At 37.6% G+C, this 88,808-nt stretch carries 78 protein-coding genes and 6 tRNA genes (1 of these 84 cut by a window edge); 39 read left to right on the forward strand and 45 right to left on the reverse strand.

Annotated elements, in window-relative coordinates:
* Together J8L70_RS08375 and J8L70_RS08380 are read left to right on the forward strand one after the other, a co-directional pair.
* Nucleotides 1-519 carry the 3' portion of a tRNA-dihydrouridine synthase gene (locus J8L70_RS08375; RefSeq protein ID WP_211055091.1) on the forward strand. It extends 444 nt beyond the left edge of the window, so the window shows 519 of its 963 coding nt (coding positions 445-963); the start codon falls outside the window, past its left edge; it ends in the stop codon at nt 517-519.
* 128 nt (nt 520-647) lie between these two features.
* Nucleotides 648-932 carry a TraR/DksA C4-type zinc finger protein gene (locus J8L70_RS08380; protein WP_211055092.1) on the forward strand — a complete coding sequence of 95 codons (285 nt, stop codon included), beginning with the start codon at nt 648-650 and terminating at the stop codon, nt 930-932.
* A gap of 1 nt (nt 933) precedes the next feature.
* Here J8L70_RS08380 and J8L70_RS08385 read toward each other — a convergent pair whose 3' ends face one another.
* The 9 genes from J8L70_RS08385 to pyrC all read right to left on the reverse strand — a co-directional run bounded on the left by J8L70_RS08385 (nt 934) and on the right by pyrC (nt 9,481).
* Nucleotides 934-1,983, reverse strand: coding sequence for a hypothetical protein (locus J8L70_RS08385; RefSeq protein ID WP_211055093.1), 1,050 nt, complete (start codon nt 1,981-1,983; stop codon nt 934-936).
* Nucleotides 1,984-2,044: 61 nt separating this feature from the next.
* On the reverse strand, nt 2,045-3,304 hold the full coding sequence (locus tag J8L70_RS08390; protein ID WP_211055094.1) for a hypothetical protein: 1,260 nt from the start codon (nt 3,302-3,304) through the stop codon (nt 2,045-2,047).
* An 11-nt stretch (nt 3,305-3,315) separates the two neighbouring features.
* Nucleotides 3,316-3,930 carry an energy transducer TonB gene (locus J8L70_RS08395; RefSeq protein ID WP_211055095.1) on the reverse strand — a complete coding sequence of 205 codons (615 nt, stop codon included), beginning with the start codon at nt 3,928-3,930 and terminating at the stop codon, nt 3,316-3,318.
* Nucleotides 3,930-4,334: a biopolymer transporter ExbD gene (locus tag J8L70_RS08400; RefSeq protein WP_210796584.1), complete on the reverse strand. Its 405-nt coding sequence runs from the start codon at nt 4,332-4,334 to the stop codon at nt 3,930-3,932. The genes J8L70_RS08395 and J8L70_RS08400 overlap by 1 nt, the downstream gene beginning before the upstream one ends.
* Nucleotides 4,335-4,348: 14 nt before the next feature.
* Complete coding sequence (locus J8L70_RS08405; RefSeq protein WP_211055096.1) at nt 4,349-4,873, reverse strand: MotA/TolQ/ExbB proton channel family protein; 525 nt, start codon at nt 4,871-4,873, stop codon at nt 4,349-4,351.
* Nucleotides 4,873-6,237, reverse strand: a complete 1,365-nt coding sequence (locus J8L70_RS08410; protein WP_211055097.1) for a MotA/TolQ/ExbB proton channel family protein — start codon at nt 6,235-6,237, stop codon at nt 4,873-4,875. Before J8L70_RS08410 ends, J8L70_RS08405 begins: the two co-directional genes overlap by 1 nt.
* Nucleotides 6,238-6,243: 6 nt before the next feature.
* Complete coding sequence (locus tag J8L70_RS08415) at nt 6,244-7,014, reverse strand: DUF3450 domain-containing protein (RefSeq protein WP_211055098.1); 771 nt, start codon at nt 7,012-7,014, stop codon at nt 6,244-6,246.
* 903 nt (nt 7,015-7,917) lie between these two features.
* Nucleotides 7,918-8,121, reverse strand: a complete 204-nt coding sequence (locus J8L70_RS08420; protein ID WP_004588138.1) for a cold-shock protein — start codon at nt 8,119-8,121, stop codon at nt 7,918-7,920.
* 319 nt (nt 8,122-8,440) lie between these two features.
* Complete coding sequence (gene pyrC / locus J8L70_RS08425) at nt 8,441-9,481, reverse strand: dihydroorotase (protein WP_211055099.1); 1,041 nt, start codon at nt 9,479-9,481, stop codon at nt 8,441-8,443.
* A gap of 183 nt (nt 9,482-9,664) precedes the next feature.
* Between pyrC and J8L70_RS08430 the strand changes: the two genes are divergently transcribed.
* The 3 genes from J8L70_RS08430 to J8L70_RS08440 all read left to right on the forward strand — a co-directional run bounded on the left by J8L70_RS08430 (nt 9,665) and on the right by J8L70_RS08440 (nt 14,039).
* The gene (locus J8L70_RS08430) at nt 9,665-12,028 is read left to right on the forward strand and encodes a GGDEF domain-containing protein (protein ID WP_211055100.1); all 2,364 of its coding nucleotides are present in this window, start codon (nt 9,665-9,667) and stop codon (nt 12,026-12,028) included.
* Nucleotides 12,029-12,381: 353 nt separating this feature from the next.
* Nucleotides 12,382-13,269, forward strand: a complete 888-nt coding sequence (locus J8L70_RS08435; protein ID WP_211055101.1) for a LysR family transcriptional regulator — start codon at nt 12,382-12,384, stop codon at nt 13,267-13,269.
* A 5-nt stretch (nt 13,270-13,274) separates the two neighbouring features.
* On the forward strand, nt 13,275-14,039 hold the full coding sequence (locus J8L70_RS08440) for an ElyC/SanA/YdcF family protein (RefSeq protein ID WP_211055102.1): 765 nt from the start codon (nt 13,275-13,277) through the stop codon (nt 14,037-14,039).
* A 25-nt stretch (nt 14,040-14,064) separates the two neighbouring features.
* On the opposite strand, the gene J8L70_RS08445 is transcribed toward J8L70_RS08440, so the two are convergent.
* A complete protein-coding gene (locus tag J8L70_RS08445) occupies nt 14,065-14,817 on the reverse strand; it encodes a Nif3-like dinuclear metal center hexameric protein (RefSeq protein ID WP_211055103.1) in 753 nt (250 codons plus the stop codon).
* A 151-nt stretch (nt 14,818-14,968) separates the two neighbouring features.
* Here J8L70_RS08445 and J8L70_RS08450 point away from each other — a divergent pair, with 151 nt between their 5' ends.
* The gene (locus J8L70_RS08450) at nt 14,969-15,325 is read left to right on the forward strand and encodes a hypothetical protein (protein ID WP_211055104.1); all 357 of its coding nucleotides are present in this window, start codon (nt 14,969-14,971) and stop codon (nt 15,323-15,325) included.
* Nucleotides 15,326-15,471: 146 nt separating this feature from the next.
* Here J8L70_RS08450 and J8L70_RS08455 read toward each other — a convergent pair whose 3' ends face one another.
* The 6 genes from J8L70_RS08455 to J8L70_RS08480 form a co-directional block, all read right to left on the reverse strand.
* Nucleotides 15,472-18,648: an amidohydrolase family protein gene (locus J8L70_RS08455; RefSeq protein WP_211055105.1), complete on the reverse strand. Its 3,177-nt coding sequence runs from the start codon at nt 18,646-18,648 to the stop codon at nt 15,472-15,474.
* 96 nt (nt 18,649-18,744) lie between these two features.
* Complete coding sequence (locus J8L70_RS08460; RefSeq protein ID WP_211055106.1) at nt 18,745-19,569, reverse strand: M90 family metallopeptidase; 825 nt, start codon at nt 19,567-19,569, stop codon at nt 18,745-18,747.
* Nucleotides 19,570-19,626: 57 nt separating this feature from the next.
* Nucleotides 19,627-22,515, reverse strand: coding sequence for a ligand-binding sensor domain-containing diguanylate cyclase (locus J8L70_RS08465; RefSeq protein WP_211055107.1), 2,889 nt, complete (start codon nt 22,513-22,515; stop codon nt 19,627-19,629).
* Between the two features lie 94 nt (nt 22,516-22,609).
* Entirely contained in the window at nt 22,610-23,242 is a 633-nt protein-coding gene (locus tag J8L70_RS08470) for a CatA-like O-acetyltransferase (protein ID WP_211055108.1), read from the reverse strand.
* A 66-nt stretch (nt 23,243-23,308) separates the two neighbouring features.
* A complete protein-coding gene (locus J8L70_RS08475) occupies nt 23,309-24,343 on the reverse strand; it encodes a Glu/Leu/Phe/Val dehydrogenase (protein ID WP_211055109.1) in 1,035 nt (344 codons plus the stop codon).
* Between the two features lie 258 nt (nt 24,344-24,601).
* Nucleotides 24,602-26,128: a fumarate hydratase gene (locus J8L70_RS08480; protein ID WP_211055110.1), complete on the reverse strand. Its 1,527-nt coding sequence runs from the start codon at nt 26,126-26,128 to the stop codon at nt 24,602-24,604.
* 175 nt (nt 26,129-26,303) lie between these two features.
* Between J8L70_RS08480 and pabB the strand changes: the two genes are divergently transcribed.
* The 3 genes from pabB to J8L70_RS08495 all read left to right on the forward strand — a co-directional run bounded on the left by pabB (nt 26,304) and on the right by J8L70_RS08495 (nt 29,693).
* Nucleotides 26,304-27,647 carry an aminodeoxychorismate synthase component I gene (gene pabB, locus J8L70_RS08485; protein ID WP_211055111.1) on the forward strand — a complete coding sequence of 448 codons (1,344 nt, stop codon included), beginning with the start codon at nt 26,304-26,306 and terminating at the stop codon, nt 27,645-27,647.
* A 6-nt stretch (nt 27,648-27,653) separates the two neighbouring features.
* A complete protein-coding gene (locus J8L70_RS08490; RefSeq protein WP_211055112.1) occupies nt 27,654-28,232 on the forward strand; it encodes a CoA pyrophosphatase in 579 nt (192 codons plus the stop codon).
* 84 nt (nt 28,233-28,316) lie between these two features.
* Nucleotides 28,317-29,693, forward strand: coding sequence for an L-serine ammonia-lyase (locus J8L70_RS08495; RefSeq protein WP_211055113.1), 1,377 nt, complete (start codon nt 28,317-28,319; stop codon nt 29,691-29,693).
* A 51-nt stretch (nt 29,694-29,744) separates the two neighbouring features.
* Here J8L70_RS08495 and cysB read toward each other — a convergent pair whose 3' ends face one another.
* Nucleotides 29,745-30,722 carry an HTH-type transcriptional regulator CysB gene (cysB, locus tag J8L70_RS08500; protein WP_211055114.1) on the reverse strand — a complete coding sequence of 326 codons (978 nt, stop codon included), beginning with the start codon at nt 30,720-30,722 and terminating at the stop codon, nt 29,745-29,747.
* Between the two features lie 286 nt (nt 30,723-31,008).
* Between cysB and J8L70_RS08505 the strand changes: the two genes are divergently transcribed.
* Nucleotides 31,009-31,767 carry a hypothetical protein gene (locus J8L70_RS08505; RefSeq protein WP_211055115.1) on the forward strand — a complete coding sequence of 253 codons (759 nt, stop codon included), beginning with the start codon at nt 31,009-31,011 and terminating at the stop codon, nt 31,765-31,767.
* 6 nt (nt 31,768-31,773) lie between these two features.
* Here the strand turns inward: J8L70_RS08505 and J8L70_RS08510 are convergent, their stop codons facing one another.
* The 3 genes from J8L70_RS08510 to J8L70_RS08520 all read right to left on the reverse strand — a co-directional run bounded on the left by J8L70_RS08510 (nt 31,774) and on the right by J8L70_RS08520 (nt 33,863).
* Nucleotides 31,774-32,691 (reverse strand): diguanylate cyclase, encoded by a 918-nt coding sequence (locus tag J8L70_RS08510; RefSeq protein WP_211055116.1) that lies wholly within the window; start codon nt 32,689-32,691, stop codon nt 31,774-31,776.
* Between the two features lie 202 nt (nt 32,692-32,893).
* On the reverse strand, nt 32,894-33,193 hold the full coding sequence (locus J8L70_RS08515; protein ID WP_211055117.1) for a DUF6172 family protein: 300 nt from the start codon (nt 33,191-33,193) through the stop codon (nt 32,894-32,896).
* A gap of 142 nt (nt 33,194-33,335) precedes the next feature.
* Nucleotides 33,336-33,863 carry a VC2046/SO_2500 family protein gene (locus tag J8L70_RS08520; protein WP_211055118.1) on the reverse strand — a complete coding sequence of 176 codons (528 nt, stop codon included), beginning with the start codon at nt 33,861-33,863 and terminating at the stop codon, nt 33,336-33,338.
* Nucleotides 33,864-33,975: 112 nt separating this feature from the next.
* Between J8L70_RS08520 and J8L70_RS08525 the strand changes: the two genes are divergently transcribed.
* Nucleotides 33,976-34,060, forward strand: a tRNA-Tyr gene (locus tag J8L70_RS08525).
* Nucleotides 34,061-34,106: 46 nt separating this feature from the next.
* A tRNA-Tyr gene (locus J8L70_RS08530) sits at nt 34,107-34,191 on the forward strand.
* 55 nt (nt 34,192-34,246) lie between these two features.
* Here J8L70_RS08530 and J8L70_RS08535 read toward each other — a convergent pair.
* Nucleotides 34,247-34,939 (reverse strand): YgjP-like metallopeptidase domain-containing protein, encoded by a 693-nt coding sequence (locus J8L70_RS08535; protein WP_211055119.1) that lies wholly within the window; start codon nt 34,937-34,939, stop codon nt 34,247-34,249.
* Between the two features lie 190 nt (nt 34,940-35,129).
* Here J8L70_RS08535 and J8L70_RS08540 point away from each other — a divergent pair, with 190 nt between their 5' ends.
* Both J8L70_RS08540 and J8L70_RS08545 read left to right on the forward strand, forming a co-directional pair.
* Nucleotides 35,130-38,480 carry an MHYT domain-containing protein gene (locus J8L70_RS08540; protein WP_211055120.1) on the forward strand — a complete coding sequence of 1,117 codons (3,351 nt, stop codon included), beginning with the start codon at nt 35,130-35,132 and terminating at the stop codon, nt 38,478-38,480.
* Nucleotides 38,480-39,475 (forward strand): two-component system response regulator, encoded by a 996-nt coding sequence (locus J8L70_RS08545; RefSeq protein WP_211055121.1) that lies wholly within the window; start codon nt 38,480-38,482, stop codon nt 39,473-39,475. The genes J8L70_RS08540 and J8L70_RS08545 overlap by 1 nt, the downstream gene beginning before the upstream one ends.
* Nucleotides 39,476-39,481: 6 nt before the next feature.
* Here J8L70_RS08545 and J8L70_RS08550 read toward each other — a convergent pair whose 3' ends face one another.
* Nucleotides 39,482-40,138 carry an HD domain-containing protein gene (locus J8L70_RS08550; RefSeq protein ID WP_211055122.1) on the reverse strand — a complete coding sequence of 219 codons (657 nt, stop codon included), beginning with the start codon at nt 40,136-40,138 and terminating at the stop codon, nt 39,482-39,484.
* A gap of 139 nt (nt 40,139-40,277) precedes the next feature.
* Between J8L70_RS08550 and J8L70_RS08555 the strand changes: the two genes are divergently transcribed.
* Nucleotides 40,278-41,468 carry a class I SAM-dependent methyltransferase gene (locus tag J8L70_RS08555; RefSeq protein ID WP_211055123.1) on the forward strand — a complete coding sequence of 397 codons (1,191 nt, stop codon included), beginning with the start codon at nt 40,278-40,280 and terminating at the stop codon, nt 41,466-41,468.
* 23 nt (nt 41,469-41,491) lie between these two features.
* Here the strand turns inward: J8L70_RS08555 and J8L70_RS08560 are convergent, their stop codons facing one another.
* From J8L70_RS08560 to J8L70_RS08610, 11 genes are all read right to left on the reverse strand, one after another.
* Nucleotides 41,492-41,788, reverse strand: a complete 297-nt coding sequence (locus J8L70_RS08560) for a PilZ domain-containing protein (RefSeq protein ID WP_211055124.1) — start codon at nt 41,786-41,788, stop codon at nt 41,492-41,494.
* Between the two features lie 17 nt (nt 41,789-41,805).
* A complete protein-coding gene (locus tag J8L70_RS08565; RefSeq protein ID WP_211055125.1) occupies nt 41,806-42,192 on the reverse strand; it encodes a response regulator in 387 nt (128 codons plus the stop codon).
* 75 nt (nt 42,193-42,267) lie between these two features.
* Complete coding sequence (gene hrpA, locus J8L70_RS08570) at nt 42,268-46,155, reverse strand: ATP-dependent RNA helicase HrpA (protein ID WP_211055126.1); 3,888 nt, start codon at nt 46,153-46,155, stop codon at nt 42,268-42,270.
* Nucleotides 46,156-46,272: 117 nt separating this feature from the next.
* Nucleotides 46,273-47,304, reverse strand: coding sequence for an isoaspartyl peptidase/L-asparaginase (locus J8L70_RS08575; protein WP_211055127.1), 1,032 nt, complete (start codon nt 47,302-47,304; stop codon nt 46,273-46,275).
* A gap of 122 nt (nt 47,305-47,426) precedes the next feature.
* Nucleotides 47,427-48,131 (reverse strand): SapC family protein, encoded by a 705-nt coding sequence (locus J8L70_RS08580; protein WP_211055128.1) that lies wholly within the window; start codon nt 48,129-48,131, stop codon nt 47,427-47,429.
* A gap of 293 nt (nt 48,132-48,424) precedes the next feature.
* Nucleotides 48,425-49,135 carry a 6-phosphogluconolactonase gene (gene pgl, locus J8L70_RS08585; protein WP_211055129.1) on the reverse strand — a complete coding sequence of 237 codons (711 nt, stop codon included), beginning with the start codon at nt 49,133-49,135 and terminating at the stop codon, nt 48,425-48,427.
* A gap of 3 nt (nt 49,136-49,138) precedes the next feature.
* Nucleotides 49,139-50,617 carry a glucose-6-phosphate dehydrogenase gene (gene zwf / locus J8L70_RS08590; RefSeq protein WP_211055130.1) on the reverse strand — a complete coding sequence of 493 codons (1,479 nt, stop codon included), beginning with the start codon at nt 50,615-50,617 and terminating at the stop codon, nt 49,139-49,141.
* Between the two features lie 237 nt (nt 50,618-50,854).
* Complete coding sequence (gene pgi / locus J8L70_RS08595; protein ID WP_211055131.1) at nt 50,855-52,498, reverse strand: glucose-6-phosphate isomerase; 1,644 nt, start codon at nt 52,496-52,498, stop codon at nt 50,855-50,857.
* 331 nt (nt 52,499-52,829) lie between these two features.
* On the reverse strand, nt 52,830-55,085 hold the full coding sequence (locus tag J8L70_RS08600; protein WP_211055132.1) for an aminotransferase class V-fold PLP-dependent enzyme: 2,256 nt from the start codon (nt 55,083-55,085) through the stop codon (nt 52,830-52,832).
* A 124-nt stretch (nt 55,086-55,209) separates the two neighbouring features.
* On the reverse strand, nt 55,210-56,274 hold the full coding sequence (locus J8L70_RS08605; protein WP_211055133.1) for an AI-2E family transporter: 1,065 nt from the start codon (nt 56,272-56,274) through the stop codon (nt 55,210-55,212).
* Complete coding sequence (locus J8L70_RS08610) at nt 56,267-56,485, reverse strand: sulfurtransferase TusA family protein (RefSeq protein WP_211055134.1); 219 nt, start codon at nt 56,483-56,485, stop codon at nt 56,267-56,269. Before J8L70_RS08610 ends, J8L70_RS08605 begins: the two co-directional genes overlap by 8 nt.
* A gap of 164 nt (nt 56,486-56,649) precedes the next feature.
* Between J8L70_RS08610 and J8L70_RS08615 the strand changes: the two genes are divergently transcribed.
* From J8L70_RS08615 to J8L70_RS08635, 5 genes are read left to right on the forward strand one after another with little or no spacing between them, the layout of a single operon-like run.
* A complete protein-coding gene (locus J8L70_RS08615; protein WP_211055135.1) occupies nt 56,650-57,315 on the forward strand; it encodes a hypothetical protein in 666 nt (221 codons plus the stop codon).
* Between the two features lies 1 nt (nt 57,316).
* Complete coding sequence (locus J8L70_RS08620; RefSeq protein WP_211055136.1) at nt 57,317-58,774, forward strand: M48 family metalloprotease; 1,458 nt, start codon at nt 57,317-57,319, stop codon at nt 58,772-58,774.
* Between the two features lie 55 nt (nt 58,775-58,829).
* Nucleotides 58,830-59,177, forward strand: coding sequence for an arsenate reductase (glutaredoxin) (arsC, locus tag J8L70_RS08625; RefSeq protein ID WP_211055137.1), 348 nt, complete (start codon nt 58,830-58,832; stop codon nt 59,175-59,177).
* Complete coding sequence (gene wrbA / locus J8L70_RS08630) at nt 59,177-59,731, forward strand: NAD(P)H:quinone oxidoreductase (protein ID WP_211055138.1); 555 nt, start codon at nt 59,177-59,179, stop codon at nt 59,729-59,731. The genes arsC and wrbA overlap by 1 nt, the downstream gene beginning before the upstream one ends.
* Nucleotides 59,728-60,171, forward strand: coding sequence for a DUF2069 domain-containing protein (locus J8L70_RS08635; RefSeq protein WP_211055139.1), 444 nt, complete (start codon nt 59,728-59,730; stop codon nt 60,169-60,171). Before wrbA ends, J8L70_RS08635 begins: the two co-directional genes overlap by 4 nt.
* Nucleotides 60,172-60,214: 43 nt before the next feature.
* Here the strand turns inward: J8L70_RS08635 and J8L70_RS08640 are convergent, their stop codons facing one another.
* Together J8L70_RS08640 and J8L70_RS08645 are read right to left on the reverse strand one after the other, a co-directional pair.
* Nucleotides 60,215-61,552 (reverse strand): ankyrin repeat domain-containing protein, encoded by a 1,338-nt coding sequence (locus J8L70_RS08640; RefSeq protein WP_211055140.1) that lies wholly within the window; start codon nt 61,550-61,552, stop codon nt 60,215-60,217.
* 203 nt (nt 61,553-61,755) lie between these two features.
* Complete coding sequence (locus tag J8L70_RS08645) at nt 61,756-62,349, reverse strand: ABC transporter substrate-binding protein (RefSeq protein WP_211055141.1); 594 nt, start codon at nt 62,347-62,349, stop codon at nt 61,756-61,758.
* Between the two features lie 235 nt (nt 62,350-62,584).
* On the opposite strand from J8L70_RS08645, the gene J8L70_RS08650 reads away from it, so the two are divergent.
* Complete coding sequence (locus tag J8L70_RS08650) at nt 62,585-63,118, forward strand: acyloxyacyl hydrolase (protein ID WP_211055142.1); 534 nt, start codon at nt 62,585-62,587, stop codon at nt 63,116-63,118.
* 92 nt (nt 63,119-63,210) lie between these two features.
* On the opposite strand, the gene J8L70_RS08655 is transcribed toward J8L70_RS08650, so the two are convergent.
* Together J8L70_RS08655 and bamC are read right to left on the reverse strand one after the other, a co-directional pair.
* Entirely contained in the window at nt 63,211-64,581 is a 1,371-nt protein-coding gene (locus tag J8L70_RS08655) for a YjiH family protein (protein ID WP_211055143.1), read from the reverse strand.
* Between the two features lie 62 nt (nt 64,582-64,643).
* Entirely contained in the window at nt 64,644-65,708 is a 1,065-nt protein-coding gene (gene bamC / locus J8L70_RS08660; RefSeq protein WP_211055144.1) for an outer membrane protein assembly factor BamC, read from the reverse strand.
* Between the two features lie 344 nt (nt 65,709-66,052).
* Between bamC and J8L70_RS08665 the strand changes: the two genes are divergently transcribed.
* Together J8L70_RS08665 and bcp are read left to right on the forward strand one after the other, a co-directional pair.
* On the forward strand, nt 66,053-66,586 hold the full coding sequence (locus tag J8L70_RS08665; protein ID WP_211055145.1) for an ACT domain-containing protein: 534 nt from the start codon (nt 66,053-66,055) through the stop codon (nt 66,584-66,586).
* Between the two features lie 11 nt (nt 66,587-66,597).
* On the forward strand, nt 66,598-67,083 hold the full coding sequence (bcp, locus tag J8L70_RS08670; RefSeq protein ID WP_211055146.1) for a thioredoxin-dependent thiol peroxidase: 486 nt from the start codon (nt 66,598-66,600) through the stop codon (nt 67,081-67,083).
* 87 nt (nt 67,084-67,170) lie between these two features.
* Here bcp and queE read toward each other — a convergent pair whose 3' ends face one another.
* A complete protein-coding gene (gene queE / locus J8L70_RS08675) occupies nt 67,171-67,836 on the reverse strand; it encodes a 7-carboxy-7-deazaguanine synthase QueE (protein WP_211055147.1) in 666 nt (221 codons plus the stop codon).
* Nucleotides 67,837-67,979: 143 nt separating this feature from the next.
* Between queE and queC the strand changes: the two genes are divergently transcribed.
* A complete protein-coding gene (gene queC, locus J8L70_RS08680) occupies nt 67,980-68,642 on the forward strand; it encodes a 7-cyano-7-deazaguanine synthase QueC (protein ID WP_211055149.1) in 663 nt (220 codons plus the stop codon).
* 56 nt (nt 68,643-68,698) lie between these two features.
* Here the strand turns inward: queC and J8L70_RS08685 are convergent, their stop codons facing one another.
* Nucleotides 68,699-69,148 carry an isoprenylcysteine carboxylmethyltransferase family protein gene (locus J8L70_RS08685; protein ID WP_211055150.1) on the reverse strand — a complete coding sequence of 150 codons (450 nt, stop codon included), beginning with the start codon at nt 69,146-69,148 and terminating at the stop codon, nt 68,699-68,701.
* A gap of 138 nt (nt 69,149-69,286) precedes the next feature.
* Here J8L70_RS08685 and J8L70_RS08690 point away from each other — a divergent pair, with 138 nt between their 5' ends.
* On the forward strand, nt 69,287-69,529 hold the full coding sequence (locus J8L70_RS08690) for a hypothetical protein (protein WP_211055151.1): 243 nt from the start codon (nt 69,287-69,289) through the stop codon (nt 69,527-69,529).
* On the opposite strand, the gene J8L70_RS08695 is transcribed toward J8L70_RS08690, so the two are convergent.
* The 5 genes from J8L70_RS08695 to J8L70_RS08715 all read right to left on the reverse strand — a co-directional run bounded on the left by J8L70_RS08695 (nt 69,526) and on the right by J8L70_RS08715 (nt 75,630).
* Complete coding sequence (locus tag J8L70_RS08695) at nt 69,526-70,533, reverse strand: hypothetical protein (RefSeq protein ID WP_211055152.1); 1,008 nt, start codon at nt 70,531-70,533, stop codon at nt 69,526-69,528. The two genes, J8L70_RS08690 and J8L70_RS08695, sit on opposite strands and share 4 nt — an antisense overlap.
* Before the next feature lie 100 nt (nt 70,534-70,633).
* Nucleotides 70,634-71,305 (reverse strand): tRNA (adenine(22)-N(1))-methyltransferase TrmK, encoded by a 672-nt coding sequence (locus J8L70_RS08700; protein ID WP_211055153.1) that lies wholly within the window; start codon nt 71,303-71,305, stop codon nt 70,634-70,636.
* 13 nt (nt 71,306-71,318) lie between these two features.
* Complete coding sequence (locus J8L70_RS08705; protein WP_211055154.1) at nt 71,319-72,257, reverse strand: class I SAM-dependent methyltransferase; 939 nt, start codon at nt 72,255-72,257, stop codon at nt 71,319-71,321.
* A gap of 2 nt (nt 72,258-72,259) precedes the next feature.
* Nucleotides 72,260-74,254 carry an excinuclease ABC subunit UvrB gene (gene uvrB, locus J8L70_RS08710; RefSeq protein WP_211055156.1) on the reverse strand — a complete coding sequence of 665 codons (1,995 nt, stop codon included), beginning with the start codon at nt 74,252-74,254 and terminating at the stop codon, nt 72,260-72,262.
* 11 nt (nt 74,255-74,265) lie between these two features.
* Nucleotides 74,266-75,630 (reverse strand): MATE family efflux transporter, encoded by a 1,365-nt coding sequence (locus J8L70_RS08715; protein WP_211055157.1) that lies wholly within the window; start codon nt 75,628-75,630, stop codon nt 74,266-74,268.
* Between the two features lie 1,230 nt (nt 75,631-76,860).
* Between J8L70_RS08715 and J8L70_RS08720 the strand changes: the two genes are divergently transcribed.
* The 13 genes from J8L70_RS08720 (at nt 76,861) to nth (ending at nt 86,473) form a co-directional block, all read left to right on the forward strand.
* A tRNA-Asn gene (locus J8L70_RS08720) sits at nt 76,861-76,937 on the forward strand.
* Nucleotides 76,938-76,958: 21 nt separating this feature from the next.
* A tRNA-Asn gene (locus J8L70_RS08725) sits at nt 76,959-77,035 on the forward strand.
* 19 nt (nt 77,036-77,054) lie between these two features.
* Nucleotides 77,055-77,131: transfer RNA gene (locus tag J8L70_RS08730), tRNA-Asn, on the forward strand.
* Between the two features lie 24 nt (nt 77,132-77,155).
* Nucleotides 77,156-77,232, forward strand: a tRNA-Asn gene (locus J8L70_RS08735).
* Between the two features lie 151 nt (nt 77,233-77,383).
* Complete coding sequence (locus tag J8L70_RS08740; protein WP_211055158.1) at nt 77,384-79,327, forward strand: EAL domain-containing protein; 1,944 nt, start codon at nt 77,384-77,386, stop codon at nt 79,325-79,327.
* Nucleotides 79,328-79,342: 15 nt separating this feature from the next.
* Nucleotides 79,343-80,167, forward strand: coding sequence for a transporter substrate-binding domain-containing protein (locus tag J8L70_RS08745; protein ID WP_211055159.1), 825 nt, complete (start codon nt 79,343-79,345; stop codon nt 80,165-80,167).
* Between the two features lie 81 nt (nt 80,168-80,248).
* Nucleotides 80,249-80,830, forward strand: a complete 582-nt coding sequence (rsxA, locus tag J8L70_RS08750; protein ID WP_211055160.1) for an electron transport complex subunit RsxA — start codon at nt 80,249-80,251, stop codon at nt 80,828-80,830.
* 1 nt (nt 80,831) lies between these two features.
* Complete coding sequence (gene rsxB / locus J8L70_RS08755) at nt 80,832-81,386, forward strand: electron transport complex subunit RsxB (protein ID WP_211055161.1); 555 nt, start codon at nt 80,832-80,834, stop codon at nt 81,384-81,386.
* A gap of 8 nt (nt 81,387-81,394) precedes the next feature.
* Entirely contained in the window at nt 81,395-83,392 is a 1,998-nt protein-coding gene (rsxC, locus tag J8L70_RS08760; protein ID WP_211055163.1) for an electron transport complex subunit RsxC, read from the forward strand.
* Entirely contained in the window at nt 83,389-84,447 is a 1,059-nt protein-coding gene (rsxD, locus tag J8L70_RS08765; protein WP_211055164.1) for an electron transport complex subunit RsxD, read from the forward strand. The genes rsxC and rsxD overlap by 4 nt, the downstream gene beginning before the upstream one ends.
* Entirely contained in the window at nt 84,444-85,076 is a 633-nt protein-coding gene (rsxG, locus tag J8L70_RS08770) for an electron transport complex subunit RsxG (RefSeq protein ID WP_211055166.1), read from the forward strand. Before rsxD ends, rsxG begins: the two co-directional genes overlap by 4 nt.
* A 2-nt stretch (nt 85,077-85,078) precedes the next feature.
* Entirely contained in the window at nt 85,079-85,777 is a 699-nt protein-coding gene (locus J8L70_RS08775; RefSeq protein WP_211055167.1) for an electron transport complex subunit E, read from the forward strand.
* A 36-nt stretch (nt 85,778-85,813) separates the two neighbouring features.
* Nucleotides 85,814-86,473 carry an endonuclease III gene (gene nth, locus J8L70_RS08780; RefSeq protein ID WP_211055169.1) on the forward strand — a complete coding sequence of 220 codons (660 nt, stop codon included), beginning with the start codon at nt 85,814-85,816 and terminating at the stop codon, nt 86,471-86,473.
* Nucleotides 86,474-86,523: 50 nt separating this feature from the next.
* Here the strand turns inward: nth and J8L70_RS08785 are convergent, their stop codons facing one another.
* Nucleotides 86,524-87,402, reverse strand: coding sequence for an NAD(P)-dependent oxidoreductase (locus tag J8L70_RS08785; protein ID WP_211055171.1), 879 nt, complete (start codon nt 87,400-87,402; stop codon nt 86,524-86,526).
* A gap of 656 nt (nt 87,403-88,058) precedes the next feature.
* Between J8L70_RS08785 and gloA the strand changes: the two genes are divergently transcribed.
* Nucleotides 88,059-88,442 (forward strand): lactoylglutathione lyase, encoded by a 384-nt coding sequence (gene gloA, locus J8L70_RS08790; protein WP_211055172.1) that lies wholly within the window; start codon nt 88,059-88,061, stop codon nt 88,440-88,442.
* Nucleotides 88,443-88,808 lie beyond the last annotated feature (366 nt).

An 88,808-nucleotide genomic window follows, 5' to 3' on the forward strand; every position in this document is an offset into this window, starting at 1 on the left:
AATAGCCAAGAAATTGTTGATGCCGTTGTTAGTGCTGGTGCTAATAGTATTGCGATACACGCTAGGACAAAGCGTGATGGATATAAGCCTCCTGCATATTGGGAAAAAATACCGCCACTTATAAAAGACAAAAATATAAACGTTGTGGCCAACGGTGAGATTTGGCAAGTTGAAGATGCATTTAGATGCCAGCAACGAAGTGGCTGTGTTGATTTAATGCTAGGTAGAGGTGCTTTATCACAACCCGATTTAGCAAAAAAAATTAAAGCTAAAAATAATAATGAGCAATACACTGATATGAAATGGGAGCATATATTATTTTATTTAGTGAATTCTGCTATTCATAAAGAAGCCAGTAAAGATAACTTATATTTTGCTTCAAGAACAAAACAATGGCTTAGCTATTTAAAGCGTCAGTACCCACAAGCAATCACTTTGTTTGACGAAATTCGTCGTTTAAAAGATAAAAATGAAGTCGCTGATGTGCTAAATAAGTACGCAAAAGCACCTGTGGTTTGATTTATATCATAATAATATTGCTGCTAAAGCTCATAATAACAATATGATATGCAATATTAAAAGTGATATTGATAGTGCCTCAATTATATATTTTAAACAAAGAAATCTCTGATATAAAAGCACATATAATGGCTTTGTTAGCTCAATCGGTACATAGCTCACAACAGAGTTTACTGATCAAACTCGACAATATTAATCACAGTGAATGGCTAGACTATGCCGCGCTACATTTAGGTTCAGAATACCAAGGTTATATTAAGAGATTGATGCAGTTAGAAGCAGCTATAAGCCAACATGAAATCGGTTTATATGGCGTTTGTGCGGATTGCGAGCAACCCATTGAGCAAAGCAGGCTAAATATAGATTTAGCCTGTCAGCGTTGTATTAAGTGTGAAGAAAAATACGCACAATAAACTAATGAGTAAATAGTATATTTTGGGCGAAGCTAAAAGAGTGCCCAGGGTAAAGAATAATATCTTCAACTAAGTATTGTGCCTGTTGCTGTGTAATTGCTAAATGTTTTATTAAGTTCACACGTGCTTGGGCAATACTCCAGGCATGATAATGTATCCCTATATCACTCTCCATTAGAGCAAGCATTAACACTTGCTCATCCTCACTTAATATTTTTCTTTTTGCAATCAAAGGAATGAGTTGATAGTTAGTGGCCCAATCTAAACCCTGCTCAGTTTTCTCTTTTGCTAAATACCGAACTACAAAAGACACGTCATGCGACATATTAGCTATAGCTGGCGGCGATTTAACGCTTAACGCTGTTATTTTTTTATTTAATATATCTACCCACTGTAATGGAGAATACACCACTGCACTGTAGTAATTAATTTTACTTTGGTACCACGCACTCCCATTAGCTAAACCACTCAGTCCGACTGTTCCTCTAGGTTGATATTGTGATAAATACAAAGAAAATTCATTTATTTCGGGGGCTAATGACGGCTTTACTTGCCCTGAATTTAAGTGGTTGTTTAAGTAACCTTTGAGTAAATTCAATTCAATTTTATTTAATTTTAAATTACTTTCCTGCGCATTTTTCAAACGGTTCAAAGTTAAACTTAACCACAGTTTCACTTGCTCGGTTTGATTCTCTGTCTCGTGTTTAAGCATGTTTTCTAGTACATTTACTTGAGCAGGCCAACTAAAATAACGTTCGGGAAAACGCTCTGCAATTACTAAATAATTTACTTGTTCAGTTTGTTCTACACTCAAATCCATCTGCATTAAACGCTGATAAATTTCATGTCGTCTATCAAGGTAATTATCTGAAAATAAAGGCGGTACCGTGTTTAGTGATGCTTCAGACTCCTTCGATACATTTATTAATGGTGTATTTAACGTCTGTAAAGCTGCTTGAGCCTTTTCAAAATTAGTTATATCTTCTGCAGGTTTTGAACATGCAGATAAACACAGACTCATCATAAATATAATTGACGGGATTTTTTTCATAACTGTTCCAATAAAAAAAGCCCCTGAGGGGCTTTTTATAATTTGCTTAAGCAATTAAATATTAAATTTTAACACCGTTGCGAGCGGCTTTATCTTTAATATAAGTAGACCAACCTTTTGCAAACTTACGAGTGCGAGGATCATCCATTGCTTTTACAATAGCAGCATAAGCTTGCTTGTATTTAGCTTGATAGTAATAAGCTTCTGCTAAATCAGAGTAGATAGTACCCTTTTTATCAGAACCTAAATCAAGTGCTTTTTTCAAGCGAATAACAGCAGCATTGAAGTTCTCAGATTGCAATAATAATGAACCTGCTTTGCGGTAAAGCTCAGCGTCGTCATCAAATTTTGCAGCCTCTTCATAGTACTTAGCAGCTAATTCAATGTTTTTTGATCTATGGTAATTACTAGCAACTGCACTTACATTTTGCTTATTACGAACTACTTTTTCAGCTTTAATTGCTTTTTCAAGCGTTGCAGCTGCTTTAAATGGAATTTCATTTAAAGAATAAAAGTTAGCTAATATTTTGTAATCAACTTCAGCGTCAAAATAACCTTGCTTGTAAGCAACTTCCATAGTTGCTAAACCACTTTTGTAGTCTTCAGTTTGTAGATAATACTTACCTAAACTTACCCAAGCTTTTTTATCATCAGGCCAAACTCGAACAATTTCTTCACCAATTTCTACCATTTTTGGGTAGTTTTTAAGCTCAAAATAAGAGCCTAATTTTAATTGATAAGGTGCCTTATTAGGCTCCTTCTGTAATGAAATTGCTTTATCTGCTGGTTCAAAAACATCTTTAAACTGCTTAAGCTCATAGTTAGCTTGTGCGATACGAGTATAAACTTTAGGGTCTTCATCACCAGTGAAGTCTATCCAAGCATAATATGCTTTTTTAGCTTCTTGGTACTTTTGAGTACCAATCAGTAAATCGCCTAATAATTTAAGTGTCTGCTCTTGGTCAGCAAAGTTTAAAACATCTGGAGCCGCAGCTAACTTAGTGTATTTAATCGCTTCAACATACTTTTCTTTTTGCGCGTACATACTACCTAGGTAGCGGTTTACAGTCGCTTTATCAAAGTCATTTGAAGGATCAATTTCATTAAGCAAAACTATGGCTTCATCAACTTTATCTTCGTTGTATAAGTCAAACGCTTTAATTACTTTTTTACCCGTTCGCTCGCCCATGATCTTAGTCTTAGCTTTCTTACGCTCTTCAATTTTAGCGTAATCTGGCGCTGCTAGTACAGGTGCAGTAATTGCTGCACCTGACACAGACATAAGAATTGCAAGAGCAGTTACTTTAGATAAATTTCTCATTACTCGCCTCCTTATCCCTGACCAAGTTTAAATTCAAGTTGAACAGTTAATCCAGGCTGCTTCTGTGGTTTACCATCAATAATTTTAGGACGGTATTTCCACTTGCGCAGTGCACGCTTAGCTTCACGGTCAAAGATACGTTTAGGGTCAGCATCAATAACCTGAACATCTGTTACCCCACCTAACTCATCAATAGTAAATGAAAGTTGAACCCAACCTTCTTTACCATCACGCGCTGCTTGCGTTGGATATTTTGGTTCTATACGTACGATAGGTGTCGCATCACCATCTCGTCCAAATGCACCTGGACCACTTAGTCCACCAGCCGAACTACCTACATCAATGCTTGGCATGTTAAATGACATAGCACCAGGGTTAGGATTGTTATTTTCCGGCTGTGGCGGCTGCGGTTTAGGCGGCTGCTTAGGCGGTGGAGGAGGAGGAGGCGGTACACGCTTCCTCTCCTGCACTTTAGATTCAGGCGGATTCGTCATAATTTCGACTATGATCTGCTCTTTTTGTTCCGTATTACGGTCAGCCCCACCAGAGATGAGGTATGCCATGAAGTAGAACAAGCCGAAAGTAACTGCCCCACCTGCAATCAGTGAAAACAGAAAACGAATCATTACTGATCTCCAGCTATAGAAATTCTAAGGTTATCGCCCGTCGCTTTAATCTGGTCCATAACTTTAACTACTACGCCGTGTTTTGCCTCTTTATCAGCTTGCAAAATTACAACTTCAGTAGGTTGCTCTGCTAATAAACTTTCGATTTTTGCTGAAACACGTTCAACATCAACTTGCTGTTTATCAATCCAGATTTCACCGTTGTTACGAATAGCAATGAAAATGTTTGCATTTTTTTGCTTCGTAGCTTGGGCAGCTTTTGGTTTATTGACCTCGATACCAGCCTCTTTAACGAACGATGTAGTTACGATAAAGAAAATAAGCATGATAAATACGATGTCAAGCATTGGTGTCATATCTACCGCAGCTTCTTCTTCTTCACGAAAACGTTGTTTACGTGCCATATTTAAATCTCTCTCTAGTGATGAGGCATACTATCTACAAGTTTGGCTTTTACCATTCTCGCTCTTGCCTCAAGGCGTGAGCTAAAGAAAACTCCAGATAGTGCCGCAACCATTCCAGCCATTGTTGGGATTGTTGCCATTGAAATACCAGATGCCATTAAACGTGCATTACCAGTACCTTGACTAGCCATGGTCTCAAACACTGAGATCATACCAGTTACAGTACCTAGTAAACCAATTAAAGGACAAATAGCTACTAATGTTTTAATCAACAACATACGCTGATCTAATTTTTCAGACGCTTCAGAAATCCATGCTTCACGGATTCTGTGTGCGTACCAAGACGTAGTGTCTTGGCGGGCATCCCACTTTGCTACAATTTCTTTCGCTGTGCGAGGAAACTCTGCAAGTAAGAACCAATAGCGCTCAATCATTAAAACCCACATAAGAAAGAGTGCTATCGCGACCACGTATAATACCTGGCCGCCTGTGCCAACAAAATCCCTGATAGATTCCCATATCTCCATCAGGACTAGCATTAGGCTTTCTCCTTCTCCGCGTGAGTAGCAACGATACCCGCGCTTTGCTCATCAAGGATATGTAATACCGACTTACTACGACCAGCAACAACTGCGTGAAGTAAAATAAGAGGTAATGCTGCGATTAAACCTAGCGCTGTAGTTACAAGTGCTAGAGAGATGTTACCAGCCATGATCTTCGGATCACCCGTACCGAACAATGTGATTGTTTGGAACGTTAAGATCATACCGATTACTGTACCTAATAGGCCAAGTAATGGTGCGATTGCAGCAAGGATCTTGATGATGTTGATACCAGCTTCAATACGTGGAGTTTCACGAAGAATCGCTTCATCCAGTTTAAGCTCAAGGTTTTCAACGTCTTGATTCTTGTTGTCATGGTACACTTTAAGAATACGACCCAGTGGGTTATTTGTATTCGGTGTAGAAACGTTTTTAAGCTGGCTCTTAATTTTGCTTGTAGTAAGCGTAAGGTCAACAAAACGTATTAATGTGATTAATGCACCTAATGCTAATAAAGCAGTGATGATATAACCAACTACGCCACCTTGATGGAAGTACTCTTCAAGAGTCGCTTTTTGCGTGTTAATACGTAAGATTGCGCCGCGTGTAGGGTCAATGAAAACACCTGCGTAGCTATCTGAAGACGTTGCTTCAAGAGCAGAAATACCGTCTAAGATGTAGCTATCTGGTTGCTTACCTAGCGGTTGAATTGACTTAGTCTCTGGAGAGTAAATTAAGTAACCATCATCTGTAACTAAGTTAAAGTTACCGATACGCGTTACTTTCTTCACAGAAGAGTTACCGTCAAGACCAGCCACTTCAGTTTCAAAAGTAGATACTTTTGCTGACTCAGTCATTTCAGTTTGTAAAGCAATCCATAATTCTTCAAGCTCACGAACAGTCGGTAATTCTTTAGCCGCAGCTAATGAACGTAATACTTCAGCACGACCTGGCTTTTCTGCGCTAACTAAAGACGCTTCGATTGAACCGATTGCATCTTGTGCAGCACGACGAACAACACCAAACATTTCACCTAACGTACCTTGTGCATTTTGAAGAGCTTGCTCTTTTTCTGCTAAAGTATTTTCGTTTTGTGCATATTGCTTAGTTAAGCTATCGCCACGTGCTTTTTCAGCAGCTAATTGGCTTTTTGCTTTGTTAAGTAGAGATTGCTTGTCAGAACGATCTGATAAGAACTCTTGCTCACGTTGCTTGTTGATTTTGCCTTCAGAGATACGTTCTTGCTTTACTTGCTCAAGAATTTTATCTAAAGCACCGGTGTTTGCGTGTGCATTTAGCGCGGTACCTGCAGAAACAGACAGTACTGCTGCAACAGCAAAACCTTTAAATAGTTTCTTCATTATTGATTACTCCGCGCCAAAAATTGGTAGTTTAACAAGTTCAAGTGTCGCTTGCTTACGCGCCATACGGATCACTTCTTTAACAGGTTTTAGGTATTCTTCACCTAATTCTTTCCACTGTTTAGTGTTGTTATCCCAAACCCAAGCATGCTTTAAGTCAAAAGATTGTGCTACGTATGTAATACGACCAAGTTGACCTAAATCTACGTTAATGTTTTTACCATCAATTTCCAAAGTACCTTGAGATGCAGATACTAAAGAGCTGTAAGCAGCTTCAATAGTGTAAGCTTCAAGAACTTGACGGAATTTTTCAGAGGTAGTTACTGACGCAGATGCCATAATTTCGCGAAGTCTTTCAACACGACCTAAACGTGTTTCAAGATTAAACGGAACGTCCGCTTTGATGAATTGCTCAAGCGTATCGATCATGCTATACATCAAAGGCACAACGTTTTGTTTAGTGTTATCGATAGTCGCGATTTGACGATCAAACGATTCAATCGAGGCATTTTGGTCTGCGACCAAACGTGCTACGTGATCGTTGTAAACTTTCATAAGCTCAGTTTCATCAACAATACTACGGTACTCAGCGATTAACTCTTGAGTTTGACCGTATACATTGTCAATTTTAGTTTGAGACTTAACAGCATCCTTTTGGATTTGCTGACCTGCTTTTTGCACGTCATTCAAAGGATCTGCAATCACATTGCTGCTTGCAAATGCAAAAGCGCCAACCAACGCAGTTGCTACAAGACTCTTTCTGATTTTAACAGACATAGTTCCCAACCAATTAAGTAATGTTACTTTTATAATTAATTACCTGCCAAATTAAGGCAAACAACCCTGACACCTTATATAGGTATCAACCCTTCAATAATGCTAAATGCAATAGACGCTGTCAACTTGATGTTTAGCTTTAACTATAAATAAATAACTAATCAGTACTCACAACTAAAGTACCAAAACAATTGTGTTAACAAATTTGTAACCACAATAGCTTAACTTATCTCTGTAAAGCCCTTTGTTACTGGTATTTCTTCTGTGGAAAAGCTAAATGTAAACATAACGTGTAACATTTTATATTGACGATATTTACCTATTAAAAAAAGTTAAAAATAATATATTTTTAACTTTTTAAATCGCATTTTTTGCTCAATCGGTTCTAAATCAGCCACGTTTAAGTCACTCATCGATAAAAACCTTAATTTCATCTGTGTTATTTAACATTTTAACTGGTTTATTTTTATCCAAACACTGCATCTAATTGCATATTTTTAAAGCATTATTAAATATAATATGAGTCGTAATTAATGTGTTAGGCGTCGATTATCAAACTCAATTTTAATATCCACAACAAGACTATAATATCGTCATAATTGTGCTAAACAGTAAGTGTTGTTATATCATTTGTAACAGATGTAATCGCTTCAATTCTAAAAAGAGCGTTTTTGCATACTTCAAATAGAGATTCAAAGGTAATAATGAAACCATTTTGGTTTATAAGTAGCTTGATACGATAATTTAAACAGGCTAAAAAAGCTTTTAACGATATTTAATTTAAAGACTAAAAATTGAGTAAAGTTTATTGAGAAGGAAGTAGATTTAAATGGTGTTATGAGAGAAATTATGGTGAAACAGTAATCTGCTTCACCAAGATGAACTTAGGTTCACATAATTAAATTATGCTACTTCTACGTTCTCAGCTTCAGGGCCTTTTTGACCTTGTTTGATGCTGAAAGTCACTGCTTGACCTTCGCTAAGAGTGCGAAAACCAGAACCAGTGATTGCGCTGAAATGTACAAACACGTCAGGACCATTTTCTTGTTCAATGAAACCAAAGCCTTTAGCTTCGTTGAAAAACTTTACTTTACCAGTAACCGACATACTAAATTTTCCTGTAAGTCAATAATTAAAATTGAGCCATATTATTATGGCAATATCCTCCCTGAGTCAATGCCCAAAAATCTGGAGGGAGAGTACAGGAACAAGTAATAACCTAACCGGTAACCTTAAACACAGCACAATATCCGTAAATTCAATACGCAAAAACTCAAAGCAACTTAAGATTAACACATTAATTTTTTTTTGGCTCTATTAATTACTAATTATTTAAAAAGAAACTGAATATTTTAAATTACTGCTATAAACGATTAATTTTAAAACAAAAAAGCCACGGCAATACATGGCTTTTTTTCGTTTAAATTTATTTTACTTGCCACTGAAGAGTTGATTCAGCTTTTATTGGTACAACCTCTGAGTCCCCTAACTTATAGGTAGCAGGTACTTCCCATGACTCTTTTACTAACATAATTGTATCTTCATTCCTGTTAAGGCCATAGAAATCAGGACCAAAATGACTTGCAAACCCTTCTAATTTGTCTAATGCATTGGCCTCTTCAAACGCTTCAGCATACAATTCAATTGCGGCATGGGCGGTATAAGCTCCCGCACAGCCGCATGCAGCTTCTTTTTTATCTTTATAATGTGGTGCAGAATCAGTCCCTAAAAAGAATTTAGGATTACCACTGGTAGCTGCTGCCATAAGGGCCTGTTGGTGAATATTACGTTTTAAAATAGGTAAACAGTAATAATGAGGCCTAATACCACCGGCTAACATATGATTACGGTTATATAGTAAATGGTGCGCAGTAATCGTCGCTGCAATGTTATCTGGCGCATTCATTACAAATTCAACTGCATCTTTAGTTGTAATATGCTCTAAAACAATTTTTAAGCTTGGAAAATCAGCAACGACATCCCCTAACACCGTCTCTAAAAATACTTTCTCACGGTCAAATATATCTATCGCAGAATCAGTAACTTCCCCATGCACTAACAACAGCATACCGACCTCTTGCATTGCCTTTAATACAGAGTAAATATTTTTTACCGAAGTAACACCTGAGTCAGAGTTTGTTGTTGCCCCAGCAGGATATAGTTTTGCTGCAACTATTTTACCACTTGCTTTTGCTTTTCTAATTTCTTCTGGTGTCGTTTTATCTGTTAAATACAACACCATAAGTGGTTCAAAGTTACCTTGAGGTTCAGCTTTTAATATACGCTCTTGATATGCTAAAGCACATTCAGTTGTTGTTGCTGGAGGGACTAAGTTCGGCATAATAATTGCGCGCCCCATGTAGCGACTAACATCTCGTACAGTGTCTTTTAATTGCTCACCATCGCGTAAATGTACATGCCAATCATCAGGTCGTGTTATCGTTAAAGTATTCATATTATGCGTCATTAATTTAGTTCCTTGGCTGAATTTATATGATCATAGGCATATGCTTAATTTGAGTAAAGAATTTATTTCCTTTTACGTTATAAATTATATTTATAAAACACGTTATTCACGGTAAAACTTTGAGTGAAGTGTAATAATCGGGTAAGTTGTACCTGTAGAGGAAAATTCAGAGAATAAAATTCCATGACAATTAAAGAAAATCATGACAGAAGACTTGAATTAAAAGCCGAACAATTAAATATAATAAACCAGTTTTCTTCAGATCTACTGCAACTAGATACATTTACTGAACTATTTAGTTATGTCACAGAGCAAGTTGTTTCTAAATTAGGGTTCGTTGATTGTGTTATTTTTTTAGCTGATCATCAAAATGCCGTGTTAAATCAAGTGGCATCTATGGGGATAGAAAATAACCACTCACAATATTTATCTCAGTGTACAAATGTTAAATTTAATGAGGGAATTACAGGCTCAGTCGCTGTAACGGGTCGCGCAATCATTTTACCCGATGTTTCTAAGGACTCTCGTTATGTAGCCGATTTAGTGCCTGCCCAATCAGAACTGTGCGTGCCATTAATTTACAAAGATAAAGTCCTTGGGGTTATCGATTGTGAGCACCACGAAAAAAACTATTTTACTGATGAACACCTTGAAATTTTAACAACGGTTTCTTACTTATTAAGTGCAAAAATAAATCAAGTCCGTACCGTTGATGATTTAAAAAAGACTGTATCTGAATTGAATAGTGCACAAAAACTAGAAAACAGTTTATTACAAATTGCTAACTTAACTTATAAAGCATCAGAATTAGATACTTTTTTTCGCTCACTGCATGACATCGTGAGTCAACTTTTGCCCGCTGAAAATTTCTTTATTGCACTGCATGAAAAGCAACAAGACACGCTCGAAGTTGTTTATATTGTTGAGGAAGGAATTCATAATAAGGCACATAAAACCATATCTAAAGCGCAGCTCAAAGACACAGCTTCTTATTACTTATTACAAACAGAGAAACCTTTATTACTTAGTAAATCTGACTATCAAGCGCATATTGATAAAGGTCACTTCACTCTGGTCGGGCGCGAATCTGAGTCTTGGCTAGGTGTACCATTTAAGGTCAGTGAAAGAGTAAATGGTGTGATTGTTGTTCAAAGTTATGATCCGACCTTACAATATAGTCAGCGTCATTTATCACTATTACAATACGTTAGCCGACAAATAAGTATGGCTATTGATAGACAATTAGTGCGTCAAGAGCTTGAATATAGAGCGTTACATGATGACCTTACAGGCTTAGCTAATCGCTCTTTACTGATTGATAGAGTAAAGCAGGCCATAATTAAATTATCTCGCGCTAAAAAAGGAACTTTTCATGCTTTGGTGTATTTAGATTTAGACCGTTTTAAAAGCATTAATGACTCTTTAGGGCATGTTGTTGGCGATCACTTTATCATTAATGTCTGTGAACTCATTAAAGATAAAGTCCGTAATACCGATACATTTTCACGTTTAGGGGGGGATGAATTTGCTATATTAATGGAAAATTTAACTCACAAAAACCAAGTAAATGAAGCCTTAACCCGTTTTCAAAATGCACTCAAGGAACCGGTTAATGTCAATGGGCACTTGCTTCAAGCCTCGGCAAGTTTTGGTGTTGCCTTAAGTGAAAATACAACAGATAAAGCGTATATGTTATTACAGCAAGCTGATGCAGCTATGTATGAAGCAAAATCTTCAGGTCGAGGACAAGTTAAATTTTTTAACAGTTCGATGCGGCAAAAACTTAAATCGAATGCCGATATTGAAAATGATTTACAAAGTGCAATTGAGAAAAATGAATTTGAGCTATATTATCAGCCCCTATTCAAAATTTCTGATAATACAGTAATAGGTTTTGAAGCATTAGTGCGTTGGCATCATCCTATTAAAGGCTTTGTAGCCCCGAATGAATTTATCCCGATTGCAGAATCTACAGGGCAAATCATTAATTTAGACCTTTATTTATTAGACTTAGCAGCACAGCAAATACACGCCTGGTATGAGCAAGGTCTCCAATTTAATAAAGTCACTGTTAATGTCTCATCTCGTCACTTTGCTAGTTTAGAGTTTGTGAGTCAAATGCATGCAATTTATAATAAATATAAATTACCTTTGGGATCATTATGTCTTGAAATTACCGAATCAGGGTTAATTGAAAACCTAAACATTGCTAATAAAATTATTGACGGTTTAACCCCTTTAAAAGTAAAACTATGCTTAGATGACTTTGGTACTGGTTATTCTGCTTTGGGCTATTTACACCAGCTGCCTATTCATATATTAAAAATTGATAAAAGTTTTATCGATCACATACAACATAAAAGTAATCCTCTCGTAGAGGCGATTTTAACCTTAGCAAGCTCATTACAACTCGAAGTGGTCGCAGAAGGTATAGAAACCATAGAACAGTTAAATATATTAAAAAAGACACAATGTGATTATGGTCAAGGGTATTTCATTTCAAAACCAGTCACTGCAACTGACGCTGTTAAATTTTTAACGCCATAAATATTACTTTATTACGCTGTTTACTTATCTAATATAGCTTGGCCCCATAAACAAGTTAACACAGTAAACGGCGCCCACGGGCTTTCACTACGCTTAAATATCTTATAAATATATGCCACACATTTTACACGGTTACTGTATCTAAAAAATTAACTTACACATGAAACAAACTCATTCATTATTATTTTTATACGCGGTATAAGGCCTGAAATTATTAACTATTTTCATATTAATGAATAAATCCTGTAAAATTAAACCACATTTAGCCATCTAGACATTGAAGCGGCTTGTTTAAAAGCGTACTATATCCATAATCTGAGTGAAACTCACTGTCCACATGAGAATATTTAAAGATGATTGATATTAAGCACCTAAAAACAATTTCAACCCTTAAAGAAACCGGCTCTTTGGTAAATACCGCAAGAGAGTTATTTCTAACGCAGTCAGCTTTATCTCATCAAATTAAAGATTTAGAAAACAAACTAGATTGCCAACTTTTTGAACGTAAAACTCAACCTGTACGTTTTACACCTCAAGGTATGTTATTAGTTGAGCTTGCTAACGAAGTGTTACCGCGTGTTGAAGCGACAAAATGTAGATTAAAAGAAAGCTTAAACCAACCAATATCGCAATTAAGGCTCAGTGTTGAGTGTCATGCCTGTTTTCATTGGTTATTACCAACTATAAAAGAGTTTAATAACTTTTGGCCTGATATTAAAATTGATTACGAACGTGGTTTTAGCTACGACGCTATCCCCGATTTATTAAATGATGAACTGGATTTAGTCCTTACATCAGATATCCGTGAGCCCGATAAACTAGAATACGCTCACTTATTTGATTTTAAACTAAAATTAATTGTTGCACCGGACCATCCTCTGGCAAAAAAAGCGTATGTCACCGCATTAGATCTTAAAAATGAGACCATTATCTCATACCCTATTCCAAAAGAGCGCCAAGATATCTTTAAGCATTTTATCCAAAATGCACGATTCGATGGTACCTTAAAAACGGTTGACCAAGGTTTGCTTATATTTCAGTTAGTAAGTGCTGGTATGGGGGTTGCTGCATTACCTGATTGGTTAGTAACACCTTATGAAAGCCAAGGCTTAATTAAATCAATTCCTTTGGGAGCTCTTGGGTTAACACGGCCTATGTATTTAGCGATGAAAAAAGATATGAAAGATAACCCTGTATATCGTCACTTCTTGAATACATGTAAACAAAATAACGGTCGATAACCTCTATGTTTGTGATAAAAAAAATCGTTGGCGGCCTACTTATGCCACTTCCTGTATTGGGGCTTTTTAGCTTTATCATGTTGTTAATTGCGTTTAAAAACCGAAAGTCAGCGTTAGTGATATCAACATTATCACTTGCTGTCTTGCTCGCAATTAGTACCCCTTTTGTTGCCAGTCGAATTATTGAGCCTAATGAGCCAATCTCGTTAGCATTTAATCGATTAAAACAACCAAGCATAGATAAAATTATCGTATTAGGATGTGACGTCAACCCAAATGCAGCATTAAGTGCTAATAATCAATTGGGTAATTGCGCATTAACACGCCTAGTTGAAGGTATAAAGTTAGCAAAGTACTATCCGCAAGCGCAGCTTATTGTCTCTGGTGGAGGCTATAACATGGTCACTAATAGCAGCTTAATGTATAAAACAGCAATTAGTTTAGGGGTTAATAAAGCCCGTATTAGCCAAAATCCATACGCCATGGATACAGCCGCTGAAGCACGGCTGTTAGCACCTCAACTAATCGATTATAACGTGGCGTTGGTCACCTCTGTTTTACATATGCCACGAGCAAAAGGTTTATTTAATGCTCAAGGCATAGATGTGATCCCTGCTGCCACTGACTACCATAACTTTTCAATTATTCCTATGCATAAGCAGTTTGTACCCAGTGCGCATACTCTTATGGTGGTCACTCAATATTGTCATGAAATGATTGGCAACGCATGGATAGGTTTACGTCGTTTTATAAATCCTGAGTCAGTTTAACTCATTTCATGACTATTTTATTGCATTAAACGGGGTTATCTATATCTACAAAGGTCACTTCTAAGCCATATTCATACGCTAATAATTCACCTAATGCTTTCACTCCGTAGCGCTCCGTTGCATGGTGACCCGCAGCAAAAAAATCTATATGCTGCTCTCTAGAGCTGTGGATGGTTTGCTCTGACGCTTCACCAGTTAAAAATGCATCAATACCTTGCTCTGCGGCTAAATCAATATACCCTTGCCCGCCTCCTGTGCATAATCCAATTGTGTGTATTTTATCTTTACGTACCAAGCTTGTTAACGGCGCTCGATTAAGGACTTTTGTAATTTTATCGGCAAATTCTACACCGCTTAAAGGCTGTTTTAATACTCCCTTCATAGCAACACTATTTGTAACTGGCTCCAACCCAGCCTGTAATTCAATATCTAATAACTTAGCAAGTTGTGCGTTATTACCTACCTGTGGATGAACATCTAGCGGTAAATGATAGGCAAATAAATTTATATCATGTGCAAGCAGAGCACTTATTCGACGTTTTTTCATACCGGTGATCGGCTGTGATTCACCTTTCCAAAAATAACCATGGTGGACTAATATTGCATCGGCTTGTTGCGCTATTGCTGCATCGATTAACGCTTGGCTTGCGGTAACGCCTGTAATCACTTTTTTTATCTCATTTTTCCCCTCGACTTGTAGTCCGTTAGGGCAAAAATCCTTAATCGTATTGGGTTTTAAAATAGTATCTAATAGTTGAGTAAATTCTTTACGTTGCATATTGATTACCTTACTTTGCACTGAATTTTGTGCAAATTTTGGCGCTTATAGGCTAAAAATGGAAGGAAAATCGCAAAAAATTGAAAAATGCGATGAAAATAGGTATAAATACCCTCTTCTTTATCTGTGTTCACAACGTATAGGGTCTCTGATGAGCAAACTAGACAAAACAGAAGTGTTATCTGCCTTTGAAGCAGCGTATGAAGCTGCCAATGGTAAAAAACCTGAAATCACCACTAAACCAGGCTGGTACAGCATCGATGGCGGTAAAAATTTACGCCTAGCTGACGTAGCTGAGCTAACTAAAGAATTAAGCTCTGGTAAAACAACTGAAAAAGCGCCAGCTAAAAAAGCTAAAACTAAAACAGCTACGCCTGTTAAAGCACAGAAAAAAGCGCCATTCTCTGTCATTACTGAAAACGAAGATGGCTATACCGCTGAAGAGCTTTGGATAGTAGAGCTTGCTCGTAAAGACCATGACTGCCGTTTACCACGTGGTGTTGTATAAGTCATACTAGCTAGCAAATTGTTTTGTGTATTTTGCATTGCAATTTAAACGATAAAAAAACCCCATTAATTAGCAATGCTAACAACTGGGGTTTTTTATTACACATTAAAATAATTTAGTGTGTAACGTGTTATTTTCAGCACCATTTAGAACTTTTCAAAATAAAGTGCTTCACGTGGTTTAGCACCCACTTCGTTCATTGTTGCGGCATTAAATAACCGTCCATTAATCATCGTGTATTGAACTTTATCAGACTGGCGAATATCTTTTAGTGGATCACCATCAATCACTATTAAATCCGCAAGCTTGCCAACTTCTAATGATCCAATATTCTTGTCAAGGCCAAGGTATTTAGCGGGGTCAAGCGTTGATGCTCTAATTGCTTCTAGTGAGCTCATCCCCCCTTGAGCAAACATCCACATTTCCCAATGTGCGCCTAATCCTTCACGTTGTCCATGCGCTCCTAGATTAACCAATACACCTAAATCTTGTAACTCAGCCGCTACGCGGGCGTTGTTAAAATGGTTATAATGATGATCTGGGGCTTTCACTCTGCGCATTGAGCGTGGTAATAATTGATTTTTGGGTACAAATTTACTTAACCTCGGATGGTTCCACACATCTGTTTTATCATACCAATAGTTTTCTCCCCAAATTCCACCATATGCCACTACTAAGGTCGGTGTGTAACCAACCTCACTTTGCGACCATAACTGTTTAATATCATCGTATATATGCTCAACAGGAATAGAATGCTCAATGCCAGTATGGCCATCAACCACCATACTAAGATTATGTTGTAATAACGAGCCACCTTCGGGTACAACCATCATTTCGAGTTCTCGGGCTGCTTCAATAACTTGCTGGCGCTGTTCTCTGCGCGGCTGGTTATAAGATTTTACGCTAAATGCACCTACTTTTTTAAGTCGCTCCAAATGAAACTTTGCATCTGCTAATGAGTCAATATGGGAGGTATACCCTGGCATATTCGCACCATATAAAATGGTCCCTGTAGAAAAAATACGTGGCGCAACTAACATCCCAGCCTTTTGCATTTCACTGGCAGTAAATATTTCAGAGGTATCATTAGATGGGTCGTGAATCGTCGTTACGCCAAGCGCTAAGCCAGCAAAGTTTTTCCAGTTTTGCTGAGGAATAATTTCATCGCTGCCTTGAGCACCATGTGCATGCGCATCAACAATTCCTGGCATAATTGTTTTCCCTGCTACGTCGATAATTTCAGCGCCTTTTGGAATCGTTATATCGGCTAATTCACCGATGGCTTTTATATGCTTACCATCAGTAATAATGACGCCATTATTAATCACCTTTTCACCGTCCATAGTAATAATTTTTGCACCCGTTAATGCTATCATTCCCTCTGGTGCAGCCATTTTTTTACTAAAGCCAATACTCTCACCACTTTTAACTTTAAAGTCAGTATTGTCGGCCTTATTTATTGCAAACATGCCATCTAAACTCGCATGATAAAGCTCAGGCCCTAAACTCCAATATAATTTATCACTGTTGGCGCTCCAGCTTATATTTTCACCTGCACGTACAGAAAGCTGTTCAATAGGGAATTGAGTATCTTTAGGGCTTATATCTATCGCAGTACCACTTTGCACTAAGGGGGTAACAAATACTTTAAAACGCTCAGCAAATGCTAAATATTGTCCATCTGGTGATACCCTAAACTCGGTCGCATGCTGAGATTGATATAATTTACGTACTTTTTTGCTTTCAAGTTCTACAACACTAAAACTAGGTTTTGGCCAAGGACTCATGATGAACACACGGTCGTTTTGTGCACCAAATTGAGGTTGATAACCGCTTTTAGTAATTAATTCGCTTTCTCCCCCTTTCACACTCACACGATAGATACCTGGGTTAAGTGACCACTTGGGGTCTAAAATACGACTGCCGGTTGCTTTACGATACACTACAGTTTTACCATCAGGGCTAAACGTAGGTTCTACATATTTACCCGGCTCTTTGGTAATCGTATTACCACGGCCACTGCGTGAAGAAACAACTCTCACAGACCCTTGTTCGTTGTCGTCCCACGTTGTGTAAACAATTTTCTTTCCATCTCGAGAATACTGAGGAAACAGCTCATAGTGAGACGTTTGCTTTGTTAATCGTTTAATTTTACCTGAACTTAAATCGCGCTTATAAATATAACCCAAAGCCTCAAAAATAGCGGTTTCACCATCAGGGCTTATTTGAACATTACGCAACATTTTTACATCAAATTCTTCACTATCGATGTTTTGGCTAAAACGAACCGCAGTTTGTATTTTTTTATTCGTATTTACTTTAAATGGAATCGTTTTTACAGCACGATCATTAACAGTAAGCTGATGAATGCGTCCACCAGCCCAAAAAACGAGCTCTTCATTATCAGGTGTCCATGCTATCGTTGGATATACACCATGGATAGCCCATGTCTCTTGCATATCACGTTCAAGCTTACTATACAGTTGTGTATGCTCACCACTGGTTAAATCGTACAAGTATAAGCTGGTCTGAAAATCATCTCGTTTAATATAAGCTAACTTTTTGCCGTCAGGAGAAGGGGTCGGTCTAATTGCCCCCCCCATACCATCTATTACCGTTTCTATTTCACCCGTTTCTCTATCGTAGCGTTTTATTTTATAAATACCTGCCACAGAATCTTTAGAGTAATGAAACGTTTTACCTGGAGTTGCATCATGCGAAAAATAAACATAACGGCCATCGGGTGAAAACATCGGTTCCCCGAGATCTTTTTGATCATTTTCGCGCTTAGTTAACTGAACGCCTTTACCACCCGCTTTGTGGTATAACCAAACTTCTCCAGCACCTAACGAGCGACTAGCAGTAAAATGCTTACGAGCAACAAGGAAGTCACCATCGGGGCTCCATGCTGGGCTATTAAGTAATCTGAAGGTTTCATTTGTCACTGCGTGCTGATTTTCACCAGTAATATCCATGACCCAAATGTTATCGCCACCGCCTTGATCTGATGTAAATGCGATATATTTACCATCAGGGCTAAAACGTGGCTGCATTTGCCATGCAATATCAGATGTTAACTGAGTGGCCGTGCCGCCATTAATAGGCATCGTATAAATATCGCCAAGCAAATCAAATACAATTGACTTACCATCTGGGCTAATATCTATGTTCATCCACGTACCTTGATCAACATTAATAGTGGCATCAACAAACTGACCTTGCGGTGAGTCGACTTGCCATTTATCTAATTTTTCATTTGCGTTAGCATTACCAAGTGTGAGTGACACTGATAACGCTAGTGCTGTTTTAAGCATTGTTTTCATGCATTTCTCGCTTGTTATTATGGTTTTAATTATTTATAACTTGATTGCAACAAAAACCAAGGCAATATGCCAGTGTTATTAGATTAAGCAACAAAGTTAATGCCAAGCTTTAGGGTCGAATTGGTAATAATCCACGAGTAATTGATATATTTGAGGATCAAATTGTTTTAACTGTAATGGCTTTTCTATGAAAGTTTCGGTGATAACAGCAAAAAATTCGGCCTCATTTGTTGCCCCGTAACTGTCAATTACATGGGGTATATTATAAGCAACGTGAGATTTTAATTGAGTAAATGCACGATTAAATACTTCAGCCCATTTTTGGTATTGCGCTTTTGAGCTAAGTGCAGGTGTGCCTGTTGTTTTACCCGTTTGCTGGTCAAGTTGATGGGCAAATTCATGAAAAACTAAATTATGGCCATCACTGGGTAAACGGTTACCTTGCAGTACATCATGCCAACTAAGTACAAGCGTCCCCCCAGGCCATGACTCACCTTGACGCACGCTAGTATGGTAACTGACAAGTCCTGCATTATCGCGTGTAGATTGCGGCGCATAATACGCACTTGGATAAAGAAGAATCTCTTTTACATTTTTATAAAGAGGCCAAGGCTTATTTAATACTAACAAGCACGCGTCAGCAGCAATGAGTAATTTCATCGGCGCGGTGAGTGTTAAACCATCGCGGGCAAGAAAACGCTTTTCATTTAAAAACCAAATAATATGTCGTTCTAGCTTAGATCTATCGACATCCGTCATTTTAAAATAAATCGGCATGTAGCGTTTTAAGATTGCTTGCTCATGAGAGGTTAAAGCAACATGATTATATTTACGCTGCCAATATGTACGTTGTAGTTCAGGCCAGCACCAATACAAGACAACAAAAGCCGCTAATATTAGTAATAATAGTGCATTAACCATAGGTATATTCTCTTTGTATTTATACCTTATCAATATGCACTAAAAGTAATTTTTCAATTATTTCACGCTAGAAAATAATTCGGTGCGATTGCGACCGTTATTTTTAGCTTGATATAACGCCTGATCTGCACTGGATAATAACTTGTCATAATCATCGATACCACGAGATTCACATACACCAAAACTTGCGGTAACAATCAACCCTGGTGCAATATCATTAAAATCGTATGTGGCAATATCTTGGCGCAATAATTCACACTCCAATTTCGCTTGCTCTGCAGATTTATTAGGGAATAGCAAAGTAAACTCCTCTCCCCCCCAACGAGCTATCTCATTTAAGTTATCGCAGCGTTGCTTTAATAACTCAGCTATTATACAAATAACTTTATCGCCGACTAAGTGTGACCAGCCATCATTTATTTTTTTAAAGTGATCAATATCTAAAATAGCGACAGATAACACGTTGTTACTATTTTTATATTCGTCAAAATGCTCAGCCACCCAGCCATCAAAAGCACGCCTATTAGGTAACTGAGTTAATTGATCGTGAGTTGCTTGATAAGCAAATGCATCAGCTTGTTTTTGCAGATCGGTTGTTTGTTGTTTTACTCTGCTTATCAGTTCTAATTCAATTTTTTTGAAATGGTATAAACGATATCTATAAAGCAGATAAATAAATACAATAAATAAGCAAAAAGCGGCTAATTGAAAATACCATTTTTGCCAAAGATACGCTTTTATTTCAAAATTAATTACTTGCTGATTATTTTGCCACTGCCCATTTGGGTAACCTGCGCGCACCATAAACGTATACTTTCCAGGTGGTAAATTGGTGTACTCGGCAGAATTTACTTGATAACGATTTACCCATTCATCTGAAAAGCCTTCAAGCTTTGTCTGAAACACTAAACGTTGCGGCATGATAAAACTCAGTCCCGCATAGTGAAATGAAATCCTCGAAATATCTGGGGCTAACACGACTGTTTTGTCTGTTTGAGGCATGAGTATCGTTTGCCCATCAACCATAAAACTCTCTATTACGGTCGGTAAGGCAACTTGTTTAGCTTGCTCAAGCCGCGAAGGCATAACCATAGCCACCCCCTCAGCAGTGGCAAACCATATCGTTCCATCTTTATGAAGTGTTGCAGAAGGCGTCGACCCACCATTAGCTTGCGCACTTAACATGCCATCCCCTTCATCAAATAATTGATATACTGCGGGTGTGTCTACCTTTGCATCTAATACCGCATTCACTTGCTCTTTATTGACTTTAATTATGCCCCTGTTACTAGGCAACCAAAATGCGCTATTATGAGCCACAACCTGAAAAAGCTTATCTACAGGCAAGCCATGTTGCTTTCCAAAAATGTGCATCTGAGCACTTGCTTGATTATATCGAACTAGCCCTCTATCGGTGGCCATCCATACATAATCTTGCTCCATATAAAAGCCAAACGCATATTGTGCACCCAGCTCTTGTGGAAAATTAATAACCTCTATAGTGTGTAAGCTATTATCAAACTTAGCCACACCTTTACCCGAACCTATCCAAATATTACCCGATTTATCTTCACTAATAGCTAAAATAAAACGGCTTTGTAAATCATAATGGGAGCTAAACTGCATAAGGCTACCATCAGCGTTAATGCGAGTCACACCGGCAGCAGTCCCTATCCACAAACGCTGTTGACTATCTAAAAAAAGAGCCCGTACTTCGTTGCTATTAAGGCCATTAGAACGGTTTAATACCGGAACAACATGATCGCCCTGCACCTTAAATAAGCCAGCAGTATAAGTCCCTACCCAAACTTCACCATTGAGATCTTCGTATAAACTCAATACAGATAACGTAGAGCGGTTATTAGGTAAGGTATAAGTGTGTATTTTTTTATTAACAATCCTATTTAAGCCAGAGCTACCGCCAACCCATAAACTGCCATCAGAGTGAGATAACACGGTGCGGATATAATTCCCTGCAAGCCCTCTTTTACTGGTCCACGATGAAAAAGGAGCTTCTCGTAAACGATAAATACCAGCGTTAGTTCCCACCCAAATACTATTTTCTCTATCTTGGTAAAGCGATAGGATACGGTTTGCTGGTAAACCTTGCTCTGCATTTAATTGCTCTACTGAGTTATTAGCAACCCTAAAAATACCTTTATTAATTGTTCCCAACCACAAGTCGCCATTATGATCTTCTAACAGACTAGAAATAGACTCTTGATTTAACGTGCTGTGAACAGTTTTAAAATAGCCATGTTCAAGCTTCCATGCGCCTTGCTCACTACCGACAATTAACTGCCCTTTACGATTAAGCAATAAGGTATATACAGAGGCATTTGGTAAACCCGACTCTAAGCCAATTAAGGTCGCTTGTTTATCAACTATTTTGTATAAGCCGGCGCTGGTTGCAACCCAAATAACATTATTATTATCTTCTACGATTCGGTATGCACTCACGTTCGAAATGATTTCAACATCGCCCTCACTCGTTTCATTACGTAAAAATACACCTTCATTTTCGATTGCTAACCATAAACCGACACCCTCTTGGTTATGTAGATGATTAACCATTGATTTAGCTGATTTTTTAGTATCCCACTGATGATGTTTTAATTGGCTAATCCCTCCTCTTGAGCCGGCAATATATAAACTGCCATCGGTTTGAACAGCCAGGGTTCTTAATCCAGAATCAGGTAGGTTATTGATTTCACTTCGCGTGAAAATAGTAAACTCTAAGCCATTAAAGCGCGCTAAACCTTCCCACGTTGCAATCCATAGGTAGCCGTCGGGTGTTTGTGTGATGGCATTAATACTGTTATGAGGTAAGCCATTATGAGTACTCCAAGACTCAGAAAAGTAATCGGTTAACGGAAGTTTTTGATTAGCAGATACAGCGGTGAAGCTCATTAAACAACAAGACAAAATTACAATTAAGTACTTCATTTTTAATTCAATGGCCTCAGTTAAATATCGGTATATAAATAAATTCTTTTTATAATACCATTATTTTTTATTATTACTTGTTTAAAATTTTATGCTAAAAGCATTCATCTAATTGCTGCTGTAATATTTTGATAAAATGTGCAACATGTAAACCATCTAATAAAGAGTGATGCACATCGATTGCTAAAGGCATACATCCACTGTGGCAATCATATTTACCAAATACAAATTTAGGGATCCCTTGCGTATTACTTGTATCAAATGCATGAGAAAAACTACTAAAGTTAAGCCAAGGCAATACTGATACATGTATTAAATCAGCTGCTTGCTGTGTTTTCTCAAATGTATCATTAAATAATGGTGCTGCTTTTGTCGTTTTACTCACGTGCTGTGCATAGGTGATAAATTCAGATAAATCATTATATCTCGAAAAACAACTAAATCTGAACGTATCGTCGGGTGCAAGCTCAACCACACTCGCCCTTACCTTATCCAGTTGTATTGCTCTATCATCTTGAATACGCAACATCATCGGCTCATATAAATGACAAGCTGTTAAAGTGGCATGAATATAACTATAAAAAAAAGATTGCTGCTTACGCTTGCAATAGTCGTACAATTTTTTTGCATTTATTTGAACGCACACACTAAAGTAAGGCTGAGCCATATTTTTAAATAACTCAAAGTGAGGCTTACGTGGCCAACGGTGGAAATCAAAATCTGCCATTTAATTTATCTCATAAAAAAGACGTGCGATTGCACGTCTTTAGACTACCTTGTTTACTTTATAAAATTAAGCGTTAATTAACTCTTGCGCTAGCTCATCTGCAATTACATGAGTTGATTTTTGCTCGCTTTCGCTACGGGCAAATATTTCGCTCAGCGTGTCATAAATACCCTCAACATGCTGTTTAGAGTTTGCTTCGTTATAACCTTCAGGCGCAGTTTCGTGATAAACATTAATAATGCCACCGGCATTTATTACATAATCAGGCGCATATAATATACCTCGTTGACGTAATGCCTCTCCATGACGAGGCTCTGCTAACTGGTTATTTGCACACCCTGCAACAATACTCGCTTTTAATCGAGTCATTGTGTCATCATTAATAGTGGCACCTAAAGCACAAGGCGCATATACATCAACATCTAAGTCATAAATTTCATCAACCGGTACTGCTGTTGCATTAAATTTATCAACCACCTTAGCAATCGCATCTGGATTAATATCGGTGACAAATAACTGCGCCCCCGCTTGATGTAAGTACTGGCATAAACTAAATGCCACCGCGCCTAACCCTTGCACAGCGACTTTAACGCCAACTAAATTATCATCACCGCGCTGATGCTTTAAAGCGGCTTTGATACCTAAAAAAGTGCCCAATGCAGTAAAAGGAGAGGGATTACCACTTTTACCTTCTAAGCCAAGTACATAATCAGTTTCTTTATTCATCAATGCGACATCACCACAGGTAATATTCACATCTTCGGCACAAAAATAGCTGCCGCCGAGTAGTTCTAGTTTTCGCCCAAAAGCACGAAATAATGACTCTGACTTTATTTTTTTTGCATCGCCAATAATCACTGATTTACCACCACCAAATGGTAAACGTGCCACCGCATTTTTATAGGTCATCCCTTTAGCTAAACGCAGTACATCATACACAGCAGCAGCATCATCGCTATAATCCCACATTCTACAACCCCCTACTGCTGGGCCCAAATTAGTATTATGTACTGCAATAATTGCTTTTAAGCCTGTTGCTTCATCTGTACAAAATACGACTTGCTCATGGTTATCAAATTCAGCTTGATTAAAAATAGCCACTTTAAACTACTCCGAGATTAAATTTTTAGGGGGGAGGAAAAATTAACAAAACTTTATCAGGTCGCTATTTTATTGCAATATAAACCAATATTTCAAATGAATAAAACAACATAATTTAAAAATATGCTTATTTAAACTACCTAATAACTTATTTAAGAATGTAATAACCTGCTTATACACTTACATCTGTTTATTTATAAAAACCCGCAGACAAAAAAAGCGAGCTAATTAGCTCGCTTTGTCTTTGTTATTAAATATTTACTTTAACTTTTCATCGAGCTCAGCAATTTTGGCTTTCCAAATTGCAGGACCCTGAGTGTGTGCATTTGCACCTTCACTATCTACAGCAACGGTTACAGGCATATCTTCTACTTCAAACTCATAAATAGCTTCCATACCTAAATCTTCAAATGCGACTACACGTGCTTTTTTAATTGCCTTAGAAACTAAGTAAGCAGCGCCACCTACCGCCATTAAATATACCGATTTGTGTTGTTTAATTGAGTCAACGGTTGCAGGGCCTCGTTCGGCTTTACCAATCATGCCTACAATACCTGTTTTTTCTAACATCATATCAGTAAATTTATCCATACGTGTCGCTGTTGTTGGGCCCGCCGGGCCTACAGCTTCATCTCCAACCGCATCAACAGGACCGACGTAGTAGATAAACTTATTATCAAAATCAACACCTTCAGGTAAACCTTCACCTGAATTGATCATATCTTGCAAACGTTTATGAGCCGCGTCTCGACCTGTAAGGATCGTGCCCGAAAGTAAAACGGTTTCACCCATTTTCCACTCTTTTACATCTGCTTTTGTTAATGTATCTAAATTAACACGGCGAGTCCCCTCACCGACTTCAAATGTAACTTGTGGCCAATCTTCAAGTTTTGGCGCTTTTAAATCAGCAGGGCCTGAGCCATCTAATGTAAAGTGTACGTGGCGAGTTGCAGCACAATTGGGGATCATAACAACGGGTTTTGATGCGGCATGTGTTGGCGCCGTTTTTACTTTTATATCAACAACTGTCGTTAATCCACCTAAACCTTGTGCACCAATACCTAACTTATTTGCGCGCTCAAAGATTTCTAAACGAAGTTTTTCTTCAGTAGTTTCTGCTCCACGCTCCATTAGCTCATGGATATCAACGGGGTCCATTAATGACTCTTTGGCCATGACCGCAGCTTTTTCTGCCGTACCACCAATACCTATACCTAACATGCCTGGCGGACACCAACCAGCTCCCATGGTTGGTAGCGTTTTTTCAACCCATGCAGCAACATCATCTGATGGGTTTAACATCACCATTTTACTTTTATTTTCTGAGCCGCCGCCTTTCGCTGCGACCATCACTTCAACTTCGCCACCTGCGACTAAGTCAATATGCACAACTGAAGGAGTATTATCTTTGGTGTTTTTACGTGTACCTGCTGGGTCGGCAACTATCGAAGCACGTAATGGGTTATCTGGATTTAAATAAGCACGTCGAGTACCTTCATCTACCATTTGTTGTACCGTTAAATCGGTTTTATCCCATTTAACATCCATGCCCACTTTTACAAAACACGTAATAATCCCTGTATCTTGGCATAAAGGGCGCTTACCTTCTGCCGACATACGTGAGTTTATTAAAATCTGTGCGATGGCATCCTTAGCCGCTTTACTTTGTTCTTTGTTATACGCTTTTTCAAGTGCTTGAACAAAATCAAGTGGGTGATAAAAAGAAATATATTGCAATGCATCTTCAATGCTATCAATAAAGTCTTGCTGACGGATTGTACTCATAGTGGTTCCTTAAGTTCCCGTTAGGCTTAACACGTAAGCCAAATCAAACCGGTGACGGTGGTTTGCTGTGTTATTTAAAATTTGTTACTACAACATTTAACTAAACGCTGCCAAAAAAATTTCACTTATGATAACCTCCCAGCCCGTTTCGAGCTAGTTCTTAAGGGGGCAGTTAATGCTAAACAATGAAAATAATTTAAAAAAATTAGTAATTAACCAAAACTGTATTGACGTGTTTGCTCATTACGCTCATTTGCCTTATGCCATTTTACTTGATTCGGCAAGTGATCAGCATGTTGATAGTCGTTACGATATCATCGCCATTGCCCCATCGAGCACACTAGAAGTAAAAGATAATAAAAGCTACTTGAACGAGCAGTTCGACCCTCGTTCATGCTTTGAAATTTTGCAAACTGAATTAAACTTACTCGATGCTAATAAACCACATAGCCTTCCTTTTAACGGTGGCTGGCTTGGGTTTTTTGGCTACGACTTAAATAGATCGATAGAACACATCCCGCAGTTAGCTAAACACGATATCGACATGCCACAAATGGCCGTTGGATTGTACTTAGACGCCCTTATTTTTGATAAACAATGTAACAGCTGGTTTTACGTTTCACAGCCTAAAGTAAATCGTTTAGCGTTATATGAAAGCTATTTACAAACCCCAACTAAAAGTCTCCGCTTTTCACTAACCAGTGCATGGCAATCAAATATGGATGAAAAAACGTATGCGAAAAAATTTGCCAGCATCCACCGTTATTTAAAAACCGGTGATTGTTATCAGATTAATTTAGCGCAGCGGTTTGTAGCGGATTATCAAGGGAGTGAGTGGCACGCTTATAAAACCCTTCGAGAAGCAAATAAAGCGCCTTTTTCTAGTTTTATTAATCACCCGAATGGAGTGATTTTATCGATTTCACCCGAGCGCTTCATTTCAGTTAACGATAAGCGTGTACAAAGTAAACCAATCAAAGGAACTTTAGCTCGTAAAGACAACCCCGTACAAGATGTCGCTCAAGCACAAACATTATTAAATTCAGAAAAAGATCGGGCTGAAAACGTGATGATTGTCGACTTACTTCGCAACGATTTAGGTAAAGTTGCAAAACCCGGCTCTGTAAAAGTGCCTTCATTATTTGCTATAGAAAGTTTTCCGGCAGTCCATCATTTAGTCAGTACCGTTACCTCAGTGTTAGCACATGATAAAACAGCCGTTGACCAATTAAAGGCCGCTTTTCCTGGGGGGTCAATTACAGGCGCTCCGAAAATAAGAGCAATGGAAATAATTGAAGAACTGGAGCCGCATAAACGCAGTATTTATTGTGGCTCAATTGGCTATTTAAGTGCCTGTGGCGATATGGATACCAGTATTACAATTCGCACATTAGTCTGTCACAAAAACAAAATCTATTGCTGGGCCGGTGGAGGTATTGTGGCTGACTCTAAAGTTGAATTGGAATACCAAGAGACTTACGATAAAGTAAATAAAATTCTGCCATTATTAAAACTGTAGGTTATTTTGAATAGTGAAGATATCGTTACTCGGTTTTTATTAACATCACTTCCTACTTATAAGTCGATAAAGACTAACTTAAACACGCGTGCCAGTGCGGTAATCATTCCTATAATCGATATTAATAATCATGCCCATGTTTTATTGTGTAAACGTGCGAGTCATTTATCTCATCACCCGGGTGAAATATGTCTACCCGGTGGTAAATTTGAACCCCATGACTTAACCCTTCGCACAACCGCTTTGAGAGAGCTCAAAGAAGAGCTCAACATCGAATCTAACAATGTTAAAGTATTAGGCGTATTACCGGTTCACCACACGCTAACGGGTTTTACTATCAGCCCCTATGTTGCTTTATTGAAACCAACTACACAGTGGCAAAACGATGTAAATGAAGTGCAAGCTAGTTTTTTACTGCCTTTACATGCATTAAGCCAAGATCATAATTGGCAACATTTCACATTTGAGCGTAATAATAAGCTGCAACACTTACCGGGTTTTTACACCCCTTATGGCTTATTATGGGGGGCAACAGCAAATATTATTCGTCATTTTACTCGTCAGATCAGTTTAAAAACTGCGTAATAGTAGTTACAGCACAAAGGCGGTGCGTTATGATAGTCGACCGTTCAAAGTTCAGCATGCGTGCTGGTAAAATAGAGGCACATTATGATCAGTGCATTTGATATGTTTAGTGTAGGCATAGGACCATCATCGTCACATACGGTAGGACCAATGCGTGCATCGCGTTTATTTGTCAATGAATTAACAGAGCAAAAATTACTCACTAAAGTTACCAATGTAAAAGTAGAATTATATGGCTCACTTGGCCAAACAGGTATAGGGCATGGCTCAGGTAAAGCCGTTATATTAGGCCTTGCAGGTTACGATCCTGAAACCATCGATGCTGATGCTGTAGAAGGGATTTTGGCAACCATAGAGCAAGAACAAGTTATTTATTTAAATAAACAACAAAAAGCTAATTTTCCAAAACAAGGGGCTATTATATTTCATCGCCGTAAAACCTTGCCAAAACATTCAAATGCCATGGAAATTATAGCTTCAAATGAAAAAGACGTTTTATTTCGCAAAGTATACTACTCAATCGGCGGCGGCTTTATCGTAAGCGATGAAGAGTTTGAAAATGAAAAACAAGCTGCTATTGATATTCGCGAGCAAAACCCAGCCCCCTTCCCTTTTGACAGCGCACAAAAATTACTCGAATTATGTAAAGAATCAGGGTTTAGTGTGTCCACCCTGATGATGCAGAACGAAAAAACTTTACGCAGCGAAAATCAAATAAAAGATGAGCTTTTTAATATTTGGCAAGTAATGAAAGCCTGTATTGAGCGTGGTATGCGTACAGAAGGGATTTTACCCGGTGGACTAAAAGTAAAACGACGTGCCCCCAGTTTATATTTAAAACTGAATGTAGAAGTCAGTAACGATCCACTTCGTGCTATGGACTGGGTTGATTTATTTGCATTAGCCGTAAATGAAGAAAATGCAGCGGGAGGGCGCGTTGTTACAGCGCCAACTAATGGTGCAGCAGGAATTTTACCTGCGGTTTTAATGTATTATCATACTTTTATAAAAGAAGTAGACCGAGATATTGCAACACGTTATTTATTAACTGCCGCGGCGATTGGTATTTTATATAAAAAGAATGCGTCTATTTCAGGAGCCGAAGTGGGATGCCAAGGTGAAGTCGGTGTTGCATGCTCTATGGCAGCAGGCGCATTAACAGAAATTGTGGGTGGCAATGTTGTTCATGTTGAAAATGCAGCTGAAATTGGCATGGAGCATAACTTAGGATTAACCTGTGATCCCGTTGGCGGATTAGTTCAAGTCCCCTGTATAGAGCGTAATGCTATGGGTGCTATAAAAGCAATTAATGCTTCTAGATTAGCCATTAGAGGCAGCGGTGAGCAAAAGGTATCTCTTGATAAAGTCATTAAAACCATGCTTGATACTGGCAATGATATGAAAACAAAATACAAAGAAACCGCACGCGGTGGGTTAGCTGTTAATATTATTGAGTGTTAATATTATTATGATAAAAAAGCCGCACAAGTGCGGCTTTGTATTATAAATAAATTATTTTATGGGCAGTTCCACATCTTCAAACAGCTTATCAACATCGTCTTGATTACGAAGCAAACTTGCACGTTCAACGCGTTCTTTGGTTAAGTGTGGGGCAAAGCGCTCAATAAAGTCATACATATAAGTACGTAAAAAACTACCTTTTCTAAACCCTATTTTAGTTGTACTAGCTTCGAACAAATGGCTAGCATCAATACACACTAAATCAGTATCAGTAATCTCATCAACGGCCATAGAAGCAACAACACCGACACCTAAACCTAAACGGACATATGTTTTTATGACATCGGCATCGGTGGCAGTAAAGACAATATGAGGCTCGAGCCCCTGAGCATTAAATGCTTTATCAAGTTCAGAGCGTCCAGTAAAACCAAATACATATGTGATCAGTGGATATTGAGCAATATCATTGACGGTTAAGGTATTTGCCTTTTTAGCAAGTGGGTGATCTTTTGCCACCACAATACTTCTATTCCAATGATAACAAGGTAACATAACCAAATCTGAATATAAGTGCAGTGCTTCAGTTGCTATTGCAAAGTCAGCATCACCTCTGGCTGCTGCATCAGAAATTTGTTGCGGTGTGCCTTGGTGCATATGTAACGATACCGCAGGAAATTTTTTCATAAACCCTTGAATAACATTAGGCAACGCATAACGTGCTTGTGTATGGGTTGTGGCAATATTTAACTTACCTTGATCCGGTAAAGTATGCTCATTAGCCACCGCTTTGATACCCTCTACTTTAGAGAGTATTTCGCGAGAAATATTAATAATTTCTTCACCCGCTCCGGTTACATGAGTTAAATGCTTGCCACTACGCCCAAAAATTTGCACACCAAGTTCGTCTTCAAGCATCCTCACTTGTTTAGAAATACCTGGTTGAGAGGTAAATAAACTTTCAGCAGTCGCCGACACATTTAATTTATGATTTTGTACTTCTACGATATATCTAAGTTGTTGTAATTTCATAGCTGCATTTTTTAGTTTTATTATTCAATAAAGTAGATGAGAGTATGTGGCTAAAAACGAGTAAATAAAATAAATAACGCTTTAAACAAAATAGCATGACATACGCCTAGTTTAGCTACTAGGCTAGCATAATCTATTATGTTCAGGTAGCTCATTTATGAGCAATACTAATTTTTGTCATGTTAATGACCATACAGTGGTATAATCAATAATTATAAAAATAACTAATTTCATAAAAATAATGTAATATTATCCAGTATTAGATTATGAACTAGAGAGTTTTAACATGATCGTTTCTATTATTATTATATTAATTGTTGCACTCATCATTATTGCCCTATGGGTTGGTGCAATGCAGCAACGTAAAGAAAAAAAAGAAATCGAACGCCGTAAAGAATTAACAAAGCTCAAAGCGATAATTGAAGAATCTGACGATGCATTAATGAATAGTGCAAATATCCCGCTTTCAGAGGCATTAATAAGAACACTACAAAGCAGAAGTTATAATGCGCTAATAGAAATGTCATCTTTATCGCCTAACTCCAAAGCCTTAAAAACTCGTTTATCTCAATCAAAAGAATTATTAGAAAAACCCGTTGAGGGCAATAATAGCGACACCATGGCGTTACCAAACAACGATAAGCAACTTATTGGTATCATTCAAAGTATAAAAAAAATACGCTCAATTATTCGTAGTGAACACAATAAAGGACGAATAGAAAGTGCAACATATTCAATGGAAGATAAACGCCTTGAAAAACTTCAGGTGAGAATTAACATAGACAGTCAAATTAAACGTGGGCTATCAGCACGTTCAGCGAGTATGGTTGGCTCTGCCCGTCAATACTTTGAAAAAGCATATGCAACATTAAGTGCATTAACTTATAGTGATGATTACATTACAGCAAAAAAGAACGAACTTGAAGGTTATTTAAATGCAATTACCAAAGAGTTAAAAAGTTCTAATGAGAAAGCACTGAAGAAAAAAGCGGAAGAAGAACAAGATGATTTAGATGTCTTGTTTGCTCCGAAGAAGAAGTGGTAACGGCAGTTAAAAGTGAATGCGATTTCTTCCTTCAGATTTTGCTTTATACAGTAATTTATCCGCTATTTCTATTGTTTGTTGATTGTCGTTAAAAGACTTGAAAGTTGCTCCACCAATACTTATTGTTAAATAATCATGCTCTGAAAACTGATGTTCGATAGCTAAGCTTTCTATGTTGCATTTTATTTTTTCGGCAACATATTTAGCGCCTTCTGAGCTGGTATTAGGTAACACAACAACAAACTCTTCACCACCATAGCGTGCCACAAAGTCTTGTGGTCGCAATAAGCTATCGGTAATTGTTTTAGCTACACGAATTAATGCATTATCACCTTGTAGATGACCATATATATCATTAAATTGCTTAAAGTAGTCAATATCAATAAGTAAAACCGCATAATCCGTTTTTTCTCTTAACGCATGTAATTCAACTTTTTCAAAATGACTATCAAAGTAACGACGATTAAATACATTAGTTAAACCGTCTAAAAACACTTGTTTTAAAAGTATGTCGTGCTGAAACTTAATCGTTAAATGTGAACGTACTCGTTGATAAAGTGTTTCGGGGTTAATAGGTTTCGTTACAAAATCCACAGCCCCGGCATCCCAACATTGAGTTTCTTCATGCTGTAGCGAAGTAACAAAAATTATCGGTATTTCGTGAGTGAGCTCATTATTTTTAAATTCTATACACGTCTGAATACCGCTCATGCCGTCCATAGATATATCTAATAAAATAATATCTGGAATATCATTTTTTACTTGCAATAAAGCATCTTCACCACTGCTCGCGGTACTGACAGAGAAATGCTCAGATAAACGTTTTTTTAATACAATTAAACTTAATGGCTGGTCGTCAACAATCAACACTTTAGCATTATCTAAATTCAACTGTATTTTACCCAAACCGGTATTTAACTTCATATTAACATTATATCTTTATTGTAATTTTATCTAATACTATTATGCTAAATAATATAAATCAAATATAAAGCGTTTAATTGTTATTTATTTGTATAAAGTATTAAAAGAGGGATTATTAGAGAGAAATCAAATGATTATTATTGGTAAGTCAGCCTTATAAAGAGTGAAACACTTTTTATAAGGCAATAAATTTGCTTAGTATTTATGCATCTTCTGCATCAATAAACTCACGTTGAGCTGGACGAGCTAAGATTTCGACATAAAAATGAGCCAACTCTTGTTGTTCAATCTCTGTGATTTTACTGTTTATTTGTGAAACATGAATCGCTTGTGCATCGTCTGCTGTATTTCCAAACTTACAATCAAAAGCCCAATAATCAGCATCAACAGGAAGTGTTTTATTTCGCTCTCTTTTCAAATATTTTTTCACTTCATGCTTTGCAGCATCAACCATACGAGGGTATTTGATTTTCTCATGATTTAACGTGAATGTTTTCTTCATTACTTTCCTAATTTACCTAAATATTTTGATATACGATGATTTCGTTACATCATTTTTGGCTATTATAGCAACTACATTTAAATTTTGGATGTTTTTTTAACGGATCAAAAAAATAAAAACAACATCAATTAATATAGGCCATCTACGCATATGATAAATGGAGAGGTTTATGGATAGACTCATTTTGTAAACTATCATAAAACCCAGCTGCATCCATGGGCATATTAGTTAATTGTATTGATTCATTCGTAGTGCGCTTTCTAACTGCCAGTTCACAATTATCTAAAACCGATAGAGGGATATGAGTACTGTCATCTCTTATAACTAATGGCTCTGGATTTAAGCAATGCGTTAGTTTTATCGTCATCATTCCAGATTGCTCACCACTTTGTTGCAATATTTTACAATTGTGTTGACCAATTAGCATATTAAATTTGTCTGGTGCTAACTGCTGAATAGGTCCGCTCCCAAACTTTTTTCGCAGAACGTGTTCATCTACTATGTCATTTAACGAGTCAGATTGCGGTAAGTGAAATTGACTAAAATCTAAAGCATCATGAGAGAGCATCGCTAATAAAAGTGAAAATTCGCCACGACGTCTTTCATGGACACTTTTATTTAGCCGTGTATCAAGCTGACTCTCTGTGATTAACAAACCATCGATTTGCATATACTTTAGCCGATTATAATGAAGAATATGTATTTATCGGCTTTATTTCATTTTTCTTTAGCTTTTTTCTTTACTTAAATAAACTTTTTGCTATTATCAGCGCCGTTGCATTGGAGGGGTTCCCGAGCGGCCAAAGGGATCAGACTGTAAATCTGACGGCTCAGCCTTCGCTGGTTCGAATCCAGCTCCCTCCACCACTTTTCTTCGGCTAAGATAAGTGGGGCCATTGCAACAAATTAGTGTGGAGGGGTTCCCGAGCGGCCAAAGGGATCAGACTGTAAATCTGACGGCTCAGCCTTCGCTGGTTCGAATCCAGCTCCCTCCACCACTTTCCTTTTATATTAATTAATATAAGTCTAAAAATTCTAGCTATCGCTTCTTTGTTAAAATACCCACTGTAAAGAATCACCATTTGTTTTTAACCATCGTTCAGCATTTTTATACTGTGGGTAATAGTGTGAAACCAACGCCCAAAATTCAGTGCTATGGTTTAAATGAACCCGATGAGCAAGCTCATGAACTATCACGTAATCTATAATCGACTTATCTGCCCCAATTAATTGCAAGTTAAAGGTAAGCTCATCATGATTATTACAACTCCCCCATCTTCTTTTGTAAGTTTTGATTGTCACTTTTTTTGGTAAAGTCATTTCCATCAGCTGGCAAAAGTAATGAAGTTTCATATCTATGTATTGCTCTAGAGTATGAAGTAGACACTCCTGCAGTAATTTTTGTCTTTTCTGATCAATTGCAGAAACCCTCGAAGAAGTATGAATAGTCATATTAGAGTAATCATTATCAATGTTGACAAAAGATTTTGTGTCGGTCTTAAAATGTATTAATACGTTTTGTGAGAAAATTTGTATACATTGATTTTTAAATGGATATTGTGTTTTTTCTATTGCTAAATATTGTTTATTTAATTGAGCTATTACCCAAGATTGTTTTAATAATAGCCACTCGTTGATTAGCTTTGCACACACGCTTCGAGGGGCATAAACTGTTACTTTTTTGTTAACAACTTTTATAGCAAGCGTTTTACGCCGCGTACTTCTTTTTAATTGGTATTCAAACAAAACCTTTCTCTTTTTAGCTTAGCCTTCGCGAAAAAAACACTACTTTATAACTAACCAAATCACTTCACAGTTAATTTATAGTTAATTAATCATTAACATTCTATATCTTTGTTCCTAATAAAAAAACTGCCTTCTTTTTGTTTATATTTTGTATTAAACTATAGCACTAACGTTTATTTTTTGAGCCCTTATGTTGCAAGCATTTTTTATCACGGATCAAGACCCGAGTTTAATTTTAAATGGGACATACAACCCTTGGTTAGTTTTTCTATCTTTTGCTATTGCAATTTTTGCAGCATTTTTCACATCATATCTTATCGATTTAGCTAAAAAAACATCCTTTTCGAATTATAAACTTATGTCGAAAATAACCGCTGCGTCGGTTTTTTCTACGGGTATATGGAGTATGCACTTTATAGGCATGATTGCCTTTTCGCTGTGCACGCAAATAACCTATGACCCAACAACCACATTTTTATCTTTCATCCCTGCTTTTCTTGCTTGCCAATATGCTATGTTTTTGTTGGTCGATAGTGATAAGTCAATGAAAACCCTAATACAAAGCTCTATATTACTAGGCGCGGGTATTGGTACTATGCATTACAGTGGTATGGCTGCAATGGAACTGGCACCGCTTTTACGTTATGACCCAATCATATTTATATTATCAATTTTTGTTGCGATCGGACTGTCTTTCATTGGATTGTATACGCGGGTACATTTAGAAGTGAAGTTCCCGCAATTAAATTTTTCACTTAGCCGCTTCATCAGTGCGAGTATTTTAGGTTTTGCAGTGACTGGTATGCATTATATGGGGATGGCTGCATCGCGTTTTGTTGCTACTTCTCCAATCATTAAAGACACTTCAAATGCATCAGATTTAAATTTCATAGCAATTGCTGTTGCAACTGCGACAATCGTATTAACCAGCTTAGTGGCTGTATTTAATGGTATTGTGCGTTACAAGCTTTTATTATCGGAAAAAACAGCAGAACAATCTCGCTTAAATGCGATTTTAGGTACTGCTATTGACGGTATTATAACCATTGATCACAAAGGGGTTATTTTAAGTATTAATGAAGCCGTAACGAAAATATTTGGCTGGCAAAGCGATGAGATACTAGGAAAAAATGTCAAAATGCTAATGGATAGTAGCATAGCAAAAGATCATGATAGTTACCTAAAGCATGCTGCTAATATTGATTTTGGAAAAGTTATCGGGATTAATCGAGATGTGCATGCAAAGCACAAAAATGGTCAATTATTTCCTATTCGCCTCGGTGTTGGTGAGGTTAAATTACAAGATCAGACTCCGTTATTTGTAGGTTTTATTACCGATTTAACTGAGCAGAGAGCATTACAACAAAGTTTAATCGAAAAAGAGCAAAGCTACCGTTCTTTAATGAATAACATGCCCGGTGTTGCATTTAGGTGCGAACATAATACAGCAAGAAGCACACTCTTCATAAGTCCAAACATAGTTGAGCTAACAGGTTATACACCTGATGAATTTACGAACAATAATATAGAATTTATAAATTTAATATTAAAAGCAGATCAGCTCCCGTTATTCGACGTAATTAACCAAGCATTAAAAGACAAGCGACAATATTCAGTTGAGTACCGTATACGCCATCGCAATGGCAGTATTTTATGGTTACTTGAACAAGGAAGCTTTGATTATAACGAACAAGGCGAAACGAACTGGATAGACGGTGTTTTAATCGATATTACCGATAGAAAGGAATACGAAGAGAAATTAGAAAGCGCCAAACTCGCTGCAGAAGAAGCCGCCATTGCTAAACAGTCTTTTATGGCAAATATGAGCCATGAAATACGTACCCCGATGAACGCCATAATTGGTTTTAGTGATCTCTTAATGGATACGCCGTTAAACCAAGAACAACAAAGGCATTTAATTACCGTTAATGATGCTGCTCGCTCACTGCTTCGATTATTGAATGAAATCCTTGATTCGGCAAAATTAGAACGTGGTAAGCTGACTATCGAACCGCTTCACTTTACTTTAAAGCCGGTTATCGACAGTATTATTTCTACATTTTGGCTTGAAGCTAAAAAGAAAAATTTAAATTTAACCCTCAAAATTGATGACTCTGTACACACTGCTTATTATGGCGATCCTGATAGATTACGCCAAGTACTTACAAATCTAATTGGTAATGCCATTAAGTTTACCGAAAAAGGTGCGGTGAGTGTTGAGGTGCGCACTACACAAAATGAGCATTTATTTTTTGAAGTGAATGATACCGGTATAGGTATCGCTAAAGATCGAATTAAAGCGATATTCCAGCCTTTTGAACAAGCTGATGGGACGACAACTCGTCGCTTTGGTGGAACAGGCTTAGGGACTACTATTAGTAAGCAATTAGTAGAGTTAATGGGCGGGACGATTAATTTAGTAAGTGAAGTAGGTAAAGGAAGTTGTTTTTACTTTTCTCTGCCACTGGAGCCTGGTGACGAGAACAAAATCGATCATTTTGATGGCCTTCATACAGAACTTCCCCCTCTTAGAATATTGGTGGTTGACGATATTGCTCAAAATACAGAGTTGTTATCCTTATTATTATCGCGTGATGAGCATAGTATTACGACAGCTTCTAATGGACACGAAGCAATTGCTATCTTTAAAGAGCAAGACTTTGATGTGATTTTAATGGATATCCATATGCCAGAGTGTGACGGTATAGAAGCGACTTACTTGATACGTGAAATAGAGCAAGCTAGACAGTTAAAAAACACTCCTATTATTGCGTTAACAGCCAGTGTATTACAGCAAGATAAATTAACGGCTAAAAAAGCCGGAATGAATGGTTTTGCTAACAAACCTGTCGATATTAACCAATTAAATCAAGAAATTGCTATGGTTATGGGCTATGGTTTAAATAAAGAAGTAATGATAGAGAACAACGACCCACAATCGTTACATATAGATTTTATTAAAGGAACTCAATTGTGGGGCACTAAGTGTAAGCAGATCACTCAAATAAGCCGCTACCTTAAAGATAACAAAGAAAATTTTGATAATTTAATTGCACAAAACAATGTCGACATGAGTGATTTTAAAACGCTCACTCACACATTAAGAGGCGTAGCTGGTAATTTAGGGCTTACCACGTTGATGAAGCTACTCACCGATCTTGAACACAGTAATACGGACACGGATATACACCCAATTTTATTACTGTTAAAAGAAGAACTAGATACGGTTGTTAAGTTAATGAGTGCTAACCTTTGTCCAAAGCCAAGTGCCAGTAACCTCAGTCAATCAAATGATAACGACCCGACTTCGACAATATCAATTGATGAACTAAATGTTCACATTGATCAACTCTTAAATGATTCACAAAGTGCTGAGCTAAATGATGATTTATTAGAAAATTTGAAACGCTCTGCGCCAGCTAAATTTTTAGCAATAATTAATAACATTGCTGATGCCTTTGATGAATTTGATTTTGATTCGGCTCATACTTTGTTACTTGACCTCAAGAAAGATGTTAGTCAAGAAAAAGGGGAGCATTAATGGATTCTTTAAAAAACCGTCCACGTATTCTTATTGTAGATGATGAGCCTGCTAATTTAAAAGTAATGCGAGAAGTACTCGGTAGCAGCTACCGAATGTCATTTGCAAAATCAGGTGATGCTGCTTTAACCTTATTAGAAAAAGAACAACCAAAGTTAATATTACTCGATATTATGATGCCAGACATGAATGGCTATGAAGTTTGTCAATTGGTTAAAGCAAACCCAAAAACCTCTCATATCCCTATTATTTTTGTTACCGCAATGAGCGACGAAAGTGATGAATTTAAAGGATTTGAACTAGGCGCTGTAGATTATATTACTAAACCAATTAGCCCCGCAATTGTTCGAGCTAGAGTTAAAAATCACTTATCACTTGTGCAAGCAGAGCAATTAAAGCAAGCTCATATAGATTTAGTGCAACGTTTAGGACGTGCTGCGGAGTATAAAGACACCGATACGGGTGAGCATATCATTCGCATGAGCCAATATAGTAAAGTATTAGCAATAGCCTATGGCATGAGTGAGGAAAAAGCTGAACTTATTAAACAAGCGGCTCCTATGCACGATGTTGGTAAAATCGGTATCCCTGATTCTATTTTATTAAAACCCGGTAGATTAACCGCAGAAGAATTTGATCACATGAAACAACATGCGGTCATCGGTGCAAAAATACTTGCTAATTCTCCGTCTCCCCTTTTACAGCTGGCGCACTTATTAGCGATTGAACATCATGAAAAATGGGATGGCACAGGCTATCCTAATGGACTAAAGCAAGAGCAGATATCTATTGAAGGGCGTATTGTAGCGGTTGCTGATGTTTTTGATGCACTCACCTCTAAGCGTCCTTATAAAGAAGCATGGGACATCGATAAAACACTTAGCCATTTAAAAGAGCAATCGGGTATTCACTTTGACCCACATCTTGTCGATTTATTCATAGATAATATAGATAAAATAATCGCGATAAAAAATGCGAATCAAGAAATTTTCTAACTTAGATTAAGCGCCAATTTCTTGTTTTAATTGCGTTAGAAAGTCATGCATGTAATTTGTTCTTTTAACAGCCTCTTGTTTTGCTGAGTCCGTATTCATACTTTGAGCAATATGCATGAGTTTGATAAAAAAGTGATCAAGCGTATATTGGTTATCGTTTGCTTCACGATTTAAACAAAATGGGTCTTGCGGGTGATATAATAAACGATTTATTGAGCCCCCTACTTTCATGCATCGACTAATACCTATTGCGCCTAATGCATCCATTCTATCGGCATCTTGAACGATACACGCTTCAATACTGGTAGGCGTTATATTAGCGCTAAAACTATGTGCTGCGATAGCATGATGGATTTGTTCAAACCATTGCGGGTCATAATTAATACTGGCTAAAAACGCAATACCTTTCTCGGCCGCCATAGTCGATGCTTTGGCTCTATCAGGATGATTTTTCGCCACTGCAACACAATCATGTAACCAAGCAGCTGGTAGCACTACGTTCATGTTTGCATGCTCAGCAGTACATAATTGTTTGGCCACTTTTACAACGCGTTCTATATGTGTAATATCATGGGCAACATCAGCATGCGCAACAGAAGTAATATACTCCCTGCATTGATTATCTAATATGCTCAACTCATTACTTAATGGTACTTTTGTCAATTGCGCTCTCTTTGTACAGGTAAAGTTTATTTAGCTTTTGTACTTTAACTTGCTTTGCCTATAACGGCAAAACATTCGTTGTAACTTATCTCATTGCACACTAAAATAGCCGCCTAATTTACTACTTCTAGGAATTTCTATGTCATCTGCCATTTACCTGCAAGCTGGGCGTGATAAATCTTTAAAACGCAAGCATCCATGGCTTTTTTCTAAAGCAATAAAAAAAATAAAAGGTAAACCAGGCCTAGGTGACACGGTAACGATTCATGATAATGAAGGACGCTATTTAGCGACAGCCGCTTATAGCCCTCATTCACAGATCAGAGCAAGAGTATGGAGCTTTGATGAAAAAGAAGTTATTGACCAAGCATTTTTTGAGCGCCGTTTAAAACGTGCTTTTGATGCCCGAAGCTATGTAATTAATGAAGGTGGTTTAACCGGTTTTAGATTATGTGCTGCAGAGTCAGATTACCTTCCAGGTATCACAATCGATAAATTTGATAACGTATTAGTCTGTCAATTATTAAGTGCCGGTGCAGAGCGCCACAAAGGTGATATAGTCGCTGCACTAATGAATATTTTCCCCGGTTGCAGTGTCTATGAACGCTCAGATGTTGATGTGCGTAATAAAGAAGGGCTCGAACCAATAAAAGGGCCTTTATGGGGTGATAGCCCTATTGAGCCAGTATTAATTGAAGAAAATGGCTTAAAACTCGAAGTGGACATTATTGATGGCCATAAAACAGGGTTTTATTTAGATCAACGAGATAGCCGTGCTGCCCTTGAGCGTTTTTCTAAAGATAAAACCGTACTTAATTGTTTTAGTTATACCGGTACTTTTTCTTTATATGCATTACGCGGTGGTTGTAAGCATGTTACAAATGTAGATGTATCGCAGCCAGCATTAGATACTGCTAAACGTAATGTAGCGCACAATAACTTAGATTTAAATAAAGTAGATTTTGTTAAACAAGATGTATTTAAACTATTACGTCAATACCGTGATGAAGGTGTGCTATTTGATACGATTGTCATGGATCCACCTAAGTTTGCTGATAACAAAGCACAACTAACCGGTGCATGTCGCGGCTATAAAGACATTAATATGATTGCGATGCAAATTCTAAAACCCGGTGGCACATTACTCACTTTCTCGTGTTCGGGTTTAATGGAACAAAACTTATTTCAAAAAGTCGTTGCTGATGCTGCACTCGATGCAGGTAAAGACTTACTTATTATGGAGCGGTTAAATCAGGCAGCCGATCACCCTATAGCAGGTAGTTACCCAGAAGGGTTTTATTTAAAAGGCTTAATATGTAAGGTCTTTTAACTGCTTTTACATAGCTTTTAACATCAGTTAAAAGCTATGATCTCCAGCCCAGCGCCTATCGTCCCTTCATCGTCTTTATTTGCACGTATAACTCTTGCCGTGGCATTTAATGGCGCAATACTAGAATGGGTCGGTTTCATAATAATTTGCACTATGGTATCAAGCTCAAGTAATTCATCTAGGTGAATTGCAATCCCTGTCGCACTAATATCAACACATAGTACTTGGTATGTTAAACCTGATTGCGGCTCTAAAGTTGTTAATGTTGCGGGCGTATTCATCTGCATTCGTCTAAAGTTTCTTTTATCTTCAGTAAACATAGAACACCTTTGTTATATTAATGCCTAACTATAGAGTTTATTTTCTCTAGTAGTAGGCTCATAGAAAATGGTTTTACAACATAAGCATCGCAACCAGCATCAAAACCGGCCTGCTGCTCTGATTCTGATTCAAGTCCTGAAACCATCACAATGGGTATATCCTTCGTCTCAGGTGTATGTTTTAGCATCCGACAAGTATCATAACCATCTAAGCCCGGCATACACACATCAAGCAGTATAATATCAGGAGGATTGGCTACCGCACTGGCTAAACACCCTTGTCCCGAATCTGCGTAACTTAAAATAAATGTTGATGATAACCCTAAGCTAAGCATTTCAAAATTGAAATACTCATCATCAACAACTAAAAGTCGTTGTAATTTAGATTTTACTGATGAGGACATTATAATGTCATTCCTTTCCCAATTTAAAAACAATCCCAGATACTAAAGTACTAATATTTATAAGAAATGCAAGTTTTATTCAATTTCTTTCATTGCATTCAATATACGTTTAGCCGATATTGGATACGGGGTTCCCAGTGTTTGTGCAAACAAGGAAACGCGTAGCTCTTGTTGCATCCAAAAAATATCCACTATTTCTGGAGGCATTGGCATTCCCGACGGAATTTTATTCACTAATTTATTATATTCATCAGACACCTTGTTAAGCTCTAATACACATAGCCTATCTCGATTTGGATCTACGGGTAATTTTTCTAGCCGTTTTTGTATCGCTTTTAAATATCGAATTAAGTCCGCTAATTTTTTTGCCCCATGCGCAGTAACAAATTGTTTAAAAATGAGTGACTCAAGTTGCGATTTTATATCACCATGAGCGGTAATCATCGTTAAATCAACACGCCCTTTCATTTTTTTGTGAAGGGTATGAGCAATACTTAATACTTGTTCAACTTGTGTGGCAATTGATACAACTGTATCACCAAGCTGCGCACGGATGTGCTCTTTTGCACTGTCAAACGCTTGCTCATTACGGATATCAGCAAACCCTAACAACAACTCATCAACGCCGGCACTAATACAATCGTCAATCAAATCAGCAACCTTACCAAAAGGGTTAAAATACAATCCCAGTTTTGCTTTATTAGGTAAGTTTTGCTGCAAATATTTAATAGGCGAAGGGATATTAAGTAAGATTAATCGCTGTAAACCTTTTTTATGTGCCGCTTGTGCTTTGCTTTCGTTATCAAATAGTTCGATTGCTGTACTTGATTTTTTATCCACCAGCGCGGGGTATGCTTTGATTTCATATTGCCCTTGCTTTTTTGCATAGGAGCTCGGCAGCTTACCAAAATCCCATTGTAATAGTTGCTCTTTTTCGATCCCGCGATCAGCCACTTTAGAAAGTGTATCGGTTACTTTATTTTGTAACTGCGCTTGTAACTTAACTAAGTCTAAGCCTCTTGCGACTAACTTATCATTTTCATCGCGTACTTCAAATTGTAGTCTTAAATGTGGCGCTAACACACTCATATCCCAACTACTTGGCTCAACACGTACCCCTGTCATTCTTAACAGTTTAGTAGTAAGTGCCTCAATTAACTTGCCTTGCAATGGCGTTACAGCCCCAAGTACCGCATCGGCATAGTTTGGAGCAGGGACAAAATTACGTCGAATTGATTTAGGCAGTGACTTTATTAACCCTGTAATTAACTCATGCCTAAAGGCAGGAATATGCCAATCAAAACCCTCGCTTTGCACTTGGTTTAACAATGCTAAAGGGATTTGTACTGCAATGCCATCTACAGCTTGCCCTGGATCAAAATGATACGCTAAAGGGAGTATTAAATTACCTTGCTGCCACGTATCTGGGTAATCGTGTTCTGTAATATTATCAGCACCGTGTTGCATTAATTGCTCACGGTTCATATGTAAAATATGTTTGTTTTTTTGCTTTTGAACTTTATACCATTTTATAAATGCTGCACGGTTATTAATTTCTTTAGGGATGTTATTGTCATAAAATTCATATAACGTTTGTTCATCGACTAAAATATCTCGTCTACGAGATTTATTTTCGAGCACCTGAATCTGTTCAATTAGCTCGCTATTAAATGTCAAAAAGTATTCATTTAAGCCAAGCTCTTGTTCTACTAACGCACTACGAATAAACAGCTCTCTACTAACCTTAGGGTCAATATTGCTATACACACAACGACGTTTATTGACAACTAACATGCCATATAGCGTTTGTTGCTCAAAAGCAATAACTGCACCGGGCTTTTTCTCCCAATGCGGTTCTGAATAACTGCGCTTAACTAAATGCTGTGCGAGTGGTTCTACCCATCCAATATCTATTTTTGCGTTGATCCGTGCATAAAGTTTACTGGTTTCGACTAATTCAGCCGACATAATCCACTTCGGGCTTTTCTTAAATAAACCAGAGCCAGGAAAGATATGAAATTGACTATTACGAGCGCCTTTATAAACTTGCTTATCATCTTTAAATCCGATGTGGCTTAACATACCGCTTAGCAATGCTTGATGTATCTGCTCAGATTCAGCAACCTGAGAACTTGCCTTTATTCCCATTTCATTACAAACAGTGCTAATTTGATACACAATATCTTGCCATTCGCGCACGCGCATATAAGCTAAGAAATCTTTTTGGCAGAGCTTTCTAAATTGGCTATTTGATAACTCACTTTGTTGCTCTTCGAGGTAATTCCACAAATTTAAAAATGCAATAAAATCAGAATCAGGATCATCAAAGCGACCATGTTTTTCATTTGCAGCATTTCTTTTTTCTTGCGGGCGTTCGCGAGGGTCTTGAATTGATAAGGCCGCAACAATAATAATAACTTCACGAAGTGCATTAAACGTGTGTGCAGTGAGGACCATTTTAGCTAAACGCGGGTCAACCGGGAGACGACTTAACTCTCGCCCAGAAGCTGTTAAGCGGGTTGCTTGATTGCGTTTAGCGCTCTTAACTGCTTGCAACTCTTCAAGTAAGGTTAAACCGTCATTTATATTACGGCTATCTGGTGCTTGTACAAATGGAAATTGACTCATATCACCAAGGCCTAACGCCAGCATTTGCAAAATGACTGATGCTAAGTTAGTGCGCAAAATTTCGGGATCTGTAAACTCTGGGCGTGATAAAAAGTCATCTTCTGAATAAAGCCGTATACAAATACCAGCTTCTACACGTCCACAGCGACCCATTCGCTGATTAGCACTGGCTTGCGAAATCGCTTCAATAGGTAAGCGTTGAACTTTAGTACGGTAGCTGTAGCGACTAATACGCGCCGTTCCAGGGTCAATAACATAGCGAATACCCGGAACCGTTAAAGATGTTTCAGCAACATTGGTTGATAAAATAATGTGGCGACGCGAATGAGGCGCAAATATACGATTTTGCTCAGCATTTGAAAGTCGAGAATAAAGCGGCAGCACCTCTGTGCCTTTAAGGTTACGTTTACCGAGCGCCTCTGCGGTATCACGTATTTCACGTTCGCCGTTTAAGAAAATAAGTATATCGCCGGGACCTTCTTGACACAGCTCATCAACAGCATCAAAAATACCTTGGAGTTGATCCCCTTGCCCCTGATTTTCATCATTTTTTATCTCAGCTATTGGTCTATAGCGTACATCTACAGGAAACGTTCTACCCGACACTTCGATGATTGGAGCATCATTGAAGTGTTTTGAAAATCGCTCCGGATCAATCGTCGCTGAGGTGATAATAACTTTTAAGTCTGGGCGCTTGGGTAACAAGTTTTTTAAGTACCCTAATATAAAGTCTATATTTAAACTACGCTCATGTGCTTCATCAATAATAATGGTGTCGTACTGATTTAAAAAACGATCTTGTTGTATTTCGGCCAGCAAAATACCGTCGGTCATTAATTTTACATACGTGTTGTTTGAAACTTGATCACTAAAGCGAATTTTAAAACCGACTTGCTGACCAAGCTCACATTTCATTTCTTCTGCAATACGGTTTGCAACACTTCGCGCTGCTAGCCGTCTTGGTTGGGTATGGCCAATAAAGCCATCTACACCACGACCTAGCTCTAAACACATTTTCGGTATTTGTGTGGTTTTTCCTGAGCCAGTTTCACCTGCGATAATTACGACCTGGTGATTTAAAATGGCGTGTTTTATTGATTCTTTCTTTTGGCTAACAGGTAACTGCTCTGGGTATGATACTTTAGGTAACTGAGCTAAACGCGTCACTCTTAATTGTTGACTTCGATGGATATCTGCAGTGATTTTTTTTACAGCCATGGTTTGTTTTTGTTCATCATTAATTTTTTTCACACCATGCAGGCGCTTCTTTAAAATAAACTGATCTTTTTTCAAGCAACTTTTTAACTCACCAAACAATTGACCTAGGTTTACCACCCGCATACCTTTAAATTAAATAAAAAACAGCGCTGATTGTAGCAAATTAAATAGCCAGGGTTAAACTATTGCGTATAGATTAGCCCCGCCTATTTAATGATTTTAACGATGTGCACATTATTGTGTTTTAAAAATTCCAACGTGCGTCGCTTGTGTATTTGATTTACTTGCTCTGTACATACCTGAGGTATTAAACACCATTTCGATATTTCCAGTGGCATCAACAATGATTACCCCTCCACTGCCACCAATAGGCTTTAGCACTTGGTTAATCACCTCATCCCCGGCTTGAGCAATACTCTTATTTTGATACTTCACACGAGCACAAATATCGCTTGCCACATTATAACGAATAAAGTATTCACCATGACCCGTTGCCGATACAGCACACGATTCATTTTCTGCAAATGTACCAGCACCAATAACAGGGGCATCACCAATACGGCCAAAGCGTTTAGCTGTCATTCCACCTGTTGAGGTGCCTGCAGCTAAATTACCATTTTTATCAAGCGCAACCGCGCCAACTGTCCCTACTTTATAATTTGTCGGTAAAGCACGATGTGCGGCCTGAAAATTTTTCGTCTCATCTTTTGCCGAATCTAATTTTTTCTTTGCTTTTAATAGAGCTTCATAGCGCCTTGGAGTATCAAATAAAGTGTTATTTACTAAAGGGATCCCTTGCTGTTGTGCAAACTGTTCTGCCCCATCACCACTTAGCATCACATGTACTGAATTCTCCATGACTAATCGAGCTAATTGAATCGGGCTTTCAATATGTTTCACTCCAGAGACTGCACCGGCTTGTCGGTTACGCCCATCCATAATTGACGCATCTAGCTCATGCTTTCCTTCGTAAGTATAAACGGCCCCTTTACCGGCATTAAAATACGTTGATTGTTCTAGTATTTGTATTGCTGCAGTAATAGCATCTAAGCTATCTCCCCCTTTATCTAACACACGGTACCCACTTTCAACGGCTGTTGTAAGCACTGCTTTGTATGCTTTTTCTTGCATCGGGGTAAAGTTTTCGCGTTCAATTGTCCCTGCACCACCATGAATAGCAATAGCAATAGGAGCTTCTTTACTTATTAAATGAGGGCTCGTAAGAATTAATGCTGCACTGAGTAATACATTTTTTATTTTTATCATTGGGTTCTCTTATACAATTAGCAAAAATTCAATCTGCTATAAAATGCATTGAATAGCAAGTACACTAAATAATAGGCACAAAAAAAGCGCCATAAGGCGCTTTAATTATTTAACAAACGTATTTATGCTTGCTGAGATTTAATACGTGCTAAACGCGCTACTTGATGAGTAGATGTTAAGAAAGAATAAATCGGTGCTAAATAGCCACGCTTACGAAGCTCTAAAAATACGTCATCGCTTAATTCATTTAATTTTTTCTCATCAATTAAATAAATACCGTTAATGTCTTTCTTCTCGCCTTGAATATCAACCGTTAATGTTTGTGCGATTAACAAGTCTTTATCGGCTAAAAACTGTGTAAATGCATCAGTCACATGTGAGTATTCAATAAATGATACAAGTGATTCTTTACGGCGTTGTAAGTAAGCTGTTTCTTCACCATTTTCAAATAGTGCTTGGCCTTCTTCTTTGTTTACAAGCGGGCTTGCTTCGTCAATTACGATACCGTATTGATCGCCTTCAGGGTGCTTAACTAAACCTAATGGGTAACGGGTAGAGGCCATTGGTGCAAATGCCGCAGTCCATTTTCCATCTTCAACAAACAGGTTTTCACCTGGCTCAAGTCCAAACATAGCAACCGCTTGGAATTTACCTGTTTCGTTATTTTTAACAAATGACATAGGGAATTCATTTGCGATACGTGCAAACTCATGTGCAACTACAGGCACTAAATGCTGAGTTTTCATAAATTCTACATTGATGCCATTTTTAATTTTAATATCGGCATGTTTTTCGTTATGTAAAGGCTGTACTTGTTGCTCCGCCATGTTACTGCTCCATTTTTATAGGTTTCATTGTAAATATTATGTATTAAGGCTAATGCTTTTACAGACAAAAAGGAAGGGAAAGTTTTGTTACAACTGACATGAAATAATAAAAATTAATAAAATCGGACACTTGCTAAAAAACAACCAGCTAATTTACAGAAAATACGTATAAAAATAACACGTTACGCGCTCATTTTACATACAACTCATTTTCTAAAATATAAAAAAGCAAAAAAAAAGATAGCCAAATAGCTACCTTTTAAATTAATTAGTTTACATTTTCTCTAAATGTACTAAGGAGCCCAGTACACTTCAATATTTATCGTAGGATGATTTAATACGGCACGTAATGGCATATCATTCACTTCGCCCCCCGCTTTTGCTTGTTTATAAACAGTGAGCTTTTCCTCTCCACTGATTAATAACTTAACCACTTTAGAATTAGCAATCGCATTTAAAGTCAATGTCATACGTTCGGTAATACTGCCGGTTACATCGCTTTGAATGGCATTGATAGCACAAACCCTGTCTGTTGTTGTTAAACCATGCGCTAACCCTTGCGCATTAGGGAACAACGATGCGGTGTGCCCATCAGGACCCATTCCTAAAATAGTGACATCAGAGCAGGTTTTAAGCTGTTGATAAGCTCGCTCACATTCAGCGGCCCCTGCTGATGCTGTATCAGCCGTATTTTTCATTGTAATAAAGTTAGCTTTCGCACCATAATTTTGTAACAGCGTACTTTTAATAAACGCTTCATTACTTTTTTCATGGTTTGGTTCAACCCAACGTTCATCAACCATAGCAACATCAATGTGTTGCCAGTCTAAATCTAACGTTGATAAATGCTTATAAGCGGGTGCTGGAGATGATCCCCCAGAGACCATTAACACTGCACGCCCATCTTGGCTAATGCCATTGCGTAATGACTGCGCTAATGTTGACGATAATTCCTCGGTCAACTGCGCTTTATTTTCAAAAAACTTTTCAACAATAGTAGCCATGACTTAGCTCTTATCCTTATCACCGGTGTTAAACCAAACATGCTCATTTTCTGCTAGCAGTTCATCGGAATCATCTGGACCCCAAGTACCCGCACGGTATAAAGCGGGCTTTCCTTTTTCCTGCCAACGAAGAATAATAGGATCGATCCACTTCCATGCTTGACGAACTTCATCGCGATGAATAAATAAAGAGGGGTTATTTGCTGCAGCATCAAGCATTAAACGCTTATAAGCATCTGAGTGAAAACCATTACTGTATGCTTGCGATAACTCAATGTTCATTGTTACCGGCTCTAATTGCATCTCAAGGTTATCTAAACGTTTCGACATCAGTGTTAACTGAATAGTTTCTTCTGGTTGTAAACGTATCACCAATCTATTTGGCTCAATATTACCCACGTTATCGTTATAAACGTTATGAGAGACTTTTTTATACTCGACAACGATTTCAGCACAGCGTTTAGCCATACGTTTACCGGTACGAAGATAAAATGGAACACCAGCCCATCGCCAGTTATCAATATGTGCTCTAATTGCGACAAATGTCTCTGTTTTGCTAGAACCTTCTTTAAGCTCTTCTAAATATCCTGGTACTATTTTTCCGTTTAAATCACCGGGTACATATTGACCACGAACAATATTATCGTCTACTTGCTCATTTAGTAATGGACGCAAAGACTCAAGGACTTTTAGTTTTTCAGTACGAATGCTATTGGCATCTAATTTGTGAGGTGACTCCATTGCGACTAAACAAAGTAATTGCAATAAGTGATTTTGAACCATATCACGCAAAGCACCCGCTTTGTCATAGAATCCAGCACGACTTTCTAAGCCAACGGTTTCTGATAAGCTAATTTGGATATTATCAATCGATTTAGCATCCCACATATTTTCAAATAATGAATTTGAAAAACGTAATGCCATTAAGTTCTGTACCGTTTCTTTACCTAAGTAATGGTCAATACGGAAAATTTGTTCTTCTTTAAAAAATTGCGCTATTTTTGCGTTAATAACCTCAGCAGACTCGCCACAATAACCAATTGGTTTCTCTACAACCACACGCGACGTGTCGGTAATAAGGCCTTTAATAGATAAAATTTCACAGCATTTACCATAAACCGCAGGAGGTAATGACAAGTAAAAAACACGTGATTTATTATCTTCGTGTTCATTTAAAATACCTTTAAGCACATCCCAATTATCATCAGCTTCGGTTACATTTGTTACTACGGGTAACAAGAAAGAAGAAAACGCCTTCCAATCTTTTGTATTAAACTCACCTTTACTTAAAAACTCTTTTAACGCTTGATGAGCCGTTTCAATATAATCGTCACATTGTTTTTGCTCACGAACGGTAGGCAATATCCGTGAGCCTTCTGGTAAATTACCTTCTTGGTATGCGCGGTACATTGCAGGCAGTAATTTACGTAACGCAAGGTCACCACCGCCGCCAAAAATTATAATATCAAAAGGATTAAGCATTGTTTCTCTCTACGTTTGTAATAAGTCAGTTAACTGCTTACTATGTTAATTTGCACTTTTTTAGACTGGCTAAAAACACAGCCGATGGAATTGTATTTAGTTTGTAATATCACACTTTTAAATGAGTCTTAGGAGCTCTATATTCCCTCTCACAAAAATATAGGTCCTAAGCACTCCAGCGCTACCCGTTCAAAGGTATATGGTGTGCCTTATAAATTGTATAAGGCAAATTCTGTACTAAGCACGTTGGCTTTTGTAAAACGCAATCAAACCTGCCGTTGAGCTATCATGACTATTTGTTACTGTTTCATCAACAAGTTCTGCTTCGATTTTAGAAGCCAGCCCTTTGCCTAACTCTACACCCCATTGATCAAACGAACAAATATCTAAAATAATGCCTTGGCAAAATATCTTATGTTCGTATAACGCGATAAGGCGACCAACCGTTTTTGCATCAACTGTATCAAGCAAAAATGACGTTGTTGGACGATTTCCTTGGTGAATTTTATGTTTTAATAAAGCATCAATCTCACTTTGCTCTTTGCCTTTCGCTTTTAAGTCAGCGGTAATTTGCTGCGCATCTACACCAGCCATCATTGCTTGTGTTTGAGCAAAGAAGTTAGATAATAAAATATCGTGATGTTTATCAACCGCCACTTGAGGTTTAACTGAGGCAATAAAATCAGCCGGAACAATCACATTACCTTGGTGTAAACATTGATAAAAAGCATGTTGTCCGTTTATACCTGTCATACCCCAAATAATAGGTACCGTTGTATAAGGCACGGTTTCACCCGCAAAATTAACGTGTTTACCGTTACTTTCCATTTCACCTTGTTGTAAATAAGCAGGCAACATATGCAGTGCTTGATCATAAGGCAAAATAGCTTGCGCCGTGTAGCCTAAAAAGCTCGTATTCCAAACACTGAGCAATGCCATTATTAATGGTATGTTTTCTTCTAATGGTGCCGATTTAAAATGCTCATCTATTTCGAATGCACCTTCTAAAATTGCTTCAAAGGTCTCATAACCTAAATACAACGCAATCGGTAAGCCAATAGCACTCCATAATGAAAAACGACCACCGACCCAATCCCACATCGTAAATACATTGTCATCACTAATACCAAACGCGGCGGTTTTTTCTAAATTAGTGCTCACTGCAACAAAATGCTTTGCTATTGCAGATTCATCTTTTGCAGAATCTAAAAACCATGCAACGGCTGTTTTAGCATTGGTCATTGTTTCTGAGGTGGTAAACGTTTTCGATGAAATAACAAAAAGGGTTGTTTCTGGATCAAGGTTTTTAAGTACCGATGCTACTTGCACCCCATCGGCATTAGAAACATAATGTACGTTTAAAGTATCATCAGCGAATGCTTTTAGTGCTTCAGTAGCCATTTGCGGCCCTAAATTAGAACCACCCACACCAATACTAACAACATCTTTAACCGCTTTATTTGTATAACCTTGCCATTGGCCAGAGCGTACTTTCGCTACAAATGCTTTTATTTTTGCAAGTTCAGCATCAACGGCTGTCGTGATGTTTTCGCCATCAACAATTAGTGGGGTATGCGCACGGTTACGTAAAGCAGTATGAAGTACAGCACGGTCCTCGGTGATATTAATTTTTTCACCGCTGAACATCTTATTACGCCAGCTGGCAATATCACACTCTTTTGCTAGTGATATCAGTTGACTAAAGATATCTTTAGTCACAAGCTGTTTAGAGTAATCAAATAACACACCCGGAATCTGTTGAGAAAACTGAGAAAATCGCGTGTTATCTTCAGAAAATAATGTTTTAAGATGTGTGTTTTTTACACTAGAAGCACTTTTCTCTAGCGCTTGCCAACTTGCTAATTGCGAACGGTTTGTCATGGAGCATCCCCTGAAAATCAACTGATTGATTTGGTAATCATGTTATAAAATAAGCACTTTAATAGAAAAATAAAACGGGTTAAAACGTTACTTTAGTATAACTAATGAGCGTTTTAAAATGCCACTTTTATAATTTATAGGATAGATGATACCCCAAAATAACGCTTTTGACACCGGTATCATAAAAAATTTATTAATAAAAAAGCGCGAAATAAACCCTAGAAATAAACGCAATTAACACTCAGAGGCATTAATATAGAGATAATAGGTTTATATATATAATTAATTTAGCCATTATTGCCAATGACTAAATTAATTAAAAACCAAAACCTTAATGGCAAAGCGCTAAGCCTCCAGTAATGTTATATACATTTTCATAACCTAAATGGGCTAAATTAACAGCCGCTTGTACAGAACGATTACCGCTGCGACAAAGTACGATATAACGATTACCTTTGTGCAAAGTACGTTGCGTTAATGCATTCGCCATTCTACTTAAAGGAATATTAAAAATCTTATCCGCATTAATTGCAAATAACTGAGTAATATCAGTAGCCCCATGTTCATATGATTCACGCGTATCAATTAAATACGTATTCGCTTGTTGTAACATTTCAATTGCTAAATCAACATCAATTTGCTGTGTATTTTTATCAGGTTGCCCTTCAATATACCCACAAAGCTCAGTGCTTAACTGTTGTTTTTGCTGATCAAATGCATGCTTTTCAAGAGAAAATTGATCACGTGTAATTCCCCCCGTTAATAGCTTTTCTAATAAGGGCGTTTGCTGTTTCTGTACTTGCCAAGTCATTGCAAAGCATTGTTGATAATCGTGTCCAGAACAAATTAAGGTGTCGTTATTAATAACTTTATCAAGTGTTATTAACGAGTCAGCCATTGCATAGGCATCGCCACCTAACAGCAACGTGTTGCCAAGGCCTGCTGGTAAAATTAAGTCACCACAAAAGCAGTATTCAATTTTGCCATCCGCTGTTTGTAATAAATAACTGACACTGTCTTCGCTATGCCCAGGGGTCGCGTGTTTTATTAATGTTTTACTGCCTATTTGTATTTTCGACATTGCATCAGGCCACCCCAATTTATCATCCTGCTCTTGATTATCAGTTAAGCCAAATAAGTCACTAAATAGTTGGCACCCAGAAGCGCGCTCTTGGTGTTTATGTGTATCTAAAATAGCCATTAATATTAAGTTTTGGGTATTAATGATTTTCTCAAAACGTGGGAGTAGTTCAATAATAGGGTCGATAATAACGGCATGTTTATCCTCGCTCACATACAACCAACTACAGGCCCCTTGGTGTCTATATTGTGTTAACCCAATTGCACAGACTTCTTGGTGTGGGGTCGCACTATCTGATACCACTAAACAATTAGCTTGTAATATAGGCTTTAAAGCACGAATACTTGCACATGCTTGCGCTATCTCCTGTGCCGTAGCAGCAGGACCAAAAGAAAGTCTAATCGCATTTTCGCTTTGCCAGTTGCTAACCCCCATAGCATCTAACACATAACTACGCGTCGCGCCGGTACTACAAGCAGATCCTCCACTGACACGAATACCCGCAGCGTCAAATAAATCAATCACTTCTTTGCTGGTTAAATCGTTCACTGTAAAATTAAGGGTCGTTGCCACACTACAATCAAAGTCATGATTATAGGTAATGTCACCAAATGTATCGCTAATAGCCAGATGCAGTTGCTTTCTATAATCAGCGAGAATATCAGGGCTTTTAAATGTGCCATTAGATTTATCAAGTAATAAACTAAATAATTTATTCAACCCAGCAATACCGGGCAGATTCTCTGTACCTGCACGCATTCCCCCTTCCTGTCCACCACCGGTAATAAAAGGCGTGTATGCACTCCCTTGCCTTATATACAATAAGCCAATACCTTTAGGTGCATAGAGTTTATGGCCTGAAAAAGGAGCGTAATCGATTGAAGTATTACTCAAAGCGAGTGCCGATTTACCTAAAGCCTGAACACAATCAACCATCCAAGAAACATCGCTATTATGTGTTCTAATTGCAGTTTCAATCGCGTTTAAGTCCTGGATCACACCCGTTTCATTATTCACAGCCATTGTGCAAATCATTAAAGCATTTTTTACATGACGCTCAATAAAGGCTAAATCTAAAATACCTTTATTATTAACGGGGATAGGAAGTAGAGTTGCGTTAATACCAAGTACTTTATTCCAATGTGCTAATGTATTAGGTACTGCTTTGTGCTCTGTGGCGCCATACATTAAAACAGGCTCAGTTAACTGATGATTTTTTACGCTAAGCAAAGTTGATACAATCGCGGTTTGAATGCCTTCAGTTGCACCCGAGGTAAATAAAATATCCCCTGTATCCGCACCAATTACAGTGCACGCTTTTTGTCTTGTTTGTTCTAATAAATGTTTTGCTTGTATACCCGTAATATGAGGACTTGATGGGTTACCGAAACAAATTTGCATGGTATGTGAAACAACATCAGCTATACAAGGTAAAACCGGGGTGGTGGCATTTGCATCAAGGTAGACTTGATTATTTTGACTACCTTGCAATAAAAAATCAGACATTAAAAACGCACCTTATTACTTAAAATTATATCTTATAGCCATAATACAAATTAATGGAAGTAAAATATAATAATCAATTAGTTAAATAAGTGCATTTAGTATGCTTTTTTATACTATAAACGCCTCAATGATCTATTTGTGTGTGGCTTGTTGACCAAGCATTAATTAAAGCTTTTACTAAAGAGGCTAAAGGTATAGCGAAAAATACTCCCCAAAACCCCCATAAGCCACCAAAAAATAATACTGCGACAATAATAAATACAGGATTTAAATCAACCGCTTCAGAAAACAGTAAAGGCACTAACACATTGCCATCAAGTGCTTGAATGATGCCGTAAATAATCAAAACAGTCCAAAACTGTGTTTCAAGACCAAATTGAAATAATGCCACTGCGGCAACCGGAAAAGTAACAAGGGCGGCACCAATAAATGGGATTAATACAGAGAACCCGACCGAGAACCCTAACAATGCAGCATAGCGTAAATCTAACACTGTAAACGCAATGAAGCTGGCAGACCCTATAATTAAAATCTCAAACACTTTCCCTCTGATATAGTTCATAATTTGTTGGTTCATCTCATGCCATACTTGCAAAATTAAGCGCCGCTGCTTTGGTATTAACCTTTCTAAGCTTTGCGTCAATTCAAGTTTATCTTTGAGCATAAAAAACACTAATAACGGAACTAAAATCAGATAAATAAGCCAGGCTACAACATCTTTTAGTGAAGTTAATGAAACAGACAATAGCACTTGACCAAAGTCGATCACTTTAGTTTCAACACTGGCCACAACACTTTGCACTTGCTCACTGGTGATTAAACTTGGGTATTGTGCAGGTAGTGCTAGTAAAAATGATTTACCGCGCTCGATCATATGAGGCATTTCATGAACTAAATTACTGGTTTGCTGCCAAAGAACAGGGCCTATCACTAAAATAAGCATGAGCATCACGCTGATAAATATAAGCATAACAATGGCTGTTGCACTAAAGCGCTTTAGACCTAGTTTTTCAAGATGTAACACCGGCCAGTCGAGCAAATAAGCAATAATAATCGCAACAAGTACAGGTACAATTAAGGCGCCAAAAAAGTATAGCAACGCAACTAAAGTAATTAACAAAAATAATAATGTCACTGAATGCGGATCTGAAAATTTACTTTCGTACCACGTTTTTACATAATCAAACACCTAATGGCTCCACTATTAACAACGAAGATTGTTTATCAAATTGATAACGGTAATTATTTTTTTTTAAAAAAAGCTCTATATCTGTAATAGGTTGTTCTAAATCTATAAGAAATTTAATTTTAGATTGTTCAAAATGACTTTTTTTTAAACCTAATTTAAATTGAACAAATTGCTGAGGGCATTGATAATGCCTTAAATCAAGCGTCAACATTGTGATTACCAATAAAAACATATTTATTAACTAACTATTTGCAGTATAAACTTAAAATCTGAATAAAGTCTTAAATTTAATTAACAAACCGATAAGTTTTTCTTAAAACACTCAACACAATGGTTTATTCTTACAAAATAAAAATGACAAGCAGGGATAAGTTAATGTCTGGTACACACAATAAAGCGCAACTTCCTAGTAATCCAACGCTGAAAGAGATTAACTGGTATAAAAAGCAAATTAACTGGGGAGAGTTACCTCCATTTTATCATCTAGTCGCCTCATCAATAGGTGAAACCGAAGGTATTTTAGAGCACGGCTTTGATACTGCAGTGAAACGTTTATTAGATAAACGTAATTGGAATTTAGATGCACTCGATGGTCATATCGATGTCAGTGGTGAAATCCACTGTCAAAACAAACCTCGTATAGCATTATATCAAGTCGTAACAGAGCGAGGGTTTGAGTTATGGGCCCAGCCTTTTGCTAAGGATGTAACGATAGATCAATACATCAAAGATAATAGGTTTATGGAATACCGAGTGTGGGATCCATTAACGATGAAACATTTAATTCGAATAAATCAATTTCATACTTTTATTAATTTTTATTTTGAGCGTGGAGATAAAGCGGATAAAGCCCTTATTCTGCATTGTCATAAAGTCGTTCATAAAATTATTAATTTTTTAAAGCAAGAATTGAACATAGTTGAGGTTTCAGGTGTCTCAGTAAAAGAACTTTATCAACTACAAGAAAAACATAGCCAAGCTTGCAGCGATGAAATTGATATTGCAAGAATTGCGCTTGGTGAAAACATTAGCAAGGAATAAAATGCAGATTAAACTAGCATTTATCACTTTATGCACGGCACTACTCACATTTACGTTATTAATCAGTGAGCCTTTAAAAGCCCAGACTAATTTTACACTCCCCGATTTAGGCACCTCGGCTTTACAAGCACTTCCTCTGGAAAAAGAGCAAGCTATAGGTGAAGTTATGATGATGCAAATACGCGGTGCATCACCTTTAATTAACGATCCTGTGCTTGATGAGTATTTAACAACACTTGGCCGAAAATTAGTCGCAAATGCAAATGATGTTCGTTTTCCATTTAAATTCTTTTGGTTAAACAACAATGACATTAATGCCTTTGCATTTTATGGTGGACATGTTGGCGTGCATACAGGCTTAATAGCCCAAGCCGATAACGAAAGTCAATTTGCTTCTGTGTTAGGGCACGAAATTGCGCACGTCACTCAACGTCACTTAGCTAGACGCATTCAACAACAGCAAGATAATAATGCGTTAACAATTGCGGGCTTAATTGCAGGGATATTAGCCACAGTAGTAGCACCTGATGCGGGTATCGCAATTATTTCGGCAAACCAAACTCAAGCTGCTTTTAGCCAATTAACTCACTCTCGCTCGGCAGAGCAAGAAGCAGACCGCATTGGTATGCAAACGTTAAACAATGCAGGTTTTGACCCTCGCTCATCGAGTGATTTTTTAACTAAGTTAGCGGCACAAATTCGTTATAAGTACAATCCTCCTGCCTTTTTATTAACCCACCCGTTACCAGAAAGTCGTGTGTCGGATGTGCGTTTGCGTGCAGAACAATACCCAAAACGTCAAATTCCCGAAAGCCTTGCGTTTAATTTAGCAAAAAGCAGAGTGTTAGCTCGCTACGCGCAAGAGCCCAAACAAGCTCAAACACTTTTTGAAAAATTACTCAAAGAGCATAGTTTTGATAAAGAAGCACTGAAATATGGATTAGGGATCGCGTACTTAGATCAAGAAAAATATGATAAAGCACAGAGTATTCTTGATGCGTTGTTAAAAAATGATCCAAATAACTTATTTTATATAGATACATATACAGATTTACTTATTGGTCAAGACAAGGCGGATGAAGCTGTCAATTTCTTAGCAGAGAAAAACAAATTCCGCCCTAACAATCAAGTAATTGCACTTAACTACGCTAATGCAGCAATGCACGCTAAAAAAAATCATCTAGCAGAACAGATTTTAAAAACATTTCTACTAGAAAAGCCAGAGCATAGTTTAGCAAAACAATTATTAAGAGATAATTATAAAGATCAAGAAAAGCTTGTCGATTACCATGAAGCAAGTGCCGCTGTTTTGGCACAATATGGCGCTTATATCAAAGCCTCTGATGAAATTCAAAAAGCATTAAACTTTGTAAAACCAACAGAGCTCATTAAACAACAACGTTTAAAAGCGCTGCTTACACAATATCGTCGCTTACAAAAAGAGCTTGCAAGACTTTAAGTCTGCAAGCGCTTAGCCTAAAATAGCGTTCTATTAGTATTTATGGAATATATATATGTCAGTGACTATCTACCACAATCCTCGCTGTTCTAAATCACGCGAAACCCTCGCTTTATTAAAAGATAAAGAGGTATCGTTCACAATTGTCGAGTATTTAAAAACACCATTAAGTGCTCAACAAATTACGACATTACTCTCGCAACTCGATTTTGCCGATGCTAGAGCATTAATGCGTACAAAAGAAGAGATATACAAATCATTAAATTTAAACGAGCAAACACAACAAGAAGCATTAATTAACGCGATGGCACAATATCCAAAGCTTATTGAGCGCCCTATTGTTGTGTGTAATAACAAAGCCGCACTGGGTCGACCACCTGAGAATGTATTAAGTATATTATAATGACAGTAAATATAGTGGTTCTTTATCACTCAAGCCATGGCTCAGTTGATGCTATGGCTCATGAAATTGCTGAAGCGATTGAAATGCAAGGAGACACCGCATTACTTCGTACTTTTGTTGCTAAAAATCCGCACGACATTGTGATAAATAAAGAAGAGTTAGTACAGTGCGATGCACTTGCATTTGGTACTCCGACTCGATTTGGCATGATGGCATCACAAGCAAAAGCATTTTGGGAAACGACTAGCGAGTTATGGTTAAAGGGACAATTGATTGATAAGCCAGCCTGTGTATTTTCATCATCAAGTAGTATGCATGGCGGTAACGAGGCCACCTTATTAAACTTGTCTTTACCACTTTTACATCATGGTATGATGCTATTAGGTGTCCCTTACGATGTGCCTGAATTATTAAGCACACAGTCTGGGGGAACGCCATATGGAGCTACGCATGTAGCTGGTACAGATAATACAAACACATTAACCAAAGAAGAAGTGGCAATATGTCACGCTGTTGGTAAACGCTTAACCCACATTGCGAGAAAACTAAAATGAGTAGCGCTGTTACTGCTAAAAAAACCATCACCAAAAGATTTCAACGAACAGCACTGTTTGGATATATCGGTCTATTAACTTTAATGCCACTATGGATGTTTGTTTTCTTTCCACGAGATGGACACAGTATCGGTTTTATTTTTGCACTTTATATTTTGCCATTGCTACTGCCTTTAAAAGGCATTATTCAAGATAAACCTTACACCTACGCATGGGCTAACTTTATCGTGATGATTTACTTTATTCATGGCTTTACATTATTATGGGTTGCACAAGATGAACTGATTTTTGTTTTACTTGAGTTACTTTTTGCCAGTTCAATGTTTATTGGGTGTACCTATTACGCTAGACATCGAGGACAAGAGTTAGGGTTAAAAATAGGGAAGTTAAAAGAAGAATTAGCCCAAGAAAAAGCGGCTCACGAATACCATAAAAAGTAAAAAGTAGTAAAAGGCGTTATACAACGCCTTTTACTTAAAGCATTTATACCAACTCACTCAACGCCGCTAAAGCCACGATAACAGCAAGTCCTAATTGCGCAATTAAACTAATTAACGATACTGTTCTTAATAAAAACAAACCCCAAGGGTGTTTAATATGCGGGTATAAAGAGCAACGTTTTAAGCTAGTAGCAAAGAAAAAACATACCGCAGTAAACATCGTTAAACCTAACGTCAGCTCACTTTTAATGGCTAAATCTTGTTCAAAAAAGAAAAATAATTGGAGCGGTAATAGTATGGCAACAAGTGCATGTAAAATATGGACTTTTTTAATGCGTAAATACTGCCCTTGAGGCGATAACTCTTTAATACCAAAGTCACGCTCTAGGCACTTAACTAAATTCATCGCTTTTATATGAACGGCTAAACGATAACAACTTAAGCCTTCATTATTACGCAATCTAAAATCGTAACCTGCTTTTAATAACAACACCATTAATGATTCATTTTTAGAAAGCACAGCATAATGAAGCGCGCTATTGCCTATGCTATCAACAGCATTAATATCTTGTTGTGCTAATAATGTTTCGACCACTTTTACATAGCCCTTTTCACAGGCATACATAAAGGCTGTTTTATTCTCGGCATTGGCTAATGTTGCGCTAGCGCCTTGTTCAATAAAACGAGTGGCCATGGTTTGTTTAGCATTATCACTACTTAGGTGGGCGAGTAATGCTTGTTCTAATAAAACCAAAGAGTCTACATCAGGAGACACTTGTTTTAATAATGTAAAATAGTCTTTCCCATTCGCCACTTTCGCGCTGGCTAATTCAGCTAAGTGTGAAATATTATCGACAGAATCAGGTATAAAGCTACTTAAACGCTCTCTAAAGTCGACTTCTTTCCATAATGCTAGAATATCATATGATGAGGCTTTAGCGCCGTAAGACAAAGCATGTTCAATCAGTGTAAAATAACGTTTATCAAACAATAAACTAAGTAGTGATAACTCGGTTGAAACCTGACTTTGTGCAGCCACCGTGGCGTAATTTTCTAAACGCTGGCATAACAATAACGACAGACTTTCGCTAGAATAATCGTTTTCAAGATAATGGGCTTTTGCTGCACTTATATATTGATGAGCTTGTTCGTCAAATTCACTTATGTGTTGAAAATAACATTCTTCAAATGGCTCAAGCGGTAATAGCCAAACTAAATAATATATTGGAGGTAATACAGTCGTACAAACGCCATCATCTTCATTTGTTGAACGACACTGTGGCCATGCTTCTAAAGCATCTAAAATAAACGCGCCATTTTGCTCAACAAGGCCTTTAATGAGTAGAGGATATTCCTTAGGCCATATCAGTACATTTTCCATTAAAACAACACATCTCCAGTGTAGTTTGAGTGAATGACAAGTATAGTAAAACTTAACTGACACCACGCTTAATCTATTTATAATATTCTACCACACCTTGATAGGCGCGCTAGCGCAAAGTCTATGAATATATATAAAAAAATAAAACGCAGTCAGTATAAATTACTGACTGCGTTTTAAAGAAAAAATACGACGGTGTACGTTTATTTAGCTGATAATTCATTAATCACAGTTTCAAGTCCAACATCAGAAATACGTTGAATAACTTCTTTTTGTTTTGCACTTAATAACGAAATCCCTTCAGCCACAATATCATATACTTTCCAGCTTTTATCTTTGGCTTGACGTAATTTAAAATGTAAATCGATGGCCGGACCATTATCATTAATGATTTGTGTTTTTACCGTGGCAAAACCAGAGTCACCTTGTTTAGTCGCTGGCTCAAAAATCACTTTCTGTCCAGTATACTTCATCAGTGCACCGGCATAAGTCCCTGTTAAATAATGCTCTACCGCACTAATAAAACGTGTCGCTTGTGCCCTATCAATGCCTTTAATATGTTTGCCTAACAATTTAAATGAAACAAATTTAATATCAATGTGCGGCATTAATTGTTTTTCCACAATTTCAGCCATATCTTGCTTACTGGCATTACCTTGGCTATTTACTTGTGCAATATCATGAAATAATTGCTGAGCAACCGTTTCAAGTAGCTGATCGGGTGTTTGTTGTGCTTGGGCATACAAGTTTGCACTAAACAAAACAAGTATTGCTAATAGGGTTCTCATTGTTGTCATTGTCTTATAATCTAAATCATGAATATGGCGCTAATTTAACTTTTTATTACACAACAAAAAACCCCATAAATAGCACCTTATTAATGCCGAACAAGCACCAATAATATAAGCTTTTAAATATCAGTAGCTTATAAAGCTACTGGAAACACTCTGTATACAATTACTTTTTACCTATATTGAATTATATAAACTCATCCTTATAACTCTCTTAACTTTTTATTTAAGAGAAGGCACTATGCGTCTATTAAAAGCCCCTATAACACTGACTTTAATCTTACTTTTAGCTTTAACTTCTAAAGCCCACGCGCAAAGGCTTCACGGTTATAGTGTTGATGTTTTAAAAGGTGAAGGGAATGTCGCCGGTATCAAGCTTGCCCATAAATATTACGCTCCACAATTACAAAAGTTAGTTGGCCATGCGAAATTTTATTTTGAGAGCAGTGTCAATGTCTGGCAATTTCATAAAAGTGGTCATTCACAAAGTAATACGGTTGTGGCTATATCACCGGTATTACAATTTCCAGCTTTTAACTTTAACGGTAAACTTTTTTCGATTGAAGCGGGTATTGGCATCTCATTAATTAATAAGACTTATTTTGCAGAGAAAAACTTAAGTACTCACTACCAATTTGAGGACCGTATAGGATTAGTAACAACTATTGGTGATACCGATTTAGCGCTGCGAGTCATTCATTATTCAAACGCAGGCTTTAAGCATCCAAACCCAGGGATAAACTTTCTCACATTGTCGTTATCACAGCCTTTGTAAAGTTATAACAAGGCAATTTCGTACAATTTAAAAATAACAAAGCCTGATTTTGAAACCCATCAAAATCAGGCTTTAATCACATATTTTAAATACTAACCGACAAGCCAATGCGCCATTAACGCGATAACCGGAAGTGTCACTAACGTTCTTAATATAAAAATTATGAACAGCTCAAATATATTAACCGGTATTTTACTACCCAGTAAAAGCGCCCCAACTTCTGACATATAAATAAGTTGCGTTACACTCATTGCGGCAATAATAAAGCGAGTGACATCACTTTCTATACTGCTTGCCGCTAAGATAGAAGGGATAAACATATCAGCAAACCCAACCATAATTGTTTCTGCTGCTTTTTCAGCTTCGGGTATATTTAACAGCTCTAAAAACGGAATAAATGGCTGACCTAAGTAATAAAATAATGGAGTATATTCAGCAATAATAAGTGCAACAGTTCCTATAGCCATAACTACTGGCAACACTGCAAACACCATATCAAGTGCGTTGTGAACCCCTTCTTTTATTGTACCTTTTACGCCCGACGCCTTTTCTGCTTTTGTTAAAGCCACCGTTAAAGCATGCGAAACTAATGTTTTACCGTGTGGTACTTGTTCGGCGTTATGAGCCGGTGCAGTGCCATCTATAAATAAATCCTTTTTAAAGCATAAAGGGGGTAAGCGAGGTACGATAACCGCAGCAATAATACCCGCTAAACATACAGTAAGATAAAAAGGTGCAAATAAATACTCCAGCTTCACCTGCCCTATTACGACCAAACAAAATGTAATCGACACAGCTGAAAAAGTTGTCCCAATAATGGCCGCTTCACGTTGTGTGTAATGCTTGTCTTCAAACTGACGAGATGTCATTAAAATACCGACAGAGCCATCTCCTAACCAAGAGGCAGCACAATCAACAGCACTGCGCCCAGGGACTTTAAATACCGGACGCATCACTTTTGTTAGCAAAGTACCTACCAGCTCTAATAAGCCAAAATTTAATAGTAATGGCAGTAATAAACCAGCCAAAATAAAGACTGACAATAAAACAGGTAACAAATCATTTAAAACCAACAAGCCGGTATTTTCAGAGCTTACCATCTCAGGGCCAATTTTATAAAAGGTCATGAGTACGCATATCATGCCTATTAGGCGGATAAAAAACCAAACAAAATTAACGTTAAACAAATGATTTAAAAGAGGGTTATTACAAATTATTCGCGGTTTAAAAATAACCGTAATAGCAGACATAATACCGGTAATACAAATAATGCATGTAATCAAAGCCAGTGCTGAATCCGCTAAAAAAGCTTGAATAGCTTTTGCCATAATAGCAATAGGAATGGTCATAAACTCGCCACTTGATACCGGCGTCATAAACAAGAGCACGCCAATAAGAGACGGTACTAGAAAAGTAAACCATGTACGTTTACTAAACGGTAAACTTGTTGCTTTATCAGTCATTTTTTTAACCCGCTTAAACACAAAAAGAGCTTAATGCTCTTTTTGTGTCGTTTATTATTGTTTTAAAGTTTTACATTTCGTTTTAGTAGTGCGTCTTCTAGCGCTTGTTGAAGTGCGCTCATGGTGTTTGGATCAAGTAGCTCCCCTTTAGTATCCATCCACGTTAAGCTCGTGCCGTTTGATGGTAATTCACTAACCAAAATTTGGTACTGGCCTTGTTCAATCGGTAACTGCTGTGCTTCATCACCCCAAATTGAATCCCAAACACTGCTTTGCGGCTTATTGTATTGTGCAGTAATCAACCCAGAATCAGGCTTAACTTCTACAATTGTGAAAGACAACCTTTCTAAAAAGCCAGAAAAACGCTCAAACACATTTTCATAGTTTTGCTGTGTAACTAACGCTGCGTTACCTTTGCTATCAAAGCCCATTGTAAAAGAAATATTACCTTGCGCTTTACGTTTATTTATTTCTAATTGACGATATAAAAAGTCATACTCACGAATAACTTGATTAAGCGCAGACACTTCTAATTGTTGCTTAAGAAGATCGGTCAATTCGTTATTTTCACTTTGAAAATCGATTAATTCTGCACGTAATGATGCAGTACGTTGATGTGACTTTTCTTCTATGAAAAACTTAAAACGCTCTAAATCAGGTTGAGTATCATCTCCCCAAGACCACCAATTACTTTCAGGAATGACAAGTGCATACCAGTCTGTTGTTAAAGTATTTTTTTGCTCATCAAAGGCTAGCGCCTGCGTGTTATTCGCACTTAGCGTATCTTTTACTGCACGCCAAATAAATTCATTCAAATCATCTACATAATCATTCTTATCAAAATAAACACGTGATTGTTTATCATTTTCTTCAACCCAGCTACCTTGCGCTATCGTTAATACCTGAGCAGGCGGACGATAGTTTTTCGCTTCTGGGTTTGTTCCATATTGCGCCACATCCATTTTATAAACAGGGTCTTCAGCCGGTGTTTCTAATTGTTCAGGCACTTTAACCGACTCATGGGTACGGTAATTACGCTCATTATGAGCGTCGTTGGTGAAAATACTACACCCAGATAAACTGACCAATGCACTTACAACAAATGCTTTTGGGATCCAATACTGCACAGATAATTCTCCTTAGCAAACCCTTTAATTGTTTTAACAAGTATATGAGTGGGTTATACCGATTTGGTTCAGTATAAAATTAATTTAAACTTAACACTTCTATTTGGATAGCAACTTACGCTCGGTTATATACATAAACTGAACACAAGTCGCAAAATTTTGTCCATGTTACTTTCACACGCCACTAAAAACAAGAAACACTGGACTTAAAACCGCCTAAAGTTGTTGCTGTGTATAGTTTATACGTCTTTTTGTGTTAAACTTCGCCGCCGTATACAGCACAAAGTTTTACACAAACGCTATTTAAATCGTCAACGTACAAATAACCTAGGTATATTTACTTCATGACTGCATTTACAAACCATCAAATTGTCTTGACCGCGATAGGGGATGATAGACCAGGTATAGTCAGTGAATTAACACAATTAGTGAGTGATTGTCATTGTAATATTATTGACAGCCGCATTGCTATTTTAGGCCGTGAATTTACTTTTATCATGCTATTAAATGGTGATATGTCTGCCATCAGCCGTATTGAACATACGTTGCCAACCAAAGCAATGGAGTTAGGTTTATTAACCATGATGAAACGCACTTCAAGTCATGAACCCAGTGAGTTTTGTGCGGGCTATACTTTAGAATATACAGGCATTGATACCCCTGGCACACTGAGCAAGGTAACGCGCTTTTTTGCCGATAATCATATTAGCATTTGCTCACTAAAGTCAGACACAGATCAAGTTGAGCAAGACACCACTATGCGCTGTGAAATTGAATTTAATATCCCCATTGATGTAGATATAGATAAATTTAAAATTAGTTTTGAGAACTTATCACACACTCTCAACGTAGATTATATTTTTAGACGAATTCGTTAAGGATTTTTATTATGAATAAAATAAGCCCAATACAAGCTGGTGATAAAGCCCCGGCTTTTAGCCTACAAAATCAAAATGATGAAACCATTTCGCTAACTGAATTACTTAAAGAACAACAAGTATTAGTGTACTTTTACCCTAAAGCATCGACACCGGGTTGTACTGTTCAAGCAGAGAACTTACGAGACAACCAAGATGAATTAGCTCAGTTTAACACGCGTGTTGTAGGTATTAGCCCCGACCCAATCAAACGATTAAAAAACTTTGAAACTAAAAAAGAGCTAAACTTTGATCTTTTAGCTGATGAAGATCATGCGATTGCTGAGGCATTCGGTGTATGGGGCTACAAAAAATTTATGGGCAAAGAATACGATGGCATTCATCGCCTAACGTTTTTAGTTGGCCAAGACGGTACCATTAAACATTTATTTGATAAATTCAAAACCAAAGAGCATCATCAAGTTGTATTAGATTATTTAGCGTCAGAACAACGCTAACGATAACCCATAAAAAAAGCGCCCTTTAATTAAAGGGCGCTTTTTTATTTATTCACATTATAATTTATGCAAATACTCAACTAAAAACTAACTAATACCCAAATATTTATGAACTTGAATTGATAAACGCCAGTTTTTTGCAATGCAGGTTTCTATTGCCAGTTTAGTCGCTGATGTTTTTTGGCTAATTGGCTGTAAATATACCAATGCAGGGTTAACCCCGGTTTTAGCAAACAACGCTTCTAATTCATCAACATGCTTTTGCATTGCGACTGGGTGCTTAATTTCGTTCGCCCGTTGCATCGTACTTGTCAGTACTTCGTAACCACCGCGCATATTAATTTTTGGTGATACCGTAACCCACGTCTCTTCAGGAGCTAAAATTTCAAATGTGCCACTGGTTTCTATTTGCGTAGAAAAGCCATGTTCATGTAATAAATTACACACGGGGTTTAAATCAAACATACAGGGTTCACCACCGGTTATCACCACATGTTTAGCGCTATACCCTCTTGAGTCAAACAAGGCTAAAATTTGCTGAGCATTGGCATCTGCCCAATGATCTGAATCGGCTTTTTTCTCTACTGTTTCATCTAGCGATACTTTATATACATTATCAACATCCCAGGTTTGCTTAGTATCGCACCACGAGCAACCAACCGGGCAGCCTTGTAAACGTAAAAAAATTGATGGTGTACCAGTAAAACTCGCTTCACCTTGAATCGTTTCAAACACTTCATTAATTTTGTACAAAAGAAATCTCACTTAACCGCTAGCAACTATTTTGTTACTATATAAAACAAAAGCACGGTACAAAAATTGTTATTTATGCCGTGGCCGTGTAGTATATCGCGCCCTGATATAAACCTCTATTAAAACTGAAGAGCAAAGCAGATATGACGCAAAAAGTAGTTGTTATTTATTCCGGCGGTATGGATTCATTTACCGTATTAAATAAAGCCTTACAGCAAGGGCATGAAGTTTATGCGTTATCATTTGATTACGGCCAACGTCATGTAAAAGAATTAAAAGTTGCTGCAAGTGTGTGTGAATCACTTAATGTTCCTCATAAAATTGTCGATATATCAGCGATAAACCAACTGATCGGTGGCTCTTCTTTAACCGATAATATTGATGTCCCTGAAGGTCATTACGAAGAAGAAAGCATGAAAAGTACTATCGTGCCTAATCGTAATATGATTTTGCTATCGCTTGCTGTTGGGTATGCTGTATCACTTAAAGCTAGCCAAGTATATTATGGTGCCCATTCAGGGGATCATGCAATTTACCCTGATTGCCGCCCTGAATTTGTAAAAAAAATGGATGATGTTTGTCGTATTGCCAATTACGATGCCGTTGAAATTTTCAGCCCTTACTTAAACAGTACTAAAATTGATATTTTAACCGACGGTATTAAAATGGGCTTAGATTACAGCCAAACTTGGACTTGTTATAATGGCCGAGAAAAAGCATGTGGTAAGTGTGGCGCATGCCAAGAACGTTTAGAAGCATTTAGCCTAAATAACCTCACCGACCCACTTGAATACGAAGTGCAATAATCACTCTGTAGCCAATAAAGAGGCTAATACACCTTAGCCTTTTTATAATAAACTTTTTATAACCAACGTCTAACTTTACTCATGTAGTGTTTATATTGTTCCGGGAACAACCGAAGTAAGGCTTTTTCTTCAGGTTTTATTTGAAAATACGTAATATAAAAAACAAACCCAACCACACCAATCAACGCATAAATAGAAGTTAGCCAAAAACCCCAGCCAATCAGTAAAAAAGTGAGCCCTACGTACATAGGGTTGCGGGTAATCTTAAATATCCCAGATGTAACAAGCTCAGAGGTATTGTCAATTTTTTGTGGATTTAGAGTTGTTTTAGCCTGTCGAAAACTAATCACACCCGCAATACCAAATATCACACCAATACTTACCGATAACAAAGATAGAACAGTAATAAACGACGAGTAATCTATTGCGGTTTTAAACGCAATAAGGGCCATAAATAAAGCAAACACAAATAAAACTAGCACTGGGGGAATTTTGTTGTTTAGCATAGTGTCCTACCAAAAAATGATTACCAATCCTTAATATAAACAATATTTAAACAAATCTGGTTACAAATGTCAGCTAACGAACAATGAGTTTTTAGTTATACTTACTTTATTAAATAAAGATTCAGTGAGGAATACATTATGTCGGGTACCACGATGATAGTTTTAATTGTTTTAATATCCGTTGGCTCGGGAGTTATTTACGATATGTATAAAAAACATTTAGAGTTTAAGCATAAAACCCTCGATAGCAACAATCAAGCAAACCAACAGCTACACGCGATGCAAGCTCAAGTGTCTGAACTTAAAAATAGAGTACAAACACTTGAGGCTATCGTTACAGATTCTAGCTTTGATGTAAAAAACGAAATTAATAAACTTTAAAAACGATTAGTATACAAATGCGCATTTTCTGGCTGTTCTATTCCATGAGCAGCTAAAAAGTGCCCTATTACTTGACCGCAGCCATCAGGTGCTCGGCCACTGTCTATTTCAAAGTTAAGCTGGTTTGCATGTTGCTTCCCTAATACGCACAAATCAACCGCCTCTGTTGAGCGCATAGCAATACTTAACTCGCCTATTTTTTCAGCACTGATGTTTTTACTAAAGCGTGCTAATCCTAAGTATTTAAAGTTTTCATTAACAAAATCATTACTCTCATTGATCAGTGCTGCAATTAGGTCGTGCATAAATTGATTAGTACAACTAACCGCGCTTAAAAACGACAATGACTTATTATTAAAGTCTTCCAATTGGCAGTCGTCACACGTTAACAAAATAGTGTAAAGACATTGCTCATTGGTGAGAACTTGGCGCTGCTGTAGCTTAATTTTTTCACCATTAAACCTAGTTTTAGTAATAAAATCAGTGATGTTATCCTGTGGCGTATCTGCAGTTATTAGTTCTGGGTTTTGTGCCATTAAAGGTAAATCGTGATGGTTATTAAAAGGTGTGCTGCTGCCTTTACTATGACAAAACTGAAACAGCTCTCTCACTTCATGTTCACGCGCTATTTTTAATGCTAAAAATGCGGTTTGAATTAATTCAGAGGTAGGTAATTCTTTCTCTACTAACCAACGCCGCCCAAAAAGTAATTTTTTAGCATTGGAAGTTTGATAGTTATCGGGACTTAATACAGCCACTTGAATATATATTTCGTTATTCTTTTGGGCGGCCAGCACCCTAAAATGCGTAGAAAAATCAATGTTTTCTAAAATTTTTTTAACACTGTCTAAAGTATGGTCATAGCGTAAAAAGTGTTGCGGAACAACCTGATTGTTATTAGGTAATTGCACACTCGGTGCATAAGCAATCGGTTTTTCGTAACTATTTAATACGGCTTCACCTAAATTTAGCGATAAGTTAAATTGACTGTTTTTATCTGACATAACTCAACCAAACAAATGCGCAATATGCGCTGTAAACGTTAATCATTCTACGAGTAAAGTAACGCAGTTAGATCACAATCTACTCTTTAATATAGTAACATTAAATGAGCATTTGATAGTCGGCAATAACCTCTTTAAAAATGGCATTCGTTTTCACCATTTTGTTATAGTGGCGTAGTAATTGTTGGTGATATATTACATGCGATGCTTGCGTAAAATCCCACATTAACGAACCGGTTAGGGATAACGCATTGTTACTATTAAAACTCACCTCTAACACTTCATAAAAGCGCTTGTTCTCTAGCACAATCTGCTCATGTAACAAACCAAACCCTAGCTGCTTTAACCCTTCTCTTAGATGATAAGTATGCAGTACTGGGCAGACTATAAAACGGCTGTTTGCAAGGTTAGTATGATCATTATTCGCAACAATTTGTTTAACTAATTCAAGCAGTAGTTCACCGCCAACCCCGGCAATAATAATCACGTGTTGAGCATTATCGTCAAGGCGGATATTACCGACATCTTGACACAAGACCTGCCAAGATTGCGTTTTATTACAGCTAGGCGATAAATTATTTAATCCACTGAGTTTTTTTGTTAGCTGATGCATAATATCAGGCACAATATCAACAAATCGAATTTGCTTTGCTGCATCTCTCGCTAATAAGCTCAGTCCTAATTGGCCATGGTCACAACAGCAGTCCCAAACAACATCGGTTGGTGCTGTAACCCGCATATTTATGGCTGATAAACGCTTGCTTAATGACATTTAACGATGCCAATTAAGCATTTTTCAATGTTGATTTATAAATTAATGCTTTTAAACTTTTATCAGTATTAATATCAACAAACCCGCTTGTAGCCGCTAAACGTTCAACAAATTCAATGCTATCACCAGTATGCTCTGCTATTAACGCTTTAAACTGTGCTTCACTCAACTCAGGGCTATTAGCACATAACAAAAGCTGAGTTTTTTCATTGAGTAATTCAGGTAAACGACGAAGTACTTTTTGATAGTCTTTGGTTAAAACAAAACTCCCTTTTTGAAAACTCGGCGGATCGACAATAATTAAATCAAATGGGGCTGCTTTTTTTAATTTACCAAATGACTTTAAAATATCATGTGGTAAAAAACTGACATTCCTATCAAAACCATTAAGCTGATGATTTTGTTTGCCTATTTTTAATACCCCTTTGCTCATATCCATATTCATCACATGTTGCGCTGCGCCTTGCATTGCAGCAAGAGAAAAACCACAGGTATAAGAAAACAGATTAAGCACTTTTGCATTGTTGCTTTGCGCCATAACAAACTCTCTGCCTTGGCGCATATCAGGAAAAATACCGGTATTTTGCCTGCTGGTTAAATCAACTAAAAAACGAATCCCATTTTCTTTTACTACATGTGGCTGTGGTAATTCACCATATACCAATTGATTATGGCTATTTACACCTGCGCGCTGTTGATAAACCAATGAAGTAATCAAGTCCGACTGGTTATCTTGTGCCCATTGCCATAATGTCGCAGTGAGTTCGTCAAGCGTATCTTGCTCAATTTCTTCATACGACACCACAAACAAACAAGGTGGGTAAAAATCTAAATTAATATGACTCAATGCTTCAATAGTATGTCCTCTACCGTGAAATACTCGACATAGTTCATTATCTGTTATTGGAGCATTGTTTAGCGCGTCAATCAGGGGGGCAAAGTAAGTTGTCATTGTTAATTTATCAGCTGTTGTTGAAGTTCATGGATTTGATCACGCACCGAGCCGGCTTTTTCAAACTCTAATTCGCTCGCGTAAGCATGCATTTTATTTTCTAGTTGTTTTATTTCGCTGGCAATTTCTTTTGCACTTAGCACTTTTTTAGATTCTTTACGAATAAGCGTTAAATTATCTTTTGGCGCAGCGTCTTCACCTACATCCATAATATCGGTAATAGCCTTCACTAATGCCTGTGGCTCAATATCATTAGCGACATTATAAGCATGTTGTATCTCGCGTCGCCTTTGTGTTTCATCAATGGCTTTTTTCATCGACTTAGTTACTTTATCACCATATAAAATTGCGCGTCCTTTTAAATGACGTGCCGCACGACCGATTGTTTGAATTAATGAACGAGCTGAACGTAAAAAGCCTTCTTTATCAGCATCAAGAATTGCCACTAATGCAACTTCAGGCATATCTAGTCCCTCTCTGAGTAAGTTAATACCCACTAACACATCGAAAACTCCAGCACGTAAATCGCGAATTATTTCAACTCGCTCAACAGTATCGATATCAGAGTGAAGATATCGCACCTTAACATTATGCTCACTTAAGTAATCCGTTAAATCTTCAGACATCCGTTTGGTTAACGTTGTTACCAGTACCCGTTCGCCCAATTCTACACATTTGTATATTTCAGATAATAAATCATCAACTTGAGTCCCCACTGGGCGTATTTCTATTTCAGGGTCGAGTAACCCTGTAGGACGGATAACTTGTTCAGCGACTTCACCCGCACTGCGCTCAAGTTCAAAATCGCCGGGGGTGGCCGATACATAAATCGTTTGCGGCGCGATTGCTTCAAATTCTTCAAAACGCAATGGTCGATTATCCATTGCTGATGGCATCCTAAAACCATATTCAACAAGGTTTTCTTTACGACTTCGGTCGCCTTTGTACATAGCGCCTATTTGAGATACCGTGACATGTGATTCATCAATAATCATCAAAGCGTCATCAGGCAAATAATCAAGTAACGTAGGGGGTGGATCACCCGGTGTACGTCCTGATAGATATCGGCTGTAATTTTCTATTCCAGAACAATAACCAAGCTCGGTCATCATTTCTATGTCATATTGGGTACGCTGTGCAACCCGCTGTTCTTCAACTAATTTATTAACACTGAGTAACTGTGCTCTGCGCTCTTTTAATTCAGCTTTAATATTTTCGATTGCACTGAGTATTTTTTCTCTTGGCGTAACATAATGTGTTTTAGGGTATATTGTGGCCCGAACAATGTGTTTTTCAACGGCCCCGGTCAGTGGATCAAAAATGCTTAAACGCTCAATTTCATCATCAAACATCTCTACACGAACAGCATAAGTGTCCGATTCAGCAGGGAAAATATCGACAACTTCACCACGCACTCGATACGTTCCTCGGCTAAAGTCTATATCATTGCGAGTATACTGAAGCTCAGCCAAACGCCTTAACATATCGCGTTGATCTAGGGTTTCGCCTACTTTCAATAACAGCATCATTTTCATGTATGAGTCGGGATCTCCCAAACCATAAATTGCTGAAACCGAGGCGACAATAATGGTATCTCGTCGCTCTAATAGCGCTTTAGTTGCGCTTAATCGCATTTGTTCTATGTGTTCGTTAATCGATGCATCTTTTTCAATAAATGTATCACTGGCGACGACATAAGCTTCGGGCTGATAATAATCATAATATGAGACAAAATATTCAACCGCATTGTGAGGAAAAAATTCTTTCATTTCACCATAAAGCTGAGCAGCTAAGGTTTTATTATGCGCCATAATAATGGTGGGCCGATTCAAATCATTAATGATGTTGGCCATCGTAAAGGTTTTACCTGTCCCCGTAGCCCCTAATAAGGTTTGATGCGCAAGCCCGGCTTCTAAGCCATCACACAACTGTTCAATCGCTGTTGGTTGATCCCCCGCAGGCTTAAACTTAGATTCTAATTGAAAATGGTCACTCATTACTGGGACTCCTATACGCTTTGATCGCTTAATTCTTGTAATTGTTTAATAAACCATTTATAGGCCACTAATGCAGTAAACAAATTGCCTAAAGCCGCGCCAATAAATAACCCTAACAAACCGGCTATTTCATTACCGATATAAGCTAAAGGCAAGTAAAAAACAAATAAACGAATCACACTTAATATTAAGGCATTCATAGGTTTATGTAAGGCATTAAACGATGAATTAGATAAAATGATCACCCCTTGTAAACCATAACTAAGTGGTAAAGTGTAAATAAACAACTTAATTACATCTACCACGGCTTGCTCTTTACCAAACAGCTGGCTTATAACGGAGGAAAGTGCAATTAATACAAGGTAAATAGAAAATTGCCAAATCATGACAAACTTCAGTGTGCTTTTATAGGCCTCTTTTACACGATTTAACTTAGCCGCCCCAAAATTTTGACTCACAAAAGGCGGTAAAGTCATAGATAAAGCAAGCACTAAAATACTGGCAATTGACTCTATTCGGCTACCTACACCAAATGCGGCAACAGCTTGCGGGCCATGATAAGCGACTAATGCTGTCATTACTGCCATCGCTATAGGCGTTAACATATTAGCCCCCGCTGCTGGCACCCCTATTTTTAATACTTTTATTGCACAACTCAACGGGGTTTGTGTGCCAGGTTTCATACTTAACAAACGTTTTTTAAAGGCTAATAAATAAAGCACCACACACACACCACACGCCCATGCAATCACACTTGCAATAGCGGCCCCCGAAATACCATAGGCAGGGATTGGACCAAAACCAAAAATAAGAATGGGATCTAAAATCGCATTCACCAAGCCCGCCCCTCCCATAATTAAGCTCGGTGTTGTGGTATCACCACTGGCGCGCAAAACAGAATTGCCAATCATAGGGGTAATTAAAAACACACTCCCCATAAACCAAATATTCATGTAATCGTGAATTAACGGTAATACTTGCTCCCCTGCCCCTAATAAAATAAAAATAGGATCGATGAGTAAATACCCTAGCAAAGATAAACAGAGAACAAGAACGACTGCCACTAAAAGAGATATCGTCGCATCGAACCGAGCTTCGGTCAGGTTATTACTGCCCAAAGCCTTTGCTATTACCGCAGATGTTCCTATGCCTAAGCCGATAGCTAAACTAATAACAGTAAAAGTTACAGGAAATGTAAAACTAACCGCCGCTAAGGGCTCTGTTCCCAATAAACTAATAAAAAAAGTATCAACAATATTAAACATCATTAATGCAATCATGCCGAAAATCATTGGAATCGTCATTTTTTTCAAGGTAGGCAATATAGGAGCATTAAGTAGATCAGGGCGTGATTGAGTAGGTGACATTGCGCGCATTTTAATTAAATAGCCTCTTATACAGATTATTTTATTTTAAAGCATTCAGACACCGCAAGCTATGGCTTTATACAATCTATTAGATGAAAATAAAGTATACGGTAAAAATGACTGGTAAATATAGCTAATGTACAACAATGAAGTGAAAAGCTAAGTGTGAAATAAATTTAATAAAAACCTTTAAACTATTAAAAAATAGAGATTTATGAATATTTACCATTAAACAAAGCCAGTTAGCTGTAATGAGTGGAACGACTAATTTTTATTAAATATTATGTCTCTTTTCTTTTTGATTGCTAAATAATTACACCTAACTTAATTAAGTAACAAATACTTTTATAGTGTTTGTAGTTAATTTTCTTTCAAAGCATGGAAATAATATATTTAAGCTAAATAATTAACACATTCGTCTGAGTTATGATGTTTTTTCACACAATGTATATTTGTTTCAACAGACTGCAATCATATTCATTTCGAATCAAAATATTTTTTACTGTATTTTTTTAACTTATTGATTTTAAAATAGTAAAAAAAAACAATTTAAATACTTGAAATCGTTGAAGCGCCCTAAATACCTGAGCTTGATCACGTTCTTAAAGTTTCATAAACATAGTTATCCACAGATTCCGTGGATAACTCACTCTACCCCGCATTAATTAAGGCTTTATGTAAATCTAAAACATCGCCTCACCACGCAAGGGAAAATAAAACATTCGCACTTTCGCTTTTTTTATACTAAGGCCTGAAAAGTTAATGTGCGTTGATACATTTTATTTTGCCAATTGTGTAATGACATATTGACTTTAATTAGCCCCGCGCTCTTTTTTTAAAGAGATTAAAATCCAAACTTTATGATCATGTTTTTATCTCCTGAAGAGACACAGATATCAGGTCAAAAATAATAATCACCCTATTCAACGATCAATTTATTGCGATAGAGCGATTCTCGAAATAACAAAATAATGAATGAACGCGCTAAGTTTTCATCGCCCGTTTTTTCCTACAGCAATGGATTACCCTTCACTTGGCATACAAAAGAGAGTAAAAAACAAACAATTTAAAATATGAAATTGTTACAAATGGTCTATATCGCTAAAAAAAAGCGTTATAAAACGTACGTTTTGAACATAAAAACAACGAACAGCCCTGTTTTTTTAAATTATGATCTTTTTATGTTGACACTTTGCGACGCGGTCATTAATATTTCGCCCCGTTGAAAGGCAATACGCTTCCCCCTTAGCTCAGTTGGTTAGAGCGACGGACTGTTAATCCGCAGGTCCCCCGTTCGAGTCGGGGAGGGGGAGCCAAGCTTTTTAACCATAAACGATTCCCCCTTAGCTCAGTTGGTTAGAGCGACGGACTGTTAATCCGCAGGTCCCCCGTTCGAGTCGGGGAGGGGGAGCCAAGTTTATGAATATGATTGTTCCCCCTTAGCTCAGTTGGTTAGAGCGACGGACTGTTAATCCGCAGGTCCCCCGTTCGAGTCGGGGAGGGGGAGCCAAATCATAATATAGTTTAAAACGATTCCCCCTTAGCTCAGTTGGTTAGAGCGACGGACTGTTAATCCGCAGGTCCCCCGTTCGAGTCGGGGAGGGGGAGCCAACGTACAAGATCCCCATAGACTTTTTCCAATTTTTCCTCTACTCTACTACCTTATAACTAAAACATTATTTATTACTTTAATATGTTGCAATTAGTTGAATAATCAAGGACGTGATTCCTTTCCATTTGAACAATTAAAAGAATTTATAAAATGACAGGCTTTAAAAAACTAATTTTTATTCAAATTATTTCATGGTTACTTTGTGTTGCGGCTGGAAGCTACTTCATGGCAGTTAACTTTGATAACACAGTACGTGCTTCACAATTGCACGCTCAAAAATCAGTAACTCATTACATTAACTCTCTCACTTTAGACGATGTAGCGAATAAGCGAATTAAAACGGCTTTAGCTGATGGCACTACTTTCTCAAATTTAATATTACGAGATTACCAAGGTGAAGAGGTAATTAATTTATCAAATAACACCCCTCTTCCATTACTTGCGTCGCTGATACAATCGGCTTTTAACTCTATTCGTCCGCAATATGCTGTAAATGATCATGCGGATATAAAACTAGAGTTTACAATTAACGTTCAATCGTTGGCTGAACAATTACAAACAGCCTTTATTGTTTTTTTTCTCATGAGTGCATTTTTAGTGTTTATCCCTATCGCACTTATGAAAGGCTTATTTTACAAGCTTAACAAAAATATAAGTACTACGATTGCTGACATTATTGATATCTACATTAATCAAAACGAAATCGGCAGCGGTTTAGATAAATCTCTTGATTCAGGTAAACTCAAGCATTTAGGTAAAGATTTAGTGCCAAGCTTTAATCGTTTATCTTTGTTTTTAAAAAGTAAAAGTGAAGATATTCAAAATGAAGCACTCACCATTAAACATGAAGCCTACAAAGATATTGTTACCTCTTTAGGTAACCGTAATATGTTTGTGGAATATTATGAAAGGCACATCGAAAATACCGAGGTCAGTACGTTTGGTTCGTTAGCACTTGTGCGCTGTAGTGAACTGCAAACTATAAATCAAAGCCGTGGTTATCAAAAAGGTGACGATTATGTCAAAGGCGTTGCTGATATTATTAAACATATTAGCGGCACATACACTGGCAGCCAAATTTACCGACTTAACAGCTCAGACTTTGCTGTTATTTTGCCTAACACACCTCTTAAAGAAGCTGAACGTTTTGGCGAAAATCTGCAATCTAGATTTACACAATACCAACAAAATCAAGAACTCAATTCAGTAGCAAACACGGGAATTGTTGGCTACGAAAAAGGTAAACCGCTTGGTGAGTTATTATCTATCGTCGATAATGCAATGAGTATGGCACAATCTAAACAAATCAATGGTTGGCATGTACAACGTGAAACCGATTTAGTTAACAATGTCAGTGCCGGTTTTGGTAATCAAAATTGGCGCAAAGTTATTACCGAAGTTATTGAATCAAAACGTGTTCATTTAGTTATGCAAAATATTATGCCACTTGGTAAAAGTATTAAAGCATATGCAGAAATTCAGGTACGTTTTAAAACAGAAGACAATCAAGTTCTCCCTACTGCGTCGTTTTTAGCCATGGCTGAAAAACTGGATATGGCAATTGATATTGATAAGCTCATTATTGATTCATCACTTGAAAAAGTAAAAAGCCGAAACTTATCAGAAAAGTTTTTTGGTTTAAATGTTACCGCTTCGAGCGCACATAACGATCAATTTGTTATTTGGTTAGAACGTCGCTTATTAAAAGATACACATATTGCATCAAAATTAGTGTTTGAAGTCAGCGAGTTTGGCCTTCAACAAAATATTAAAGCGAGTAAACGCTTTATCGATATGGTTCATCGGGTGGGTGCACGTATCACCGTTGAGCGTTTTGGTGTGGGTTTAACCTCGTTTAAGTTTTTCAGAGATTTAAAACCTGACTTTATTAAAATGGATGCCAGTTATACCCGTGGTTTAGAAGAAGATAAAAACAATCAATACTTTATGCGCTTAATGGTCGATCTTGCACACAGAATAGGGGTAAGTGTTTTTGCTGAAGGTGTAGAAAGCCAAGAAGAAAAACACATTGTTGAAACTTTATGCTTAGATGGCGTACAAGGTTATTACATAGAAAAACCTAAAGATATATAACTCTGTGGAGGCATAATGAAAGCTATATTAAGTTTAGTATATTGTTTGATTATGCCTTTTACTTTAGCCGCAGCTAAAGCAGAGCAATTAACATTAACTTTTAGTACCCACAATTACCCCCCTTTTTCATCAATTGATCAAGACAATAACCCTACAGGCCCGTTTGTCGACATATTATCACTTGCATGTAACGAACTAGATTATCAGTGCCATTTTATTAGTGTCCCTAATCGACGCTCAAAATTAATGCTTGAAAACAACCAGGTACAGGCCAACTTTCCAATGGGATGGAATACAGAGCGAGATCATCAGCTTTATTTTTCGATTCCATTAATGAATATGCAATATGGCTTTTTTTATTCTAACGACTCATTAAAAGAGCCCATTACGTCACTTGCTGATATTCAAACATTAAATGTGGGGGTTTTTGGCCCTTCAAATGCTTCATATCAGCTAGAAAAACTCAAACAAAAAATGCACTCTCAGGGTTTAAAAGAATTTAGCATTACCTTAATCACTGACGCCAATGGCACCGGCGTAAAAATGCTTGATCATAAGCGCATCGATGCATACTTTGCGAACAACTTACAAGCTAAAACCCACCTAGCGCAATTTGGGCTCGACAATATTCAACATGCGTTTACCTATAGTGAACACCCCTACTTTGTGACATTTAATAAAATACAAACCTCACGTTTGCAACTGATACAATTTAACCAAACTCTATACAAACTGTATGTTGCACATAATCAGTTTAAAGATATTTTAGCCAAATATAATATTGAAACGGTTTCCATTACGCCACAGTTACTAATGCAATATAATATCATTCACGAATGAGTTGTTTATTTACCTTATACGTGTTGTTAAAACACGAATAAAAAAGGATAATAACGACGTTTTTTAATGCTTGAGGCGAACATGACTGAATATGTTATGTTATTAATTGGCACCGTGCTCGTTAATAACTTTGTATTAGTACAATTTTTAGGCTTATGCCCATTTATGGGGGTTTCTGGTAAGTTAGACACTGCAATTGGCATGTCTTTGGCCACAACCTTCGTGCTGACGCTTGCTTCGGTAACTAGCTATCTTGTAAACCAGTATATTCTTATCCCATTAGATATCACATTTTTACGTACTATGAGCTTTATTTTAGTCATCGCTGTCGTGGTACAATTCACCGAAATGGTGGTTCGAAAAACAAGTCCTACACTTTATCGTTTACTGGGTATTTTTTTACCATTGATCACCACTAACTGTGCTGTTTTAGGTGTTGCCATTCTTAATATTCAAGAACAACACAGCTTTTTACAGTCTGCAATTTACGGTTTTGGCGCCGCCGTTGGCTTTTCATTAGTACTGGTATTGTTTGCAGCAATGCGCGAACGTATTGCCGCTGCAGACGTCCCAACCCCATTTAAAGGGGCATCGATTGCCATGATAACGGCAGGTTTAATGTCGATGGCATTTATGGGTTTTTCTGGATTAGTGAAATTTTAATATGACCTTACTCTATGCACTTATTGCTTTAGGCTCTTTAGCATTAATTTTCGGTGTAATCTTAGGTTACGCCGCCGTAAAATTCCGTGTTAAAGGTAATCCCATAGTTGAACAGATAGACACTATTTTACCACAAACTCAATGTGGTCAATGTGGTTATCCTGGCTGCCGGCCTTATGCCGAAGCTATTGCTAATGGGGATGAAATTAACAAATGTCCTCCAGGTGGCGAATCCACGGTTAAGAAGCTCTCTGAGCTTATGGGAGTAGAAGCTAAACCATTAGCAGGTGGCGAACAAGCAGAGCCGATTAAAACGGTGGCTTATATTCGTGAAGATGAGTGCATTGGCTGTACAAAATGCATTCAAGCCTGTCCTGTCGATGCCATTGTAGGGGCAACGCGTCAAATGCATACCGTGTTAATTGATGAATGTACGGGTTGTGATTTATGTGTTGAGCCCTGCCCTGTAGATTGTATTGATATGCTCCCACTCGCTCCAACAAAACAAAGTTGGAAATGGCAGTTAGATGCTATTCCTGTTACGCAAATAGATTAGAGGTTTGAGTGGAAAAGTTACTTGAACAAATAAAGCATGGCACTGTTTGGCCATTTCCCGGTGGTGTACACCCACCACAGCAAAAATCACAATCCAATAGTGAAAAAATAACACGTTTACCTTTGCCAGATAAATTAGTTGTGCCTTTAAAGCAACATATTGGTGCTCACGGTAAACTCATCGTCGATAAAGGCGATTACGTACAAAAAGGTCAAGCATTAACAAGCCCAACGGCTAACTGGTCGGTACCTGTGCATGCCCCCACCTCTGGCACTATTTTAGAGATTGCACCTAGCCCATCGGCTCACCCTTCTGCTTTGCCTGAGCTGAGTGTGATAATAAAACCTGATGGCAAAGATACTTGGTGTCAACGTCAGCAAGTATCGAATATTAAAACCATAGACCACGACGAGCTTATAAACATAATACATCAAGCCGGTATTTCTGGCATGGGTGGAGCAGGTTTTCCTACTTATGTTAAAGCAAATACCGATAAAAAGATTGATTTTTTTATCGTCAACGCAGTTGAATGTGAGCCTTACATTACCGCCGATGATGTTTTAATGCGTGAGCATGCCGTTGAGGTTGTACAAGGCATTGAAATAATGCAGCAACTTTTACAACCGACACTATGTATTGTGGGTATAGAAGACAATAAACCACAAGCAATTAGTGCGATGCAAAAAGCTGCTGAACACAATGAACATATTATAATTCAAAGTGTGCCCACGGTTTACCCTTCAGGTGGTGAAAAACAGTTAATTAAGCTTCTCACCAATCAAGAAGTACCCAGTGGTGGCATTCCTGCCGATATCGGTGTACTGGTGCATAATACAGGGACGCTTTTTGCTATACAGCAAGCCGTATATGAAGGTAAACCACTGATTGAACGAGTTGTTACCGTGACCGGTAATACGATTCATAAACCAGGTAATGTATGGGCATTATTGGGTACAGAAATAAAACATTTATTAGATTGCCAAGGTTTTTCACCGGTTCCACAACAACGTGTAGTTATGGGAGGCCCCATGATGGGCTTTACACTCCCAACAGTACGTATTGGCGTAGTGAAAACAACAAACTGTATTTTAGCCCCCGATCACAATGAACTTGCTGAACCTGGTGATGAAAAAGCGTGTATTCGTTGCAGTGCTTGTGCAGATGCTTGCCCCGTATCATTGTTACCGCAGCAAATGCAATGGTTTGCTAAATCAAAAGAATACGAAAAGTTACAAGAACACAACCTGTTTGACTGTATTGAATGCGGTGCCTGCTCATACGTATGCCCAAGTGAAATTCCATTAGTTCAATATTACCGCGTTGCTAAAGTAGAAATAAAAGAACAACAAGCAGATAAAATTAAAGCCGATCGTGCTAAAGAGCGTTTTGATGCGCGTAAAGAGCGCTTAGAGCGAGAGCAAGCCGAACGTCAAAATAGACATAAACGTAAACCTACAACCAAATCAGCCGATGAGAAACAAAAAGTGGCTGATGCACTCGCTCGGGTAAAACCAAAAAGCGATAAAGATGGCGAAAAATCTGCGGTTGCTGCGGCTATCGCAAGAGCTAAAGCTAAAAAGCAACAAGGTGAACAATTAGAACCAGATAACAGTGACGTTGCAAAAGAGCGTGCGATTCGTAAGCAACAAGCAAGACAATATAAAGAAGAGAAAGAATCTCAGGGCAGCTCAGAATCAACAGATGATAAAAAATCAGCTGTTGCTGCTGCAATTGCCCGTGCTAAAGCGAAAAAAGCCGCGCAGCAAAACAGCGCTGAATCACAAGATGAAAATACAGATTCAGCTCCTGTAGATGATAAAAAAGCCGCGGTTGCTGCTGCAATTGCTCGTGCTAAAGCGAAAAAAGCCGCGCAGCAAAACAGCACTGAATCACAAGATGAAAATACAGATTCATCCCCTGCAGATGATAAAAAAGCCGCTGTTGCTGCTGCAATTGCTCGCGCTAAAGAAAAAAAGCGCCAAAAAGAAGGAAATAACCCGTCATGAAATTAACCATGGCAAGCTCACCTCACAACCATAGCCAAAAATCACTCAGTAAAATGATGCTCAGTGTCATTGCTGCTTGTATCCCTGGCTTCATTGCACAAGTTATATTTTTTGGCACCGGTGTAATTATCCAACTGGTATTGGCACTTATTTGCGTTAGTGTCTTCGAAGCTATAATTATGGTGTTACGTAAACGCTCAATTTTTGCTGCATTAAGTGATGGTAGTGCATGGCTAACCGGCGTCTTACTTGCACTAAGTATTCCTCCCCTAGCCCCTTGGTGGGTAATAGTAATAGGTTCGTTTTTTGCTATTGTCATGGTTAAACAACTATACGGTGGGTTAGGCTTTAATTTGTTTAACCCTGCTATGGCAGCATACGTTTTATTATTAGTGTCATTCCCCGTACAAATGACAGCATGGATGCCGGTCACAGAGCTGCTTTCACAACCGACAACACTGGCACAACAGCTAAGTATCATATTTCATAATTTTACCTCAACGGGTTTTAGCTTAGAGCAAATGCGAACCACTGTTGATGGTATGACCATGGCAACCCCTTTAGATACGATTAAAACCGATATTGCTCATGGTTTAACGGTAACCGAAAGCATGCAAAAGCCTATCTTTGGTGAATGGGCTGGGCTTGGTTGGGTTTGGGTCAACTTAGGCTTCTTATTAGGTGGTGTGTATTTACTTAAAAGTAAAATAATTAATTGGCATATCCCTATTAGCATGCTGGTCAGTTTGGCACTATGCAGTGCTATCGGTTATGTAGCGAACCCAGGGACAGAGCCTGGAATAATTTTTCATTTATTTAGTGGTGCAACCATGCTGGGGGCGTTTTTTATTGCCACCGATCCAGTCTCTGCATCGACCACTAACAAAGGTCGTTTAATATACGGCGCCATTATTGGGTTATTAATATACTTAATTCGCACGTTTGGTGGCTACCCAGATGCACTCGCTTTTAGTGTTTTATTACTTAATATGGCAGTACCTTTAATAGATTATTACACTCAACCCCGTACTTATGGTCATGGAGAGGTTAAATGATTATCTCCTCAATGGTAAAAAATGGTGCCCTGCTTAGTGCATTTGCACTGATCACAACAGGCATTGTCGCACTAATTAATGCAGCGACAGCAGAAACAATCGCAGAGCAAGAGCAGCTTCAACTGGTACGTCAATTTCATGAAGTACTTAGCCCAGAACTATATAATAATCAGTTGAGTGAGGACTGTGTTGTCGTTACTAATGACTTACTAGGTCCTTATAAGCAACAAGTTATTTATAGAGCTAAACTAAACGGCAAACCTGTTGCTTTAGTAATCCGCCATATTACTCCAAACGGCTACACTGGAGATATAAATCTGTTAAGTGCGGTTTATCAAAATGGGGAAATTGCAGGTGTGCGTGTCACAAAGCATCAAGAAACACCGGGGTTAGGTGATAAAGTAGAGTTAAAAAAATCTGACTGGATCACAACTTTCAAAGGCACGACGGTAGCCGCTGAAGATGACCCGCGCTGGGCAGTAAAAAAAGATGGTGGTCAATTTGATCAGTTTACGGGAGCAACAATCACCCCTCGGGCCGTTGTTAGCTCAGTTAAAAATGCGACACTGTTTGCAAAGTCACAATTTGACGCCCTATTCTTAGCTCCTAACGCATGTAAAAAGGTTTAACTATGAGTGAGTTAAAAACACTTTTAAAAGATGGTATGTGGAAAAACAACCCGGCATTAGTACAGCTGCTCGGCTTGTGTCCTCTGCTAGGCGTAACATCAACTATTACCAATGCATTAGGGTTAGGGATCGCTACGTTATTGGTATTAGTGGGCTCTAATGTCTCGGTTTCATTAATTCGAAACTGGGTCCCTAAAGATATCCGCATACCTGTATTTGTTATGATCATTGCCGCATTTGTTACAGTAATTCAATTATTGATGAATGCCTATACCTTTGGTTTATATCAATCACTTGGCATATTTTTACCTTTAATTGTAACTAACTGCGCCATTATCGGGCGAGCAGAAGCGTACGCCTCTAAAAACCCTGTGCATTTATCTGCATTTGATGGATTAATGATGGGCTTAGGTTTTATGCTGGTATTAATGGTATTAGGGGCAATGCGCGAGATAATCGGCCAAGGAACTTTATTTGATGGGGCTGATTTACTACTGGGTCCATGGGCTCAAAGTTTACGTATAGAAATCTTCAGTTTTGATAATCAGTTTTTATTGGCCATATTACCCCCTGGTGCCTTTTTAGGTTTAGGGTTATTAATTGCAGCTAAAAATGTGATTGATACACAAATAAAATCAAAACAAAGTTTACCTGCAGAGGCTGAAAAAGGTCCTCGTGCGCGTGTTACCAGTTTAACTTAAAGGAAAACACACTGTAGATTATGTGTTTCAACTTGCATGAATAAATTAAAACGACAACAAATGCTTGCCCGTTTACGCGAGCAAAACCCTCACCCAGAAACAGAGCTTGAATACTCAAGCCCATTCGAGCTACTTGTTGCTGTCGCACTATCTGCGCAAGCAACCGATGTTGGGGTAAATAAAGCAACACGAAAACTCTTTCCGGTGGCAAATACCCCACAAGCTATTTTAGATTTAGGCCACGATACATTACGTGACTATATAAAAACCATTGGTTTATTTAATTCCAAAGCAGCTAATGTGTATAAAATGTGCCAAATTTTGGTTACTGAGCATAACAGTATTGTGCCGCAAGATAGAGAAGCATTAGAAGCCCTGCCAGGCGTTGGTCGTAAAACAGCTAATGTAGTGTTAAATACAGCTTTTGGGCAGCTAAAAGATAATCAAGGTAAATACTTTTTAGCGGTAGATACTCACATTCAACGCTTAGCAAATCGTACTGGATATGCAAAAGGTAAAACAGTAGAGCAAACCGAACAATCAATTATTAAAAACACCCCTAATAAAACGGAGTTTATGTTTAATTTACATCATTGGTTTATTTTACACGGGCGTTATACATGTACGGCTAGAAAGCCAAAGTGTGGAAGTTGTATTATTGAAGATTTATGTGATTACAAAGAAAAAACAGAATAAAAATAATTAAGGCCTTTAAAGTAAAACTTTAAAGGCCTTTAAATTAATAATTACTTTTCTAATTTTTTAAAGTAATCAAAAATTTCTGGCACATTACCTTGTCCCATACCCGCATCAAGAGCGGCTTGTAGGTTAGCAGAAGAACCTTCTGCAATTTTAGATTCAGTACCAAGATCAGCAACCATTTCTAAGAAATAGCCTAAATCTTTGTTTGCATTTGCGATTGAGAAACCAAGATCACTCACGTTATCTACAGCGTAATTTTTACAGAACTGCATAAATGGTGAGTTAGATGGACCTGTAGACATAATGTCGAAAAGTTGTTGACGGTCAACACCTGCAAGTTCAGCTACAGCAAAAGCTTGTGACATAGCACATACTGTAGTCATACCCATAAAGTTATTGATTAACTTTGTTGTGTGACCCGCACCTAGTGCGCCTAAATGGAATACATTTTCGCCTTGATCTTCAAGTACTGGCTTAACTTTATTGAATGTTTCCATATCACCAGATGCCATAATGTTTAGTAAACCATCTTTAGCATGTGCAGGAGTACGTCCTAATGGAGCATCAATCATACCCGCGCCTTTGCTTGCTAAATCAGCGCCGATCTTTTTAGTAGAAGCAGGAATAGAAGTACCAAAATCAACTAATACAGAACCTTCTTTAATACCAGCAAGTAGACCATCTTCAGCATATACAATTTTTTCTACTACAGCTGATGTAGTTAAACAGAACATCACGATGTCTGAATTCTCAGCAAGCTCTTTAGCTGTATCAACAGTTTTAGCACCACGAGCAACACATGCTGCCACAGCATCTTTGTTTAAATCCATAACAGTAAGCTCATAGCCTTTGTTTTGTAGATTTTCAACCATATTGCCGCCCATTAAGCCTAGGCCGATGAAACCGATAGTTGGTTTTGACATGAATAACTCCTAAATATATTAACGCAAGCAAGTAAGTAATTATTTACCTACAGAACAGTACGATGATGTTTGTTTTAAATTTTCAGTATCGTGTTTAATGTTAAGTGAGTGAAAATACTTAGATGACTTTAAAAACCACCACAGAGCATAAACTTAATTACAAAACTTAATCTTGTTAAACATAACTATTATTTTTTTACAGGGTTGATAACCGCGATTACACGATATGACCAACTGGTATGACAAAATGTTAGTGGTAACAGACTCTTTTGTCAACCGACAAGTTAACCCTGAAATAAGTGATTTATATCTACGTTTATTCTATCTATATTTAAACCTATTAAAACAGCAACTTATATCATTTAGCTGTCATAATTAAATTTTTCCTATTTTCAACACTTGGTTTTCATTCACAAAATAATTGGTTGACCAAAAAAACCAACATCAATAATAGCCTCTGCCATATAGAGCCAAACATTAGGTAAAGCATATAATATGTATTTTTCAAGTTGTTGATTAATATAAATCCCATAAATCTGCATACTTTTTTACTTCACGACGGTGATCGCTTATGTTGCAAATGCATAATAAAAACTTAAAATAGAATATAACTGCTTATCCCTAACTGTTTTAATCTTTTCTAGGAAAATATCATAATGCGCTTACTTCACACTATGTTGAGAGTTTCAAATTTAGATAAATCAATTGCTTTTTATACCCAAATCTTAGGTATGAAGGAACTTCGACGTTCTGAAAATGCACAATACCGCTATACTCTTGCTTTTATTGGCTATGGTGAAGAGCAAAGCAATACCGTATTAGAGCTAACATACAATTGGGATACTGATCATTATGATTTAGGTAATGCCTATGGGCATATTGCAATTGAGTTTGATGATATCTATCAAGCGTGTGAAGATATTAAAGCCGCCGGTGGCAATGTTAGCCGCGAGCCAGGTCCAGTAAAAGGTGGTACAACTGAGATTGCTTTTGTAAAAGACCCTGATGGTTATGCAATTGAGTTAATCCAAAAAAAGTAAAAGTAATTATCGCTCATACTCTCATTTAATTGATAAATCCGTAAGTATTTATCGAACCAAGACTCTTTTTAAGGGGGTGTAGTGAATGAATAAGCCACTATATAACACTCCCTACTTCTTTTAATCAGTTACTGCGTTTATAAGCAGACTGAAACTGACCTCATTGTTTTTCAAAAAATATTTAAATAAATACCAAGGCTAAAAAATTCAATAGTAATAAATTAAGATATAAGTAGGATTTGAAACTAAAAGGGATATAAATAGGAGATTTTAATTGATTGTACACAGCCTAACTTTACCTTTTAAGTAAAGTGGCGTCCCCAAGGGGATTCGAACCCCTGTTACCGCCGTGAAAGGGCGGTGTCC

This window comes from Pseudoalteromonas sp. MMG010, assembly GCF_018100905.1.
GTDB lineage: Bacteria > Pseudomonadota > Gammaproteobacteria > Enterobacterales > Alteromonadaceae > Pseudoalteromonas.

Coding starts and splice junctions, on each gene's coding strand:
- J8L70_RS08380 (WP_211055092.1), top strand. CDS start 648: ATGGCTTTGTTAGCTCAATCGGTACATAGCTCACAACAGAGTTTACTG.
- J8L70_RS08385 (WP_211055093.1), bottom strand. CDS start 1,983: ATGAAAAAAATCCCGTCAATTATATTTATGATGAGTCTGTGTTTATCT.
- J8L70_RS08390 (WP_211055094.1), bottom strand. CDS start 3,304: ATGAGAAATTTATCTAAAGTAACTGCTCTTGCAATTCTTATGTCTGTG.
- J8L70_RS08395 (WP_211055095.1), bottom strand. CDS start 3,930: ATGATTCGTTTTCTGTTTTCACTGATTGCAGGTGGGGCAGTTACTTTC.
- J8L70_RS08400 (WP_210796584.1), bottom strand. CDS start 4,334: ATGGCACGTAAACAACGTTTTCGTGAAGAAGAAGAAGCTGCGGTAGAT.
- J8L70_RS08405 (WP_211055096.1), bottom strand. CDS start 4,873: ATGCTAGTCCTGATGGAGATATGGGAATCTATCAGGGATTTTGTTGGC.
- J8L70_RS08410 (WP_211055097.1), bottom strand. CDS start 6,237: ATGAAGAAACTATTTAAAGGTTTTGCTGTTGCAGCAGTACTGTCTGTT.
- J8L70_RS08415 (WP_211055098.1), bottom strand. CDS start 7,014: ATGTCTGTTAAAATCAGAAAGAGTCTTGTAGCAACTGCGTTGGTTGGC.
- J8L70_RS08420 (WP_004588138.1), bottom strand. CDS start 8,121: ATGTCGGTTACTGGTAAAGTAAAGTTTTTCAACGAAGCTAAAGGCTTT.
- pyrC (WP_211055099.1), bottom strand. CDS start 9,481: ATGACGCATAATATGAATACTTTAACGATAACACGACCTGATGATTGG.
- J8L70_RS08430 (WP_211055100.1), top strand. CDS start 9,665: ATGACAATTAAAGAAAATCATGACAGAAGACTTGAATTAAAAGCCGAA.
- J8L70_RS08435 (WP_211055101.1), top strand. CDS start 12,382: ATGATTGATATTAAGCACCTAAAAACAATTTCAACCCTTAAAGAAACC.
- J8L70_RS08440 (WP_211055102.1), top strand. CDS start 13,275: ATGTTTGTGATAAAAAAAATCGTTGGCGGCCTACTTATGCCACTTCCT.
- J8L70_RS08445 (WP_211055103.1), bottom strand. CDS start 14,817: ATGCAACGTAAAGAATTTACTCAACTATTAGATACTATTTTAAAACCC.
- J8L70_RS08450 (WP_211055104.1), top strand. CDS start 14,969: ATGAGCAAACTAGACAAAACAGAAGTGTTATCTGCCTTTGAAGCAGCG.
- J8L70_RS08455 (WP_211055105.1), bottom strand. CDS start 18,648: ATGAAAACAATGCTTAAAACAGCACTAGCGTTATCAGTGTCACTCACA.
- J8L70_RS08460 (WP_211055106.1), bottom strand. CDS start 19,569: ATGGTTAATGCACTATTATTACTAATATTAGCGGCTTTTGTTGTCTTG.
- J8L70_RS08465 (WP_211055107.1), bottom strand. CDS start 22,515: ATGAAGTACTTAATTGTAATTTTGTCTTGTTGTTTAATGAGCTTCACC.
- J8L70_RS08470 (WP_211055108.1), bottom strand. CDS start 23,242: ATGGCAGATTTTGATTTCCACCGTTGGCCACGTAAGCCTCACTTTGAG.
- J8L70_RS08480 (WP_211055110.1), bottom strand. CDS start 26,128: ATGAGTACAATCCGTCAGCAAGACTTTATTGATAGCATTGAAGATGCA.
- pabB (WP_211055111.1), top strand. CDS start 26,304: ATGCTAAACAATGAAAATAATTTAAAAAAATTAGTAATTAACCAAAAC.
- J8L70_RS08495 (WP_211055113.1), top strand. CDS start 28,317: ATGATCAGTGCATTTGATATGTTTAGTGTAGGCATAGGACCATCATCG.
- cysB (WP_211055114.1), bottom strand. CDS start 30,722: ATGAAATTACAACAACTTAGATATATCGTAGAAGTACAAAATCATAAA.
- J8L70_RS08505 (WP_211055115.1), top strand. CDS start 31,009: ATGATCGTTTCTATTATTATTATATTAATTGTTGCACTCATCATTATT.
- J8L70_RS08510 (WP_211055116.1), bottom strand. CDS start 32,691: ATGAAGTTAAATACCGGTTTGGGTAAAATACAGTTGAATTTAGATAAT.
- J8L70_RS08515 (WP_211055117.1), bottom strand. CDS start 33,193: ATGAAGAAAACATTCACGTTAAATCATGAGAAAATCAAATACCCTCGT.
- J8L70_RS08520 (WP_211055118.1), bottom strand. CDS start 33,863: ATGCAAATCGATGGTTTGTTAATCACAGAGAGTCAGCTTGATACACGG.
- J8L70_RS08540 (WP_211055120.1), top strand. CDS start 35,130: ATGTTGCAAGCATTTTTTATCACGGATCAAGACCCGAGTTTAATTTTA.
- J8L70_RS08545 (WP_211055121.1), top strand. CDS start 38,480: ATGGATTCTTTAAAAAACCGTCCACGTATTCTTATTGTAGATGATGAG.
- J8L70_RS08555 (WP_211055123.1), top strand. CDS start 40,278: ATGTCATCTGCCATTTACCTGCAAGCTGGGCGTGATAAATCTTTAAAA.
- J8L70_RS08560 (WP_211055124.1), bottom strand. CDS start 41,788: ATGTTTACTGAAGATAAAAGAAACTTTAGACGAATGCAGATGAATACG.
- J8L70_RS08565 (WP_211055125.1), bottom strand. CDS start 42,192: ATGTCCTCATCAGTAAAATCTAAATTACAACGACTTTTAGTTGTTGAT.
- J8L70_RS08575 (WP_211055127.1), bottom strand. CDS start 47,304: ATGATAAAAATAAAAAATGTATTACTCAGTGCAGCATTAATTCTTACG.
- J8L70_RS08580 (WP_211055128.1), bottom strand. CDS start 48,131: ATGGCGGAGCAACAAGTACAGCCTTTACATAACGAAAAACATGCCGAT.
- pgl (WP_211055129.1), bottom strand. CDS start 49,135: ATGGCTACTATTGTTGAAAAGTTTTTTGAAAATAAAGCGCAGTTGACC.
- zwf (WP_211055130.1), bottom strand. CDS start 50,617: ATGCTTAATCCTTTTGATATTATAATTTTTGGCGGCGGTGGTGACCTT.
- pgi (WP_211055131.1), bottom strand. CDS start 52,498: ATGACAAACCGTTCGCAATTAGCAAGTTGGCAAGCGCTAGAGAAAAGT.
- J8L70_RS08600 (WP_211055132.1), bottom strand. CDS start 55,085: ATGTCTGATTTTTTATTGCAAGGTAGTCAAAATAATCAAGTCTACCTT.
- J8L70_RS08610 (WP_211055134.1), bottom strand. CDS start 56,485: ATGTTGACGCTTGATTTAAGGCATTATCAATGCCCTCAGCAATTTGTT.
- J8L70_RS08615 (WP_211055135.1), top strand. CDS start 56,650: ATGTCTGGTACACACAATAAAGCGCAACTTCCTAGTAATCCAACGCTG.
- J8L70_RS08620 (WP_211055136.1), top strand. CDS start 57,317: ATGCAGATTAAACTAGCATTTATCACTTTATGCACGGCACTACTCACA.
- arsC (WP_211055137.1), top strand. CDS start 58,830: ATGTCAGTGACTATCTACCACAATCCTCGCTGTTCTAAATCACGCGAA.
- wrbA (WP_211055138.1), top strand. CDS start 59,177: ATGACAGTAAATATAGTGGTTCTTTATCACTCAAGCCATGGCTCAGTT.
- J8L70_RS08635 (WP_211055139.1), top strand. CDS start 59,728: ATGAGTAGCGCTGTTACTGCTAAAAAAACCATCACCAAAAGATTTCAA.
- J8L70_RS08640 (WP_211055140.1), bottom strand. CDS start 61,552: ATGGAAAATGTACTGATATGGCCTAAGGAATATCCTCTACTCATTAAA.
- J8L70_RS08645 (WP_211055141.1), bottom strand. CDS start 62,349: ATGACAACAATGAGAACCCTATTAGCAATACTTGTTTTGTTTAGTGCA.
- J8L70_RS08650 (WP_211055142.1), top strand. CDS start 62,585: ATGCGTCTATTAAAAGCCCCTATAACACTGACTTTAATCTTACTTTTA.
- J8L70_RS08655 (WP_211055143.1), bottom strand. CDS start 64,581: ATGACTGATAAAGCAACAAGTTTACCGTTTAGTAAACGTACATGGTTT.
- J8L70_RS08665 (WP_211055145.1), top strand. CDS start 66,053: ATGACTGCATTTACAAACCATCAAATTGTCTTGACCGCGATAGGGGAT.
- bcp (WP_211055146.1), top strand. CDS start 66,598: ATGAATAAAATAAGCCCAATACAAGCTGGTGATAAAGCCCCGGCTTTT.
- queC (WP_211055149.1), top strand. CDS start 67,980: ATGACGCAAAAAGTAGTTGTTATTTATTCCGGCGGTATGGATTCATTT.
- J8L70_RS08685 (WP_211055150.1), bottom strand. CDS start 69,148: ATGCTAAACAACAAAATTCCCCCAGTGCTAGTTTTATTTGTGTTTGCT.
- J8L70_RS08690 (WP_211055151.1), top strand. CDS start 69,287: ATGTCGGGTACCACGATGATAGTTTTAATTGTTTTAATATCCGTTGGC.
- J8L70_RS08695 (WP_211055152.1), bottom strand. CDS start 70,533: ATGTCAGATAAAAACAGTCAATTTAACTTATCGCTAAATTTAGGTGAA.
- J8L70_RS08700 (WP_211055153.1), bottom strand. CDS start 71,305: ATGTCATTAAGCAAGCGTTTATCAGCCATAAATATGCGGGTTACAGCA.
- J8L70_RS08705 (WP_211055154.1), bottom strand. CDS start 72,257: ATGACAACTTACTTTGCCCCCCTGATTGACGCGCTAAACAATGCTCCA.
- uvrB (WP_211055156.1), bottom strand. CDS start 74,254: ATGAGTGACCATTTTCAATTAGAATCTAAGTTTAAGCCTGCGGGGGAT.
- J8L70_RS08715 (WP_211055157.1), bottom strand. CDS start 75,630: ATGCGCGCAATGTCACCTACTCAATCACGCCCTGATCTACTTAATGCT.
- J8L70_RS08740 (WP_211055158.1), top strand. CDS start 77,384: ATGACAGGCTTTAAAAAACTAATTTTTATTCAAATTATTTCATGGTTA.
- J8L70_RS08745 (WP_211055159.1), top strand. CDS start 79,343: ATGAAAGCTATATTAAGTTTAGTATATTGTTTGATTATGCCTTTTACT.
- rsxA (WP_211055160.1), top strand. CDS start 80,249: ATGACTGAATATGTTATGTTATTAATTGGCACCGTGCTCGTTAATAAC.
- rsxB (WP_211055161.1), top strand. CDS start 80,832: ATGACCTTACTCTATGCACTTATTGCTTTAGGCTCTTTAGCATTAATT.
- rsxD (WP_211055164.1), top strand. CDS start 83,389: ATGAAATTAACCATGGCAAGCTCACCTCACAACCATAGCCAAAAATCA.
- rsxG (WP_211055166.1), top strand. CDS start 84,444: ATGATTATCTCCTCAATGGTAAAAAATGGTGCCCTGCTTAGTGCATTT.
- J8L70_RS08775 (WP_211055167.1), top strand. CDS start 85,079: ATGAGTGAGTTAAAAACACTTTTAAAAGATGGTATGTGGAAAAACAAC.
- nth (WP_211055169.1), top strand. CDS start 85,814: ATGAATAAATTAAAACGACAACAAATGCTTGCCCGTTTACGCGAGCAA.
- J8L70_RS08785 (WP_211055171.1), bottom strand. CDS start 87,402: ATGTCAAAACCAACTATCGGTTTCATCGGCCTAGGCTTAATGGGCGGC.
- gloA (WP_211055172.1), top strand. CDS start 88,059: ATGCGCTTACTTCACACTATGTTGAGAGTTTCAAATTTAGATAAATCA.